78 protein-coding genes and 3 pseudogenes are annotated in these 92,667 nt (G+C 72.3%); 31 read left to right on the forward strand and 50 right to left on the reverse strand.

From position 1 onward, the window contains the following. Window positions 1–1,239, reverse strand: a 1,239-nt coding sequence (locus tag HF519_RS02885; protein ID WP_169410045.1) for an AAA family ATPase, incomplete at its 3' end; no start/stop codon positions are given. 236 nt (window positions 1,240–1,475) lie between these two features. On the opposite strand from HF519_RS02885, the gene HF519_RS02890 reads away from it, so the two are divergent. From HF519_RS02890 to HF519_RS02900, 3 genes are all read left to right on the forward strand, one after another. Then, window positions 1,476–1,631, forward strand: coding sequence for a DUF6131 family protein (locus HF519_RS02890; RefSeq protein ID WP_169410046.1), 156 nt, complete (start codon window positions 1,476–1,478; stop codon window positions 1,629–1,631). Window positions 1,632–2,054: 423 nt separating this feature from the next. Next, window positions 2,055–3,305, forward strand: coding sequence for a hypothetical protein (locus HF519_RS02895; RefSeq protein ID WP_169410047.1), 1,251 nt, complete (start codon window positions 2,055–2,057; stop codon window positions 3,303–3,305). Between the two features lie 66 nt (window positions 3,306–3,371). Beyond that, window positions 3,372–6,320, forward strand: a complete 2,949-nt coding sequence (locus HF519_RS02900; RefSeq protein ID WP_312859861.1) for an FtsW/RodA/SpoVE family cell cycle protein — start codon at window positions 3,372–3,374, stop codon at window positions 6,318–6,320. Between the two features lie 8 nt (window positions 6,321–6,328). Here the strand turns inward: HF519_RS02900 and HF519_RS02905 are convergent, their stop codons facing one another. Further along, entirely contained in the window at window positions 6,329–7,324 is a 996-nt protein-coding gene (locus HF519_RS02905) for a rod shape-determining protein (protein WP_169410048.1), read from the reverse strand. A gap of 177 nt (window positions 7,325–7,501) precedes the next feature. Between HF519_RS02905 and HF519_RS32655 the strand changes: the two are divergent. The 5 genes and pseudogenes from HF519_RS32655 to HF519_RS02925 all read left to right on the forward strand — a co-directional run. Continuing rightward, a pseudogene (locus HF519_RS32655) lies at window positions 7,502–7,552 on the forward strand (hypothetical protein); the annotation flags it as partial. A 37-nt stretch (window positions 7,553–7,589) separates the two neighbouring features. Then, complete coding sequence (locus HF519_RS32660; protein ID WP_312859867.1) at window positions 7,590–7,727, forward strand: hypothetical protein; 138 nt, start codon at window positions 7,590–7,592, stop codon at window positions 7,725–7,727. 177 nt (window positions 7,728–7,904) lie between these two features. After that, on the forward strand, window positions 7,905–8,558 hold the full coding sequence (locus HF519_RS02915; RefSeq protein ID WP_169410050.1) for a DUF1326 domain-containing protein: 654 nt from the start codon (window positions 7,905–7,907) through the stop codon (window positions 8,556–8,558). Then, window positions 8,555–9,394, forward strand: a complete 840-nt coding sequence (locus tag HF519_RS02920; protein ID WP_169410051.1) for a DUF2182 domain-containing protein — start codon at window positions 8,555–8,557, stop codon at window positions 9,392–9,394. The genes HF519_RS02915 and HF519_RS02920 overlap by 4 nt, the downstream gene beginning before the upstream one ends. A 228-nt stretch (window positions 9,395–9,622) precedes the next feature. After that, window positions 9,623–10,963: an acyl-CoA dehydrogenase family protein gene (locus HF519_RS02925; RefSeq protein ID WP_169410052.1), complete on the forward strand. Its 1,341-nt coding sequence runs from the start codon at window positions 9,623–9,625 to the stop codon at window positions 10,961–10,963. A gap of 78 nt (window positions 10,964–11,041) precedes the next feature. Here the strand turns inward: HF519_RS02925 and HF519_RS33640 are convergent, their stop codons facing one another. Further along, complete coding sequence (locus HF519_RS33640; protein WP_498072979.1) at window positions 11,042–12,433, reverse strand: DNA-binding protein; 1,392 nt, start codon at window positions 12,431–12,433, stop codon at window positions 11,042–11,044. Between the two features lie 103 nt (window positions 12,434–12,536). On the opposite strand from HF519_RS33640, the gene HF519_RS02935 reads away from it, so the two are divergent. Both HF519_RS02935 and HF519_RS02940 read left to right on the forward strand, forming a co-directional pair. Continuing rightward, window positions 12,537–13,274 (forward strand): helix-turn-helix transcriptional regulator, encoded by a 738-nt coding sequence (locus tag HF519_RS02935; RefSeq protein WP_169410054.1) that lies wholly within the window; start codon window positions 12,537–12,539, stop codon window positions 13,272–13,274. Window positions 13,275–13,442: 168 nt separating this feature from the next. Next, complete coding sequence (locus tag HF519_RS02940; RefSeq protein WP_169410055.1) at window positions 13,443–14,546, forward strand: FAD-binding oxidoreductase; 1,104 nt, start codon at window positions 13,443–13,445, stop codon at window positions 14,544–14,546. A gap of 107 nt (window positions 14,547–14,653) precedes the next feature. Here the strand turns inward: HF519_RS02940 and HF519_RS02945 are convergent, their stop codons facing one another. The 18 genes from HF519_RS02945 to HF519_RS03035 all read right to left on the reverse strand — a co-directional run bounded on the left by HF519_RS02945 (window position 14,654) and on the right by HF519_RS03035 (window position 36,965). Beyond that, complete coding sequence (locus HF519_RS02945) at window positions 14,654–14,854, reverse strand: hypothetical protein (RefSeq protein WP_169410056.1); 201 nt, start codon at window positions 14,852–14,854, stop codon at window positions 14,654–14,656. A 56-nt stretch (window positions 14,855–14,910) separates the two neighbouring features. Continuing rightward, window positions 14,911–15,954 (reverse strand): hypothetical protein, encoded by a 1,044-nt coding sequence (locus HF519_RS02950; protein ID WP_169410057.1) that lies wholly within the window; start codon window positions 15,952–15,954, stop codon window positions 14,911–14,913. Continuing rightward, window positions 15,951–18,359, reverse strand: a complete 2,409-nt coding sequence (locus tag HF519_RS02960; protein WP_312859862.1) for a MaoC/PaaZ C-terminal domain-containing protein — start codon at window positions 18,357–18,359, stop codon at window positions 15,951–15,953. The genes HF519_RS02950 and HF519_RS02960 overlap by 4 nt, the downstream gene beginning before the upstream one ends. Window positions 18,360–18,430: 71 nt before the next feature. Beyond that, entirely contained in the window at window positions 18,431–19,405 is a 975-nt protein-coding gene (locus HF519_RS02965; RefSeq protein ID WP_169410058.1) for an LLM class flavin-dependent oxidoreductase, read from the reverse strand. A 114-nt stretch (window positions 19,406–19,519) separates the two neighbouring features. After that, the gene (locus HF519_RS02970; protein ID WP_169410059.1) at window positions 19,520–20,785 is read right to left on the reverse strand and encodes a TetR-type transcription factor C-terminal domain-containing protein; all 1,266 of its coding nucleotides are present in this window, start codon (window positions 20,783–20,785) and stop codon (window positions 19,520–19,522) included. A 181-nt stretch (window positions 20,786–20,966) separates the two neighbouring features. Continuing rightward, entirely contained in the window at window positions 20,967–22,499 is a 1,533-nt protein-coding gene (locus HF519_RS02975) for a class I adenylate-forming enzyme family protein (protein ID WP_169410060.1), read from the reverse strand. A 24-nt stretch (window positions 22,500–22,523) separates the two neighbouring features. Next, complete coding sequence (locus tag HF519_RS02980; RefSeq protein WP_169410061.1) at window positions 22,524–23,276, reverse strand: SDR family NAD(P)-dependent oxidoreductase; 753 nt, start codon at window positions 23,274–23,276, stop codon at window positions 22,524–22,526. A gap of 53 nt (window positions 23,277–23,329) precedes the next feature. Further along, window positions 23,330–24,595 (reverse strand): aldehyde dehydrogenase family protein, encoded by a 1,266-nt coding sequence (locus HF519_RS02985; protein ID WP_169410062.1) that lies wholly within the window; start codon window positions 24,593–24,595, stop codon window positions 23,330–23,332. Beyond that, window positions 24,592–25,047 (reverse strand): PaaI family thioesterase, encoded by a 456-nt coding sequence (locus HF519_RS02990; RefSeq protein WP_169410063.1) that lies wholly within the window; start codon window positions 25,045–25,047, stop codon window positions 24,592–24,594. The genes HF519_RS02985 and HF519_RS02990 overlap by 4 nt, the downstream gene beginning before the upstream one ends. Window positions 25,048–25,060: 13 nt before the next feature. Beyond that, window positions 25,061–25,948 carry a TIGR03619 family F420-dependent LLM class oxidoreductase gene (locus HF519_RS02995; RefSeq protein ID WP_169410064.1) on the reverse strand — a complete coding sequence of 296 codons (888 nt, stop codon included), beginning with the start codon at window positions 25,946–25,948 and terminating at the stop codon, window positions 25,061–25,063. A 57-nt stretch (window positions 25,949–26,005) separates the two neighbouring features. Further along, window positions 26,006–27,172, reverse strand: a complete 1,167-nt coding sequence (locus HF519_RS03000) for an acyl-CoA dehydrogenase family protein (RefSeq protein WP_169410065.1) — start codon at window positions 27,170–27,172, stop codon at window positions 26,006–26,008. Between the two features lie 41 nt (window positions 27,173–27,213). Further along, window positions 27,214–28,425: an acetyl-CoA C-acetyltransferase gene (locus tag HF519_RS03005; RefSeq protein ID WP_169410066.1), complete on the reverse strand. Its 1,212-nt coding sequence runs from the start codon at window positions 28,423–28,425 to the stop codon at window positions 27,214–27,216. A 4-nt stretch (window positions 28,426–28,429) separates the two neighbouring features. Continuing rightward, entirely contained in the window at window positions 28,430–30,136 is a 1,707-nt protein-coding gene (locus tag HF519_RS03010) for a branched-chain amino acid ABC transporter ATP-binding protein/permease (RefSeq protein WP_169410067.1), read from the reverse strand. Between the two features lie 51 nt (window positions 30,137–30,187). Further along, the gene (locus tag HF519_RS03015) at window positions 30,188–31,075 is read right to left on the reverse strand and encodes a branched-chain amino acid ABC transporter permease (RefSeq protein ID WP_169410068.1); all 888 of its coding nucleotides are present in this window, start codon (window positions 31,073–31,075) and stop codon (window positions 30,188–30,190) included. A gap of 75 nt (window positions 31,076–31,150) precedes the next feature. Then, entirely contained in the window at window positions 31,151–32,350 is a 1,200-nt protein-coding gene (locus tag HF519_RS03020) for an ABC transporter substrate-binding protein (protein WP_169410069.1), read from the reverse strand. A gap of 69 nt (window positions 32,351–32,419) precedes the next feature. Continuing rightward, on the reverse strand, window positions 32,420–33,181 hold the full coding sequence (locus tag HF519_RS03025) for an ABC transporter ATP-binding protein (RefSeq protein ID WP_169410070.1): 762 nt from the start codon (window positions 33,179–33,181) through the stop codon (window positions 32,420–32,422). A gap of 176 nt (window positions 33,182–33,357) precedes the next feature. Then, the gene (locus tag HF519_RS03030; RefSeq protein WP_169410071.1) at window positions 33,358–34,989 is read right to left on the reverse strand and encodes an AMP-binding protein; all 1,632 of its coding nucleotides are present in this window, start codon (window positions 34,987–34,989) and stop codon (window positions 33,358–33,360) included. A 428-nt stretch (window positions 34,990–35,417) separates the two neighbouring features. Continuing rightward, window positions 35,418–36,965 (reverse strand): hypothetical protein, encoded by a 1,548-nt coding sequence (locus HF519_RS03035; RefSeq protein WP_169410072.1) that lies wholly within the window; start codon window positions 36,963–36,965, stop codon window positions 35,418–35,420. Between the two features lie 304 nt (window positions 36,966–37,269). Here HF519_RS03035 and galT point away from each other — a divergent pair, with 304 nt between their 5' ends. The 10 genes and pseudogenes from galT to HF519_RS03085 all read left to right on the forward strand — a co-directional run. Then, window positions 37,270–38,379: a galactose-1-phosphate uridylyltransferase gene (gene galT / locus HF519_RS03040; protein WP_169410073.1), complete on the forward strand. Its 1,110-nt coding sequence runs from the start codon at window positions 37,270–37,272 to the stop codon at window positions 38,377–38,379. Continuing rightward, window positions 38,376–39,608, forward strand: coding sequence for a galactokinase (gene galK / locus HF519_RS03045; protein ID WP_211169457.1), 1,233 nt, complete (start codon window positions 38,376–38,378; stop codon window positions 39,606–39,608). The genes galT and galK overlap by 4 nt, the downstream gene beginning before the upstream one ends. Before the next feature lie 73 nt (window positions 39,609–39,681). Further along, window positions 39,682–40,701 carry a LacI family DNA-binding transcriptional regulator gene (locus HF519_RS03050; protein WP_169410074.1) on the forward strand — a complete coding sequence of 340 codons (1,020 nt, stop codon included), beginning with the start codon at window positions 39,682–39,684 and terminating at the stop codon, window positions 40,699–40,701. A gap of 321 nt (window positions 40,702–41,022) precedes the next feature. Next, the gene (aceE, locus tag HF519_RS03055) at window positions 41,023–43,701 is read left to right on the forward strand and encodes a pyruvate dehydrogenase (acetyl-transferring), homodimeric type (protein WP_169410075.1); all 2,679 of its coding nucleotides are present in this window, start codon (window positions 41,023–41,025) and stop codon (window positions 43,699–43,701) included. A gap of 99 nt (window positions 43,702–43,800) precedes the next feature. Further along, window positions 43,801–45,093 (forward strand): 2-oxo acid dehydrogenase subunit E2, encoded by a 1,293-nt coding sequence (locus HF519_RS03060; protein WP_169410076.1) that lies wholly within the window; start codon window positions 43,801–43,803, stop codon window positions 45,091–45,093. Window positions 45,094–45,112: 19 nt separating this feature from the next. Further along, window positions 45,113–47,212, forward strand: coding sequence for a dihydrolipoyl dehydrogenase (lpdA, locus tag HF519_RS03065; RefSeq protein WP_169410077.1), 2,100 nt, complete (start codon window positions 45,113–45,115; stop codon window positions 47,210–47,212). 35 nt (window positions 47,213–47,247) lie between these two features. After that, a complete protein-coding gene (locus HF519_RS03070) occupies window positions 47,248–48,432 on the forward strand; it encodes an acetyl-CoA C-acetyltransferase (protein WP_169410078.1) in 1,185 nt (394 codons plus the stop codon). A gap of 17 nt (window positions 48,433–48,449) precedes the next feature. After that, the gene (locus HF519_RS03075; protein WP_169410079.1) at window positions 48,450–49,184 is read left to right on the forward strand and encodes a beta-ketoacyl-ACP reductase; all 735 of its coding nucleotides are present in this window, start codon (window positions 48,450–48,452) and stop codon (window positions 49,182–49,184) included. A gap of 112 nt (window positions 49,185–49,296) precedes the next feature. Next, the gene (locus HF519_RS03080) at window positions 49,297–50,160 is read left to right on the forward strand and encodes an IclR family transcriptional regulator (RefSeq protein ID WP_169410080.1); all 864 of its coding nucleotides are present in this window, start codon (window positions 49,297–49,299) and stop codon (window positions 50,158–50,160) included. Next, window positions 50,157–50,873: pseudogene (locus HF519_RS03085) on the forward strand (fructose-bisphosphatase class II); the annotation flags it as partial. The gene HF519_RS03080 and the pseudogene HF519_RS03085, both read left to right, overlap by 4 nt. Before the next feature lie 36 nt (window positions 50,874–50,909). Here the strand turns inward: HF519_RS03085 and HF519_RS03090 are convergent. The 6 genes from HF519_RS03090 to HF519_RS03115 all read right to left on the reverse strand — a co-directional run bounded on the left by HF519_RS03090 (window position 50,910) and on the right by HF519_RS03115 (window position 56,671). Continuing rightward, a complete protein-coding gene (locus HF519_RS03090; RefSeq protein ID WP_169410114.1) occupies window positions 50,910–51,179 on the reverse strand; it encodes an HPr family phosphocarrier protein in 270 nt (89 codons plus the stop codon). Between the two features lie 58 nt (window positions 51,180–51,237). Next, window positions 51,238–52,731, reverse strand: coding sequence for a PTS fructose transporter subunit IIC (locus tag HF519_RS03095; RefSeq protein ID WP_169410081.1), 1,494 nt, complete (start codon window positions 52,729–52,731; stop codon window positions 51,238–51,240). Then, on the reverse strand, window positions 52,728–53,180 hold the full coding sequence (locus HF519_RS03100; protein WP_169410082.1) for a PTS sugar transporter subunit IIA: 453 nt from the start codon (window positions 53,178–53,180) through the stop codon (window positions 52,728–52,730). Before HF519_RS03100 ends, HF519_RS03095 begins: the two co-directional genes overlap by 4 nt. Then, complete coding sequence (gene pfkB, locus HF519_RS03105) at window positions 53,177–54,133, reverse strand: 1-phosphofructokinase (RefSeq protein ID WP_169410083.1); 957 nt, start codon at window positions 54,131–54,133, stop codon at window positions 53,177–53,179. Before pfkB ends, HF519_RS03100 begins: the two co-directional genes overlap by 4 nt. Window positions 54,134–54,196: 63 nt before the next feature. Beyond that, complete coding sequence (gene ptsP / locus HF519_RS03110) at window positions 54,197–55,876, reverse strand: phosphoenolpyruvate--protein phosphotransferase (RefSeq protein ID WP_169410084.1); 1,680 nt, start codon at window positions 55,874–55,876, stop codon at window positions 54,197–54,199. Between the two features lie 57 nt (window positions 55,877–55,933). Continuing rightward, complete coding sequence (locus tag HF519_RS03115; protein WP_169410085.1) at window positions 55,934–56,671, reverse strand: phosphoglyceromutase; 738 nt, start codon at window positions 56,669–56,671, stop codon at window positions 55,934–55,936. Between the two features lie 269 nt (window positions 56,672–56,940). On the opposite strand from HF519_RS03115, the gene eno reads away from it, so the two are divergent. Next, complete coding sequence (gene eno / locus HF519_RS03120; RefSeq protein WP_169410086.1) at window positions 56,941–58,224, forward strand: phosphopyruvate hydratase; 1,284 nt, start codon at window positions 56,941–56,943, stop codon at window positions 58,222–58,224. 45 nt (window positions 58,225–58,269) lie between these two features. Here eno and HF519_RS03125 read toward each other — a convergent pair. The 5 genes and pseudogenes from HF519_RS03125 to HF519_RS30230 form a co-directional block, all read right to left on the reverse strand. Then, window positions 58,270–58,398, reverse strand: a pseudogene (locus HF519_RS03125) (universal stress protein); the annotation flags it as partial. A gap of 67 nt (window positions 58,399–58,465) precedes the next feature. After that, window positions 58,466–59,662, reverse strand: a complete 1,197-nt coding sequence (locus HF519_RS03130) for a phosphoglycerate kinase (protein WP_169410115.1) — start codon at window positions 59,660–59,662, stop codon at window positions 58,466–58,468. A gap of 5 nt (window positions 59,663–59,667) precedes the next feature. Then, window positions 59,668–60,681, reverse strand: a complete 1,014-nt coding sequence (gene gap, locus HF519_RS03135) for a type I glyceraldehyde-3-phosphate dehydrogenase (RefSeq protein WP_169410087.1) — start codon at window positions 60,679–60,681, stop codon at window positions 59,668–59,670. Window positions 60,682–60,694: 13 nt separating this feature from the next. Beyond that, window positions 60,695–61,333 carry an aldehyde dehydrogenase family protein gene (locus HF519_RS30890; RefSeq protein WP_312859866.1) on the reverse strand — a complete coding sequence of 213 codons (639 nt, stop codon included), beginning with the start codon at window positions 61,331–61,333 and terminating at the stop codon, window positions 60,695–60,697. Further along, window positions 61,216–61,755 carry an aldehyde dehydrogenase family protein gene (locus tag HF519_RS30230; RefSeq protein WP_211169459.1) on the reverse strand — a complete coding sequence of 180 codons (540 nt, stop codon included), beginning with the start codon at window positions 61,753–61,755 and terminating at the stop codon, window positions 61,216–61,218. Before HF519_RS30230 ends, HF519_RS30890 begins: the two co-directional genes overlap by 118 nt. 308 nt (window positions 61,756–62,063) lie before the next feature. Between HF519_RS30230 and HF519_RS03145 the strand changes: the two genes are divergently transcribed. From HF519_RS03145 to fbaA, 5 genes are all read left to right on the forward strand, one after another. Further along, window positions 62,064–63,560 (forward strand): DUF2252 domain-containing protein, encoded by a 1,497-nt coding sequence (locus tag HF519_RS03145; RefSeq protein WP_312859863.1) that lies wholly within the window; start codon window positions 62,064–62,066, stop codon window positions 63,558–63,560. A gap of 68 nt (window positions 63,561–63,628) precedes the next feature. Further along, entirely contained in the window at window positions 63,629–64,624 is a 996-nt protein-coding gene (locus HF519_RS03150) for a carbohydrate kinase family protein (protein WP_246242280.1), read from the forward strand. A 28-nt stretch (window positions 64,625–64,652) separates the two neighbouring features. Further along, entirely contained in the window at window positions 64,653–65,891 is a 1,239-nt protein-coding gene (glgC, locus tag HF519_RS03155) for a glucose-1-phosphate adenylyltransferase (protein WP_169410088.1), read from the forward strand. A gap of 26 nt (window positions 65,892–65,917) precedes the next feature. Continuing rightward, complete coding sequence (gene glgA / locus HF519_RS03160; protein ID WP_169410118.1) at window positions 65,918–67,054, forward strand: glycogen synthase; 1,137 nt, start codon at window positions 65,918–65,920, stop codon at window positions 67,052–67,054. Between the two features lie 18 nt (window positions 67,055–67,072). Beyond that, window positions 67,073–68,119, forward strand: a complete 1,047-nt coding sequence (gene fbaA / locus HF519_RS03165; RefSeq protein WP_169410089.1) for a class II fructose-bisphosphate aldolase — start codon at window positions 67,073–67,075, stop codon at window positions 68,117–68,119. Between the two features lie 19 nt (window positions 68,120–68,138). Here fbaA and HF519_RS03170 read toward each other — a convergent pair whose 3' ends face one another. Continuing rightward, complete coding sequence (locus HF519_RS03170; protein WP_211169460.1) at window positions 68,139–69,803, reverse strand: PHA/PHB synthase family protein; 1,665 nt, start codon at window positions 69,801–69,803, stop codon at window positions 68,139–68,141. A gap of 184 nt (window positions 69,804–69,987) precedes the next feature. On the opposite strand from HF519_RS03170, the gene HF519_RS03175 reads away from it, so the two are divergent. Beyond that, window positions 69,988–70,983: a magnesium transporter CorA family protein gene (locus HF519_RS03175; protein ID WP_169410091.1), complete on the forward strand. Its 996-nt coding sequence runs from the start codon at window positions 69,988–69,990 to the stop codon at window positions 70,981–70,983. An 18-nt stretch (window positions 70,984–71,001) separates the two neighbouring features. On the opposite strand, the gene HF519_RS03180 is transcribed toward HF519_RS03175, so the two are convergent. The 12 genes from HF519_RS03180 to HF519_RS03235 all read right to left on the reverse strand — a co-directional run bounded on the left by HF519_RS03180 (window position 71,002) and on the right by HF519_RS03235 (window position 81,489). Next, the gene (locus HF519_RS03180; protein WP_169410092.1) at window positions 71,002–71,403 is read right to left on the reverse strand and encodes a hypothetical protein; all 402 of its coding nucleotides are present in this window, start codon (window positions 71,401–71,403) and stop codon (window positions 71,002–71,004) included. Between the two features lie 121 nt (window positions 71,404–71,524). After that, window positions 71,525–72,580, reverse strand: coding sequence for a cytochrome d ubiquinol oxidase subunit II (locus HF519_RS03185; protein ID WP_169410093.1), 1,056 nt, complete (start codon window positions 72,578–72,580; stop codon window positions 71,525–71,527). Continuing rightward, a complete protein-coding gene (locus HF519_RS03190) occupies window positions 72,577–73,953 on the reverse strand; it encodes a cytochrome ubiquinol oxidase subunit I (RefSeq protein WP_312859864.1) in 1,377 nt (458 codons plus the stop codon). The genes HF519_RS03185 and HF519_RS03190 overlap by 4 nt, the downstream gene beginning before the upstream one ends. A gap of 165 nt (window positions 73,954–74,118) precedes the next feature. Continuing rightward, the gene (locus HF519_RS03195) at window positions 74,119–74,445 is read right to left on the reverse strand and encodes a DMT family transporter (RefSeq protein WP_169410094.1); all 327 of its coding nucleotides are present in this window, start codon (window positions 74,443–74,445) and stop codon (window positions 74,119–74,121) included. A 95-nt stretch (window positions 74,446–74,540) separates the two neighbouring features. Continuing rightward, window positions 74,541–75,560, reverse strand: coding sequence for an NAD(P)-dependent alcohol dehydrogenase (locus HF519_RS03200; protein WP_169410095.1), 1,020 nt, complete (start codon window positions 75,558–75,560; stop codon window positions 74,541–74,543). 124 nt (window positions 75,561–75,684) lie between these two features. Further along, window positions 75,685–75,879 carry a hypothetical protein gene (locus HF519_RS03205; protein WP_169410096.1) on the reverse strand — a complete coding sequence of 65 codons (195 nt, stop codon included), beginning with the start codon at window positions 75,877–75,879 and terminating at the stop codon, window positions 75,685–75,687. Between the two features lie 150 nt (window positions 75,880–76,029). Further along, a complete protein-coding gene (locus HF519_RS03210) occupies window positions 76,030–76,266 on the reverse strand; it encodes a ferredoxin (protein ID WP_169410097.1) in 237 nt (78 codons plus the stop codon). Beyond that, window positions 76,263–77,630, reverse strand: coding sequence for an NADH-ubiquinone oxidoreductase-F iron-sulfur binding region domain-containing protein (locus HF519_RS03215; protein WP_169410098.1), 1,368 nt, complete (start codon window positions 77,628–77,630; stop codon window positions 76,263–76,265). The genes HF519_RS03210 and HF519_RS03215 overlap by 4 nt, the downstream gene beginning before the upstream one ends. A 163-nt stretch (window positions 77,631–77,793) precedes the next feature. Further along, window positions 77,794–78,261: a hypothetical protein gene (locus HF519_RS03220; protein ID WP_169410099.1), complete on the reverse strand. Its 468-nt coding sequence runs from the start codon at window positions 78,259–78,261 to the stop codon at window positions 77,794–77,796. A gap of 71 nt (window positions 78,262–78,332) precedes the next feature. After that, window positions 78,333–79,547, reverse strand: coding sequence for an aromatic ring-hydroxylating oxygenase subunit alpha (locus HF519_RS03225; RefSeq protein ID WP_211169461.1), 1,215 nt, complete (start codon window positions 79,545–79,547; stop codon window positions 78,333–78,335). A gap of 177 nt (window positions 79,548–79,724) precedes the next feature. Then, a complete protein-coding gene (locus tag HF519_RS30895) occupies window positions 79,725–80,753 on the reverse strand; it encodes a helix-turn-helix transcriptional regulator (protein WP_169410100.1) in 1,029 nt (342 codons plus the stop codon). A 136-nt stretch (window positions 80,754–80,889) separates the two neighbouring features. Beyond that, on the reverse strand, window positions 80,890–81,489 hold the full coding sequence (locus HF519_RS03235) for an SMI1/KNR4 family protein (protein ID WP_169410101.1): 600 nt from the start codon (window positions 81,487–81,489) through the stop codon (window positions 80,890–80,892). Window positions 81,490–81,634: 145 nt separating this feature from the next. Between HF519_RS03235 and HF519_RS03240 the strand changes: the two genes are divergently transcribed. Together HF519_RS03240 and HF519_RS03245 are read left to right on the forward strand one after the other, a co-directional pair. Beyond that, window positions 81,635–82,051 (forward strand): TetR/AcrR family transcriptional regulator, encoded by a 417-nt coding sequence (locus tag HF519_RS03240; RefSeq protein WP_169410102.1) that lies wholly within the window; start codon window positions 81,635–81,637, stop codon window positions 82,049–82,051. A gap of 96 nt (window positions 82,052–82,147) precedes the next feature. Further along, on the forward strand, window positions 82,148–82,378 hold the full coding sequence (locus HF519_RS03245; RefSeq protein ID WP_169410103.1) for a hypothetical protein: 231 nt from the start codon (window positions 82,148–82,150) through the stop codon (window positions 82,376–82,378). Window positions 82,379–82,400: 22 nt separating this feature from the next. Here HF519_RS03245 and HF519_RS03250 read toward each other — a convergent pair whose 3' ends face one another. After that, on the reverse strand, window positions 82,401–85,898 hold the full coding sequence (locus HF519_RS03250; protein WP_169410104.1) for an indolepyruvate ferredoxin oxidoreductase family protein: 3,498 nt from the start codon (window positions 85,896–85,898) through the stop codon (window positions 82,401–82,403). A 198-nt stretch (window positions 85,899–86,096) separates the two neighbouring features. On the opposite strand from HF519_RS03250, the gene HF519_RS03255 reads away from it, so the two are divergent. Then, window positions 86,097–86,537, forward strand: a complete 441-nt coding sequence (locus HF519_RS03255) for an Lrp/AsnC family transcriptional regulator (RefSeq protein ID WP_169410105.1) — start codon at window positions 86,097–86,099, stop codon at window positions 86,535–86,537. A gap of 6 nt (window positions 86,538–86,543) precedes the next feature. Here the strand turns inward: HF519_RS03255 and HF519_RS03260 are convergent, their stop codons facing one another. Then, complete coding sequence (locus tag HF519_RS03260; protein ID WP_169410106.1) at window positions 86,544–87,896, reverse strand: MFS transporter; 1,353 nt, start codon at window positions 87,894–87,896, stop codon at window positions 86,544–86,546. A 115-nt stretch (window positions 87,897–88,011) separates the two neighbouring features. On the opposite strand from HF519_RS03260, the gene HF519_RS03265 reads away from it, so the two are divergent. Then, the gene (locus HF519_RS03265) at window positions 88,012–89,133 is read left to right on the forward strand and encodes an FUSC family protein (protein ID WP_169410107.1); all 1,122 of its coding nucleotides are present in this window, start codon (window positions 88,012–88,014) and stop codon (window positions 89,131–89,133) included. Between the two features lie 62 nt (window positions 89,134–89,195). Here HF519_RS03265 and HF519_RS03270 read toward each other — a convergent pair whose 3' ends face one another. From HF519_RS03270 to HF519_RS03280, 3 genes are all read right to left on the reverse strand, one after another. Beyond that, window positions 89,196–89,609, reverse strand: coding sequence for an STAS domain-containing protein (locus HF519_RS03270; RefSeq protein ID WP_169410108.1), 414 nt, complete (start codon window positions 89,607–89,609; stop codon window positions 89,196–89,198). 141 nt (window positions 89,610–89,750) lie between these two features. After that, a complete protein-coding gene (locus tag HF519_RS03275) occupies window positions 89,751–90,299 on the reverse strand; it encodes a response regulator (RefSeq protein WP_169410109.1) in 549 nt (182 codons plus the stop codon). Then, a partial coding sequence (locus HF519_RS03280; protein ID WP_169410110.1) for an ATP-binding protein occupies window positions 90,296–92,667 on the reverse strand: 2,372 nt, incomplete at its 5' end. The genes HF519_RS03275 and HF519_RS03280, both read right to left, overlap by 4 nt.

A 92,667-nucleotide genomic window follows, 5' to 3' on the forward strand; every position in this document is an offset into this window, starting at 1 on the left:
CGTCCGGCCCGCCCGGATCGCATCGGCCACGGCCTCGACGGCGTCGTCCTGGCCGACGACGCGTCGGTGCAGCTCGTCCTCCAGGTGCAGGAGCCGGTTCCGCTCGGTGGCGGTCAGCCGGGCGACCGGGATCCCGGTGCTGCGGGAGACGACCTCGGCCACGTCGTCGGCGGTGATCTCGACACCGTCGCGGAGCGCCTCGCGCGCCACACCCAGCCCGGCCTCGGCGCGGTCGAGCTCGCCGGTGAGGATCTGGGCGCGTTCGTAGTCCTCGGCGTCGATGGCGACGTCGCGGGCCCGGCGCAATTGCTCCAGCTGCCGCGTGAGAGCCGCCGACGCGGGGTCGTCGGCTCGCGGGCGGATGCCGGCCCGCGCGGCGGCCCGGTCGATCAGGTCGATCGCCTTGTCGGGCAGGAACCGGTCGCCGAGGTACCGGTCGGACAGCTGTGCGGCCGCGACCGTGGCCGCGTCGCTGATCCGCACCCCGTGGTGGCGCTCGTAGCGATCGCGCAGGCCGCGCAGGATCGCGATCGTCTCCTCGACGGACGGCTCCGCCACCCGGACGGGCTCGAAGCGGCGCTCCAGTGCCGGGTCGGACCGGATGTGCCGGCGGTACTCCTCGGCCGTCGTGGCCCCGATGAGCTGGAGCTCCCCGCGGGCCAGCGCCGGCTTCAGGATGGTCCCGGCGTCCATCGCACCGCCCTCGGCCGCGCCGGCTCCGACCACCGTCTGCAGCTCGTCGACGAACAGCACCACCGACCGGTCCGCCGCGACCACCTCGTCGATCACACCGGTGAGCCGCTCCTCGAAGTCGCCGCGGTAGCGGGTGCCGGCCACCATCCCCGCCAGGTCCACCGCGACCACCCGCACCCCGCGGATCGCGTCCGGCACCTGCCCGTCCACCACCCGCTGGGCGAGGCCCTCCACGATCGCGGTCTTGCCGACGCCCGGGTCACCGACCAGCACCGGGTTGTTCTTCGTCCGCCGGGCCAGTACCTCGAGCAGGTCGTCGATCTCGGCCTCCCGACCGATCACCGGGTCCAGGGCGCCACGCTCGGCCGCGGCGGTCAGGTCGCGGCCGAAGCGGTCCAGCCGAGGGGTGGCCGAGGGCCCCGCCGGCCGGGAGCCGGCCTGCGTGCCCGACGCCGCGCCGCCCAGCGACGACTCCAGATTCCCGACGAGGCGGCCGACCAGGTCCTCCAGCGGACCGAACCCCGAGCCGAACCGATCATCAGGCATGCCGACCTCCCCGATCGCCGCCCGCGCGAGCCCGCAGGGCCGCGCGGCACCCCCGATGGTGCCCCTCCGGAGCGCCGGACGCCGCACCCATCCCGGCACCGACTCCGACCACGGGCACTGCAGGCGCCGGGATCGCACCCAATCGGCCGTAGGTAACGATTCGTGCCAGACCCGGCGAAACCGGATCCGCGGTTCTACCATTCGCTTCGCGTCCATGGTGGACCTACGGAGGTAAAATGATCATTCTCGGTTTGATCCTGCTACTTCTGGGCTTTTTCCTCGGCATCCAGATCCTGTGGATCTTGGGACTCATCCTCCTCGTGGTAGGGGTGGTCCTGGCCGTCCTGGGCGGGACCGGCCGGGCGGTCGCCGGACGGAAACACTTCTTCTGATCGATCTGCGCCGAACCCCGGTCCTCCGCCACGCGGCACGGGAGGATCGGGGTTTCTGCTGTCGGGTCCCGGCGGGGCCAGGGCCCGCCGGGAGATCCTGGGTCCTGCCGCTACCGGGCGGACCCGGCCGGACCCCGTTCCGCTCTGGCTTTTCGCACCGCGAAATGAGGTCGTTGGACCCAATCGCACACGAGGGCGGCGTAGTGGAATGGGCGCCTCGACGACGTCAGGGGGGCGGGTCATGGGCAGGGCTTCTGTCCCACGCACGAGCACCGCCATCTCCCCACTCGCCGGGTGGGACCCGGTACCGACCTGAGCCGGTCGACCGGCACGCGAACTGCGAGCGGTCAAGCAGACGGCCCCCGTGCACGCACGGCGTCGTGGCCGGCAGGAACGTCGGTACTCCGGTGAGGGTGGCGTGCGATGTCGACGACGGAAACCAACCGGTCCCAAGGGCACACGGCCGCCGCCGAACGGCGCAACGGCTCATCGGGGCCGACGTACGGCTCCGCCGAGGAGGCGACGAACGGCCTCCCGCCACCGGCGTCCGAGGTGGACGCCGACATCGACCTGCCCCGACTGCTCGAGCTCACCCGGCTCACACCGGTCCAGGCGCTCGCCATCGGGCTCGACGTCCTGTCCACCGTAGAGGCCCGGCACCGCGCCGGGGCGGCACCCGTCGGGTTCGATCTCGGGTCCGCCCACGTGGGCATCGACGGCCGGACCCGGCTGGACGGCCCGCTCGCCGAATCCGGGCCCACCCCCCGGCCGCGACGATCCGCCCTGGCCGACACGGGATCCTTGCTGGCCGCACTGGCGCGTGCCGCACGGCAGTCGCGCCGCGTGGACGAGCGCGCGCAGAGCACCATCGCCGCTCTCGACCGTGCCGCGGCCACGGCCGCGGCACCCGACGGACAGATCACGTCCGTGACCGCGCTGCTCCGGCAGGCCGACGCCACCGCCGGCGGTGCCGCGGCAGCCACCGCCGAGCTCGCAGGTCTGGTCGCCGCAGCGCTCGGCCGTCCGCCCGCGGCACGCGTGGCGGTCCCGCCGCGTCCCGCTCACCGCCGCCCGGCCGAGACCCGCCGCGCCCCGGCCCGCGGCGGCCTGCGAGGCGTCGGATCGGCCGTGGCCAGACGGACGTGGAAGTGGGCGCTCTCGCTGGCGGTGCTGGCCGCAGTCATCATGCTCGAGTTCGCGCTGCTGGGGGAGCACATCACCCGCGATGTCGCGGTGCTGATGAACGCCGGCCGGGCGGAGTCGTCCGAAGCGCCGACGCTGCCGCCCGCCCCGTCGGTGCCGGCACCCGCCCCTGCGGCCGCCGGCGCGGTCAGCGGGATGGACCTGCGCCCGCTGGGCCCGTGCAGCCCCGGCGCACCGTGCGAGGTCCGGCTGCTGGTCCGGCTGCAGCCACAGGCCGACCCGCAGACCGTGGACTGGGCCTTCCGGGTCGTGGACCGCTGCACCGGCGCTGCCGCGAACACACCGGGTCGCGCGGTCGAGGTGCTGCCGGACGGCGCGGACGTCTCCGTCGTCGACGCCGTGTCGTTGCCGCCGGGCCGGGCACTGGCCGTGTTCGCGGTGACGGACCGCCCCGGGACCGCGGCCAGCCCGCCCCTGCTCGTCCCGGCGCCCGGGTACTGCGAGGCGGACCCGCCCCCCGAACCCCGGTAGGCCCGACGACAGCCCGGACGACGACTGCGGTGGCGGTGGCGTGACAGCCGGAAGGGAGACCAGGTCGTGCTGAGCTTGGTGCGCGGCAGGACGGACGCGGTACCGGGATCCGAACACGCTCCGAGCCGGCAGCGGCGCCGGCAACGGCTCGGTGGTGCGTTCGACCTGCTGGCGGTCCTCGCCGCGCTGGTCATGGTCGGGCTGGGGCTGGCCAACCTCTGGGCCGTCGACGGCATGGCCATGGCCGTCCGGCAGGCCGCCATCGCCGGGGTGGGGGTCCTCCTGCTCGCACTGCTGTGGCGGTTCCGGGTCCGGTTGCTCACCGTGCTCGGCTGGGTCTGCTACTGCGGAGCGGTACTGATGCTGGGCGCCGTGCTCGTGGTCGGTCTGACCCTGAACGGCGCCACCCGCTGGATCGGCATCGGCTCGTTCACGTTCCAGCCCTCCGAACTGGCCAAGCTGGGTCTGCTGCTCGTCCTGGCCGCGGTTCTCGGCTCGGACCGTCCGGCGTGGCAGCGCTTCGTCCTCGCGGTGGCGCTCGCGCTGGTGCCGATCGTGCTCACCGTGCTGCAACCGGACCTGAGCACCACGACGCTGCTGGTCGTCCTCTCGGTCGCGATGCTGGTCGTCGGCCACATCCCGGCTCGGTTCCTGCTCCCGCTGTTCGCCGCGGCCGCGGTGCTGGCGCCGCTGGTCATCGGCCTGCTACGGCCCTACCAGGTCGAGCGGCTGGGAACGTTCCTCGCCGGCTCCCACGAGTCCCCCTCCGGGTCGGGCTGGGCGGTGCAGCAGGCGCGGATCGCGGTCGGGTCGGGGGCGGCGTTCGGCAAGCCCGGAGACCCCATCAACGTGCTGCGCGCCCAGTACCTGCCCGAGCGGGAGACCGACCTGGCACTGGCCAGTCTGGTCGGACAGTTCGGGCTCCTCGCGGGCGCCGCCGTGGTCGTGGCCGCGATCGTCCTGGTGTGGCGGCTGGCGCTGGCCAGCCGGGCGCCCCGGACGCCGCACGGTGCCCTGGTCGGCAGCGGGCTGGCGGTCCTGTTCGGGGTGGAGACCGTCGTGTCGTTCGGCGGGAACCTGGGCCTGCTGCCGCTGGCCGGGGTGCCGTTCCCCCTGCTGAGCTACGGCGGCACGGCGTTGGTGGTGCATCTGGCGGCGATCGGGGTCGTGCTCGGGGTCCGTCGCGACGGCGCGCGCCGGCGACTGTGGGCGGTGCCGCGGGTACGCAACCGCCGGCCGCGGATGGTCCGCGCGCTCGCGCTCGGGCTCAGCGCGCTGCTGGTCGCGTTCGGACTCTACGGATGGCGGCTGCAGGTCGACCACGGGGAGGCGCTGCACGCCGCGGCGGAGAACCAGATGAACCGGTGCATCCGGCTCCCCGCCCCCCGCGGCACCATCACCGACCGGCACGGCGCGGCGCTGGCGACCGACACCAGCGGTGCCGGCTCCGGACTGGCAGAGGTCCTCGCGGTGCCGGCGTTGCTCCGCGCCGCCCCCGACGCCGTCGGCCGGTTGGCCGCCCTGACCGGGCAGCCGGTCGACGGCGTGCAGTCCGCCGTGAACGGCGTCCCGCCGACGACACTCGCGGTGAAGGTGGCCGAGGTACCCGTCGCCACCGGTGCGGAGGTCGGCGCCGCCGGGATCACCGGGGTGCTCGTCGTCCCGAAACCGCGACGCCTCTACCCCACCGGCCCCCTGCTCGCCCCGGTCCTGGGCTTCGCCGGGGTCGCCACCCCGGCCGATGTGGAGCGGTGGCCGGACCTGCCGCCCGGTGAGATCGTGGGCCGGGCCGGGCTCGAGCAGCAGTACGACTCGGTGCTGCGCGGGGTCAACGGAGAGCAGTGCGTGTTCGTGGACCCGACCGGGGTGCCGGTGGCGATGGGCGCGCGCATCGAGCCCGTTCCGGGCGCCGACGTGCGGCTCTCCCTCGATCTCGGGCTGCAGCAGCAGCTCACCGCAGGTCTCGCGGGCGCACTGCGGGGCCAGAAGCGGTCGGCGCTCGGCGCAGCCGTCGCGATGGACCCGCGCGACGGCCAGATCCTGGCGATCGCCAGCCTGCCGTCGTTCGACAACAACCTCTACGGTCCGCCGATCGACGCACGCGCGCTGCAGAACGCCGCATCGGCTCCCGGCAATCCGATGCTCGAACACGTGACCCAGGCGAGCGTGCCGCCCGGGTCGACGTTCAAGCTCGTGGTGGCCGCGGCGAACATGGTGCACCCGACGTTCCCACCGGACCAGGTGCTGCCGACCGGGGCCAGCTTCACCCTGGGCGGCCACACGTTCGACAACTGGCAGCCCATGGGACCGATGAACCTGGTCCAGTCGATCGCCTGGTCCAACGACGTGTACTTCTACAAGCTCGCCGCCGCCATGGGTCCGGATCCGATGATCGAGACCGCGCGGGCGCTCGGGGTGGGCCGGCCGACCGGTATCGATCTGCCGGCCGAGTCCCCCGGCTACCTCGGTACCCCCGACACCGTCGACGAGATCGGGGCCCACTGGTACGGCGGGTCGACGGTGATCCTCGGGATCGGTCAGGGCTACCTGCACCTCACCCCGCTGCAGAACGCCCGGCTCACCGGAGCCATCGCGACCGGCAACCTGGTCGCCCCGAGGCTGGGCCTCGCCACCGGGACCGATCAGTCGGCCTACACGGCGCTACCGCCCTCGGCGACGACGCCCGTGCCGTTCGCCTCCTCGCTGGGCCCGGTCCGCGACGGCATGCTCGCCGCGGTCACCGGCGGGACGGCCCGCCGGCTCTCCGACCTGGGGGTCCCGGTGGGCGCGAAGACCGGCACCGCGCAGGACGGCGCCCTGCAGAGCGATCACTACGACAACTGGATGACGGCGGCCGCGCCGATGAACGACCCGAACATCGTGATGACGGCGATGGTCCAGGGTCCCGGTCTCGGATCCAACAACGCGGGGATCGTGGTGCACGACGCGATGCGGTACTACCTCGACCACCAGGCCGAGATCCTCGCTACCGGCCCGCTGCAGGGGCCCCCGTAGCCGACCGGCTACGCCCGGCCGTAGGCGTCGAGCAGCACGGGGTTGCGCAGGGAACGCGCCGCCCCTTCGGCCACGCAGGTCAGCGGCTGCTCGGCCAACTTGATCGGGAAACCGAAGGCCCGTTCCAGACCCTGGTCGAAACCGCGGGCCAGCGAGCCACCTCCGAAGACGAGGACCCCGTCGGCCAGGACGTCGCCGACGGCCTGTGGGGGCAGGTCGTCCAGGCAGGCCGACAGCGTCTGCGTGATCGCCTCGGTGACCGGCCGGAGGACCTCGGTGATCTCGGCGACCGGGACGGTCGCCAGCCGCGGCCGGCCGGTGGCGGCGTCGCGGCCCTGCACGACGACCGACGGTTCCTCCTCGGCCCCCGCGCGGATCTTGATCGCCTCGGCGTCCAGCTCACCGGCGAGGAGTTGGTGGTGTTCGCGCAGGTAGTGGTAGACGGCCAGGGTCATCTCGTCCCCGGCGACCCGGCAGGACCGGTGGGCGATGATCCCGCCGAAGCAGAAAGCGGTCACCTCGGCCGTTCCGCCGCCGACGTCGACGACCATGTGGACCCGGCGCTCCAGGGGGTCGATCCCGCAACCGACCGCGCCCGCGATCGACTCGTCGAGCGACGTCGCCCGGCTGATCCCCGCCTCGTCGGCGGCCTCGAGCAGGGCCCGGCGCTCGAGGGCGGTGGCCCCCACGGGCACGCCGATGACCGCACGGATCCGGCCGCGTTGCCACGGTCGCGGTGCGATCCGGCGCAGGATCGCCCGCAGGTACACCCGCGCCGTCTCCAGGTCGGTGATGACCCCGTCGTGCAGCGGGCGCACGGCGGCGATGCCCATGGGCGCTCGCCCCACCAGGTCCGACGCGCTGCGGCCGACCGCCAGCACCCGCTGCCGGCGCACACCGCCGGTGCGGAGCAGCATGACGGTCGGCTCGTCCAGCACGATGCCCTGGGCGACGTCGCACACCACGGTGTTCGCGGTGCCGAGATCGATGCCGAGCTCGGCCACTGGTCCTCCCCCCTGCGGTCGAACCAAAGTCTGCGGCGCGGCAGACGGGCGGTCCAGGGCAATTGGCCTCTGTCGACGCGTTGTCCGATGTAGTAGTCCAGAGGCCGCCGGCCCCTGGACGGATGCGCCGGCCGGACCGCAGCCCGTCCTGCGCGACGGTGAACGGGGCCCGCGACGGTGGCGTTCCTCGGCAGCAACCTCGGCAACACCACCCCGGCGGAGCGCACGGCCCTGCTCGCCGAGATCGCCGCAACGCGGCGTCCGGGTGACGGCCTGCTGGTTCCACCGGCCTCGGTTCCTGGCCGACATGGTCGCCCACGGGTTCGTCTCGGCCACCCAGTGGATCCACGCGGTGTGGCAGTACGGGATCGTCCTGCTCGACCGCGCGCCGTACACGCCGTAGCCCGCAGGCCTGCGGCTGCAGCGGTGCGCCGCGGCGGCACTCGACGGCCGCCCCGGGCAGGTCTGCCTCGGCGGTCGCACCCGAGGACGTGACCAACGGCCCTGGCGCCCGCAGGGCGGGACCGCCAATCTGCCCCCTCTGCCCGGATCGATGAACCTCGGCCTGCGGAGGGACACCATGGCCGCTCCGACAGCTCAGCGATGGCAGCTCCAGGGCGCATGGTTCGACGCGTGCAAGTGCTCGATCCCGTGCCCGTGCTCGTGGGCGCAACCGCCGACCTACGGGGACTGCGACGGCGTGCTGCTCTGGCACATCCGCGAGGGGAACTACGGCGACACCAGGCTGGACGGACTCAACGTGGCCATGCTCGCGTCGTTCGTGGGCAACGTCTGGGGCGAGCACAGAGACGCCTATGCCGCCGTGTTCGTCGACGAGCGGGCCGACGATCCGCAGCGGGAAGCGCTACAGATGATCTTCGGGGGGCAGGCGGGTGGCTGGCCCGCCCAGTTCGGCGAGGTGTTCGGTGCCGAGATCCGCGGAATGGAGTACGTGCCCATCCGCGTCTTTATCGCGGAGGATCTCGCCACGTGGAGTGTCGAGATCCCGGGCAAGGCGGCGGCCACGGTCGAGGCCCTGTCCGGGCCCACGACCCCGGAGGGCGCCCGGGTGCAGGTCCACAACCTGCCGGGCGCCGAGGTCGGGCCGGGCCAGGTGGCCACCTGGGGTCGGGCGACCTCGGACCGCGCGGACGCGTACGGATTCCGCTGGGAGCGCAGCGGCAACTCCAGCAAGCACATGCCCTTCGACTGGAGCGGCCCGGACGCGACATGACATCGCGGGCGGGCACTCCTCGCCGCGGGCCCGACACCCCGCCGCTGCGGCGCTGGTCGCGGGCCGAGCTCGCGCTCGCCGGCTTGCTGTTCGCGCTGTCGGCGACGGCGTGGTCACTCACCCACCGCCTCGCCATGCCCGAGATGAGCGCCGGCATCCTCACCGGGGCCCATCCCATGGACGGGACTCCCATGGACGGGGCGATGCGACCGGGGGCCGCGGGCGCCGGGCTGTTCCTCGCCACGTGGGTCGTGATGATGGCGGCGATGATGCTCCCGAGCATCGCTCCGTTCACGGTGGGGATGACGCGTCTCATGCGCGCCGGCGGGGCGGGCTGGGCCGGTACTGCCGCGCTGACCACGGGATACTTCATCGTCTGGACCGGATTCGGCCTGGTGGCGTACGTGGTGGTGCTGGGTTTCGAAGCGCTCGCGGGCGGACCGGCCGAGCCGGCTGCGCGCGTGGGGGCGGCGGTTCTCCTGGCAGCCGGGCTCTACCAGTTCACCCCGCTCAAGAGGGTGTGCCTGCGGCACTGCCGGTCGCCCGCGCTGCTCGTGCTGCAGCACGGCCAGGAAGCGGTGCGAAGCCGGTTCGGGGCGTTCCGGGCCGGCATCGGCCACGGTGGCTACTGCCTCGGGTGCTGCTGGGCACTGATGGCCGTGCTGCTCGCCGCCGGCGTGATGAGCCTGATCTGGATGGGCGCCATCGCGGCGGTGGTCGCGGTGGAGAAGGTGAACCGGTACGGAGAGACGATCAGCCGCGTGTTCGGCGGGTTGCTCGCCCTCATCGCCGTCGTCGTGCTCGTCGAGCCGAGCGTCGTGGCCGTGCTGAGCTGATCGGGCCTGATCGGCCGTACCGAATGCCCCGTGCCGCGGGCGCACGCCTCTCGTGCCCGCCCGGTCGCCGCCCGCCGGCGCCTCGGGTGCTGTTCGTGCCACCTCCCTTCACACACCGAGCTCGGTGACTGCATCGTGAGCCTCGGGTTGCGCCGGTGGACGTTCTGACGGTTGCGCTTCGAGTCCGGCGTTCCCCGGCGATCCGCTGGCAGACGGGAGAACATTCAGATGGCTATCGACTTCACGCTCACTCCGGAGCAGAAGAAAGTCCAGATGGTGGCGCGGGACTTCGCGGAGAATGTGCTCGCCCAGGTGGTCCGCGAGGCGGACCGGGAGCCCGACCCCTTGAAAGCATTCCAGCTGACGAAGCCGGCGTACGTCGAGGCCTACAAGCGGGGTATAGCGTTCGGCATGCTGCCCAAGGAGTACGGCGGAGGAGGCCTGACCAACATCGAGCTGATTCTCGCGGCCGAAGAGATCTGCGCCGTCGACCCCGGTTTCGCCTGCACGGTCCTGGTCAACGGACTGGCCCTGCTGCCCGTGTGGTACTGGGGTACCGAGGAACAGAAGAAGCGCATCATGGGCGCGGCCACCTCCGACTCCTCCGGCGCGTGGATCGCCGGTTACGCGGCGAGCGAGCCCCCGGGCTCACCGGGCGGTACCGCGAACTTCGACACCCCGCTGCCGCACCCCGTCGGCATCGGCGTCACCGCCCGCCAGGACGGCGACAGCTACGTGCTGAACGGTCGCAAATACTGGCCGTGCAACGTGGGCGGCTGGGACGGGGAAGGAGCCGACGTCAACCTCGTCGTGGTCCGGACGGATCCGGAGAAGGGCGGCACGGAAGGGCTTTCGGCCGTCCTCGTCGAGCGCGGTACGCCCGGCGTCACCTACAACATCATCGACAGCTTCGGACACCGCCTCACGCCGAACTCCGAGATCATCTTCGAGGACGCCAGAATCCCGGCGAACAACCTGATCGAGGGCACCTTCGGGAACGGCGACCTACTCATCAACCGGAACTTCGCGTGGTCGGGGCCGGTCGCCGGAATCGCCGCCGTGGGCGTCGCCAGGGCAGCCTACGAAGCGGCTCTCACCTGGGCACGCACCTACACCGCCGGCGCACCCCATCCGATGATCCACTTCCAGAACGTCGGCTACGTGCTGGGCGACGTCGCGGCACGTATCGAGGCCTGCCGGTACTTCTGCTGGAAGGCGGCCCATTACATCGACGAGCACGGTTATCACGGTGAACTCATCGGCGCCATGAACAAGACCTACTGCACGGAGACACTGTTCGACAGTGTCTACAAGTGCATGCAGGTGGTGGGGGTGAACAGCGCGGACAAGAAGCACATGTTCGAGAAGTACCTGCGCGAAGCAGCCATCTTCCCGATCTACGACGGCGGCAATTTCGGCATGCAGCGCCGTCGGGTGCACGGCGTCCTGGCCAGCCCCGGCTTCAATCCGCGCGCGCTGATGGACAACGAGTTCGTCGAATTCACCAAGGACATGGAGACCATCGACACCATCGCACACGTGGAGGCGAAGTCGCCCGCCCACATCTAGCCTGCGCAGGCATCCGGCCGGACACCACGAGACCCGATGTGGCGTCCGGCCGGTGCCCGGGGCCCGAGGCCCCGCCGGTCAGATGCTGAGCACGGTCCGCAGTCTCGGCACGTGGCGGCGCGCTACCGGGATGACCTCCCGGCCGTGATGCTGCGTGCTCACCGTCAGCGTTCCCTTGCAGAATCCCTGATCGACCTCCCGAATTCGCTGCACGTTCACGAGATAGCCTCGGTGGACACGAAGGAAGCCGAACGGGGCGAGCTCGCGTTCGACGTTGTCGATTCCCCGACTCGCCGCCCGCACCCGCCCCCGATCCGTCACGAGCCACACGGCGTGCCTGTCGGCCTCCGCGTACCGGATCTCGTTGGGCGTCAGGATGATCAGTCGGTTCTCGCAGATTCCGACGATGCGGTTTCGAGCACCCTCCATCACTTCGGCCGGGACGTGTACGGGCTCTCCCTGCGGACTGTCCGTACTCACGAGCAGCACCCCGATGAACCCGTTGTCCGACGTGACGGGCCGGAACTCGAACGTCGTCTCGATGGAGAGGAGATCGAGCCGGCCGGTCCCGATCCAGCTCGGCTCCTTCGTGGCACGAAGGCCGGCCTCGGCGGCGATCTCCCGGAGTCGAGGTGAGGCCGCGCGCCACCGTTCGCCGGGTTCGAGTGCGGGGATCGCCGGAAGGCGGTCCTCCAGGGTTCGCGCGCGGTGATTGGCCGCGACGACGTTCCCGCCGGCGTCGACGGCGACGACCGCGTCGTCCGCTGTGGCCTTGCGCTCCGCCTCGAGGAATGCCTTGACCAGGTCCGCCCCATCGCGCACCGCCCGCTCGAGAAGCAGGCTTCTCAGGGGCGCCACCGCGCGTTCCAGCCCACTCGAGATCGCTCGCGACGGGTCCTGCCTCCAGAAGGAGATGTTCAGGACCGCGACGGGCTGATCGGTCACCGGATCCTTGACCGAGACACCGTTGCAGGTCCATTCATGCAGACAGGAGCACCAGTGTTCGGGGCCACGCACCGATACCGGGCGCGTCCGACCCAGAGCAGTACCCATTCCGTTCGTCCCGGCCGCGGCCTCCGACCAGGTGAACAGCGGTGCAAGGTTGCTCTGCGCTGCTCGTCGCCGGATCTCGTCGGCTCCCCAGCTCCCGAGGATCCGACCGGAGCCGTCGGTGACCGTCGTGAGGGATCCGTCGGTGTGGTCCGCGAGGGACGCCGCTATTCCGCCGAGCTGTGTGAAAACGCTGTCCTGCAACAGCGAGGTACCACCCGCGCCGATCGAGGGCGGCGGGCTCGTGCGCAACGGGTCGACCAGGTACCGGTCCCGGCTGCGATACCACGAGAGCAGAATCAGGCAGGGTACGCCCTGGACATCGTCGTCACCCGCGACGAATCTCTCCCACGCCGCTCGGGTGCGGCGCCCCCGTTCCCCGAACGCCCCTCTCACCACGTGCGGCGCCGTCGTGTCCATTCCTGATCCCTACGGGTCGGGGGGCGAGTGCGCCGGCGGCCCGGGGGCTCTGCCCGATCGCATGTTATTAGACTATGGCCATCCGCTTTATTAGGGTAGGGCCGTGGGGGCGAACGGAATGACCGCGCGTCACAAGGCGCACGGGGCGCTCGCCGTGGCCAGCCGGGTGCAACTGCTGGACGCGTTACGCGCCGGCGAGGGGGCACTGGACGCACGAGAGCTGGCGGCGGCCTGTGGGCTGCACGTCAGCACGGTCCGCTTCCACCTGGAGGTCCTGGGCGAGGCGGGACTGGTACGAAGCCATACCGAACCGGCCACCCGCAGGGGGCGTCCGAGGCTGCTCTACACCCCGGCCAGCACCGGTGACACCGGCACCCCGGACCAGACCGGCGGCTACCAGCTACTCGCCGGCGTCCTCGCCGCGCACTGGGCCGACACCCCCGCCGAACGGTCGCGCCGCGCCGAGAGTGCCGGCCGCGCCGTGGCCACGACGAAGCGGCTCGCGCCGCCACCCTCGACGGTCCTGACCTTGGAGGAATCCGTCGCCCAGGTGAGTGGCATGTTCGCCGAGCTCGGCTTCGAGCCCGATGTCACCCGGGACGGGGAGGACCTGCAGATCCGACTGCACACCTGCCCGTTCCGGGCCGTCGCTGCCGAGCACCCGGATGTCGTGTGCTCCCTGCACCTGGGCCTGCTCCGGGGAGCCCTGACCGAGTTGCGGGCGCCCGCCACCGTGAGCAGCCTGGTGCCCTTCGTCGAACCGCACCTGTGCGTCGCACACATCGCCCCCGCGGACCCGGTACCGGATGAGCCGGGCACGAGCGCGGGGGACCGCCGATGACGACGGCCGTCGAGCCGGTCGCTCCCCCCACCGGCGGGACGTGCGAAGCGAACCCGACCGGTCCGAACCGGCGAGAAGAGAGAACCGCACCCACCCATGACCGCAGGAGTCTCGTTCCCCGCGAACCCGCCAGAACCCGCCGAGCCCACACCGGCCGAGGCGGCGAGGATGGTGACGACCGTCCAGGCGAGCTGGGCGGCCGTCGAGCCGCACTCCGACGAGCTGGCACGACTGTTCTACGGGCTGTTGTTCCAGCGCGCCCCGCAGACCCGGAACCTGTTCCCGATCAACATGCAGGTGCAACGCAGCCGGCTGCTGCGAGCCGTGGTGCACGTCGTTCAGATGGTCGACCGGCCCGAGGACCTGGCCCCGTTCCTGGCTCAGCTCGGCCGCGACCACCGCAAGTTCGACGTCGTCGCCGAGCACTACGAGGCGCTCGGGGCGGCGCTGCTGGGCGCGGTCGAGCACTTCTCCGGTGACGCCTGGACCCCGGCCGTCGCCCGCGCCTGGACCGACGCCTACGCCATCGTGTCGCGTCACATGCGGGCCGCCGCCGACGCCGAACGCGGCCCGAGGTCCTGGCTGGGGCGGGTGGTCAGCCACCGACAGGTCGGCTGGGACCTCGCCATCGTCACGGTGCAGACCACGGAGCCGATCCCGTACCACGCCGGCCAGTACCTCAGCGTGGAGACCCCGCAGCGGCCGCGGCTGTGGCGGTACCTGTCCCCCGCGAATCCGCCCCGGGACGACGGAATGCTGGAGTTCCACGTCCGCAGGGTCGAGGGCGGCTGGGTCAGCCGCGCCATCGTCGCGCACGCCCGCCCGGGCGACACCTGGCGGATCGGGCCGCCACTGGGCAGCCTCCACCTGAGCCCCACCGCCGACCGGGGACTGCTCCTGATCGCCGGCGGCACCGGCGTGGCGCCGATCAAGGCCCTGCTCACGGGACTCGCCGAACAGGGCCAGACCCGGCGCACCCAGATGTTCTTCGGCGGGCGCACCCGCGATGACCTCTACGCCCTGCCCGATCTGCGCGCGCTGTCCTACACCCATCCCTGGCTCGACATCGTCCCGGTCCTCGAACACGACCCCGACAGCGCCGGAGCGGAGCCCGGGACGCTGGCCGACGCGGTGACCCACTACGGCGCCTGGGCCGACCATGACGTGATTGTCTGCGGCTCCCCCGCCATGATCCGCGCCACGGTGACCCGGATGCTGGTCGCCGGCACGCCACTCGACCGCATCCGCTACGACCCGTTCGCCATGGACTAGCCACAGCCGAGCGCCCATCTCGTCGGCCCGCTGCTGCTGCGTGGACCGGGCGTCGCGCTCCTCCGGCGCCGGTCCCGCCGAGGCAGCGAGCTACCGGCGGGCCCGGTTCAGCCGGACATCCGGTCGAGCGCGTCCTCCGCCGCCGAGATGAGGCGCAGCGCCTCGACGAGCGCCGCGGCGGCGAGCGAGCCGGGCGGCGGGCTACCGGGCAGGCCTTCCCTCCTCAGCTCCTCGGCGGCGTCGCCCAACAGCTCATAGGCGCGGCTGCGGGCCTGCTCGAAGTCGGCCAGGTGTTCGGGGGTCACCATCTCGTACGCCTCTCCCCATCGGTGTCCGTGTCAGGTACCCCGGGCCGCGGGCGCAGTCACGTCGAACCGGCCCGCTTCGGGATGTGCAGCGTGCACGCTCCGTCCGGGCGGGCCGGATCGGCGACGACGACGTGGGGGTGGCCGTACCACCTCTGCGGGGCGAGGGTGTTCCACCCCGGGCAGTGCGTGCAGTACACCGGCAGCGTGTCCCGCCCCGCGGTGAGCACCCCGCCGCCGCGTACCCGCGGCAGCGCGTCCGGACCCGCGTAGGCGCCCCCGGCGACGAGCCGGCCCCCGCTGCCGCAGAGCGCCTGCTCCAGCACGAACCGGTCCGGTTCCTCGCGGACCTCGACGGTTCCCATGTGCTGCTTGAGCAGGAAGGTGAAGGCGTGCGCCAGGTCGCGGGCCGGCAACGCCTCCCACTTGTCGATGCCCGCGCGCTGGCCCTGCGCGACGTCGAGGTGGAACTGCAGCAACCCGTCGGGTCCGCGTTCGGCGAGCACGTGCGCGAACGACTCGGCCATCACCCGGATCAGCCGGTCGTGCAGCGGCACGAACTGGCCCGCCTCCTTGCGGTCGAGCAGTTCCCGGGCCCGCTCCACCTCCCCGCCCTCCAGCGCGGCGGCCACCTGCTCGGCCATCCCCCGCTGCTCGGCGTCGAACCGCTGCTCGCCGAACTCCAGCAACGCGACGCACTCGCGCGCCTCGTCGGCCGGGCTGCTCAACGGCCCCGGCGGGGGTGGTGCGTCCCCCCACACCTGCTCCATGATCCGGACGAAATCCGACCGGAAGCGGTGCACCACCACAGCGGCACCAGCGGCTGCCCCCGAACCCGCGGCGGTGTCCTCGCTCATCCGCAGCTCGTCGAGGATCACGCGCACGGTGATCCCCAGCCCGCGGTACATCAGGGAGTACTCCTTGGCCAGTGAGCGGGTCTGCCCGTCCCCCTCGCGGACGAGCCGCAGCGCGGCCGCGACGTCACCGGCGTCCAGCGCCGCACGCACGGCGTCGCTGAGCCGCCGGCCCCACTGCTCCATCGGTACCGACGCCGGACCCGACCCCGACCCTGCCGCCGGGGCGCCCCCGTCCCGGCCGCTCATGCGCCGAAGTAGCGTCGGTTGACGTGCTCGGCCACGCAGACCGGCTTGTCGCTGCCCTGCAGTTCCACCGTGTAGCGCATGACCACCTGCACTCCCCCGTCGATCTCCGCGGCGTCGACCAGCTCGACCGCCGCCCTGATCCGGCCACCGGCGGGCACCGGCGCCGGGAACCGCACCCGGTTCAACCCGTAGTTGACGCCCATGTCCGAGCCCTCGAAGCGGACCACCTGCGGGGCGAACTCCGCGATGAGCGCGAGGGTCAGGAACCCGTGGGCGATCGTGGTGCCGAACGGACCCTCGGCGGCTCGCGCGTGGTCCAGGTGCAGCCAGTGGTGGTCGCCGGTCGCGTCCGCGAACAGCCGGATCCGGGCCTCGTCGACGACCACCCAGTCGCTGCGGCCGAGGAAGTCGCCCTTCGCAGCCACGACCTCGGCGGCCGAGCGGAACACCCGGGCACCGGACCGGCCGGCGGTTCCGTCACCGGCCCCCATCGGTTCGACGATGAAGTCGGAGAGGTCCGCCGCCTCGGTCATGCGCGAGTAGTCCACGACACGCCAGGGCGCGTTCGTGACGACCCGGCCCTGCTGGTTGCGGTACCACGTGTCCATCCCGGGATGGCTCCAGATCATCGCGTCGTGAGCCTCGTCGACGCGCCGGTTGTAGGCCTCGTTCACCTCCGGCCGGCACTCGACGGCGCCGATCCGCTGCTCGATCATCGTGCAGATCAGGTCGATGACGTAGCGGACCTGGCACTCGGCGATCCAGATGTAGCTGCCGCCGTGGCCGAGGTTGGTGTTGGGCCCGTAGAGGAAGAACAGGTTGGGGAAACCCGGTGTGGTGATGCCCAGATGGGCCCGCGCGTCGTCCTCTCCCCAGGCCTCGCGGATCGACCGGCCGGAGCGGCCACGCAGGTCCAGCGGGTGCAGCAGGCGTTGGGCCTCGAAACCCGTCGCGAACACGATGACGTCGGCCTCGTGCTCCTCGCCCGCGGCGGTGCGGAACCCGGTCTCGGTCACCTCGGTGACGCCGTCGGTGACCAGGTGCACGTTCGGGCGGCGCAGCGCGGCGAACCAGCCGTTGTCGATCAGCATCCGCTTGCCGAACGGGGGGTACTGGGGCAGAGCCTTGGCCTGGAGGTCCTCGCGGCCCTCGAGCTGCTCGCGCAGGTAGCGGGTGAAGAACTCGCGGTGGCCGTCGTTGACCGCGTTGACCGCCCGCTCGGGGTGCGGCCACTCGGGATCGATCTGAAGCGACGGGTGGACCTTGTCGGTGAAGGTCCAGGCCAGCCGGAACCGGTACCACTCGTGGTAGTAGGGGACGTTCTCCATCAGCCAGTGCAGGTCGTCACCGACGGGGCGGAAGTAGTTCGCGTTCGGGGCCGCCCACTGCGGCGAGCGCTGGACGACCGTGAGGTGGGCGACCTCGTCGGCGATCGCCGGCACGATCTGCATCGCACTGGCCCCGGTGCCGATGACCGCGACCCGCTTGCCCCGCACGTCGAGGCCCTCGGGCCAGCGTGCGGAGTGGAACAACGGGCCGCGGAAGCTGTCCTGACCGGGCAGGTTCGGCATCTTGGGCCGGTTGAGCTGGCCGACGGCGGTGATGACCGCGTTGGCGACGTAGGTGTGCTCGCGGCCGTGCTCGTCGCGGGCGGCGACGGTCCACCGCCGGCCGGCCTCGTCGTAGGACGCGGCGACCACCTCGGTACCGAACCGGATCGATCCCAGCAGATCGCACTGCCGGGCCATCTCCTGGACGTAGCCGACGACCTCGTCGCGCTTGCCGAAGTGGGTGGACCACTGCCGGGGGAAGAAGGAGAACGAGTACAGGTAGCTCGGGGTGTCGACACCGCAGCCCGGGTACCGGTTCTCCAGCCACGTCCCGCCCACCTGCTGGTTCTTCTCCAGGACGACGTGGGAGATCCCTGCCTCGCGCAGGGCCCGCGCCGCGGTGAGACCGGAGACCCCGGCCCCGATGACGACGACGGAGAAGTCGGCGGCGCCGCCACCCTGCGGCCGGCGCGCCGGCGCCTGGGCGAAGCCCATCTCCCGGGCCATCATCGGCTCGTACTCGGCCGGGACGGGCTCACCCACGCAGGTGCTCATCATCTCCAGCAGCAGGTCCCCGGTGGGCGCCGGGACGGCGGCCGGGGTCCCGGCGTTCCAGGCCTGGACGGCCTCCACCGCCGCCTCCCGGATCCGGCGCTGCACGTCGTCGTCGAACCCGCCGAGGTCGTGGTCGCTCATGCCCTTGGTGCGGGTCGGCCGGAACGGGTCCGCAAGCCACCGCCGCTCACCGGTGAGCTGGTAGAGAACCATCAGCAGCGTCGGCAGGTTCGCCGCGGCGACCGCCGAGCGCAGTCGCTCGGCATCGATCGGGGTGCTCTGGTCAACTGCGATGGGCACGGGGCCTCCAGTCGTGACGGTGGGTAGCGACGGGGTCGCCGCAGGACGGGGGCGGTCGGTCGTGGCGGGCCTCATCGGGAGAACCGCGCGATGACCTCGGCGAAGGCGCCGATGCTGTCCAGCACCTCTCGCTGCTCGAGCCCGGGCCACTGCATCCGCACGATGAGGTGCGATGTCGCGAGCTCGGCGGCGTAGCGCTGCACCTGCTCGACGCAGTCGGCGACGCTGCCGAGCACGAACGAGTCCTGGCTCAGCTCGTCGAAGTCGCCGACCTCGTGACCCCATCGCGCGTACGCCTCGTACTTGGTGGTCAGCGCCGGGCGGGCGGTGCGGATGGCGGCCTCCCGGCTGCCCGCGACGTAGGCCTCCCGGAGCAGCGGGAACGCCTTGGACCCGGGCCGGACGCCGTCGGGCAGCGCATCGCGGTAGACCTTCTGCCGCCGGGCCACCGCGGGCAGTGACAGCTCGGGCGAGGCGAGCCACTCGTCGCCGATGCGGGCGGCCTGGCGCAGCCCGCGCGGTCCGGTCGCGCCGATCCAGACGGGCACCCGCTCCCCCTGGATCGGGCGGAGCCGCAGCCGCGCGTCCTCGAGCGCGAACCGGGATGTGCGGTGGGTGACCGGAGCGCCGCTCCAGAGGTCCCGCAGCACCTGCACCGTCTCGGCCAGCCGCTCCAGCCGCTCGGCGCGGGGAACGCCGAAGGCCCGGAACTCCTCGTCGCGGTAGCCCGCGCCCATCCCGACGATGAGCCGGCCGTCGGCCAGCACGTCGAGCGTCGCCAGCTCCTCGGCGAGCAGGACCGGCGGGTAGAACGGCGCCAGCAGGACCGACGTGCCGATGTGCATGTCCCCCGCCTCGGACAGCAACCGGGCGAGCAGCGGGACGGGCTGCAGGAACTGGAAGTCGGCGAGGAAGTGCTGGAAGGCCCAGACCGAGGCGAAACCCGCCTCGCGCGCGGCCCGCACCTGCTCGAGCGTCTCCGCGACCCGGGTGCGGGGATCGTCTCCCGGCAGGAACTGGCCGGCGAGGGCTAGACCGAATTGCATGCGGGCCTCCTGGCGCGACATCGGGTCCGGAGGCGAGATACCGTCCAGACAGTATACCTTCTACCAGGCGCCGACCCGGTCACCTCGTAGCACTTCAGGACACAGCCGGCCCGCTCAGCCGCGGGCCGACACCCCGTTCAGCACCAGCCGCGCCAACGCCATACCCAGGTCGTCCGGGGAGAGCCGGCCTCCCGGCCGGTACCAGCGGTAGGTGGAGTTCAGCAGGCCGATGATCGTCAGGGCCGCGACGCGGGGATCGGAGACGGCGAGCTCACCACGGTCCCGGCCCCGCATCACGGCGGTCTCCAGGAGGCCCTCGAACTCGTCGCGACGCGTCAGGACACGCTGCCGTGCCTCCGCCGGGAGGTACTTCATCTCCTCGCTCGCCACGGCGACGGCGTCGCGGTCGGCGGCGATCACCCGGAAGTGCGCGACGATCATGCGGGCGATCGTCTCCGTCGCCGGGGCGTCGTCCCGGTCGGCCCCGGACAGGGCGGCCACGCCTCGCCCCACCACCGTCTCGTGGATCCGGACCAGCACCTCCTCCTTGTGACCCACGTGGTAGAACAGCGCGCCCTTGGTCAGGCCTGCGGCGTCGGCGAGCTCCCGGGTGTTCGTCCCGTGATAGCCCTTCTCCCGGAACAACCGCCCGGCTGCACTGACGATGCGCCCCATCGGCTGCGCCCGGTCGGGGCCCGGGGCCACGGGCGGGACTCCGGCGGGCAGCGCGGGGTCGAGCGATGCCGGGGCCGCGCCGGGTCCCCGCGGCGCCAACCCGCGGAGGAACAGGTCCGCGATGAGTTCCGCCAGCTCGTCGGGGCCGTGTCGTCCGTCGGCCCGGTACCAGCGATAGGTCTCGTTGATCGCGCCCAGGATCCCCAGGGTCGTCAGGCGCAGGTCCGGCACCGTGAGATCCCCGGCCGCCACCCCGTCGGTCAGGATCCCGTCGAGGACCTGCTCGTAGGCCTCACGGCGGGCGACCACGTCCGCCCGCTTGCGCGGGCTGAGGTGCTTGACCTCCTCGAAGAAGACCTTCACCTCCTGCAGATGATCGGCGATCATCCGCATCTGGGACGCGATCATGGCCCGGATCCGCTGCTCCGGGCTTCCGGAGTGGGTGCTCACCTCCGGCAGCAGATCGCGCATCCACCTGTCGTGGATCTCGAAGAGCAGGTGCTCCTTGCTGCCCATGTAGCGGTACAGCGTCCGCTTGGTGATGCCGGCCGCCGCGGCGATGTCGTCCGTCGTCGTGCCCTCGAAGCCCCGGGCGTCGAACAGCTCCGTCGCGGCGTCGAGGATGCGCCGGCGGCGTTCCTCCTCCGCTTCGTGTCCGCGGGCGGAGGCCTCCGCCTCGCCCCGCGCCGGAGCCGGCCTCACCACGTGTGCTCCTTCGACGAACGGAGGCACGGAGCGCGCCGCACCTCGGAAGGGATTGCCTGCGACGCGGGCGACCGCGGCCCTCCCGCGGGAGAACCCAGCCTAACGACCGCCGGCGCCGCGCCTGCAACAGGGAACACCGGGCCCGGGGCGCCCCCGGTGGCCGGGAGCGCGTGCTGTCCGTTCAGCGGGCTGCCCCCCGCAACCGGCTGCGCCACTCGTCGAGCAGGCTCGCCTTGACGAACTTGCCCATGGAGTTCTTGGGCAGCGTGGGCAGGAACTCGACGTAGCGCGGGCGCTTGTAGCCGGCCAGTCGCTCCCGGCAGGCGTCGAGCACCGCGTCGACCGTGACCTCCGCGCCGGGCCGGGGCGCGATGAACACGCACACGGTCTCCCCCCACTTCTCGTCCGGGACCCCGAGCGCGCAGACCTCCTGGACCCCGGGCAGGCCCGTCACCGCGTTCTCGATCTCCCCCGGGTAGATGTTCTCCCCGCCGCTGATGATCAGATCCTTGACCCGGTCCACGATGGACAACCGGCCGTCGGCGTCGAGGCACCCGACGTCGCCGGTGCGGAACCAGCCGTCCACGAAGACCTCGGCGGTCAGCTCCGGGTTGCCGTAGTAGCCGTCGGCGCAGACGAGCGAGCAGATCTCCACCTCGCCCAGCTCCCCCGCGGGCACCGGACGGCGCTCGGGGTCCACCACGCGGACCATCGAGCCCGCTGTCGGGCGCCCGCAGGACGACGGCGCCGCCACCAGGTCCTCACCCACGCAGGCCGTCACGCAGGTGGCCTCGGTGAGGCCGTAGACGCCGCCGGCCGGGACCGGCAGCCACTCCGCCAGCCGCGCCAGCGTGCCGGCCCGGATCGGGCTGCCGCCCCACAGCGCGTACCGCAGGCTCGTCGGCGGGTGGTCGCGGTGCGCGGGTTCGGCCATCAGCATCTCCCACATCGTCGGGGCCAGCGCGGTGTGGGTGACCTGCTCCGCGCACAGGTCGCGGATCAGCCGGGCCGCGTCGAACTCCCGATGCATGACCACCTTCGCCCCCTGCATCCAGGCCGGGACGGTCAGGCCGTAGAACGCGGCGCTGGTGAGGGGGAAGGCGTAGAACACCGAATCGTCCGGTCGCACCGGCATCATCGCGAGATAGCCCCAGGCCATGTACATGTTGCTCTGGTGGCTGCGCACCACGCCCTTGGGCGCGCCGGTGGTCCCCGAGGTGTAGTAGATCGCCTGGATGTCGGCCCCGGACACCGGCACCGACGGCGGCGTGCCGAACCCCTTCCCGACCAGCATCTCGAACGAGCACCCCTGCGTCGGGTCGCCGCCCACCCGCACCAGTCGCACCGTCGGGTCCGCCGTGCCGGCCCGGGCCAGTGGCTCCAGCGCCGCGTCGTGGATCAGCACGGCCGGCCGGGCGCTCACGAGGACCGCAGCCACCTCGGACGCGGTGAGGCGCCGGTTGACCGGCACGATCACCAGCCCCGCCTTGGCGGCGGCGAGGAACACCACGACGTGGGCGGCGTCGTTGAACAGCAGCGTGGCGACCCGGTCGCCGGGCGCGGCACCCGCCGTCAGCAACGCGTCGGCCAGCCGCGTCGAGGTCTCATCCAGCTCCGCGTAGGAGTGGCGGCGCCCGTCGGACACCAGGGCGGTGCGGTCGCCGAACAGCTGGGCGCCCCGGCGGATGACGTCGCCGATCGTGCAGCGTTCCACGGTTCCTCCAGGATCGCTCGGGCCTCAGACGGCGGGGCTGCCGGTGGCGTAGATGGTCTGGCCGGTGACGAAACCGGAGTCCGGGGAGGACAGGAAGGAGATGACCGCCGCGATGTCCTCGGGCTTGCCGGTGCGCTTGACGGCGGCCCGCTCGGTCATGGCGGCCACGAGGTTCTCCCAGGAGTCGCCGGTCTTCTCGATGATGGCCCGCGTCATCGCCGTCTCGACGAAGCCGGGCGCCACCGTGTTCACGGTGATCCCGAACCGGCCGAGCTCGATCGCGAGGGTGCGGGCCATGCCCTGCAGGCCGGCCTTCGCCGCGGAGTAGTTGATCTGGCCGCGGTTGCCCAGCGCCGCGCGCGAGGACAGGAACACGATGCGGCCGTAGCGATTGGCGACCATGTGCTCCTGCACGGCCTGGGTCACGTAGAAGCCGCCGGTCAGGTGGGTGGCGAGCACCAGGTCCCACTCCTCGTCGGTCATCTTGTGCACCAGCGCGTCCCGGGTGACGCCGGCGTTGTTGACCAGGACGTCGATGCGGCCGAAGCGCTCGACGGTCCGGGCGACGGCGTCGCGGACCTGCGCCCGGTCGGTCACGTCGCAGGCCAGTGCGAGCCCGGGCCGGGGCAGATCGGCCACGGCCTTCTCCGCGTTGTCCAGGTCGAGGTCCAGGGCCACGACGTGCGCGCCGTCCTCGGCCAGGCGGTGCACGGTGGCCGCGCCGATCCCCTGCCCGCCTCCGGTGACCACGGCGACCTGACCGTCGAGCTTCGACATGACGACTCCTTCAGTGAGGGGGGCGGTCGGCCCGCCCGGGGTGACGCCGGGTGTCATCGGGAGAACACCCGGCCGAGGTGCTTGGGGCCCTGCCAGAAGGTGGGCGGTTCGCCGGGGTCCGGGCGCCAGACCCAGCCCGACCGTCCGTAGCCGCCGAACGGGATGTGCAGCGAGTTCGCCGTTCCGGGCCGGTTCACCGAGACCAGACCGAACCGCCCGGTCACCGGCGCGTCGACCTGCTCGAGGGCGGGCGCCCCGCGCAGCCGGGCGGCCACCGCCTCGGCGCCCCGGCGGCCCCACACCGACGCGCTCAGCCCCATCGACGACGCGGCGGCCAGCTCGACCGCCTCGTCGTCGTCCTCGACGGGGGCGACGTAGACGACCGGGCCGAACACCTCCTCGGTCATCGCCCGCATCGCCGGGGTCAGGCCGGCCACAACGGTGGGACGGGCGGAACCGTCCGCGTCGAGCTTGCCGGTCACGACCTGCGCACCGTGGGCCACCGCGTCGTCCAGCTGCTCGCGCAGCCGGGCGAGCACCCCGGTGTGCAGGATCGGCCCGACGTCCACCCGCGGATCGGCGGGATCGCCGACCACGAGCTCCGCGGCGGCGGCCGCGAGCCCGTCGACGACCTCGGCGTAGCGGCTGCGGGCCACCAGGATCCGTTCGGGCGCGACGCACGCCTGTCCCGAGCCGTAGGCGTACTTCATCGCCGTCAGCCGGGCCGCGACGTCCGGCGCGGCGTCGGGCAGGACGAGCGCGGGATCGTTGCCCGGGCCCTCGACCACCACGACCACGCCGGCCTCGGCGGCGCCGCGGAAGCCCCACCCGGCCCGGTCCGATCCGTAGAGGCAGACCCCGGCGCAGCCGGGGTCCTCGGCGGCCGCGCGGGCCAGCTCCCGCCCGGGGCGATCGTCGACGACGACCCGATCCGGTCCCACGAGGTCGTGCAGCACGGCGAGCATGGCCGCGGCGATCCGGTCGGCGCCGCGCGGGAACCGCAGCCGGACGTGGTTGCCGGGCAGCACGCAGTTGAGCACCGGGACCAGCGCCCAGTACCCGATGTTGTAGGACAGCACGCAGAGCAGGTACCGGTCCCCGCCGTTCCGGCCGGTCAGCGGTGCCCGGCCGGCCGCCGGGTCGGCGCCGGTCGCGGCCCGCGCGGCGTCGGCGAGCAGGCCCTCCCGGTCGCGCCGGACCGACGCGGCCGGGTACCCGCGCTCGGCGACGATCGCGGCGTCGAGCTCCGGTGCGTGGCGGGCCAGCACGCCGGGCAGCGCCGCCAGCACCTGCGCCCGTCCCGGCATCGCCGCCGTCATGGCCGCACCCCGGCGGGCTGCGGCGGGCGGACCAGGAAGTTGCCGGAGCCGGTCGCGACCACGCTGCCGTCGTCGGTCATGACCTCGGCCCGCACGGTGGCGACCGTGCGGCCGGCCCGCACGACGACGGCCTCGCACTCCAGATCGGCGTCCACCACCGGGCGGACGTAGTTCACGTCGAGGTTGATCGTCGCGGTGCCGCGCGGGTGGACCGCCGAGGTCACGGCCCAGGCCATGGCCATGTCGATCAATGTCGCGGTGACGCCGCCCTGCAGCACCCCGGCGTTCTGCCGGTGCGCCGGGCGGAACGGCAGCCGCAGCCGCGCCCGTCCGTCGCCGCATGCCACGAGCCCGACGCCGAGCGTCGCCGGGAAGTATCCCGGTGCGAACGCCTCGGCGATGTAGGCGTCCAGGGACGCCGCGAACGCGCCCGCGTCTCGGAGGGGTTCCATGGTTCGGCTCGCCTCAGGCCGTCATCGTCGCGCCGGCCCGGCGGAACAGCGCCGCGAGCTGCTCGGCGGAGCGCAGGTAGCCCTCCAGGGTGCGCTGCCGGGGCTCGCCGACGACGTGGGTCACGCCGAGGGCCTGCAGGCGCTCGATGCAGCGCAGGATCCCGTCGTGGTCGTCCTCCAGGCCGTCCCACATCGCCCGCACCGAGAGCACGAACTCACGTTCGGGCCGTTCGGCACGCAGCTTCTCCAGCTGCTCCACCAGGTCCGCGGGCAGCCCGGAGGTGCCGCGCAGGATGCCGTGCCAGCCGTCGCCGGACCGGATCGCGCGGCGCAGTGCGGGCGGCGCGTGCCCGCCGACCCAGATCGGGATGTGCCGCGAGGGCTGCGGCTTCATCCGCATGTTCGCGAACCGCACGCCGTGCACCGGGAACTCCCCGGTCACCGGGTCCTCGGTCCACAGTGTCCGCATCATCTGCAGCGCCTCGTCGGTACGGGGACCGCGCTCGGCGAACGGGACGCCGAGGGTGTCGAACTCCGCCTCCAGGTACCCGCCGGCCACGCCGACGATCGTGCGCCCACCGCTGAGCAGGTCGATCGAGCTCAGCATCTTCGCCGTGACGACCGGGGGCCGCATCGGCAGCACGATCACCGACAGCCCGAGCTCGATGCGGCGGGTGGCGGCCGCGACCCAGGTCATCGACACCAGCGCCTCGTACTGGTAGGCCGACGGCGGATAGTCCGCACCCTGCTGGACCACGAGGTGGTCGGACAGCCACGCCCCGGCGAACCCGAGATCCTCGGCGTGCACCGCGGCCCGGGCCATGTTCTCCCCGGACGCGGCGGGTCCGGCCTGCGGCAGGTGCACACCGGCGGTCAGGGCGCCGCCGGATGCGACGCTCACGGGAGACGGGCTGGAGGCCATGGGGATCTCCGTTCGATGATGGGTGGGTGCGGGCCGTCAGTAGGAGCGCGGCAGGTCGAGCACGTGGCGGCTGACGTAGTTGAGGACCATCTCCTGGCTCACCGGGGCCAGCCGCATGAGCCGCGCCTCCCGGAAGTAGCGCTCGACGTGGTACTCGCGGGCGTAGCCCATGCCCCCGTGGGTCTGCAGGGCCTGGTCGGTGGCGGTGAACGCCGCGTCGGCGCACAGGAACTTGGCGGTGTTCGCCTCCCGCCCGCACGGCATGCCCCGGTCGTAGAGCCAGGCCGCCTTGCGCGCGACGAGCTCCGCGGCGTCCAGGCGCATGGTCGCCTCGGCCAGGGGGAACGCGATCCCCTGGTTCGACCCGATGGGCCGGTCGAAGACGATCCGTTCCCTGGCGTACTGCACGGCCCGGCGCACGCCCGCCCGGCCCAGGCCCAGCGACTCGTGCGCGAGCAGGATCCGCTCGGGGTTGAGCCCGTCGAGCAGGTAGCGGAAGCCCTCGCCCTCCTCACCGATGCGGGCCTCGACAGGCACCCGCAGGTCGTCGATGACCACCTCGTAGGAGGCCACGGCGTTGCGGCCCATCTTCGGGATCGGTGAGACCTGCACGGCCTCCGGGTCGATGTCGACGAGGAACAGCGACATGCCCTCGGTCGGCTTGCGGACCTGGTCCCGGGGGGTCGTCCGGGCGATCAGGATCATCTTGCTCGCCAGCCCCGCCTTGGTGATCCACACCTTGCGGCCGCGGATGACGTAGGAGTCGCCGTCGCGCCGCGCGAAGGTCGAGATGCGGGTCGTGTCGGTGCCCGCGTCGGGCTCGGTGACCCCGAAGCAGACGTGCAGGCTGCCGTCCGCGGCGGCCGGCAGCACCTCCTGCCGCAGCGCCTCGGTGCCGTGCTTGACCACGGTGTTCAGGCCGAAGATCGTCAGGTGCATCGAGCTGCACCCGTTCATGCCGGCCCCGGAGGCGGCGATCTCCTCGAGCATCAGGGCTGCCTCGGCGACACCCTGGCCCGCTCCGCCGTACTCCTCCGGGACGGCGATCCCGACCCAGCCCGCCTTCGCGAACGCGTCGTAGAACTCCGTGGGGAACTCGTGCCGCTCGTCGCGGGTCGCCCAGTAGTCGTCGTCGAAGTTCGCCGCGAGCTCCCGGACGGCCTTCTGCAGGTCCTGCTGGTCCTCGGTGAGCAGGAAGTCCATCGCTTGATCCCTCTCGTCGGGGTCGGTCGGTGTGCGGGCGCTCAGCCGAGCCGCTCGAGCACGAGTGCCATGCCCTGGCCGCTGCCGACACACATGGTCACGAGCCCCACCTGCGCGTCGCGCGTCTCGAGCGCGGTGAGCAGCGTGGTCATGATCCGGGCACCGGTCATCCCGAACGGGTGGCCGAGGGCGATCGCGCCGCCGTGCACGTTCAGCCGTTCCGGGTCGACACCGAGCTCGCGTTGGCAGGGGATCACCTGGGCCGCGAACGCCTCGTTGATCTCGACGAGGTCGACGTCCGAGATGGACATCCGGGCCCGGGCCAGGGCGCGACGGCTCGCCTCCACCGGCCCCAGGCCCATGATCTCCGGCGAGAGCCCCGAGACGCCGGTCGCGACGATGCGGGCCCGCGGGGCCAGCCCCAGCTCCGCCGCCCGGACATCGCTGGTGATCACCACGGCGGCCGCGCCGTCGTTGAGCGGGCAACAGTTGCCGGCGGTCACCGTCCCGTTCGGACGGAAGACCGGGGCCAGGGCGGCCAGCCCCTCGGCCGTGGTGGCCGGGCGGGGCGACTCGTCCGCGGCGAACACCGTGCCGTCCGGCAGCGTGACCGGCGTGATCTCCCGGTCGGGGACGCCGGCGGCCAGCGCCGCGGCGTAGCGTTCCTGTGAGCGCAGCGCGAACTCGTCCTGCTCACGCCTGCTGACGCCGCACAGCGCCGCGACGTTCTCCGCGGTCTGGCCCATCGCCAGGTAGAAGTCGGGGAGTCCGCCGGTCCGGCGCGGGTCCGTCCAGGCGCCGTCGCCGCCGGCCGCCCGGACCGCAGACCGCTCCCGCGCCGCGGCGAACAGCGGGTTGTCCGTCGCGGGCGTGGGCATCTGGGTGTACCGCGACACGCACTCGACGCCGACGGAGAGGAACGCGTCGCCCTCACCGGCCTTGATGGCGTGGAACGCCATCCGCGCGGTCTGGACCGACGAGGAGCAGGCCCGGCTCACGGTGGCCGCGGGCAGGGTGTCCGCGCCCAGCAGCACGGCGACCCGTCGCCCGAGGTTCTGGGCCTGCTCCCCGGTCTGGTTGGAGACCCCCAGGTAGAGGTCGTCGAGCTCGTCCGCGTCGAGTCCCCGCGCCTGGTCCAGCGCGGCGCGGGCGACGGTGGCGGCGAGGTCGTCGGCCCGCATCGCCGCCAGGGCGCCCTTGCGTGCCCGGCCCACGGCGGTCCGGGTGGCCGCCACGATCACTGCCTCGACCATCGGCTCAGCTCCCGAAGTAGGTGGCCGCGAGTTCGCGGTCGGAGACGATCTCGTCGGTCGGGCCCTCGCGGACGAGCCGGCCGTCGGCGAGGAACGCGATCCGGGTGCACACCTGCGTCATCACGTCGATGCTGTGCTCGACCAGACAGATGGTGGCGCCGTTGGCGACGGTCTCGCGGAGCAGCGCGAGGATGCGCTCGCGCCCCTCGGCGTCCAGTCCGGACATGGGCTCGTCGAGCAGGTAGCAGTGCGCGTCGGTGGCCAGCAGCCGCCCGATCATCAGCAGTTTCTGCTCGGCGTAGGACAGGTTGCCCGCGAGGGTCTCCGCGTGCCGGGCCAGGCCCAGGTACGCCAGGAGTTCCTCGGCCCGCCGGCGACGGTCGGCCTCGGCGCCACGACCGGGCAGGCGCAGGATGCGCTCGTCGGCCAGCGGGGTCAGCGAGACGAGCAGGTTGTCCCGGCAGGACATCCCGGCGAACAGCCGCATGTCCTGGAAGGACCGCACGATGCCGGCGCGCGCCCGGGCGTCCAGCGACACCCCGGTGATGTCGCGGTCGCCCAGGAAGACCCGGCCGGTCTGTGGCGTGAGCAGCCCGCTGAGCAGGTTGAACAACGTCGTCTTCCCGGCGCCGTTGGGACCGACGAGGCCGGTGATGACGCCCGGCTGCAGCGTCAGCGAGACGTCGTCGACGGCCTTCAGCCCGCCGAACGCGATGGACACGTTCTCGCAGCGCAGCACGCCGGCGGCCGCCCCGGCGGCGGTCCGCGCGAGCGGCGAGGCGGGCGGGTCCACCTCGTTGCGGGGGGCCGGAGCGGCGTCCGCCGGGGCTTCGGGCACCTCCGGCTCCCGGCGCCGCCGCCCGCCCACCAGACCCTGCGGCCGGAACCGCAGGAACAGCAGCACCAGCACGGAGAACGCGAGCCCGTTCACCGCGCCGACCAGCGAGGTCGGCAGGGCCAGGAAGCTCAGCGCCTGCGGGATGAGGACGATGACCGCCGCCCCCAGGTACGGCCCCCAGAACGCCGCGAGCCCGCCGATGATCGTGAGCGACAGGATCTCGATCGACCGGTCCAGCCCGAACTCCGCGGGGCTGATGAAGCGCAGGTGCACCGCCAGCAGCCCACCGGCAGCACCGGCGATCGCGGAGGACAGGGCGAACACCTTGACCTTCGCGGTCGCGGTGGCCTTGCCCAGGGAACGGGCCGCCAGTTCGTCCTCGCGCAGGCTCTCCAGCGTCCGGCCGAACGGCGAACGCACGAGCGTCCGCAGGCCCACCGTCACGACCGCGCACAGCACCCAGGCGACGATGATCACCTGCGGGGCGGAGAGGGTGAGGCCGAACAGGTCCGGCCGCGGGATGCCGACGAGCCCACCCGCGCCGCCGGTGATCTCCAGGATCGAGAACAGCCGGACCGCGGCGACCTGGAACGCCAGCGTGAGCAGGACCAGGTAGATGTCGGTGACGCGGCGGGCCGCCACGCCGAGCACCAGGCTGAGCAGCCCGCACAGGGCGAACGCGACGGCCAGCGCCGGCAGGAAGCTCCACTCGCCGTCGCGCATGAGGACCGCGGTGGTGTAGGCGCCGACACCGAAGTAGGCGCCGTGGGCGATGGAGAACAGCCCCGCGTACCCCATCAGCAGGTTGAACGACAGCCCGAGGATGACGAAGATCGCGAGCAGGGAGAACAGGTTGTTGAGGTAGAAGCTCATCGGGCTCCGGCTCCCTTCCCGGTCGGTGACGGTCCGGCGGTGGCGGTCGGGTCAGGCATGCCGCACCGTCGCCCTGGTCAGGCCGTGCGGCCGGGCGACGAGGAAGACGAACAGCAGCGCGAACAGGACCAGGTGGGCCCATTCGGTGGGCAGCCGGAAGGCCGCCACGCTCTCGACGAGGCCGATCACGATGCCGCCCAGCAGCGCGCCCGGCATGCTGCCGACGCCGCCGATGACCAGGGCGATCACCGCCATCACGAGCAGCTCGAAGCCCATCGAGGGCCGCGTCGGCGTCTGCACGGCCAGCAGCACCCCGGGCATGGCCGCGACCACCGAGCCGACGAGGAACACCCAGAGGTAGGTCCGCTGGATGCGGATGCCGAGGGTCTCGGCCCGCATCGCGTTGTCGCCCACCGCCCGGAAGGACAGCCCGACGGGTGTCCGGGTCTGCAGGACGTACAGGGCCACGAACACGACCACGCTGGCCGCCAGCACCAGAAGGTCCCAGCTGCGGATCACGAGCGGCCCGACCGCGACGGTCCAGTCCAGGAACGCCGTCGGCGGGACCGCCTTCGCGTCGGAACCGAAGCCGAGCTCCAGCAGGCTCTGCCCGAGCGTGAGCACCGACAGCGAGGCGACCAGCTGGGCCATGTGGCCGGCGCCCGCTCGGCGCAGCGGGCGGTAGACGAGCAGTTCGACGCCGACGCCGACCACGCCGCCGACGGCCAGGCTGAGCACCGTCGCGACCAGGGCGCCGAGCCCGGCCGCCGCGAACAGCCACCAGAAGCTGTAGGCCGTCGCGACCAGGGCCAACCCGTGGGCAAGGTGGAAGATGCCGGTGGCCGCCATGATCAGGCTGAGCCCGTAGGCGAACAACCCGTAGAGCAGGCCCAGCACGACGCCGTTCTTGACGAGCTGCAGGAGCAGGTCCAGATCCATGCTTGATCCTCGATTGTGGACGTGCCCCGGGACGGCGCGGCGCGTGCGGGGTCGCGCCGGCCCGGGTGGTGGACGTCAGGGCTGCAGCGTCACGAACTTCTCGTCCTCGACGACCGGCCGGGCGGAGCTGACGATCCGCTTGAGGTCGATCGGCTTGCGGATGGTGAGGGTGTCGGTGAAGGTCGCCTCACCCTGCAGCCGCACCGGCAGCGGCGTGCCCTCGCGGAAGACCTGGATGATGTTCTCCCCGGTCACCTCGCGCCCGGACGCGCGCAGCCGCTTGATCGCCTCGGCGTAGAGGAAGACGCTGTCGTGCATGTAGATGCCGTAGGACAGCCCGGGCGCCTCGCGGCCCTTGTCCTGCTTGAACCGCTCGACGATCGCGGCCACGTCGGGGTCCGACGAGCCGACGGAGGCCACGCTCGTGTAGATGATCCCGTCGGCCGCCTGGCCGCTGGCCTGCCGGGCCGCGGCGTCCTCGGCGACACCGGCGTAGGTGGTCACCTGGGCCGCGAGGCCCTGGTCGCGCAGCGCCCGCAGCACGACCGGGCCCTCGTTGGACAGGGTGTGCACGTGCACGGTGTCGGGGTTGGCGGCGGCGATCTTCGCCACCTGCGACGAGGCGTCGACGGCGTCGGGTGCGACGCTCTCGACGGCGACGACCTGGCCGCCGGCCGCCTCGAAGGCCTTCCGGTAGATGTCCTTCGCACCCTGGCCGGTCGCGTTGTCGATGTAGATGATCGCGGCCCGGCGCTTGCCCTCCTTCTCCGCCATGTAGGTGCCCAGCGCCTCGACGTCGAGGGAGGCGAGCGGGAAGAAGTTGGCGAGCGCGCCACTGGCCGCCTCGAGCTCCGGACTGTTCGCGCCGGTGTTCACCACCGCGACGCCGAGGTCCTCGGCCATGGGCGCCATCGCCTTGACCACCGCGCTCCAGGCCGTGACGACCATGGGCGCGTTCTCGACGGAGGCGAGCTTGTTGAGCGCGGCGACGCCGATCTCGGCGGTCGCCTGGGTGTCCTCGGCGACGAGCTCGATCCGGATGCCGTCGGCGGCGTACTGCTGGTTCGCCGCCTCGACGCCGTACTGCATGTACTGCACGAAGTCGTTGCCCAGCGCCCCCTGCCCGCCCGAGAGCGCCATCGCGGCACCGAGCTTGTAGGTCGTCACGCCGTCGACCTCACCCGCGCCGCCCCCGGACCCGCCGCATGCGGTGAGCGCGAGGCAGAGCGCGACGCCGATGCCGGCCAGTCTGTGCTTGCGTAGAGCAGACTTCACCCGTCTTCTCCTTGCTGAAAGGTCAGAGAACTGACCTGCCGACGATTTCTTCGGACAGTTGCTGCAGACTCAGAAAAGCCCCGACCAGTCCTGCTCGTGCATTTCCTCGGGCGTCCCGTCGAATGCAGGAGCGCCGAGCTTGATCACGTACACCCGATCTGCGTGCACCAAGGTGCGCCGAATGTCCTGCTCGACCAGCAGCACGCTCGTCCCCAGCTCGCGGTTGATCTGCTTCACGGCGGCGAGCACCTCGTCCACGAGCAGCGGAGCAAGCCCGGTCGACGGCTCGTCGAGCAGCACCAGCCGCGGCTTGGCCATCAGCGCCATGGCGATGGCCAGCATCTGGCGCTGCCCGCCGCTCAGCGATCCGGCCCGGGCCCGGGGGCGCTCGGTGAGCAGTGGGAACAGCCCGAGCACGAAGTCGCGGACCTCACCGGCCGCGGACCGGCCGCGGGTGCCCACCGAGCCGGCCAGGGCCAGGTTCTCCGCGATGCTCAGCGACGGGAACACCCCATGACCCTGCGGGACCAGCGCGATCCCCGAGGCGATGATCGCGGCGGCCGACTGGCCGGTCAGGTCGGCACCGCCGAACAGCACCCGCCCCGAACGCGGCTGGACCAACCCGACGATCGAGCGCAGGAGGGTGGTCTTGCCCGCGCCGTTGTGCCCGAGCAGGGCCACGAACTCACCCTGGCCCACGCGCAACGACACCCCGTCGAGGACCACGTGCTTGCCGTAGCCGGCGCAGAGCCCGCTGATGTCCAGCAGCGCCCGCGGCGAGTCGGCAGGCGTGCCGCCGTCGACCCGCGGCGACGTCTCGGTGCCGGTCATCCGATCGACCCGGATCGCTTGCCCCGCGCATTCCCCGGGCAGGGGAAATGGGTTTCGCCGACGACGTTCACACGAGCTCCTCGTCGCTGAGGGAATGAATTCGAGTCTTGCGAACTGACCGGACAGTATACCGACCGGAAGAAGTGGTCAAGAAGCCGTTGGAGAACTCCTTCGGACTATCCGGACACAGCGGCGCCCAGACGTGCGGCGAGCGCATCGCGCAACTCCCGCTTCTTCACCTTGCCGCTGGCCGTTCTCGGGAAGTCCTGGATGAAGACGACGTGGCGGGGCACCTTGTAGTAGGCCAGGTGCTCGCGGCAGTAGGTTCGGACGGCGTCCTCGTCGAGATCACTGCCGGGCCGCAGGTGCACGGCCGCCAGCACCTCCTCGCCGTACTTCGGGTCGGGCACGCCGACGACCTGGGCCTCGACCACGTCGGGCAACCGGTGCAGCACGTCCTCGATCTCCCGGGGATAGATGTTCTCCCCGCCCCGGCACACCATGTCCTTGAGCCGCCCGACGATCTGGACGTACCCCCCGGCGTCGATGGTCGCCAGGTCGCCGGTGTGCAGCCAGCCGTCGGCGTCGATCGCGGTCGCCGTCTGCTCGGCATCCTCCCAGTAGCCGGCCATCCTGCTGTAACCCCGGACCACGAGTTCGCCCACCTCGCCGCAGCGTGCCGTCCGCCCCTCGGCGTCCACCACCCGGGCCTCGAGGTGGGGAAGGGGCCGCCCGACGGTCCCGTAGCGCCGCTCGAGCGGGTCGTCGACGCGCGTCTGCGTCGTCAACGACGTCAACTCGCTCATCCCGAAGCCGACCGTGAGCTCGGACATCCCCATGCGATGAGCCACCGCCTGCACCACGTCCTGCGGGCACGGCGACCCGCCCATGATCCCGGTGCGCAGGCTGGACAGGTCGAAGGAGTCGAAGTCCGGGTGGGCGAGCTCGGCGATGAACATCGTGGGCACGCCGTGCAGGGCCGTGCACCGCTCCCGCTCGACCGTGGCCAGCACCGCCGCCGCGTCGAAGCCGGGCGCGCTGATGACGATCGCGGCCCCGTGCGTCGTACAGGCCAGGTTGCTCGCGACGATGCCGAAGGCGTGGAAGAACGGCAGGCACACGCACAGCCGGTCGCGCTCGGTGAGCCGCAGCCCCCGGCCCGCCGACAGGCCGTTGTTGAGTGCGGACCGGTGCGTGATCATGGCCCCCTTCGGCGCCCCGGTGGTGCCGCTCGTGTACTGCAGGCAGAACACGTCGTCCGGGGCCACCGCCGCCTTCGCGGCGGTCAGCCGGGACTCCTCGACCCGGCGCCCGGCCTCGAGGAACTCGGCCCACCCGCCGCTGTCGAACAGGACCGCGCCCCCCTGCCAGCCCGCCCGGCCCGCCTCCGCGAGCATCCGGCCGTAGTCGCTGTCGCGATGGCTCCGGGCGGCCAGCACCACGCTCACGGCGGCGTGGCGCAGGACGTGGTCCAGCTCGGCCTGCTGGTACGCCGGGTTGACCCCGACGAGGACGGCACCGATCGCGGCCGTCGCGTACTGGGTGACGACCGACTCCGCCCGGTTCGCCGTCCAGACCGCGACCCGGTCACCGTGCCCGACGCCCGCGGCGAGCAGGGCCCGTGCCAGCCCGTCCACCTCGGACAGGAACGCGGGGTAGTCCAGCCGCACCCCCCGCGCCACATCGACGACCGCCTCCGCGTGCGGGTACCGGGCAGCCGTCCGCGCCAGGTTCTCCCCGATGGTCTCGTCGAGCAGCGGGACCGACCCGTCCCCGGCCGCGTACGCAAGCGACACCCCGACCTCCATGGCCTCGGCGGATCGACGATCGCCGTCGGTAGACTGACTGGACAGTATCCGAGAAGCTCGACCAAATCGAGATCTTGACGCCCAGCGTGGCCGGCGCTAATGGAGATGTTTCGGGGGCGAACGCGTCGTCAGCCGGCGCGGGCCGTCACCAGGCCTGCGCTCGCAGCGATCACCACGAGAGGGACGAGCCGCCGCACGGTCCGTCCGCGGCGATGGCGGTCCGGCTACCCGACTCGTGGCCGTGCTCGTCGAGTCCGGCCGGTGGGGACTCGTGGCGGTCCTGGGCCACCGCGAGGGTCGCAGGGGCTCGGCCGGGCACGCGTCGTGCATCTGCCGCCCGAGACCGTCGATCGGGCGCCGTGGGTGGTCGGCGCGATCAGGACACCGGACGGCGGTCCGGCGATGGGGCCGCAGGTACGGCCGCCCGATCAGATGCCGGACTCGGACCACCAGGGGCCGGGCTCGCTCGCAGCCGCCTGCGGCGGTTCGGGGTCCGCGGCGCGGTGCCGCCCCTGCCGCAGGCCCCGCTGGTACGTCGCGAGTCGGTCGCGTACGCGGTCCGGCACGCGCTCGCCCGGACCGGGCGGGGCGGAATCCGCCGTTGCGAGCGGCGGCGCGACGAGTTGGCCGCCCGGGCGGCGGCGCGGGAGACCGCTCGCCGTCGTCAGCTCCGGATCCGGCTGGGCGGCCCGGGCTTGCGCAGCTCGCCACTCCGCGTCGCTGGGCGAGTCCCAGTCGACCGGCTTCGCCGACCTGGATCCCTGCTCCGGCGAACCGTTCCCGTCGGACGGCTCGTTCCGGAACCAGGCCGAGGCGACGGCTTCGAAGATCGGAGTGGACATGAGATCGTCCGCCGGCTCGCGTCCCTGGTCCTGCAACGGCCCGAACAGCTCGTCGGCCCCCAGGGACGCCACCGGCTGTGCTCCGGGGTCGACCGGCTCGCCCAGCTCCACCGGCTCGCGCAAGGCCGCCGGGTCCCGCAGCCCCGCGGGCTTGCCCAGTCCGACCGGCTCGCCCAGTCCGACCGGCTCGCCCAGCCCCACCGGATCACGCAGACCCGTCGGGCCACGCAGACCCGCCGGCTCGCCCAGCCCCACCGGCTCGCCCAGCCCCACCGGATCACGCAAGGCCGCCGGGTCGCCGGGAGCCGGGCGCGGCGCGTCGTTGCGACCGTCGGTTCCCGGAAGTGCGGACGGCAGGTCCCGCAGCCCGGGCTGCGGCAGGGCCGGCTCGGCCTCGACGCCGCTGATGAGCGCCGGCGGGCAGTGCAGGATCGCGACCGAACCCGAGTCGGCGCCGGGATGCGGGCGCCGCAGCCGGATCGCCGTGCCGGAGCGCTGAGCGAGCCGATCGGCGATCGCCGATCCCGGATGCGGCCGGTGCCGCCGCGGCGCACCGGACCCGTCGGCGAGGACCTCGACGGACAGCCCGCCATCGGCCTCCGTGCGGCTCACGACGTCGATCCGGGAACCCGGCCGGGACGCCGACGTCGCGTGGTCCAGCACCTCGGCGAGCAGATGCAGCAGCTCGACGGCCGCGCGGGGCAGGAGGGAGGCCGACGGTGCGGGCAGCACCACGATGCGACGCGGATCATCGGACACGGACACGGCTTCGTGCAGCACGTCGAGAAGGCCCCGCGGGGCGCCGTTTCGCGAGCCCGGGTCCACGCCGCACAGCATCAGCAGACTCTCGCTGTTGCGGCGCATCCGGCGGGTCGCGTCGAGCAGCTCGGACAGGCCGGCCGCATACTCGCCACGCTGCTCGTCGGCGTGCATCCGGCCGAGCCGCCGCACGTGCTGCTCGAGCTGGCTCTGCAGCCGCCTCGCCACGCTGACCAGCGGGTCCTCGCCGTCGTGCGGCGGCCGCGGGGCCACCAGGGCCGGCCGGCCGCTGTCCGTGGGGTCCTGCCGGGCCCATCCGTGGCCTGTAGCGCTCGTCGAGCGTTCGACCTCGGGGAGGAAGGTCCTCTCACCCACCAGTCGATCCTCCAGAACAGGTTGTGCCGATCGCCGTGCGCCTGCGCGTTCGCGATCACTAGGGCCGTGCTCGGTGTCTAGCCGGCGACAGTACCTTCTAGTGGCCGCCGTCGGGCCAGTGCTCCCACCGGGTGTGCGTGGAAGCTCCCGTTCCGTGCGGTGGGCGGCCGGACGGGCCCGACGCGGCCGGATCGCCGCGATCGTTGCCCTGGGTCGACGTCTCGTCGCACTCTGTTCACGTAAGGCACCGGACGGCGACTCCCCCGGACCGCTCGACTCCTCTCCCGCGTCCTGTGGAGGCACGATGACGAAGCCCCCGACCACCGCGAGGGCGGCTGCCGCACCCCCGTGCACCTCCGGCCGGCTGGCGGACGGCCGGGAGATCGTCTTCTACGACGAGAGTCCCCGCGCCCGGCGGGTGATCGCGGACACCCGGGACCTGCCGCCCGTGACCGGGCACTCGGAGATCCGCTACGACCCGCTGCTCGACGAGTGGGTCGCGCTGGCCGCGCACCGGCAGGCCCGGACCTTCCTTCCCCCGGCCGACCGGTGCCCGCTGTGCCCGTCCGGGCCCGGGCGGGCGACCGAGATCCCCGCACCCGACTACGACGTCGTCGTGTTCGAGAACCGCTTCCCCGCCTTCGGCGGTGAGCTCGGCCGGTGCGAGGTGGTCTGCTTCTCCAGCGACCACACCACATCGTTCAGCCGCCTGTCCCCCGAACGGGTCCGGCTGATCGTCGACGTGTGGGCCGACCGCACGGTTCGGCTGGCCGCGCACACCGGCGTCGAGCAGGTGTTCTGCTTCGAGAACCGCGGCGCGGAGATCGGGGTGACGCTGGACCACCCGCACGGCCAGATCTACGGCTACCCCTTCCTCACCCCCCGCACGCGGCGCCAGCTCGACTCGGCCCACCGCCACCGCGACCGCACCGGGCGCAACCTGTTCGCCGACGTGCTGGCCGCCGAGCGCGACGCCGCTGTCCGGGTCGTCGCGGAGACGGCGCACTGGACCGCGTTCGTGCCCACGGCGGCACGCTGGCCCGTGGAGGTCCACCTCTATCCGCACCGGGGTGCCCCCGACCTGCCCGCCCTCACCTCCGACGAGCGCGACGACCTCGCCACGCTGTACCTCGACCTGCTCGCCCGGCTCGACGCCCTGCACGGCGACGCGGCCGGCCCGCTGCCCTACATGGCGTGCTGGCATCAGGCGCCCGTGCACACCGACCGCGACCTCGCCCGGCTGCACCTGGAGATCTTCTCCGTCCGCCGGGCCCCGGGCCGGCTCAAGTATCTCGCCGGGTCCGAGTCCGGGATGGGCGTGTTCATCAACGACACCCTGCCCGAGCAGGTCGCCGCCCGGCTCCGCGAGATCGGCCCGACGGCGGCGCGCGACGCACCCAGGTCCGCGCCATGACCGGCGGCCGGCGACTGATCACCGGCCCGGGTCCGGACGACAGGGCAGCCGGGCGCTGCGCCGCCGCCTTCGCCCGCATGGTCGGCCGCGACCCGGCGGGGGTGTGGGCCGCGCCCGGGCGGGTCAACCTCATCGGCGAGCACACCGACTACAACGACGGCTACGTCCTCCCCCTCGCCCTGGACCGTCGCGCCCTGGTCGCCGCCGCGCCCGCATCCGGGCCCGGCTCCACCGTGCGCTCCCTGCAGCAGGATCCCGAGCCCGTCCGGTTCAGCGCTGCGACCGTCTCCCCCGGGGACGTCGGCGGCTGGGGCGCCTACGTCGCCGGCGTCGTGTGGTCCCTGCGCACCGCCGGGCATCCGGTTCGCGACCTCGACCTGGTCCTCGACAGCGACGTCCCCATCGGCGCCGGGCTGTCCTCGTCGGCGGCCGTGGAGTGCGCGGTCGCGGTCGCGCTGGCCGATCTGACCGCGGCTGCCCCGGCGGCTCCGACCGCGACTCCGACGGCTGCTCCGGCGGGGCGGCCCGACCGCACCGAGCTCGCCCGGCTCGCCCAACGCGCCGAGAACCGGTTCGTCGGCGCGCCCACCGGGGTCATGGACCAGATGGCCGCGCTGCACGGCCGCGCGGGGACGCTGGTCTTCCTGGACACCCGCACCATGGCCGTCGAGCACGTCCCGCTCGACCTCGCCGCCCGTGGCCTGGCGCTGCTGGTCGTCGACACCCGCGCCCCGCACACCCTCGTCGACGGGCAGTACGCCGCCCGGCGCGCGGACTGCACCGCCGCTGCCGCGGATCTCGGCGTCGCCGCCCTGCGCGACGCCGTACCCGCCGACCTCGACCGCATCCGCGACCCCCGCCGGCGCCGCCGCGCCCGCCACGTCGTCACCGAGAACGCCCGCGTCCTCGACGTCGTGGCCACGCTGCGGGCCGGCATCGATCCGCGCGCCATCGGGCCGGTGCTGACCGCCTCCCACCTCTCGCTGCGCGAGGACTTCGAGGTCACCGTCGCGCACCTCGACGTCGCCGTGGACGCGGCGCTGGCCGCCGGCGCCCACGGGGCCCGCATGACCGGCGGAGGCTTCGGGGGCTGCGTCATCGCCCTCGTCGACGCCCCGGACACCGGCGCCGTCGCCACGGCCGTCGCCGGGGCGTTCTCCGATCGCGGCTTCGCCGCACCGCAGACGTTCACCGCGGTGCCCTCCCCCGGCGCCGGTCGGTGTCGCTGACCGCCGATCGCACGGTTCGGCGCGGTGGGGGGCCGCTGCCGGCGGGGCGTGGCAGTCTGGACCGGTGCCCCGTGTGACGTTGACCGAGGTCGCGCGACGGGCCGAGGTGTCACCGACCACCGCGTCGTTCGTCCTGAACGGCCGGCTCGACATGCGGATCTCCGAGGACGCCCGGCAGCGGGTGCTGCGGGCCGCGCACGAGTTGGGTTATCGGCCGAACCTCGTCTCCCGCGGCCTGCGCACCAAGATCACGCATACCGTGGCGCTCGTGTCCGACACCATCGCCACGGAGCCGTACGCGGGCGAGATCGTGCACGGCAGCCTCGCCGCCGCCGTGGCGCGGGAGCATCTGCTGTACGTGGGTGAGACCGAGGACGACCCGGAGGTCGAGGCGCGGCTCATCGAGCACTTCCTCGACCGCCAGGTCGACGGCTTCGTCTACGCCACGATGTTCACCCGGGGCGCGCGGGTGCCGAAACGGATCCAGGACCATCCGCTGGTGCTGCTGAACTGCACCGCGGACGGCCTGGCCGCGCCCAGCGTCCTTCCCCACGAGCGCGAGGCCGGGCGCTCCGCGGCGACAGCGCTGCTCGACGCCGGTCACCGGGAGGGCATCTACCTCGTGGGCGAGCAGGTTCCGGGCGTCTTCGCGGCGTCCGAACGCCACGCGGGGATCAACGAGGTCCTGCACGCACGCGGCGCAGACCTCGCCGGTCTCCTCCCGTGCAGGTGGTGGCCGGAGTCCGGCTTCGAGGCCGTCAGCGAGTTCCTGCGAAGCGGGCGTCGGCCGCGCGCGCTGATCTGCTACAACGACCGCATCGCGCTGGGCGCCTACCAGGCGCTGCAGGAGGCCGGCCTCGGCGTCCCCACCGACACATCGGTCGTCTCCTTCGACGACTCCGACCTCGCGTCGTGGCTGCGGCCCAAGCTCACCAGCGTGGCCCTGCCGCACTACGAGATGGGCCGGATCGCGGTCGAGCTGCTGCTGTCCAGGAGCCGCGGCGGCCACGACGGCGACGGCGGGGGCTACAAGGTGGTGTGGGTGCCGATGCCGCTGCGGGAGCGCGCGTCGGTCGGGCCGCCATCCCGCTGAGCGGAAAGGTCCCGGCGCGGATGCACCCGTCATCCGACGAACGGAGCAGGTCACAGGACCGGCGGGCGCAAGACCGGCCATGACGTGGCGGAGAGTGACAATCTCCCATTGCCCGCCACCTGCGGGTCTGGCAGCCTGCTTTCGGCGAACAGTCAAGCCCCTGTCCAGCAGCGAGGCTTCACCTCCGGGGCCTCCGGGGCAACCGGGCGGCTCTGGTCGCTCCCACTCATTCGGATCACCGCGCAAGTTGGCTCCAGGAGCGAAGCTAAAACGTGTTAGCGCGCCACGGGGCCAGTCCCGCGGGACGTCCTAGGAGCGCCGATGCTCGAAGACCTGGACCCGCTGGAGACCCGCGAATGGCTTGACGCTCTCGACTCCGTCGTGGAGTTCGACGGCGCCGACCGAGCCTCGTTCCTGCTCGAGGAGCTGATGCGCGAGGCCCGCCGGGTCGGTGCGCCCGTCCCCTACTCGGCCTCGACGCCGTACCTCAACACGATCCCCCCGGGACGCGAGCCGCCGCAGCCCGGTGACCGGGAGATCGAACACCGGATCCGGTCGATGATCCGGTGGAACGCGGTGGCGACCGTGCTGCGCGCGAACAAGGAGTCCTCGGAGCTCGGCGGGCACATCGCCAGCTTCCAGTCCGCGGCGACGCTCTACGACGTGGGCTTCGAACACTTCTGGCACGCGCCGGGCGAGGACCACGGTGGGGACCTGGTGTTCGTGCAGGGGCACTGCTCGCCGGGCATCTACGCGCGGGCGTTCCTCGAGGGCCGGATCACCGAGGAACAGTTGCTGAACTTCCGCCAGGAGGTCGGAGGCGGCGGCCTGTCGTCCTACCCGCACCCGTGGCTGATGCCGGAGTTCTGGCAGTTTCCCACGGTGTCGATGGGGCTGAGCCCGTTGATGGCGATCTACCAGGCGCGGTTCCTGAAGTATCTGCACGCCCGCGGGCTGGCCGACACCGCGCCGCGGCACGTGTGGGCCTTCCTGGGCGACGGCGAGATGGACGAGCCGGAGTCATTGGGCGCGATCTCGCTGGCCGGCAGGGAGAAGCTGGACAACCTGATCTTCGTGGTGAACTGCAACCTGCAGCGCCTGGACGGTCCGGTCCGCGGCAACGGAAAGATCATCCAGGAGCTGGAGGGAGTGTTCCGGGGCGCGGGCTGGAACGTGATCAAGGTGATCTGGGGATCCGGGTGGGATCCGCTGATCGCCGCGGACAAGACCGGTCTGCTGCTCAAGCGGATGGAGGAGTGCGTCGACGGGGAGTACCAGGACTTCAAGTCCAAGAACGGCGCCTACGTCCGCCAGCACTTCTTCGGTCGCTACCCCGAGCTGCTGGACCTCGTCGCGGACATGTCCGACGACGACATCTGGGCGCTGACCCGCGGCGGCCACGACCCGCAGAAGGTCTACGCCGCCTACGCCGCCGCCGTCGAACACACCGGCCGGCCCACCGTCATCCTGGCCAAGACGGTCAAGGGCTACGGAATGGGCGAGGCCGGCGAGGGCCAGAACATCACCCACCAGCAGAAGAAGATGGGCGTCGACGTCCTGCGCGCCTTCCGGGACCGCTTCGGGCTCGACATCCCGGACGACCAGGTCGCCGAGGTGCCGTTCCTGCGGCTGCCCGAGGAGAGCAGGGAACTCGCCTACCTGCGACAACGCCGCGCAGAGCTGGGTGGCGCCCTGCCGGCGCGCCGCGGACGCTCGTCCGAGACGCTGCCCGTGCCGGAGCTGACGGCGTTCGACGCCCAGCTCAAGGGCACCGGGGAACGGGAGATCTCCACGACGATGGCGTTCGTGCGGATCCTGACGACGCTGCTGCGGGACAAGCAGATCGGCAAGCGCGTGGTGCCGATCGTGCCCGACGAGTCCCGCACGTTCGGCATGGAGGGCCTGTTCCGCCAGTTCGGCATCTTCTCCCAGGTCGGGCAGCTCTACCAGCCCGAGGACGCCAACCAGCTCATGTACTACAAGGAGGACCGCAACGGCCAACTGCTGCAGGAGGGGATCAACGAGGCCGGTGCGATGTCGTCCTGGATCGCCGCGGCCACGTCCTACAGCACGAACGACACCCCGATGATCCCGTTCTACATCTACTACTCGATCTTCGGATTCCAGCGGATCGGCGACCTCGCGTGGGCGGCCGGGGACATGCGCGCCCGCGGGTTCCTCGTCGGCGGCACCGCCGGGCGCACGACGCTCAACGGCGAGGGCCTGCAACACGAGGACGGGCACAGCCACCTGCTCGCGGCGACCATCCCGAACTGCGTCTCCTACGACCCGACCTTCGCCTACGAGGTGGCGGTGATCGTCCAGGACGGGCTGCGGCGGATGTACGCCGAGCAGGAGGACGTCTTCTACTACCTCACCGTCATGAACGAGAACTACCGGCATCCGCCCATGCCGGAGGACCCGACCATCCGGGAGGACCTCGTCAAGGGCCTCTACCTGTTCCGCGAGGGGCGGGCGGCGGAGGAGGGCCGGGAGCCGGCACCGCGGGTGCAGCTCATGGGCAGCGGCACCATTCTCCGCGAGGTGATCGCGGCCGCCGACCTGCTGGAGCAGGACTTCGGCGTCGTGGCGGACGTCTGGAGCGCGCCGAGCTTCACCGAACTGGGCCGCGACGGGATGTCCGTCGAGCGGTGGAACATGCTGCACCCCGGCGAGGAACGCAGGCAGAGCCACGTCGAGCACTGCCTGGCGGACCGCCCGGAGGGCCCGGTGGTCGCGGCCACCGACTACATCCGCGCCTACGCCGAGCAGATCCGGCCCTACGTGCCCCGCTCCTACACGGTCCTGGGCACCGACGGCTTCGGCCGCTCGGACTATCGCCGCGCCCTGCGCGAACACTTCGAGGTCGACCGGCGCTTCGTCGCCGTGGCGGCGCTGTCCGCGCTCGCGCGGGACGGGGCGATCCCGGCGAGCACGGTGGCCGAGGCGATCGGGCGCTACGGGATCGATCCCGGCAAGCCCGAACCGGCGCGCGCCTGAGTCGCGCGTCCCCGACCGACACCCGCCCCCCTGCCGCGGCCCGGGCCGTGACAGAGGCCGACGACCAGCAGGATCCCTGGGGCAAGAGGGGAAGAGCACATGTCAGACGCGACCGAGGTCAAGGTCCCCGACATCGGCGGCTTCAGCGATGTGCCGATCATCGAGGTGCACGTCAACCCCGGTGACCAGGTCAACGCCGAGGATCCGCTGGTCACCCTCGAGTCGGACAAGGCGACCATGGACGTGCCCGCCCCGGCGGCCGGGTCGGTGCTCGACGTGCTGGTCAAGGTCGGCGACCAGGTGAGCGAGGGCGCGCCGATCCTGCTGCTCGCGCCGGGCGACGGCGCGCTGGTCCCGCCCCCGTCCCTGGTCGAGCAGCAGGAACCGGCGCCGGCAGCGCCCGCGCCGACGATGACCGCCCCGACGCCCGGCCCGGTCCCGGCGCCCGCCGCCGGCGTGGTCGCCGACGCGCTCGGTGTCCATGCGGGGCCGAGTGTGCGCCGGATGGCCCGGGAGTTCGGCATCGACCTCGCTGCGGTCACCGGCACCGGTCCGAAGGGCCGGGTCACCAAGGACGACCTGCTGAGCCACGTTCGCGGCCCCGCCACACCCCCGGCTCCCGCCGCGACCACCCCGGCGGGAGCCGGGATCCCCGAGATCCCGGCCCAGGACTTCGCCGAGTTCGGACCCGTCACGATCCGGCCGCTGTCGCGGATCAAGAAGGTCTCCGGGCCGTTCCTGCACCGCTCCTGGCTGAACATCCCGCACGTGACGCACAACGACGAAGCCGACATCACCGAGCTCGACCGCTACCGCAAGGAGCTGGACACCGCGGCGAAGGCCGCCACGGACGGCGCAGGCTACCGGGTCACCCTGCTCGCCTTCCTCGTCAAGGCCGTGGTGTCGGCGCTGAAGAAGTTCCCGGAGTTCAACAGCTCGCTGACGCCGGAGAAGGACGCCCTGATCCTGAAGGACTACTACAACATCGGCATCGCGGTGGACACCCCTGACGGGCTCGTCGTGCCGGTGGTCTCCGACGCCGACCGCAAGGGGATCATCGAGCTGTCCCGGGAGTTCGGGGTCATCTCGGCGAAGGCCCGCGACGGCAAGCTCTCCCCGGCCGACATGTCCGGGGGCACGTTCACCATCTCCAGCCTGGGCGGTATCGGCGGCACCAGCTTCACCCCGATCGTCAACGCGCCCGAGGTCGCGATCCTCGGCGTCGTCCGGTCGCGGACCGCGCCGGTGTGGAACGGATCGGAGTTCACGCCGCGGCTGATGCTGCCGCTCTCGCTGTCCTACGACCACCGCGTCATCGACGGTGCGCTGGCTGCCCGCTTCACCCGGCACCTGGGCCACCTGCTCGAGGACGACCGTCGCCTCCTCCTCTGACCACGCCGGGAGCTCAACGATGAGTGCGCAGGAGATCCAGGTTCCCGACATCGGCGACTTCGCCGACGTGCCGATCATCGAGATCCACGTCAGGCCCGGAGACACGGTGGCCGCGGAGGACCCGCTGCTGACCCTGGAGTCGGACAAGGCCACCCTGGACGTGCCCGCCCCGTTCGCGGGCACGATCACCGAGCTGCGGGTCGGCGTCGGCGACACCGTGTCCCGGGGCACCGTGATCGCGGCGGTGGACGCCGCCGGCCCCCCGGGCACCCCACCGAAGGAGCGGATCCGGGAGGACGCCGCGCCCGCCACGACCGGGCCCGCGGACTACGGCTCGCCCAGCGGGGTGTACGAGCGCATCGACGTCGACGTTCCCGACATCGGCGGCTTCGCCGACGTGCCGGTGATCGAGGTGCACGTCGCGGCCGGCGACCGGGTGGCGGCCGAGGATCCGCTGATCACCCTGGAGTCGGACAAGGCGACGATGGACGTGCCGTCCCCGGCGACCGGCACCATCGAGGAGGTGACGGTCGCCGTCGGCGACACGGTGTCCCAGGGGCACGTCATCGCGCATCTGCGGACCCGGGACATCGCGCCGGGCGCAGCGGCACCGCCGCCTGCGGCGGCTGCGGCGGCCGTCGCGCCGGCCCCGAGGCCGCCGGCCGTCGAGCGCGGCGACGTGCACGCCGAGGTCCTGGTGCTCGGTGCCGGACCGGGCGGGTACACGGCCGCCTTCCGCGCCGCCGACCTGGGGAAATCGGTCGTCCTGGTCGACCGGTGGCCCACCCTGGGCGGGGTGTGCCTCAACGTGGGCTGTATCCCGTCCAAGGCGTTGCTGCACGCGGCCAAGGTCATCGCCGAGACCAGGGAGATGGCCGAGCACGGCCTCTCGTTCACCGGGCCGGCCATCGACGTCGACCGGCTCCGCGGCTGGAAGGACGGCGTCGTCTCGCGGCTGACCGGTGGGCTGGCCGGGCTGGCCCGCCAGCGCAAGGTCACGACCGTGCAGGGTGCCGGGCGGTTCATGTCGATGAACCAGCTCGAGGCGACCGCCGACGACGGCTCCACGAAGGTCGTCAGCTTCGACCAGGCGATCATCGCCGCCGGTTCGGAGCCGATCACGCTGCCCTTCGTGCCGCACGACGATCCGCGCGTCATCGACTCCACCGGTGCGCTCGCCCTCGACGGCATACCGGAGCGGCTGCTCGTGCTCGGCGGCGGGATCATCGGCCTGGAGATGGCCACGGTGTACTCCGAGATCGGCTCGGCGGTCACCGTCGTGGAGCTGATGGACCAGTTGATCCCCGGGGCTGACAAGGACATCGTCGCGCCACTCACCAAGCGGATCACCGAGCGGTACGAGAACATCTATCTCAAGACGAAGGTCACCGCCGTCGAGGCCCGTCCGGACGGGCTGCTCGTCACCTTCGACGGGAGCGCAGGGAGCTCCAGCGCAGGGAGCTCCAAGGCCCCGCAGACCGACGTGTTCGACCGGCTGCTGGTCTCGGTCGGCCGACGGCCCAACGGGCGGGAGATCGGGGCGGAGAACGCGGGCGTCCTGGTCGACGACCGCGGTTTCATCCGGGTCGACAAGCAGCAGCGCACCAACGTGCCGCACATCTTCGCCATCGGCGACGTCGTCGGTCAGCCGATGCTCGCGCACAAGGCGGTGCACGAGGGCAAGGTCGCCGCCGAGGTCACCGCGGGGCGCAACAGCTACTTCGACGCGAAGGCCATCCCGTCGGTGGCCTACACGGATCCGGAGGTCGCCTGGGCCGGCATCACCGAGAACGAGGCGAAGGCCGCCGGCGTCAAGTACGGCAAGGGCGTGTTCCCCTGGGCCGCCAGTGGCCGGTCCCTGTCGCTGGGCCGCGACGAGGGCATGACGAAGATCCTGTTCGACGAGACCACGGAACGGATCATCGGCTGCGGCATCGTCGGCCCGTCGGCCGGCGACCTGATCTCGGAAGCGGCGCTCGCGATCGAGATGGGCGCCGACGCGGCCGACATCGGCCTGACGGTCCACCCGCATCCGACGCTGTCGGAGACCATCGGGATGGCCGCCGAGGCCTTCGAGGGCACGCTCACCGACCTCTACATGCCGAAGAAGAAGACGTAATCCCCCAGTCAGCAAAACTGCAAGGGAGAACTCCCATGCCAGGATCTGTGATCGTCGGCGGTGCGCGGACACCGATCGGAAAGCTCGGCGGCTCGCTGAAGGACTTCTCCGCGGTCGACCTGGGCGGTGTCGCCATCGCGGCGGCGCTGGACAAGGCCGGGATCTCCGGCGACCAGGTCGACTACGTGATCATGGGACACGTCATCCAGGCCGGCGCCGGGCAGATCACCGCCCGGCAGGCCGCGGTCAAGGGCGGGATCCCGATGACGGTGCCCGGGCTCACCGTCAACAAGGTGTGCCTCTCGGGGCTCAACGCGATCGCGATGGCCGACCAGCTCATCGGCTACGGCGAGTTCGACGTGGTCGTCGCCGGCGGTATGGAGTCCATGACCGGCGGCCCGTACCTGCTGCCCGGGGCACGAGCGGGGCTGCGCTACGGCAACTCCGAGATCGTCGACTCCACCGCCCACGACGCGTTGTTCTGCTCGTTCGACCAGCTCGGCATGGGCGCCGCCACCGACTACTACAACAAGGCCCGCAACATCAGCCGCGAGGATCAGGACGAGTACTCCGCGTCCTCGCACGACCGGGCCACCACCGCGCGCAAGAACGGCCTGTTCGACGACGAGATCGTGCCGGTGAGGGTGCCGCAGCGCCGCGGAGAGCCGCTGCCGGTCACCGAGGACGAGGGGGTGCGGCCGGGCACCACGGCGGAGAGCCTGGGCAGGCTGCGCCCGGCCTTCGCCGCCGACGGCACCGTGACCGCCGGATCGGCCTCCCAGATCTCCGACGGTGCCGCGGCCGTCGTCGTGATGAGCCGGGCCAAGGCCGAGGAGCTCGGCGCGCCGGTGCTGGCCGAGATCGGGGCGCACGGTGTCGTGGCCGGCCCGGATCCCTCGCTGCTGTCCCAGCCGTCCAACGCGATCGCCAAGGCCCTGGGCAAGGAGGGCCGCACACCGGCCGACATGGACCTGTTCGAGATCAACGAGGCGTTCGCCTCGGTCGCCCTCCAGTCGATGCGCGACCTCGACATCGACCCGTCGGTGGTCAACGTCAACGGCGGCGCCATCGCCATGGGCCACCCGGTCGGGGCATCGGGGGCCCGGATCGCCCTGCACCTCGCGCTGGAGCTGGGCCGGCGCGGCGGCGGGATCGGCGCGGCCGGCCTGTGCGGCGGCGGCGGCCAGGGCGAGGCCCTCGTCCTGCGCGTCCCGGCCTGAACGGAAGGAGAACGATCATGGCAGACATGACGGGCCAGGTCGCGCTGGTCACCGGCGGCATCCGCGGGATCGGCGCGGCCATCAGCGAGCGGCTGGCCGACCGCGGGGTCACCGTCGCCGCGGGCTACTCGCGGGACAAGGAGGCCGCGGACCGCTTCCACGAGTCGCACCCGGGTTCCAGCGTGCACCAGGGCAACATCGGGTCGAACGAGGACTGCGAGCGGGTCATCGGCGAGGTCCTCGACCAGCACGGACGCCTCGACATCCTGGTCAACAATGCCGGCATCACCGCGGACAAGACCGTCCGCAAGATGACACCCGACGACTGGGACCGCGTCGTGCAGGTCAACCTGTCCGGGGCGTTCTACCTGATCCGTGCCGTGCTGCAGCACATGCTCGACCGCGGCTCCGGGCGGATCGTCAACATCTCCTCGATCATCGGCGAGTCCGGGAACATCGGCCAGGCCAACTACGCCGCGGCCAAGGCCGGTCTGTTCGGTCTCACCATGAGCCTCGCCCAGGAGACCGCCCGCAAGGGGATCACGGTCAACTCCGTCGCCCCCGGCTACATCTCCACCGAGATGGTCGCCGCGGTCCCGAAGGAGGCCCTGGACAAGGTCGTGGCCAAGATCCCCGTCGGCCGGCTCGGTGAGGCCGGCGAGGTCGCCCGGGTCGTCGAGTTCCTCGCCGATCCGGACTCGGCCTTCATCACCGGCCAGATCTACTCCGTCAACGGCGGCCAGTACATGTGAGCACCGTCGCCGGGCGGGGCCAGCGCCCCCGGCGACGCCGGCCGTCCCGTCACCGATGCCCGAACAGGCCCCGCCTCCCGCCCCCGGGAGAGCGGAGAGAAGGAAACGACACATGACCGAAGAGTCAGCAGCCTCGGGCAGAACGGTCATCAGCAAGGCAGCAGCGATCCTGATGACCTTCCTCGACGACGGCTACGTACACACCCTGACCGAGATCGCCGCCGCGACCGGCCTGCCGCTGTCCACCGCACACCGGCTGGCCCGCGAGCTCGTCGCGTGGCGGATCCTGGACCGCACCGAGGACGGGGACTACCGGGTGGGCCTGCCGCTGCGCCTCATCGGGTCGGTCGGCGGACCCGGCTCCACCATCGAGGAGCGGGCCCCGCTGATCCTGCAGGACCTGTCCTACGCGACGGGTGCCGAGGTCCGGCTCGGCGTCCTGCGCGACCGCGCGGTCGCCTACATCGAGAAGCTGCCCGGGCGCCGGCCGGTGTCGGCGTTCTCCAGCGGCGCCGTCCTCCCGGCCCACGCGACGGCGATGGGGAAGGCGTTGCTCGCGTTCTCCCCTCCCGAGTACGTGGAGATGGTCGTCAAGCGCGGCCTGACGTCCTACACGCGGTACACGCTGACCGCACCGGACCGGTTCCGCCGCGCGCTCGCGATGACGCGGCTGAGCCGGCTGGCGGTGTCCCGCTGGGAGTTGCGGCTGGACCACAGCGGCCTCGCGGTGCCGGTCTTCGGCCCCGGCGGGCAGGTGGCGGCCGCGCTCGAGGTGCGGGTGGAGGATCCGGCCGCGGAGCTACCGACGATCCGGCCCGCCCTCACGATCGCCGGCCGGAGCCTGACCCGCGAGCTGTCCGCAACACAGGGGGTGCGTCCGCGCGAGCCGGGCGTCCACCGCGTCCGCCCGCCGGGCGGCAACGTCCGCAGCCTGCGCCCGATGGACGGCGCCGTGAGAGGAAGTGGCCGATCATGACCAGCACGCCGGAGCTGGTATTCGTCGGCCTCGACCGCAACCTCGCCCTGGACCTCGTGCGGGCCACCGAGGCCGCGGCGATCGCCGCGTCCCGCCATCTGGGGCGCGGGGACAAGGAGAAGGTCGACCAAGCGGCGGTCGACGCGATGCGGCCGGTGCTGGCCACCATCGCGATGCCGGGCACCGTCGTCATCGGGGAGGGCGAGAAGGACGAGGCGCCCATGCTCTACAACGGCGAGCTGGTGGGCGACGGGACCGGCCCCGAGGTGATTCTCGCGGTCGACCCGGTCGACGGAACCACCCTCACCGCGAAGAGCCTGCCGAACGCGCTGGCGATCGTCGCGGTCGCCGAGCGCAACACGATGTTCGATCCGGGGCCGTGCGTGTACATGGAGAAGCTTGCCGTCGGCCCCGACCTCGCTGGGGTGATCGACTTCGAAGCGCCGATCGAGACCAATCTCGACCGCATCGCGAACGCCCGCGGCGTCACGGTGCCCGACCTGACCGTGTGCATCCTCGATCGCCCCCGTCACGAGGAGGAGCTGGTCAAACGGGTCCGGGATGCGGGTGCCCGGATCAAGTTCCTGCTCGACGGCGACGTCGCCGGGGCGATCATGGCGGCCCAGCCGGGTACCGGCGTGGACCTGCTGGTGGGCATCGTTGGCACGCCCGGGGCGGGACCGGGCGGACCCGGCACGGGTCGGACGTGGCCGGGACCGCGGGTCGATGCCGGGGTCTGGGGACCTTCCTCAGACCTTGTCGAGGTCGGTCGACAGCAGTTCCGTGAGCTCGTCGAGAGCTGCGTCGGCACCGTCCCCCTCGGCGGCGAGGACGACCTCCTCGCCGCTGCGGACGTCGAGGCCGAGCACGAACAGCACGCTCCGGGCGTCGACCGCGTCCCCGCCGACCTTGGCGATGGTGACCTTGACCGGCTGTCTCGCCGCGGCCTGGACGAACAGTGTGGCCGGGCGGGCGTGCAGACCGACGGAGGAGGCTACGGCGACCTTGCGTTCAGGCATGGGTGTCCTTCCAACTGGTGGGCGGGCCCGCGGGCCCGCCCACGACGGATGATGCTCCTCAGGCGGTGGCGGCCGCGGTCGCGGCGGTCTCCACCTGCTCCGACCGCTGACGGTGGAAGCTCTTGAGCGCGATGACCGAGACCGTCGTCACCACCGTGCCGATGGCGATCGCCAGCAGGTAGAGGAACGGGTTACCGATCAGCGGGACCACGAAGATCCCACCGTGGGGCGCCCGCAGCGTGCAGCCGAACGCCATGCTCAGCGCGCCGGCCGTGGCCGAGCCGAGCATCAGCGACGGGATCACCCGGAGCGGGTCGCCGGCGGCGAAGGGGATCGCCCCCTCGGTGATGAACGACGCCCCGAGGACCCACGCCGCCTTGCCGTTCTCCTGCTCCACGTGGGTGAACAGTCGCTTGCGCAGGACGGTCGCCAGCGCAAGCCCGAGCGGCGGCGTCATGCCCGCGGCCATCACCGCGGCCATGATCTGCAGGCTCGTCTCGGTCCCGGTGGTCAGCCCGGCCACCGCGAACGCATAGGCGGTCTTGTTGACCGGGCCGCCCATGTCGAAGCCCATCATCAGGCCGAGCAGGACCCCCAGGAGCACCCGGTTCGTGCCGGACAGCCCGTTCAGCCAGTCGGTCAGGGCCGTGGTGAGCGCGCCCAGCGGCGGACCCAGCACCATGAACATGACGAACCCGACGATCGCCGTCGAGACCAGCGGGATGACGACCACCGGCATGATGCCGGCAACGGCGCGCGGCACCTTCCACCGCTTGATCAGCAGCACCACCGCACCGGACAGCAGGCCGGCCGCCAGACCGCCGAGGAACCCGGCCGGCGCGTGCGGGGACGGTACCTGGGTGGCGATGTAGCCGCCGACGATGCCGGGGACCAGCGCGGGCCGATCGGCCATCGCGAACGCGATGAACCCGGACAGGATCGGGACCAGGAAGCTGAAGGCCGCGACACCGATCTGGAACATCAACGCGGCCCAGGACTGCAGGCTGCCCCAGTTGAACTGCTCGGTGACCTTCGGCGCGTCGTTGATCTCGTAGCCACCCAGGGCGAATCCCAGCGCGATGAGCAGCCCGCCCGCCGCCACGAACGGGATCACATAGCTGACGCCCGTCATCAGCCACTGCCGGAGCTTCGAGCCGAAGCCCGCACCCTCGGTCACCTTGGTCTGTGGGGCGGGAGGCGCACCCCCATCCCCGGCACCGGCCGCAGCCGCACCCGCGGGCACGCCCGTCCGGGCGGCCTCCCTGGCCTCCTCGAGCATCTCCTTGGCCCCGCTGATGGCCCGCTTGACCCCGCTCTGCACCAACGGCTTGCCGGCGAACCGCTCACGGTCACGCACCTCGACGTCGGCGGCGAAGATCACCGCGTCGGCGGCGGCGATGGTCTCGGGCGACAACGGTTCCGACCCCGCCGAACCCTGCGTCTCGACCGACATCTCGTCACCGGAGTCGACCGCCGCCTGCTCCAGCGCCTCGGCCGCCATATAGGTGTGCGCGATCCCGGTCGGGCAGGACGTCACAGCGACGAACTTCATGATGGCGCCACCTCTTTCTGGATGAACGCGGCGGCCTCCCCGGGGTCGCCGATCGACCGCAGCGTGTCCTTGAAGTCCTGGCGGACGAGTTTGCGTGCGAGCGAGGCGAGGATCTTCATGTGCGACGCGTCGCCCCCCTCGGGCGCCGCGATCAGGAAGATCAGGTCGGCCGGGCCGTCCGGGGCACCGAAATCGATACCGGCGGCCGAGCGCCCGAACGCCAGGCTCGGCTCGGTGACGTGGGCGGAGCGGCAGTGCGGGATGCCGATGCCGCCCTCGATCCCGGTCGGCATCTGCGACTCCCTGGTGGCGATGTCGGCCAGGAATCCGTCCAGGTCGGTGACCCGCTGCGCGTCGAGCAGCCGCTGGGCGAGGGAACGTGCGGCGGCCTGCCGGTCACCGGCGTCGAGTTCGAGGTCGACGAAGTCGGCGGTGATGACGTCGGTCATGACGGGGTGCCTCCCAGGTGACGATCGAGATCCAGGTTGTCGGTGACCACGACGGCGGCCGCGTCGAGATCCGCGGGCCGCGGCATGACGCTGCCGGGCAGCGATACCGCCGCCGTGCCGTATGCGAGCGCCGTGACCAGCGCCGGCCGGCCGCGCCCGCCGCCGGCGAGGAAGCCGGCCAGCGTCGCGTCCCCCGCCCCGACGGTGCTGCGCACCCGGACCGGGGGTGCCCAGCCGTGCAGCACCTCGTCGGGCCCGGCGAGCAGCGCACCGTCGGCGCCCAGGCTCACCAGCACCGTGCCCACGCCGCGTTTGCGTACCTCGGCCGCGGCGTCGACGACGTCGCCGAGGCGGCGCAGCGGACGCCCGACCAACTCGGCGAGCTCCTCGGCGTTGGGCTTGACGAGGTCCGGGCCGGCGTCGACGGCCGCATCGAACGGCGCCCCGCTGGCGTCGACGCAGACCTGCGCGCTGTTGTTGCCGGCCTCGCGCACCACGGTGACGAGTTCGGCGTAGAAACCGGTGCCGACACCGCGCGGCAGGCTACCGGCCGCGACCACCCACGCCGCGTGCTCGGCGACCGCGACCACCCGACGTTCGATCGCCTCGATCTCGTCACGGCTGAGCTCGGGGCCCGACTCGTTGAGCTTGGTCGTGGTCCCGTCCGGCTCGACGATGGTGATATTGCTGCGCAGCGCACCGGCGATCGGGACCTGGACGACCTGCACGCCGACCGGGGCGAGCAGCGCGCTGAGCTGGCTGCCCTCGGCGCCTCCGGACGGGAGGACCGCGACCGTCGCGACGTTGCCCGCGGCGAGTGCCCGCGAGACGTTCACGCCCTTTCCGCCCGGGTCCACCCGGCCGCCGACGGCCCGGATCACCTCACCCCGGCGCAATTCATCGATCTCCACGGTCCGGTCCAGGCTGGGATTCGGAGTGAGCGTCACAATCATGAGCCACCTCGCCGAAATGGATCGCGCCGTCGCCGGGGAATTGCTCGGACGGTGCCGAGCTATTCAGAGGCCGAGTTCTGCGAGCTGTGGCAGTTCTTCGCGTACGCGGGCCTTCGCCCGCTGTGCGTCCACCGCGTCGAGAGCGAGTCCGGCGAGGCGGGCGCATTCGTCGAAGGTCACCGTCTTCAGCAGTTCCCCGACTTCGCTGATGACCCTGGCCGACATCGACAGGCTCACCACACCGAGCCCGACCAGCACGACGGCGAGCACGGGGTCGGACGCGGCCTCACCGCAGACCCCGACGGACTTGCCCGTCTCGGCGCCCGCCTGCCCGGTGAGCTGGATGAGGCGCAGCAGGGCCGGTTGCCAGGGATCGTTGAGCTCGGCCAGCGGGCCCGCCATGCGATCGGCCGCGAGGGTGTACTGCGCGAGGTCGTTGGTGCCGATGCTGGCGAAGTCGGCGACGTCGAGGATCTGCCGGGCGCACAGGGCCGCGGCGGGGACCTCCACCATGACTCCGGCGGCGCGCAGTCCGTGCGACCGGACCCGGTCGGCGAACCAGGCCGCCTCGGAGGGCAGCGCGATCATCGGCGCCATCACCCAGACCTCCGCCGAGGTGCGCTGCGCCGCACCGGCGGCGGCGACGAGCTGGCGGTCGAGGATGTCGGGCCGGTCGAAGGCCACGCGCAGACCGCGCACGCCCAGCGCGGGGTTCGGCTCCTCACCCTGGTCGAGGAACGCCAGCGGCTTGTCCGCACCGGCGTCGAGGGTGCGCAGCACGACCTTGCGGCGCGGGAAGGCGCCGAAGACCTCCGCGTAGGACGCCTCCTGTTCGGCGACCGTCGGCTCGGTCGACGCGTCCAGGAACAGGAACTCGGTGCGGAACAGCCCGACCCCCTCGGCGCCTGCGTCCGCCGCCGCCCGGGCGCTGGCCGGGTCCCCCACGTTGGCCAGCAGCAGCACGCGGCGACCGTCCGCGGTCGCGCCCTCGCCGCGCCACACGTGCTGGGCTCCCCGGCGCGCCGCCATGCGTTTCTCGGCGTCCAGGGTCGCCGCGTCGTTCGGGGCCGGGTCCAGCGTGCCCAGGCCGCCGTCGAGGACGACCGTCGTGCCCTCGTTCAGGCTCAGCGCACCGGGACAGGCCACCACGGCGGGCACTCCGAGCGTGCGGGCGAGGATCGCGGTGTGGCTGGTCGGGCCGCCCTCGGTGGTGACGAAGCCGAGGACCTTGTCGGGGTCCACCGTCGCCGTGTCGGCCGGGGCCAGGTCATGGGCGGCGAGGATGAACGGGTGGCCCGGATCCGGGATGCCGGGGACGGGGATCCCGAGCACCGCCGCGACGATTCGGTCCCGGACGTCCTCGATGTCCGCCACGCGGGCCCCGATGTACCCGCCGGCGGCGGCGAGCATGTCCCGGAACGTGTTGGCCGCCTCGAAGACCGCGCGCGCCGCCGTGAGCCCGCGGTCGGTGACGCCGCTCTCCGCGAGGTCGAGCAGGCCCGGGTCCTCCGCCATGTAGGACGTGGCCTCGAGCACCGCCTTCGTCTCGGCCTCGGCCTTCTCGGCGCGCGCACGCAGCTCGGTGCCGACGGCCTCCATCGCGGGCCGGATCCTGGCCCGCTCGGCGTCCCGGTCGACGGGCTCCGGGGAGACCGCCGCGGGTTCGGGAACGGGTTCCGCCATGCGGACGAGCGGCCCCACCGCCACCCCGGGACACACTCCGATGCCGGTCAGCAGTGACACGGTGACCTCGGCTCCCCGGACGGGTCGGCACCCGTCCTGCTCGACATGGCTGATGGACTATCTGCCTTGCGCGGCGACGGCCTGGATCGCCTCGGCGGCAGCCTCGGGATCCAGATAGGTGCCCCCGGGGTTCACGGGACGCAGGTCCTCGTCGAGGTCGTAGCGCAGCGGAATGCCCGTCGGGATGTTCAGCCCCGCGATGTCGGCGTCGGAGATGCCGTCGAGGTGCTTGACCAGGGCCCGCAGCGAGTTGCCGTGCGCGGCGAGCAGGACGACTCCCCCGGCGCGCACGTCCGGCACGATCGCTTCCTCCCAGTACGGGAGCATCCGGGCGACCACGTCGGCCAGGCACTCGGTGCGCGGGACCTCGCCGAGCGCGGCGTAGCGCGGGTCGCCCTCCTGGGAGTACTCGCTGCCGGGATCGATGGGCGGTGGCGGGGTGTCGTAGGAGCGGCGCCACGCCATGAACTGCTCGTCGCCGTACTCCTGGCGGATCTGCCGCTTGTCCTTGCCCTGCAACGCACCGTAGTGCCGCTCGTTGAGCCGCCAATCCCGGCGCACCGGGATCCAGTGCCGGTCGCACGCGTCGAGCGTGATGTTCGCGGTGGAGATGGCCCGGCGCAGCACCGAGGTGTGCACGATGTCGGGCAGCAACCCGGCGGCGGACAGCAGGTCGCCCCCGCGCAGGGCCTCCTCCTCGCCCTGCGCCGAGAGCGGCACATCCACCCATCCGGTGAACAGGTCCTTGGCGTTCCACTCGCTCTGACCGTGCCGGAGCAACACCAACGTTCCCATGCCGGAGAGCTTGCCAGCGGCATTCGACCCTGTCCCGCTTCACTTTCATTGGACGGGATGGCCCGATGAACTGCCCGAGAGCGGCGTGGGGCCCCGCTATGCTCCGATCCGTCGCCGTTCCTGCCCGCCGCGGATCACTGCCGGAACCGTCGGACGCCCGGCATTCCGGAGACGGCGGTACAGCGACCACATCAGGCGTTCACAGTGCAACTCCACGATCCGTGCCGGGGCATGGGCGCACCGGTGCCGGACAGGCTCAGGGAGCAGACGTGGTGGAGATCGAGCAGGTCGGTGCACGGGAGATCCTCGACTCGCGGGGCAATCCGACCATCGAGGTGGAGGTCGCGCTCGACGACGGGACGCTGGCCCGGGCGGCCGTCCCGTCGGGCGCGTCGACCGGTGAGCACGAAGCGGTGGAGTTGCGCGACGGCGACGCGCGCTACGGCGGCAAGGGCGTGCTGCGTGCCGTCGCCGGGGTGCTGGACATCATCGGCCCGGAGCTGATCGGCATCGAGGCGACGGACCAGCGGCTCGTCGACCAGAAGTTGCTCGACCTCGACGGCACCTCGGACAAGTCGCGGCTCGGCGCCAACGCGCTGCTCGGGGTCTCCCTCGCGGTGGCCCGCGCGGCCGCGGAGTCCTGCGGGCTCGAACTGTTCCGCTACGTCGGGGGCCCGAACGCGCACGTGCTGCCGGTGCCGATGATGAACATCATCAACGGCGGCGCGCACGCGGACAGCTCGGTCGACGTGCAGGAGTTCATGATCGCCCCGATCGGCGCCCGCACGTACCACGACGCGCTGCGCAGCGGCGTGGAGGTCTACCACGCGCTGAAGTCGGTGCTCAAGGGCAAGGGGCTGGCCACCGGTCTCGGCGACGAGGGCGGGTTCGCCCCGGACCTGCCCGGCACCCGCGCCGCGCTGGACCTCATCGTCGAGGCGATCGGCCAGGCCGGGTTCGAGGCCGGCCGCGACATCGTGCTGGCCCTGGACGTCGCCGCGACGGAGTTCTACGAGGGCGGCACCTACCGGTTCGAGGGCGGCGGCCGGTCCGCGTCCGAGATGCAGAAGATCTACGCCGACCTGCTGGACTCCTACCCGCTCGTCTCCATCGAGGACCCGCTCGCCGAGGACGACTGGGACGGCTGGATCGAGCTGACCAAGGCCATCGGCGACCGGGTGCAGCTCGTCGGCGACGACCTGTTCGTCACCAACCCCGAGCGGCTCGAGGAGGGCATCATCCGGGGCGCGGCGAACGCGCTGCTGGTGAAGCTCAACCAGATCGGCACGCTGTCGGAGACCCTCGACGCCGTCACCCTGGCCCAGACCAGCGGATACCGCTGCATGATGAGCCACCGCTCCGGCGAGACCGAGGACACCACCATCGCCGACCTCGCGGTCGCCACCACCTCCGGACAGATCAAGACCGGTGCTCCGGCGCGCTCGGAGCGGGTCGCCAAGTACAACCAGCTGCTGCGCATCGAGGAGGCCCTCGGCGAGGCGGCACGTTACGCCGGCGAGGCCGCCTTCCCGCGCTACAGCCCGCGGGACTGACGCGCACGTCCCCTGGCCCGATCGGGCCAGAGGCGGCCGGCGCGGTCAGGCCCGCGCCACGGCCACCGGGCAGTGGGCGTGGTGCAGGAGCGCATGGCTCACCGAGCCGAGCATCAGACCACCGAACCCGCCGCGCCCGTGGCTGCCCGTGACGAGCAGCTCGGCGCCCGCGGACTCGGCCTGCTCCCACTCGTGCGCCGGCGAGGCCGAGACGTCGAGGGCGGGGCCGGCGGCCTGCGGGTCATGAGAGCTCCAGTACGGCGAGTCCGGGTAGCTGCTTGCCCTCGAGGTACTCCAGGGAGGCCCCGCCCCCGGTCGAGATGTGGGTGAAGCCGGCCTCGTCCAGCTCCAGCGCCCGGATGGCGGCGGCCGAGTCGCCGCCGCCGACCACGGTCGTCGCGCCGCGGTCGGTGGCATCGGCGATCGACTCCGCGACCCCGCGCGTACCCCCCGCGAACGGGGCCAGCTCGAAGACACCCATCGGCCCGTTCCAGAAGATCGTGTGGGCGCTCGCGAGAACGTCGGCGAACCTCGCGACCCCGGCCGGGCCGATGTCCAGGCCCATCCAGCTGTCCGGGATCTCGTCGGCACGCACCACCTCGTGGGCTGCGTCCGCGGCGAACCGGTCAGCCACCACGACGTCCGGCGGGAGCACGATCTTGCCGGTGCGCAGGAACCCGTCGCACGCCCCGACCTGGTCCGCTTCGAGCAGCGAGCCGCCGACACCCATCCCCAGGGCGGCGAGGAAGGTGAAGCACATCCCACCGCCGACCAGCAGCGCGTCGACCTTCGGCAGCAGCGCGGAGATCACGCCGAGCTTGTCGGAGACCTTGGAGCCCCCGAGCACGACGACATAGGGCCGCCGCGGATCCCCGGCCAGCGTGCGCAGGACCTCGACCTCGGCGAGCACCAGCCCCCCGGCGTAGGCCGGCAGCTCACGTGCCACGTCGTAGACCGAGGCCTGCTTGCGGTGCACCACCCCGAAGCCGTCGGACACGAACACACCGTCCGGGCCGACCAGGGCGGCGAGCTCCCGGGCCAGCGCGGCCCGCTCGGCGGCGTCCTTCGACGTCTCCCGCGGGTCGAAGCGGATGTTCTCCAGGAGCGCGACGGCCCCCTCCGGCAGCGCGTCGACGGTGGCCCCCGCCTTGTCCCCGAGGTCGACCAGGGCGACGTCCGCGCCGAGCAGCTCACCGAGCCGCTCGGCCACCGGAGCCAGGGAGAACGCCGGATCCGGGCCGCCCTCGGGGCGCCCGAGGTGCGCGGTGACCAGGACCCGGGCGCCGGCGTCCGCCAGCCGGCGCAGGGTCGGGACGCCGGCCCGGATCCGCCCGTCATCGGTGATGCGGCCGTTCTCGAGCGGGACGTTGAGGTCGGCGCGCACCAGTACCCTTCGGCCGGACAACCCCTCGGCCAGCAGGTCGTCGAGGGTCCTCATGGTGGTCACGGCCGTGAACCGACCAGGCCGGCGATGTCCACGAGCCGGTTGGAGTAGCCCCACTCGTTGTCGTACCAACCGACGATCTTGACCTGGTCCCCGATGACCTTGGTGAGGCCCGCGTCGAGGATGCAGGAGTGTGGGTCGGTCACGATGTCGGAGGACACGATCGGGTCCTCGGTGTAGGACAGGATGCCGGCCAGCGGCCCCTCGGCCGCCTCCCGGAACGCGGCGTTCACCTCGTCGGCCGAGGTCTCCCGGCTCACGGTCGCGGTCAGGTCGGTGGCGCTGCCCACCGGGATCGGCAGCCGCAGCGCGTAGCCGTCGAGCCTGCCCTGCAGCTGCGGCAGCACCAGGCCGATCGCCTTGGCCGCCCCGGTCGACGTCGGCACGATGTTGATCGCCGCCGCCCGGGCCCGGCGCAGGTCGCGGTGCGGGCCGTCCTGCAGGTTCTGGTCCTGGGTGTAGGCGTGGATCGTGGTCATCAGGCCGCGCACGATGCCGAACGTGTCGTCGAGGACCTTGGCCATCGGCGCCAGGCAGTTGGTCGTGCACGAGGCGTTGGAGATGACCGTCTGCGAGCCGTCGTAGGCCGAGTCGTTCACCCCCATCACGACCGTGATGTCCTCCCCGGTGGCGGGGGCGGAGATCACCACCTTGCTCGCCCCGGCGTCGAGGTGCTTCGCCGCGGCGTCCCGCTTGGTGAACAGCCCCGTGGACTCGACCACGACGTCGACGCCGAGGTCCTTCCAGGGCAGCTCCCCCGGGTCGCGCACGGCCAGCACCTTGATCGGTGTGCCGTCGATGACGATGTCGTCGTCGGTCGAGGTGACCTCGTGCGGCAGCCGGCCGAGGATGCTGTCGTAGCGCAGCAGGTGCGCCAGTGTCGCGGGGTCGGTGATGTCGTTGACGGCGACGATCTCGATGTCGGAGGTACCCGCCGCCCGCCGGGCGTCGGCCGCCCGCCAGAAGTTGCGTCCGATCCGGCCGAAGCCGTTGACGCCAACCCGAATGGTCATGTCTTCCTCCTGCTCAGCGCACCGTTTCCAGGTCCAGGGGGCGCATGTTGAAGACCAGTGCGGTCGTGCCGTTGATCTGCACGGTGCCGACGTCGAGGGCGAGGCCCACGTGCATCGCGACGTCGACGTCGCGGGAGAAGATCGCCGCCTGCAGCCCGTACTCGGACCGGTTCGCCAGCCGTACGGCCTCCTCCGCGTTACGGACCCGGATGATCGGGAGCACCGGCGCGAACGGTTCCACCCAGGCGATGTCCATGTCCGGCGTGACGTGGTCGATCAGCGTCGGGGCGACCAGGTTGCCCTCGCGGGTGCCGCCGAGCACCAGCCGCGCGCCCTTCGCGACGGCGGCCTCGGTCATCCGTACCGCACCCTGCGCCGACGACGCGTCGACGGCCAGGACCCGCTTGACCGCGGTGCATCGCTGGCCGGAGTAGGCGAACGCGCCCGAGACGATGTCGGACGCGGTGGCCTCCAGGTCGGCGTCGGACAGGACGATGGCCGCGTCCTTGCCGCCGAGCTCGAGCTGCAGCGGGATCATGGCGGCCTTCCTGGCGAGACTCTGACCGGTCTCGGTCGACCCGGTGAACGAGACCATGTCCACCCGGGGGTGCTGGACGAGCAGGTCCCCGATCCGGGAACCACGGCCGGTGATGACCTGGACGGCTGCCGGGGGAAGGCGTCCGAGAACTGCGCGTCGCCGACGATCCGTTTGCCTTCCTCCGCCGTGAATCGGATGAAGTCCGCCGAGCGCAGCACCTCGTCGCGGGAGTCCTTGCGGGCCTTGGCCACCTCCATGACCAGCAGTTCGGCCAGCTCGTCGGCGCGGGCCTCCAGCACATCGGCCGTCTTGGCGAGCAGCCGCGCCCGGACATCGAGCGGCTGCTCGGCCCAGGCCGGCTGCTGCTCGGCCGCGGCGTTCAGCGCGGTCTCGATCTCCTCCGGGGTGAACTCGTGGACCCGGCCGACCACCGAGCCGTCCACCGGGGAGATGACCTCCAGCGTCTGCCCTTCCACCGGTCCCCGGGACTCGCCCAGGAGCGTGTAACCGCCGTCCATCTCCGGGATGCTCGTCACGCCGATCCCTCCTCACCCGATGCCCGGCCCGGGGGTCCGGCAGGTGCCCGGGTCCGGCTGAGCCGGGTCGGGCCCGCCGGTCCGGGCGCATCGGCCAGCCAGTGCACCAGAAGCGCCGGACCGCGGGAACGTCAACTTCCGCTGACCGGGTGCCCCGGTTCGGTGCGGACGCGGGGCCGCCCGGGCACCACCGGTGAGCGGAAGCGAACCTCCCGCGAGGCGGCGCCGATCTGCCATCCTCGGCGCTGCCGCCGGCCCCGGCCCTGGGTGCCGGGCGGCCCCGCGTCGGCAGCGAGGGGGCGATCGTCGTGGCGCAGGATCCGGCGCCGGCGCCGGCCGAGCCCGGCGCCGGTGGCAACGGACGACCGGAGCGGCTGTCCTCGGCCACCCTGGGCGCCGGGCCCCGGCACCCGATCCTCGCATCGGCCGACAGCGAGGGTTTCGGCTCGCTGCGCCGGCCCGCCGTCCCGCGCCGGGACCGATACGCGCTCGGGCGGAGCCTGCGCGAGCGGGCCCCCCGCTCGGCGCTGGGCCGGTGGGCGGCCCCGGGGAACCGCCCCGACCCGGTCGAGCAGATCATCGCGAGCCACGAGGGCCGGGTGGAGCGGCTCATCCCGGTGCGGGTCGGCCGGATGGCCGCGTCGCCGTACGCGTTCCTGCGCGGCTCGGCGGGGATCATGGCCGAGGACTTCGGGCGGCTGCCGGCCACCGGGATCACGCCCGTCATCTGCGGCGACGCGCATCTGGGCAACTTCGGCTTCTACGCCTCCCCCGAACGCGACCTGGTCTTCGACCTCAACGACTTCGACGAAGCCCACCCCGGGGCCTGGGAGTGGGACCTGCGCCGCCTCGTCGCCAGCGTCTGGGTCGCCGGCCGCCAGAACAACGCGTCCGAACAGGACTGTGGCGAGGCCGTCACGCGCTGCGTCGCCGCCTACCGCCGGCACCTGAGCTACCTGGCCGACCAGCCGCTGCTGGGCCGCTCCTACGAACGGGTCGATCTCGACCGGTTGCGCCGCACCGCCACCCACGACGCGACGAGCCGGGAGATCGACCAGGCGGCGCGGCGGGCCCGGCGGCGCACGAGTGACCGAGCGCTGCCCCGCTTCACTCGCGAACTCGACGGGACCCGCCGCATCATTTCCGAACCCCCGCTGATCACCCGTCCCGACGCCGCGCAGGCCGAGCGACTGGTCGCGGCGCTCGACGAGTACCTGGACACGCTGCCTCCGCAGTGGGCCCGCGTCCTGGGCGGTTACCACCTCGTCGACGTCGCGCACAAGGTGGTCGGGGTGGGCTCGGTCGGGTTGCGCGCCTACATCGCGCTCTGCGAGGGCAGTAGCCCGGACGACGTCGTGTTCCTGCAGCTCAAGCAGGCGCGCCGCTCGGTCGTCGCCCGGTTCGTGCACGGCGAGTCGGCCCGGCACGCGCACCAGGGGCACCGGGTCGTGGAGTACCAGCAGGCGCTGCAGACCGTCAGCGACCCGCTGCTGGGCTGGACGACCGTGGGCGCCCGGCAGTACTACGTGCGCCAGTTCCGGGACATGAAGGGAGCGGTCGTCCTCGACGGGATCGACGCTCCCGCACTCGCCGACTACGCAGGGGTGTGCGGTCTGCTGCTCGCCAAGGGTCACGCCCGCACCAGCGGGGCGTCGATGATCGCCGGCTACCTCGGTGGCAGCGACAAGGCCGACCGCGCACTGTGCCGGTTCGCCCGCAGCTACGCCGACCAGACCGAACGTGACCACCACGCGCTGGTCGCCGCCGTCGGACGCGGCGTGCTGCCCGCCGCCGTGGGGGTGTGACGACGGGCGGCCCGGCACCACCCGAGCCACCACCTGCACACGACGCGGAACTCCGGGAGGAGGGTGTGATGTCCGTTCACGCAGCGACCGGTGAGCAGGGCGCCGGCCTGATCGCGGTGGCCGGGGAGGCCAGGGCCGACCTGGTTCCCGCGGGTGACGGTCTGCTGCGGGTGGCCCCGGGCGGAAGCTCGATGAACGTGGCCGTCGGGCTGGCCAGGCTCGAGGTGCCGGTCCGGATGCTGGCCCGGATCGCCGACGACCTGCTCGGCCGGCGGCTGCGGTCCCACCTGCAGCGCAACGGCGTCGACCTGTCGCGGGTGGCGACCGCGGCGGAACCGACGTCGCTGGCGATCGTGGACGCACGCCCGGACGGGGACGCCACCTACGACTTCCGGATCGCCGGCACCGCGGACCGGCAGTGGAGCGACTTCGAACTGATCGGTGCCGTGGACGGGGAGGTCGTGGCGGTGCACGCCGGCTCGACGGCGATGGTGACCCCGCCGGGGGCGCGCCCCCTGCGACGGCTGCTCGCCCGGGCGCGCAGCGGTGCCACCATCTCCTACGACCCCGACTGCCGCCCCGGCCTGATGGAGGCCCCGGAAGCGGTGCTGCCGCGGGTGCACGAGGTGCTCGCGGTCAGCGACATCGTGAAGGTCAGTGCCCGGGACCTCGCCTGGCTCACCCCCGGCCGCACCCCCTCCGACGTACTGGCCGACTGGCTGCACCGCGGGCCCGTGCTCGCCGTGGTCACTCTCGGCGCCCGCGGCGTGGTCGCCGGCACCGCGGCGGGCAGCGCGCCGGTGTGGCGTCCCGCGGTGCCGGTGACCGTGGTGGACACGATCGGCGCGGGCGACGCGTTCTCGGCCGGGCTGCTGGCCGGGTTGCACCGGCGCGGTCTCCTCGGCGCGGACCGGCGGCGGGGACTGGCCACGTTGCCCGCGCTGGCGCTGGCCGACCTGCTCGACGAGGCGGCGCTGGTCGCGGCGGTGGCCTGCACCCGCCCTGGTGCGGATCCGCCGACGGCCGCCGAGTTGGCCACCGTCGAACTGACCCAACCGGTGTAGTCGCGGCACGACGACCAGGAGGTATGACGTGACCGAACCCCGTGTACTCGGCATCGTGCTGGCCGGCGGCGAGGGCAAACGGCTCTTCCCCCTGACCGCGGACCGGGCAAAGCCCGCCGTCCCCTTCGGTGGGCTCTACCGGCTCATCGACTTCGCACTGTCCAACCTGGTCAACGCCGGGTGCCTGCGGCTCTGCGTGCTGACCCAGTACAAGAGCCACAGCCTGGACCGGCACATCAGCACGACGTGGCGGCTGAGCAGCCTGCTGGGCAACTACGTGACCCCGGTCCCCGCGCAGCAGCGGCTCGGCCCGCACTGGTACACCGGCTCGGCGGACGCGATCTACCAGTCGCTCAACCTGATCCACGACGAACGACCGGACCTGGTCGTCGTGTTCGGCGCCGATCACGTCTACCGGATGGACCCACGCCAGATGTGGGCCGAACACCTCGACAACGGGGCCGGCGTCACGGTCGCCGCGATCCCGGTGCCCCGCGAGGAGGCCACGGCGTTCGGGGTGATCCAGACCGCCGCGGACGGCCACCGGATCGAGGCGTTCCTGGAGAAGCCGGCCGCTCCACCCACCCTTCCCGGCCGGCCTGACGAGACCTACGCCTCGATGGGCAACTACGTCTTCTCGACCGACGCCCTGATGGAGGCGCTGCGCTCCGACGCCGACACCGAGGGCAGCCGCCACGACATGGGCGGCGACATCATCCCGATGCTCGTGAAGTCGGGCACCGCGCACGTCTACGACTTCCAGACCAACGACGTCCCCGGCGCCTCTCCCGGCGACGCCGGCTACTGGCGCGACGTCGGCACGCTGGACTCCTACTTCGACGCGCACATGGACCTGTGCGCCGTCGCCCCGGTGTTCGACCTCTACAACGACCGCTGGCCGATCCTCACCCACGTCCCCTCCCACCCGCCGGCGAAGTTCGTGCACGACGACGGCGACCGGGTCGGGCGCGCGATCAACAGCGTGGTGAGCAACGGCGTCATCGTCTCCGGCGGGCTGGTCCGCGACTCGGTGCTGTCCCCCGGCGTCCGGGTGGACAGCTGGGCCCGGGTGGAGCGCTCGGTCGTGATGGACGGGACCCGGATCGGGCGGCATGCCGTGGTCCGCGACGCGATCCTGGACAAGAACGTCGTCGTACCCGAGGGGGCCGAGGTCGGCGTGGACAAGGATCACGACCGGGCGCGCGGGTTCACCGTCTCCGACCGCGGCGTCACGGTGGTCGGCAAGGCTCAGCAGGTGACCAGGTGAGCGCCGCGGACGAGCGGACGGGCACGCTGCGCGTGGCCCTGCTGACCAGGGAGTACCCGCCCGAGGTCTACGGCGGAGCGGGGGTCCACGTCGAGTACCTGGCCCGCGAGCTGTCCGCGCACGTCGACCTCACCGTGCACTGCCAGGGCGCCGACCGCCCGACGGCCATCGCCCACCGGCCGTGGGACCATCTGAGCTCGTCGAACCAGGCGTTGCAGACGATCTCCACCGGCCTGTCGATGGCGGCGGCGCTGTCCTCGGTCGACCTGGTGCACTCCCACACCTGGTACGCCAACATGGCCGGGCACCTGGCGTCGCTGCTCTACCGGGTGCCGCACGTGGTGACCATGCACTCGCTGGAACCGCTGCGCCCCTGGAAGGCCGAGCAGCTCGGCGGGGGCTACGCCCTGTCGTCGTGGTGCGAACGCGACGCGGTGGAGTCCGCCGCCGCGGTGGTCGCCGTGTCGAAGGGCATGCGCGCCGACCTCCTCGAGGCCTACCCTGCCGTCGACCCCGACCGGGTCCGGGTGATCCACAACGGCATCGACGCCACCCAGTACGCCCCCGACCCGGCGACTGACGTGTTGGCGCGCTACGGCATCGACCCGGACCGGCCCGCGATCGTCTTCGTCGGCCGCGTCACCCGGCAGAAGGGCGTCCCGGTCCTGCTCCGGGCGGCGGCACATCTCGACCCGGACACCCAGCTCGTGCTGTGCGCCGGCCGGCCGGACACCCCCGAGCTGGCCGCGGAGGTGAGCCTGCTGGTCCACGACCTGCGGGCGGGCCGGCACGGGGTGGTCTGGCTGGACGGGATGCTCGATCGGCGCGAGGTCATCCAGCTGCTCAGCCACGCGACCGCGTTCGTGTGCCCGTCGCTCTACGAGCCTCTCGGCATCGTCAACCTGGAGGCGATGGCCTGCGGGACCGCGGTCGTCGCCTCCGACGTCGGCGGCATTCCCGAGGTCGTCGCCGACCAGCGGACCGGGCTGCTGGTGAAACCGGACGATCCCGCAGCCCTCGCCGAGGCTCTCAACATGCTGGGGCGCGATCCGGGGCTGGCGACCGTCATGGGCCGCGCCGGACGCGAACGCGCGATCGCCGACTTCGACTGGACCGCGATCGCCGCCCAGACCGCCGAGCTGTACGCCGAGATCACCGACTGACATCCCGAGGAGGCCGCCGTGCCCATCGCGACACCCGAGATCTACAACCAGATGCTGGACAACGCCAAGGCCGGCGGATACGCCTACCCGGCCATCAACATCACCTCGTCGGCGTCGTTGAACGCGGCGCTGCGGGGACTCGCCGACGCCCGGAGCGACGGGATCCTGCAGGTCTCGACCGGCGGGGCCGAGTTCCTGTCCGGGGGCGCGGTGAAGAAGATGGTGACCGGCGCGGTGGCGTTCGCCGAGTTCGCGCACGTGGTCGCGGCCGAGTACCCGATCAACGTCGCGCTGCACACCGACCACTGCCAGAAGGAGAAGCTCGGCTCGTTCGTCCGGCCGCTCATCGCGATCAGTCAGGAGCGGGTGGACCGCGGCGAGGAACCGCTGTTCCAGTCACACATGTGGGACGGCTCGGCCGTGCCGCTCGGGGAGAACCTGAACATCGCGGCCGAACTGCTGGAGCAGTGCGCCAAGGCCCGCCTGGTGCTCGAGGTCGAGATCGGCGTGGTCGGCGGCGAGGAGGACGGCGTCGCCCACGAGATCAACGAGAAGCTGTACACGACCGCCGAGGACTTCGACCGAACCGTCGAGATCCTCGGCGCGGGCGAGCGGGGCCGGTACCTGCTCGCGGCCACGTTCGGCAACGTGCACGGGGTGTACAAGCCGGGCAACGTCCAGCTCCGCCCCGAGGTCCTCAAGACGGGTCAGGAGGTGGCCGCGCGCAAGCTCGGCCGACCGGAGGACTCGCACCCGCTCGACCTGGTCTTCCACGGCGGGTCCGGCTCGCTGCTCGAGGAGATCCACGAGGCCCTGTCCTACGGCGTGGTGAAGATGAACGTCGACACCGACATGCAGTACGCCTTCACCCGGCCGATCGCGGGCCACATGTTCACGCACTACGACGGCGTACTCAAGATCGACGAGGGCGTCGGCGACAAGAAGGCCTACGACCCGCGGAACTACCTCAAGGCCGCCGAGCAGTCGATGGCGGCCCGGGTGACCGAGGCCTGCGAGAACCTGAAGTCGGCCGGCCACTCGCTCGCGACGGCCGGGGCCGGCTGAGGCCACCGGAGCCCGTCCGTCAGGTGTGGACGTACTCGCCGGGGCCGTCCCCCCGGACCGGGTTGCGCCGGCTGCCCATGTCCGGCGGATCGACCAGCTCACCGGAGTGCTCCGCCGACCAGGCCGCCCAGTCCTCCCACCACGACCCGCTCCGCCGCTGGGCGGAGTCGCGCCAGTCGGCCGCGGCCGGGGGCAGGGACTCCCCCACCATGTGCCAGACCTTGGGCCCGGGCGGGTTCACGATCCCGGCGATGTGCCCACCGCTGCTCAGTACGAAGCGGACGGGGCCGCTGACCAGTCCCGTCGTCTTGTACGCCGACTCCCAGGGCACGATGTGGTCGTTGATCGCGCTGACCACGTAGGACGGGGACTTGATGGCGCTGAGGTCGATCACCTTGCCCGCGATCTCCAGCGTCCCCGCGGCGAGCTTGTTCTCGACGTAGAAGTTCCGCAGGTAGAACGCGTGCATCGCGGCCGGCATCCGGGTGCTGTCGGCGTTCCAGGCCAGGATGTCGAACGCCGGCGGATCCTGGCCCAGCATCCAGTTGGAGACCACGTAGTTGAAGATCAGGTCGTTGGCGCGCAGCACGTCGAACGTGCCGGCCATCGACTTGCCCTCCAGCGTCCCCTCCCGCCGCATCTTCTGCTCCAGGCGGGCGACGGTGCGCTCGTCGGTGAAGGTCCCGAGGGCACCGGGCTCGGCGTAGTCGAGCATGGTGTTGAGCAGGGTCAGGGCCCCGACGCGGCGGTCCCCGGCCTGGGTCAGGTACGCGGCGGTGATCGCGGTGAGCGCCCCGCCGAGGCAGAGCCCGACGATGTCGATCGTCTCGGCGCCGCTGATCTCCTCGATGACGTCCAGCGCGGTGTGCGGGCCGTGCACCAGGTAGTCGTCCATGGTGGTGCCGGACATCTCGCGGGAGGGGTTGCGGTAGCTGATCGCGAACACGGTGCGGCCGTGCTGGACCGCCCACTCGATGAAGCTGCGTCCCGGGGCCAGGTCCATCACGTAGTACTTGTTGATCCACGGCGGGCTGCACAGCAGGGGCGTGGCGTGCACCTGGGGGGTCTGCGGCTCGTACTGCAGCAGCTCCATGAGGTCGTTGCGGTAGACGACCTTCGACGGTGTCGCCGCCAGGTTCCGGCCGACCTCGAATCCGCTGGCGTCCACCTGCCGGGGCCGGCCACCGTTGTGCAGCAGGTCGTCGACGAAGTGCCGGGCGCCGCGGGCCAGGCTGACGCCCGCGGTCTCGAAGGCGCGCTTGATCACGGCCGGGTTGCTGACCGGGAAGTTGGTGGGGGCGAGCGCGTCGAGCAGCAGGTCCACCGCCATGGCGGCCTTGCGCGCGACCTCCGGCTCCACCGCCGCCGACCCGACCACGTCCCGGGAGAACCGGCTGCCGGCCAGGTAGGCCTGGCGCAGCGCGTAGAAGAGCGGGTTCGCGTCCCAGGCGGGGTCGGCGAAGCGGCGGTCCCGGGGGTCGACCGGCAGCGGCGGCTCGGGCTTCTGGCCCAGCCACCGGCTCGTCGCCACCAGCGGGATGCGGGCCAGGTCCGCGGCCAGCTGCGCCGCGGCGCGCACCGGCGCCGCCGGACTCGTCAGCGAGGCCCGCAGCGCCTGGACCATGGCCTCGCCGAAACCAACCGCGTCCAGATCCACCACGAGTCCGGATTCCGGACCCAACACATTCGCTGCACGCTCGCCGACGTCCCGGGGCGACTGGGGTAGGTCCTGAGCCATACAACCATCCTGACGCCCGGAGAGCCGACCGTGCGCGCACTCCCGCTGACCGGAACATCGGCGGACCGGCACGCCCGTAGGGGACCACACTTCCTACGAACAGGCGGGTCGCGCGGGGGTGGTGGGCCGGATGAGCGCCGTGGACGTGCGCCTGGTGACTCCGGACGGGGTCGAGGACCGCCCGCCCGACGAGCTGGAGCTGTTGCTCAAGGACCAGGACGCGGGCGTGGTGTGGGTCGACGTCCCGGAGTGGGACGACGAGGCCGCCGGCCTGCTGACCCAGCATTTCGGCCTGCACCCGCGGGCCGTGCACGACTGCGCGCAGCGCAACCCGGTGCCCAAGGTGCACGTCTACCCGGACCAGGTGTTCGTCGTGTTGCACGCGCCCGAGCGCGGGGCGCGCGGCCACGTGCACTACGTCGAGCTCGATCAGTTCATCGGCCCGCGCCATCTCATCACCGTGCACGGCCCGCTGAACCCGGCGGTGGCACCGGAGGCCGCACAGGTCGAGACCCGGACGGTGCACCGCCGGCTGGAGGCCGGTCGGCTGCAGGTGAGCTCCTCCTACCAGCTGTCCTTCGTGCTGGTGAGCGCACTGAGCGCGAGATTGCGGGACTACCTGGCCGCGCTCACCGAGGAGGTCTGGCGGCTCGAGCGGGCGGTCACCGGTGGGCACCTCGGCGATGCCGAGCAGTTCCTGGAGGAGATGTTCCAGGTCCGCCACGGGCTGCTCGCCGTGCGCACCATGGCCGCCCTGAGCGGCGAGGTCTACGGTCGGATGGCCACCCTGGACGTGTTCGGGGCCGGGCCGGGCCACGGGTGGCTGATCGACCTCACCGACCAGTTCCGGCGGCTGCGCACGATGGCCGACGGACAGCGCGAGTACCTGCAGGGCGTGATCGAGTTCTACCAGACCCGGACCAACACGAAGATGACGATCGCCGCGGAGCGGCTGGCCGTCATCGCCGCCGTGACGCTGCCCGTCACCGCGATCTCGTCGGTCATGGGCATGAACGTGATCGTCAACGACTCCACCAAGGTCGGTGAGCTCGCGGTGCTGCTGACCGGGATGGCGATCATGTCGGCCGCCCTGCTCGTGTGGGCACGGCGAAAGGGCTGGTGGTAGGACCGCCGGGGACGGCGGTCAGGTCTCCCGGCCCCCGGGGCGCCACAGGTCGATCATCGTCTTCTCGAGGTCGGCCCACGTCCGGCTCCAGTCACGCAGGGGCACGAGGTTCGCCTCGAGAGCGCCGAGCTGCTCGTCGAACGCGGCGAGCTGGGTGCGCAGGGTCTGCAGCTGCGCCCGCCGGGCCGCGATGTCGTCGAGCAGAGCCTGCAGCTGGGTGGCCGACACGGTCCACGGTGGGGTCAGGGGTGGCATCGGAGGGGTCCGGCCCGTCCCGCCGGCCGCGGCCGGCCAGCCGGGAATGCCGCCGCTGCGCAGCCGGTCGGCGAGCTGGGCGAGCTGGGCGGCGAACTGCGCCGGGTCGCCGCTCCCCCGGCCCGGCTGCTCCTGCGAGCGTTCGCCGTCGCCATCGCCGGTCATGGCGGCCATCATCCGGTCCGCCGCCCCCGGGCGCGCCGGTTCCCGCTCGGTGGAAGTGGCGCCCGCCGGGCACCCGGACGCGCGGCGGGCCCCGGCCGTCGTGGCCGCCCCCACGGATGCGTCAGGGCCCCGGGGCGCCGGACTCCGCAGGGGCCGTCGCGGGAACGCCCGGGTGCTGGGCTGTCGCGGTGCTGCGCTGGAACAGGACGTAGAGGTAGATCAGCGCGGGGACGAGGATGAGCGAGCCGACGAGGAGCGCCACCAGCATCGCGACGAGGGTGGTCCGGCCCGCGGCCGCCTCGGCGATGGTGAGAGCGGGGGGCAGCAGGTACGGGTACTGCGCGACCGCCCATCCGACCAGGACCGTCGCGACCGCCGGCGCCGAGGTGAGCCGGGCGAGGGCGTAGCGGCGCGTGGCGAGCAGCCCGATCGAGACCAACCCGGCGACGACGGACACCGCGATGACCGGCAGGCCGCGCCCGATCAGTCCGTCGAACAGCAACGGGGCGTCGGCCCGCAGCACGAAGAATCCGCCGAGCGCCACCGCACCGACCACCGCGGCCGTAGCCAGGGCACACACCCGGAACCGCTCGGCGAGCTCGTCGGTGCCCTCGCGGCGGGCGTCGCCGCACAGGAACACCGCTGCAAGGTACGCGCAGACCAGGACGGCGAGCACCCCGCCGAGCGCCGAGGTGGGGTTGACCCAGCTGTGCACGACGTCACCCGCCGCGATCCCGGGCGGCACCCGGCCGGACGCGACCCCGCCGACGATCGCGCCCAGGAAGTACGGCGTGACGAGCGAGGAGACGGCGAAGGAGGCGCCGAGGAACCGGCGCATGCCCAGCCCGGTGACGCTCTTGCGGAAGGCGAAGGCCGCCCCGCGGGCGATCATGCCGAACGCCGCCAGGGTCAACGGGATGTAGAGCGTGGAGGCGAGCGCGGCGAACCCGCTGGGGAACGCGGTCCACAGCACGACCAGGACGAAGATCAACCAGACGTGGTTGGCCTCCCACACCGGGCCGATCGAGTGCTCGATCAGAGCGCGCTGGGCGGCACCGCGCCGGGTACCGCCGGCGAGCAGGTCCCAGACACCCGCGCCGAAGTCCGCGCCGCCGAACAGCCCATAGGCGATGAGCCCGACGAACATCACGCCGAGCACGGCTTCGGGCAGCGTCACCGGACCCCGACCTCCTCCGTCGGCCCGGCGGGCACGGGCTCCTGCGGGGCGGGGGTGTCGTGCCGGGTCGCCAGCCGGCGCAGCACGTACACCGTCAGCCCGGTGAGCACCGCGTAGATCGCCACCACGGCGTAGAACCCCAGGTAGAGGCCGGGCGCGGGGCTCACGGCGTGAGCGGTGCGCAGCACGTCGTAGACGATCCAGGGCTGTCGCCCCACCTCGGTGGTGACCCACCCGGCCTCCATCGCGGCGATCGCGCCGACCCCCGAGACGGCGACCGCCCGCAGGAACCACGGCGTGGCCGGGATGCGCCGGCGCCGCCACCAGGACCAGCCCAGCCAGGCGGCGAGGACGAGCAGCGCGCTGCCGATGCCCACCATGACGTTGTAGGACAGGTGGACGACGTTCACCGGCGGACGCAGCTCGGGAGCCACACTGTCCAGGCCCACCACCAGCCCGTTCGGATCGTGGGTGACCAGCAGCGACAGCCCCCAGGGGATCTCCAGGGCGCCGCGCAGTTCGTCGTCGGTGTACACGCCCCCCAGCGAGAGCGGGACTGCGGTCCCCGTCCGGTAGAGCCCTTCCATCGCCGCCAGCTTGACCGGCTGGTTCTCGGCGACGACGTTCGCGATCCAGTCACCGACCCCGATCTGGATCGGGGTGATGATCGCGGCCGCCGACAGCGGGATGAGCAGGCCGAAGCGGTGGTAACGGTCGCGGCGCCCGCGCAGCATGCCGACGGCGTACACCGAGGCGACGGTGAACCCGGCGACCATGTAGGCCGCGAGCAGCATGTGCACGAACTGTGGCCAGGTCGACGGGCCGAACATCGCCCCGACCGGGTCGGCGTTCACCACCCGGCCGTCGACGAGGTCGAACCCGGTCGGGTTGTTCATCCACGCGTTGGCCGCGATGACGAAGAACGCGCCCGCCATCCCCGAGACCACCATCGGAAGCGCGCTGAGCATGTGCGCCCGCGGCGACATCCGATCCCAACCGAACAGGTAGACGCCCACGAAGATCGCCTCGATGAAGAAGGCGAAGCCCTCGAGCACGAACGGGAAGCCGAACACCTCACCGAAGGGCTCCATCAGCCCCGGCCAGAGGATCCCCATCTCGAACGACAGCAGTGTCCCGGAGACCGCGCCGGCGGCGAACAGCACGCCCATCGCCTTGGCCCAGGTGTGCGCGAGCTCGCGCAGTTCCGGGTTGCCGCGACGGTGCGCCCGCCACTCGGTGAACACCACGATGGCCGGGAAGGCGACGCCGAAGCAGGAGAAGATGATGTGCCAGCCCAGTGACAGCGCCATCTGCATCCGGGCTGGGTACAGGTTCTCCGTCGCGTCGGCCAGCAGGTATCCGACTCGGTCCACTCCGACCTCCGCAGTCCGGGGAGGCGTCCAGGATGCGCATCCCCGGTGTTCCGCGGAGGCCGCGACGGCCCGGTTCCCGCCGGATGGAAGCGAACGGGCGGTGCCGGCCGCGAGGATCGGGCGAGGGTCTCGGCACGGGGTCCCGGCACGGACCTCGGGCCGCTCTCAGTGCGCGCTCGACCCGGCCAGGTTGAGTCCGACGACTCCGGCGACGATCAACAGGACGGAGGCGATCCGCACGAACTCGGCCGGATCGCCGAACCACATCATCCCCACCAACGCCGTCCCCACCGCCCCGATGCCGGTCCAGGCGGCGTAGGCGGTGCCCACCGGAAGGTCCCGCAGGCCGACCGTCAGCAGGGCGAAGCTGACCACCGCGCAGACCATGAACGACACCGTGGGCCACAGCCGCCGGAACCCGTCGGAGTACTTCAGCGACACGGCGAAGGCGGTCTCGAAGAAGCCGCCGAGGATGACGAACACCCAGGCCACGGGATACCTCCGGGAGCGGGACAGGGACGGGCGCCGGGTCCGGGTGCGCAGCCGCGCACCCGGACCCGGCGCTCAACGGCGTCGCTTCCCGCCGCTCACGGCACGAGAACCGCGCGCCCCCGGACGGAGCCCTTCTCCAGGTCGTCGAACGCCCGGTGGGCCTCGGCGAGCGGGTAGGACACGACATGGGACTGGAGCAGGCCCCGCTCGTACAGCGCGATCAGCTCCGCCAGGTCCTGGTAGGTGCCGACCATGTTGCCCTGCACCCGCAACTCCTTGAGCACCAGTTCCATCGTCGGGATGGCGCTGGTGCCGCCGTAGCCGACGGCCGAGTACAGGCCCTGGGCCCCGAGCAGGCTCACGCTGAGCGCCGGGGCGTCGCCCTCGCCCACGAAGTCGAAGACGGCCGTGGCGCCCGCGCCCCGGGACACCTCCGCCACGACCTCCGCGGCGTCGTCGCCGGCCACGTGGTCGGCCCCGACGGACTTCGCCAGGTCCCGGGCCGCCTCCTTCGGGTCGACCGCGACGATGATGCAGTCGCTCATCGCCCGCAGCATCTGGATCGCCAGGTGGCCGAGGCCGCCACAGCCCAGGATGACCGCGACGCTCTCCGCGGTGAGCTGGGGGACCTCCCGCCGGAGCGCGTGGTAGGCGGTGATACCGGCGTCGGCGAGCGGGGCGACCTCGCGCGTGTCCGTGGTCGACGCGAGCGGGACCAGCGCCCGCGCGTTCGTCCGGACGAACTGGGCCATCCCGCCGTCCACGGCCAGCCCGACGAACTGGCCCTCGGCGCAGTGCTGGTCCTCGCCGCGGCGACAGGCCCGGCACAGACCGCAGGTCATCAACGGGTGCAGGACGACCTTGGTGCCGAGGTCGACGCCGCGCGCCGCGCTGCCCTTCTGCACCACGACACCGGCGACCTCGTGTCCCAGCGTGAACGGCATCGGGGTCGGGAAGACGTCGGCGAGCTCCCCGTGGATCGCGTGCAGGTCGGTCCGGCACACGCCGGCGCCCTCGACGGCGACGATGACGTCGTCGGAGTCCTGCAGGACGGGTTCGGGCACTTCGGCGACGACGGGCATGCGCCCGTACTGCTCCAGACGAACGGCGAGCATGGCCGTCTCCTCCTTGTGATCGGGTGGTGGACTCCTCCGGTGCTCGCGCACCGGGCGAGGGTGGTGCCGGGGTACCGGCCGGTCGGATGACCCGCCCGCCCCGGTGCGGGACGGGCGGGGCGGTTCAGGCGCTCGCGGCCCCTTCGGAACCGATCGGGGCGGGGGCGGCGAGCGGCGCGGCGCGGTCCGCCGGCGCACCGCCGGCCGCGGTGGCGAGGTCGACCGCCGGGATCCCCGAGGTGAGCGGCAGCGCACGTCCCGGGACCGGCCACAGGAACGCCCCGCCGGTCGTCCCGACGTCGAACACCTGCATCGCCATGTCGTTGTGTCTCCAGTCCGCGGAAACGCGCGTCGGATGGGGGTGGCGACCCCCACGGAGAAGGTGGGAGAAATATGCCTGCGGGAACGGGGAGAGCACAGTGGCCGAAAGGCCGGTTTCGGCGGCGCCGCCCCGGATGCGATGGCGTACTCAGCCGGCCGGCTCCTGCGTCCCCCGGCCGTCGTCCTCGCCGGGGCCGGGGATCCACCGGATGGCCCGCACCGGGCAGTCGGTGATCGCCTCGGTGACGGCCTCGACGTCGGCCTCGGCCACGTCGACGACCAGCGCCTGCGCGAACCCCCAGTCGTCGAGGCTGAAGTGGCGGGCCGCCACCTCCGTGCAGATGGCGTAGCCCTGGCACTTGACGGGATCCACACGCAGTCTCATCGGGCCCCCATCGCACTCGGCACGAGCTCGGCGGCCAGCGGGTCGGTCGGTTCGTCGGCCGGGACCGGAAGGGTCACGACGAGGTGCTCCCACCGCGAGTCGCCCTTGATCCGGCGACAGCGGTCGCACCCGGCGGCGAGGTGCCGGGTCACGGTCTGCGGGTGGTGCCGCAGCAGCGAGCGCAGCAGCACGGCGATCGCGTCCGGCACGGCGCACGCGCCGCGGCCGCGCAGCTGGGCAGCCCAACGCGGGAGCAGCTCCGCGTAGTTGCGGTCGGGGCGCGGCTCGCCCAGCTCGGCGAGGGTCGCGGCGATCGCGGTGGACGAGGCCATGCACATGCCGCACTGCCCCGCGTTGTGCTCGGCGTAGAAGGCGACCACGTCGGCGGCGACCGCGACCGGGCACGCCGGCGGCTCGAGCAGGTGCAGGGACCCGCAGCCGAGCCCGGCGCCGCGGCGCGCGACACCGGGGTGGCTCAGCTCCAGGTCGGGCCAGGCGGGGATGATGCCGCCGAAGAACCCGCCGATGAGCACGTCGAGGCCGGAGTCCTGGCGGCCCAGGTGCTCGCGCAGCAGGTCCCCCAGCCCGAGCCCGATCGGCAGCTCGTAGAGGACCGGCGACCGACCGGCCCCGGAGACGGTGGCGAGGAACGTCGCGCCGGCCCGGGAGGCGCCGCGAAGGCCCGTCCGCGCGATGCACGCCAGCGTCTCCACGTTCAGCACGAGGGTGGGCGCCCCGCGCACACCGACCTGGAACGGCCGGGGCGGCTTGTCGACGGGGCGGGCGATCCCGGTGGTCAGGGCCCGCACGACGGCGGTCTCCTCACCGGCGACGTAGGTGTCCTGCGCCGCGAACACGTGCACCGTCGTCACCGGGTCCGGCTCGGCGAGGTCGGCCAGCGCGGTCTCGACCGACGCCCGGGCCACCGCATCGGCCACGTAGACGTGGGCCTGCGGCGCGCCGAGGGCCGCGGCGACCGTCAACAGCCCGTCCAGAACGAGGTGCGGGCGGTAGCGCAGGAGGTAGCGGTCCTTGACGCTGAGCGGCTCGCCCTCCGCGCCGTTCGCCACCACCACGGGCGGGCTCGGGGCGGCGGCGGCCGCCCGAGCGGCCGCCCGGATCTTCGTCAGCGCCGGGAAGGCCGCGCCCCCGCGGCCCTGCAACGCGGCCATCCCGGGCGTGCCGGCGAGGCGGTCCAGGAGGCCGGCGCCCCGGGCGCCACGGTCCGGGTAGCCGCCGAGCGCCGCGTAGGCGTCGTGGGTCTCCCGGGTGAACGGGGTGGGACCGAGCAGCCCGCTGTCGTCCCCGCGCCAGGAGCGGGCCTCGTGCAGGGCGAATCGGGCGGAACGGGGATCCACGGCCATGGGAGTGCTGGTCCTTCGACGTCAACGGAGCCGGTCACCGACCGGCGGAGGTGTGTCCCGGGACCGGTCCCGTCCCGGGACGCGCTGGGCGCCCCCGGGACGGGCCGGCTCGACCGGCGGCGAGAGGCGACGATCTCCGTTGACCGGCGCCGATCGGCGTCGATCAGTCGGGGAAGGAGAACTGCCCGGTGCCCTCGAGGAACCCCATGACGCGGACCGGATCGCCGCTGGTCACCGAGTCGCCGCTGCGGGCGGTGCCGAACTCGAGGTCGAGCGCCACGGTCCCGGTGACGCCCTTCCACCGGCCGGTGCCCCCGTCGATGGTCATGGTGCCCTTGTCCCGGCCGTCCACCATGAACCAGTCGACATGGCCGAGCAGCAGCTCGTCGGTGTACAGGTCCTCCAGCCGCACGGCGCCGTAGCCACGCGGTACCGAACCGTCGGGAGCGACCTCGTCCTGCCCGGTGAACAGGGTCCTGAAGTAGGCCGGGTCCTGTCCGGCCACGGCGATCTTCGTGACCATGTCGGCCTCGTACCCGACGGTCTTGAGCTCGCTGCTGCCCCGCAGCGGGACCTGACGGCCCCACTGGGCCACGCCACCCGAGGTCCAGGTCACTTCACGCTGAGCCATGTCTTCCGGAGTTCCTTCCGTGGGTCCGAGACCGGGGCGCACGCCGCCCCGGCCGGAGCGATGTGGAGCCGTCAGTGCTGCGCGGGCAGCCGGGAGGCCAGGTACTTCTGGAGCTGCCAGAGCGACTGCTCGTGGGCCTGCAGCACGCCACCGGTGGCGTAGCGCGACTTCGCCGACGCCTGCACGGCCTCGTTGACGCTGGCGTCCTGCGCCTGCACGAGCTTCAGGAAGTCGGTGGCTTCCTTGATCTTCTCGTCGAAGCCCTCGGCCCCGAGGTTCTCCTTCGGCACCAGGAAGTGGATCTCCAGGCGGTGGGTCTCCGGGCCCGTCGGGAGCGACCGGAACCAGAAGGCGATGTCGGGGCCGGGAGCGCACAGGTAGGCGGGGAACTTCGCCATCAGCAGCGTGTGCGACCGCTGGAACGCGCTCAGTCCCGTCTTGGCCGGCAGGAACAGCGGGTGGAGCAGGTGGCCGTCCTCCTCGCCGATCGCCACCTCGGCACCGGCCATCATCCGCGAGTAGTAGAAGTCGGGACCGGTGAGGTGACCCTGCCGGCACTTGCCGAGGCGCCACAGCGGCTGGAGCACGTTCTTGTGGATGCCGATGTGGTGGTAGACCTCGAGAAAGTTCTCCACGACGATCTTCCAGTTGACCTTCGACTCGCCCCAGTCGATGACCGAGGCGATCTCCCAGTCCGTGAAGTCGTAGCCGTCCTGGATCTCCGCGACGGTGCTCATGTCGAACGGGATGTCGGTCGCGTCGTCGAGGTTGACGAACACGAAGCCCTGCCAGATCTCGGTGCGGATCTCGCGCAGGCCGTTCGCGCTCTTGTCGAAGCCGGGCCGGCCCGACATCTCCGGTGCGCTGAGCAGGCTGCCGTCCAGCCGGTAGATCCAGGCGTGGTACGGGCACTCGAACCGGGCGACGCAGCCGCTGACCCGCTCCTCGTCGGTGCGCTCGCCGCCCATCAGGTCGGCGTAGCGGTGCCGGCAGACCCGGGAGAAGACACGGACCTGCTCGTCGTTGCCGCGCACGACGATGAGCGGCTCCCCCGCCAGGTCGATCGCGCGGTAGCTGCCCTTGTCCGGCACCTCCTCGACCCGGGCGATGCAGATCCAGTCCTTGCGAAAGATGTGCTCGAGCTCGAGCTCGTAGAACTCGGGGTCCCAGTAGGCGCGAGCCGGCAGGGCGCGGCCCTCCTCCAGGGGAAGAGTGGCCTGCTCACCGATCTGCCGCACCAGCTCCCGCACCCCATCCGCCGTCGGGCGGCTCAGAACATCAGTCACCGGTCTACCTGCCTCCGCCGAGTCGTCTGTGCCGGTGCCAGGTCGGGCACCCGCTGGACGCGAGGCTATGGCGGCGGTGATCCGGGGCACATTGGCCGAAAAGCCACAACCGGGGTCAGGGCCGATGTTCGCTCCGCAAGCTCCGCTCAGAGCCGATGTTCGCTCCGCAAGCTCCGCTCAGGGCAGGAGCAGGCCCTCACGGATCGCGCGGGCCGCCGCACCGGAGCGGGAGCCGACGCCGAGCTTCTCCATGACGCGCTCGACGTGGGCCCGCACGGTGCGCGTGGTGACGACGAGCTCGGCGGCGATCTCGTCGTTCGTGCTCCCGGCCGCCAGGTGGGTGAGCACCTCGAGCTCCCGGCGGGTGAGCCGGTGCCGCTGCTCGGACTCGGTCATGGTGAGCACCCGGATCCCGTCCCGGCAGCGCAGCAGCCGGCAGCCGTACCAGGCGCCGTCGTCGTCGAGCCAGGTGAACGCCGTGTCGGTAGCTCTGCTGCGGGCCAGGCGGTCCAGCGCCCCGTGCAGCCGCGACCCGGGGTCCAGCAGGTCCGGCGGCGGGGCGCCGCGCAGCGGGGCCGTCGCCCCGTTCGGCAGGATCGCGACGGCCGTCTGCTCCTCGTCCAGCACCGACGCCAACCGGCGGGCGTCGCCCAGGGGATCCACCAGGTTGCCCAGCACCGCGGCGACGTGTCCGATCGAGGTGATGGCCTCGTCCGACGGCGGGTTCCGCGCATCGTCCACCGACATGATCAGGAACCCGACGTCGCGGCCGTCGTCGACCGTCAACGCCATCAGCAGCCCCTCGGGGAAGCCCGCGGGCCGGAGGTGCTCGGCGATCGGCCGAAGCGACAGCGGGTCGATCGGCAGGTCGCACTCGCGCACGGGCCACCCCCGCAGGGCGTGCGCGAAGGGCTCGATCATCTCGGTGCGGAAGCCCTCGCCGGTCATGTAGTCCGACAGCTGCGCCGGGTACCCGGAATGCACGACCCGCCGGGTCCGGCCGCTGACGGGATCGGCCCCGGCGAGCATCACCGCCTGGTACGGCACGATCGATCGCAACTCGTCGAGGATGAGCCGGACCCGCTCCTCCTTGCCGGCGCCCGACGAGCCGACCGCGGCGATCGTGGCGACCGCGCGCAGGGCGGGCTCGCCGAGAGTGGTCCGGACACGGCGGGGTACGACGGAAGTCGACGTCGACCTGTCCATCGTTCACGCACCAATCCGCTCCCGGAACCGGAAGGATGGTATGTCGCGGGTCACGTCTCCGGTAGGGCTTTCGTTGCCGTATCGAAAAATGCCACGCCCAACCGGACAGCCGGGTCAACCGGACGGCCGGGGCCCGTCAGAGCACGTCCGCGAGCGGGTGCCCGGCCAACCGCGACCGGTCGAACAGCCAGCGCTGCCGCCCGTCGTCCCACGTCCAGGCGCCGGTGCTCAGCGCGAGCGTGAAGAAGTCGAACAGCTCCGTCAGCGAGGACACCGACGGGGGCGCCGGGGTCACGCGGGCCGTCCGCAGCACTGCCGTCCCGCCGTGCGGGGCCGGGTCGGCGTGGCAGTCCACGGCGAGCAGGTAACCGTTGCCGGCCCGGAACAGCGGCAGCCAGCCCGGTCCCCATACGCCGTCCGCGTCCTCGGGTTCGCCCCCGAACTCCTCGCGGGCCATCGCCCGCCGCACGTCGCGCTCGGCCAGGGCCTCGCGCAACGACAACGGCAGCCAGTGCCCGATCAGCCAGGGCGCCAGGACCCGGGACGTGGGCGCGACGCCGTCGTGCCGGCGCAGGTACGCCCGGACCTCCGCCGGTAGCGCCAGCCCGGACGGCCGGAGCAGCTCGTCGATCTGCGGGTCGGTCAGCCCCGGGGCGAACCGCGGCTGCCCCAACGCGGCCGTGAGGGTGGTGTCGAGGCGGGAGAGGGCCTCGTCGAGGGTGGCGAGGCTCGGCACTGGTCGGATCCCTTCCCTGCGTCCACGGCGCCGCACGGCCGCCGGAGCCTAACCTGCCGGGCGCCGGGCGACGTCCGATCCGCGTCCCCCGGCCCGCCGGCCGTTAGTAGGGTGCGGAACAGATCATGAACGGAGGTCATGGGTGATGGGACGGACCGACACCTCCGCGCCCGTCCGGCGCCGCCTGGGCCGCCCCCGCCGCGACGGCTCCACCGTGGACGGACCGGTGCCCGACGTGATCGTGAAGGCCGCCGCGAAGCTCTTCACCGAGCAGGGCTACGCGGCCACGACGATGACCCAGATCGCGCGGGCTGCCGGGCTGCAGCAGTCCTCGCTGTACTACTGGTTCAGCCGCAAGGAGCAGATCCTGCAGGCCGCCCTCTCGGTCAACCGGCTCGCCCTGACCCACACCTCCGTGGTGGCCGCAGGCGACGGCGCGCCCGGGCTCAAGCTGTTCCGCCTGCTGCGTTACGACACCCTGCAGCTCTGCCTCTCCCCCTGGGACTTCACCGAGATCGAGCAGCTCGCCCAGGCCCAGCCCGACGACTTCGCCGACTTCTGACGCGACTACGACGCGCTGCTCCGCCATGTCGCCGGCCTCATCGAGGACGGCATCGCCACCGGCGAGTTCCGGGCCTGCGATCCGGAACTCGCGGCGATGGCCGCCCTGGCCCTCGACGAGGGCCTGCAGAAACGCTACCGGGCGCAGGTCCGCCACGTCCGTGGCGGCCGCAACCCCTTCGTCCACTCCCCGCACGCGGCCGCCGAGTACGCCGTCACGAGCGCCTCGACCACGCTGCGCTCGCTGAGCCTGCGCCCGTCGACGGTGCCCCGGCTGGCTGCGAAGGCGGCGGCCCTCGATCCCGTCGACGAGGCATCGGACCGCTGAGCGCGGTCACGCGCAGGCGCGCTCAGGCCGTCGCGACCACGCTCTCCTGTCCGGTGAGCTCCGCGAGGACCGTCGCTGCGCGGGCCCGGAACCGCTCCACGCCCGCGAGCTTGACGTCCTCGTAGCCGCGGACGAGATCGGGCAGCTCGGCGATCGCCGTCACCGCGTCGACGGTGTCCGCGCGCAGGTGGGTGAGGGCGGCCCCGACCAGGCCCTGGTACTCGGTGATCAGCGCCCGCTCCACCCGGCGCACCCGGGCGTAGCCGAACACGTCGAGCGGGGTGCCCCGCAGGCCGCGCACGGCGCGCAGGGCTCGGAAGGTCAGCTCGGCGGAGCGGCGCAGCCTGATCTTGCGCTTCAGGCCCAGGGCACGCAGCACCGGCGGGTGCAGCAGGACCGACACCGTGGCGTCCGGTCCGTACTCGTCGCGCAGGCGGGCCTGCTCCACCGTGTCGAGGTGCAGCCGGGCGACCTCGTACTCGTCCTTGTAGGCCATCAGCTTGTGCAGGCCGCGGGCGTAGGCGACGGCGATGCGCTCGCCGTCCTCGGCCCCCACGCGCGCCCGAGCCAGCGTTGCGACCCTGCGCACCTCGTCGGCGTAGCGCCGCGCATAGTCCTCGTCCTGGTACCCGGCGAGGTCGGCCACCCGGGTGGTCAGGACGGGATGCAGCGCGCCGGCGGCGCCGGTCGCAGCGGTGATCGCCAGCGCTGCGTTCCCGATCTCGACGGTGGGCCGGGGTGCCGGGGCGGTCGCTGCGGCGACAGCCGCCGGGTCCACGACGGCCGCGCGCCCCCAGCGGAAGGCCGCCAGGTTGAGGTCCACCGCGGCGCCGTTGAGCCGGACGGCCTGCTCGATCGCCCCGGCGCTCATCGGGAGGCATCCGTGCTGGTAGGCCGCGCCGATCAGCACCATGTTCGCCGGCATGTGGTCGCCGAACACGGCCTCGGCGATGCCCTGGGCATCGAGGTAGACGTTGTCCCGGCCTGCGGTGGCCGCCTCGACGCGCTCGACGGCCTCGTCCGGCGAGCCCGGCAGCGCGACCCGGCCCGTCACCATCGCCGCGGTGGGCACCACGGCGGTGTTGACGACGGCGACCGTGTGGCCCGCCCGGGCGACGGCGAGGTTGGCGTCGGCGGCGGCGCCGAGCAGGTCGAACCCGAGCAGGACGTCGACCGTCGCGGTGGAGGCACGCAGCGCGCCCGCCACGGGCTGCTTGCCGATCCGCACGTCACTGACGACCGGTCCGCCCTTCTGCGCCAGGCCGGTCTGGTCCAGACCGGCCGAGTACCACCCGTCGAGGTGCGCGGCCATCTGCAGGATCTGCGACACGGTGACCACGCCGGTGCCGCCGATCCCCGGCATCCGCAGCAGGGCGCCGTCGCCGCTCAGCCGGCTCACCGGCGTGGGCAGCTCCAGCGCCGGGAACGGGATCTCGCGGCGGCCGGGCCGTCCCTGCCGGCCGGGCTCGACGAGCAGGAACGAGGGGCAGTCACCCTTCAGGCAGCTCAGGTCGGAGTTGCAGGACGCCTGGTGGATGCGGGTCTTGCGGCCGAACTCGGTCTCCACCGGCTGCACCGACAGGCAGGTCGACGCCTCGGCGCAGTCCCCGCACCCCTCGCAGACCCGTTCGTTGACGACGACGCGCTCGGTCGGGGTGGGCAGCTGCCCGCGCTTGCGCAGCCGGCGCTCCTCCGCGGCGCAGCGGTCGTCGTGGATCAGCACGGTGACCCCGTCCACGGCGGCGAGCTCCCGTTCGACCGCGGTGAAGTCGTCACGGTGCCGCACGGTCGCCGTCGGGTGCAGGCGCACCCCGCGGTAGCCCTCGGGCTCGGCGGTCGTGATGACCACCCGCCGGACGCCCTCGGCGGCGAGCCAGCCGGTGAGCGTCGGGATGTCGAGGCGGCCCTCGGCCCGCTGGCCGCCGGTCATCGCGACCGCGTCGTTGTAGAGCAGCTTGTAGGTGATGGTGACCCCGGCGGCAACCGCGGCGCGGATCGCCAGCGACCCGGAGTGGTGGAAGGTCCCGTCGCCGAGGTTCTGCACGAAGTGCCGGTCATCGGTGAACGGCGCCAGCCCGAACCACTGGGCGCCCTCCCCGCCCATCTGCGTGAGGCCGAGGCTGCGGCCGCGGCCGGCGCCGTCGAGGGCGACCATCGCGTGGCAGCCGATGCCGACACCGACGAGCGTGTCGTCCGAGGCCCGCGTCGAGGTGTTGTGCGGGCACCCCGAGCAGAAGTACGGGGTCCGCGACGCCACCGTCGGCAGATCGATGCGGGAGCGCCGCTTCGGGCTCACCGCCTGCAGGTGGGCCGCCGCTGCGCGCGGCAGCCGGTCGGGTCCGAGCCGCGCGCCGAGCGCCCGCGCGACCTCCTCGGCGCCCAGCGTCCCCCGTGCCGTGAGCAGCGGAGCGCCGCGCTCGTCCCGGCGCCCGACGACCACCGGGGCGTCGGCCCTGCGGTACAGCGCCTCCTTGAGCTGGCCTTCACCGAACGCCGTCTTGTCCTCGACGACCAGTACCTCGTCGAGGCCGGCGGTCATCGCCGCGAGCTCGTCGGGGTCGGCCGGGAACGGCATGGCGAGCCGGATCAGGCGCAGGCCCAGCGCTTCCATGGCGGCCTCGTCGATACCCAGGTCCGCCAGCGCGCGCAACACGACGGCGTAGGACGTGCCGGCCGCGAGCACGCCGAGGCGGGCGTCGCGCGCGCTGAAGGTGACCCGGTTGAGCCCGGCCGACCGGGCGTAGGCGCGGGCGAGATCGAGGCGACGGGTGAGCATGTCGTGCTCGGCGTCCAGCGACGCCGGGCCCAGCAGCGTGGGCGGCGCGCCCCGGTCGACCCGCTCCGGTGCCGGGATGCCGTGCCGCAGCGATCCGACGTCGATGGTCGCGGACGCGTCGGCGATGTCGGCGACGATCTTCAGGCCGGCCCACAACCCGGTGGCCCGGGAGAGCGCGACGGCGTGCAACCCGAACTCGACGATCTCGGCGACCGAGCCGGGGGCGAGCAGCGGCATCGACAGGCTCTGGCACATCCGCTCGCACGAGCTGGGCACCGTGGACGACTTGCTGCCCGGGTCGTCGCCGATCCAGGCGACGAGCCCGCCGAGGGCCGCGGTACCGGCCACGTTCGCGTGGCGGATCGCGTCGGCGGCGCGGTCGAGGCCGGGGTTCTTGCCGTACCAGAAGCCGGTGACGCCGTCGTGCCGGCGGCCGGGGACCTGGCCCAGCAGCTGGGTACCGGCGACCGCGGTCGCCGCGAGCTCCTCGTTCAGCCCGGCCTGGAACACGACACCGGCCGGCCCCAGGAAGCGGGCCGCACGGCCCATCTCCAGGTCGACACCACCCAATGGCGAACCCTGGTAGCCGCTGACGAAGACCCGGGTGTCCAGGCCCCGCGACTCGTCGAGCCGGCGTTGTTCGAGGGTCAGCCGCACCAGCGCTTGCACGCCGGAGATCAGGGCACGGCCGCTGTCGGCGGCGTACTTGTCGTCCAGGGACACGGTGGTGAGGGGGGTGCTCACGAGGTGCTCCTTCTCGGTGGTGCACGTGCCGGGGGTGTCGCACAGCTCACCGCCTGCCGTTCCGACGACGCAAGCACCTGTCGGGAGATCGGCACAAAGAGGCAAGTTTTGGTTGCAATCAGGCTCGAACGCCGGTATTTCTTGCGTCCGCTATGCCCTGCCGAGCCCCGGCGAGGGCAGCCGACAGGAGGTACCGCCATGTCCGTCGACGTCGACGAGATCGATCACTCCCTGCTGCGGCTGCTGCGCGAGGACGGTCGCCGGACCTACTCGGAGATGGCCGAGAAGATCGGTCTGTCGGTCGCCGCGGTGAAGCGCCGCGTCGACCGGCTGCGGGAGATCGGCGTGATCACCGGGTTCACCGTGGAGATCGACCACGCCAAACTCGGCTGGGGCATCGAGGCGTTCACCGAACTGCGCTACCTGGGGACCACCGGGGTCGAGGAGATCGTCCGGTCGGCCGCCACGCTCCCGGAGGTGCAGGCCGTGTTCACCGTGGCCGGTGAGTCCGACGCGCTCATCTGGCTCCGGGTGCGCGACATGGGCCACCTCAAACAGAGCATCGACCACCTGCGGCGCACCGGAAACGTCACCGGGACCAAGACGATGATGATCCTCGGTTCCTGGATGCGGGACTGACGCCGGTCACGCGCGCTCGCCGACGACCGCCGGCCGCGCTGCACCGAAGTCGACGTCGCGCGTCTCCGGCCCCATGGCCGCACCGATCGTGATGAGGACCGAACCGATCACCAGCAGCGGAAGGACGGTGTACTGCGCCGGCATGAACGACGACAGTCCGGACTGGTAGAAGGCGTAGAACGACGGGATGACGACCGCGAGGCTGTAACCCAGGCCGAATCCCGTGGCGCGCACCCCGGTCTGGAAGCGCTCGTTGATGTACACCGTCGCGAGCCCCCACACGGACACGACGAGCACCGCGAGGAGGGTCACCAGGGCACCGATGACGATGACGTTCTCCGGGCGCAGAACCAGGAGCAGGGCGAAGACCGCCGTGCCGGGGACGGCCGAGACCAGGCCCGCGATCATGAGGAAGGGTCGGCGCCCGGTCCGCTGGCTGGTCACGCCGGCGACGACGTAGCCCACGGCGACGGCGAGGAAGGCCACCACCAGGATCAGGCTGATCTGCGTGCTCGACAGGCCGAGTTCGCGGGCCAACAGTCCGGGCAGGATCGCGGTGATGCAGTTCAGCGTCAGCCAGAAACCCGTCATCAGCACGAAGACCTGAAGGAAGTTCTTCCGGTTCTGCCCGCTGAACAGATCCCGGACCGGGGCGGTCGATCCGCCTCCGCTGGCGAACACCTCGGACTCGTCGACCTCGCGCAGGAAGTAGACGACGAACGCGAACGCCAGGGCCCCGCCGAGGAAGAACGGGATGCGCCAGCCCCACTGCACGTACGGGGAGTCCGGCCCGCCCGCCGGGGCGATCTGCAGCATCACCAGGGTGATGAGCGCGACCGCGACGTAGGCGAGCGGGAACCCGGTCATGATCAGAGCGCCGTTGCGGCCGCGCTCGGACCTCGGCGAGTACTCCATGGCCAGCGGGCTCGCCGCGGTGTACTCCCCGCCGACGAAGATCCCCACGAGGAACCGCAGCGCGATGAACAGCACGACCGAGGTGATGCCCCAGGTCTCGTAGCCCGGGAGCAGGCCGATCACGACGGTGAGCACGCCGAACCCGGCGACCGCCACCACCGTCGCCTGCTTGCGGCCGCGGGTGTCGGCGTACCGGCCGAACAGCAGCGCACCCAGCGGCCGCCCGACCAGCGTCGCCGCGAAGATCGACCCGGTGACGAGGGCGGTCGCGGACGCCGAGAGGTCGGGCGAGACGAAGTACGTGATCGCCGGGGCGAGCACGAGGATCGGCAGATAGATGTCGAACATGTCGACGAAGAAGCCCAGGAACGCACCGCGTTGCGCGTTGCGCTGCTTACGCTGCTGAACGGCCGTGGCGCCGCCGGTCGTGGTGGTGTCGGTCATGCGCTGCTCCCCCGTTCGGGCCGGGCGGCTCCGGCGACGCCCAGTGCGCCGAAGCTAACACGGTGTACGAACAGCCGGAGTCGGTGCTCGCCGGCCGTGACCGACGACGAAATCTGTGAGCCGCCCCGCCGCCCGCGTAACGATCGAGGGATCCGGTTACGTCCCCGTCGTGCGCATGGTGCGGTTCCTCTCCGAACGCGTCGCGGCCCTCCGGCGGCCCGGTCGCGAGCGCGAGATCGTCGTCCAGGCGGCCAAATCGGCGCTGGCCGCGCTGTTGGCCCTCGTCGCCACCTGGTGGCTGGAAGCCCCGAACGCCTTCCTCGCCCCGTACGCAGCCGTGCTCGCCGTGACCGGGACGGTGTACCGGTCGTGGCGCAACGCGGTCCAGCAGGCCGCCGTCGTGCTGGCCGGGGTGCTGCTCGCGTACGTGCTCGGCGTCGTCGGCGCCCCGGCTTCGGTCGCGATCCCGCTGGCCGTGTTCACCGGCCTGCTCATCGGGCGCTGGCACCGGTTCGGCCCCGACGGCTACTGGATCGCGATCACCGCGGTGATCATGGTGGCGAGCGGGTTCTCCAGCCACCTCTGGCATCTTGCGATGTGGGCCGGGCTCACCGTCACCGGCACCCTCATCGGGGCCTCGGTCAACACCCTCGTGCTCCCACCGGTGCACCTACGCGTAGGTGACGACGCGGTGCGCCGACTCGGGGCCGAACTCGTGGACCTGGTGCGCGCCATGGCCGACGGCGTCCGCAACGGGTGCGACACCGCGAACGCCGATGAGTGGGTCCACCGGGCACGGCAGCTACGCGGCGCCGTGCTGCGTGCCGACGACGCCGTCTGGTACGGGCAGGAGAGCACCTGGTGGAACCCGCGGCGCCGGCTCATCCGCCGGGTGGGAGCCGGGCTCGCCGGGCCGTCCGCGGTGGAGCGGCTGAGCCGAGCCGTCGAAGGGACCATGCAGAGCGCGGCCCTGCTCGCCGACCTCGCGCGGGAGCAGGAGCGATCGGACCCGGGCCTGGCCGAGCCCCTGGACCGGCTCGCCGACGGGGTCGACGCGATGGTCGCGCACATCGGCGGTGCCGACGACCGGCTGGCCGGCGTGCTGGCCGGACCGCTCGACCAGGTCCGCAGCAGCCGGGCCGAGGCGGGGATCAGCGCGGGGGCGCTGCGCGGCGCCGTCGTGCTGGCCGTCGAGGACGCGCTGGCCGCCCTGACCCCGGGGCCGGTGAACCGCTGACCGGAGCCGGACCGGCACGGACTCCTCCCGGGCGGTACCGGTGGCCGAGCCCGGGTTCGGGTTCACGACCACGGACCGGTGTCACCCGAGTCCTGGCACGCGAGCAGTGCCTCCGCGAGGGTGCGGTAGCACGGCAACGCCGGGGTCAGCCCACACAGGGAGAGGACCCGGGAGGCCAGCGGGCGGGCGACGAGCGCCAGGAACCGATCGACCGGTGCCGCACTCACCGCCCTGGCCAGCGCGTGGGCGCCGGCCGAGCCGACACAGTCCACCAGCGTCAGATCGACGACGACCGCCCGGTCACCGGACAGCGCGGAGCGCACAGCAGCCTCCAACGCCGGGGCGGAGGAGATGTCGACCTCTCCCCGGACCGCACAGACCCGCGCGCCGAACGGATGGACGCCGACACCGACGTCGAGCGGCGTGCAGCCATCGCGCGAGCAGACGGTCCGGTCGTGCGGACGTGGGTCCGGCATCGCGGTGATCATGCTGCCTTCCACCCTTGACGGCCTGCCGAAGCAGGTCCGTCGACGAAATCACCCAGGGCCTGCGGTGGTCTGCACTCCCCGCTGACGAAGTTCGACGCGCCTTTCCGTCCCGCCGTGACCAGACGGTCGTCAGTAGATCCTGCTGGGGTCGACCGCCTCGAGCCGGGCGCGCACCCGTGGCAGGACGGATGCGGGGTCCTGCCAGGGGTTGTCGAGCAGTTCCCGGGCGTCGTGCACCGCGGCCCGCAGGGCCTCGCACTCGGCGATCCGCGCGGCGAGCGTCGCGCCCGCCGTCCAGAGATCGACGAAGACCATCACCTTCGAGCGCAGCACCCACGGGTCGAAGGGCTTGGTGAGGTAGTCGACCGCGCCTGCCTGGTACCCGCGGTAGGCCAGGTGGGCGTCATAGGCCGCGGCGGTGAGGAACACGATCGGAATGCGCCGGGTCCGTTCACGTCGTTGGATGTGCTCGGCGGTCTCGAATCCGTCCATCCCGGGCATCTGCGCGTCGAGCAGGATCAGCGCGAAGTCGTCGACCAGCAGCCGCTTCAACGCGTCCTCGCCGCTGGTGACCGAGACGATCTCGACGGGCAGGCCCTGCAGGATGGCCTCCAACGCGACCAGGTTCTCCGGGCGGTCGTCCACGACCAGCACCTTCGCGGCCGGATCCTGCGTCATGACGAGCTTCCGTACTGCCGCGGGCGGACCGCGCGGGCCCGCGCCACCCACGACGCCATCACCGCGAGCAGCTCGTCCAGGTCGACGGGCTTGGTGATGTAGTCGGTCGCGCCGGCGGCGAGGCTGGACTCCCGGTCGCCGGGCATCGCCTTGGCCGTCAGGAAGACGACCGGCAGGTCGGCGCCGCCGGGCAGCCCCCGGATCATCCGGGTGGTCTCGTTGCCGTCCATGTCGGGCATCATCGCGTCCATCAGCACCATGTCCACCTCCGGGTGCTGGGTCAGCAACCGGATCCCGTCGGCACCGTTGTCGGCGTACAGCACGGTGAGGCCGTGCAGTTCCAGGGCGCTGGTCAGGGCGAAGACGTTGCGCACGTCGTCGTCGATGATCAGCACCGTCACGCCCCGCAGCTCCACCGGGGCGGGCTGCTCTCCCGCCGCCGCGGGGGTGGGCCGCAGGATCGCGGAGCTATCGAGCGGGCCACCCACCGGCCCGGGACCGGTCTCGGCGGGCTGCCGGACCGGGACCGGACGCGCCGGCGCGGCCGACCCGTCCGGCAGGTCACCGGGCAGGAACAGGGTGAACGTCGACCCGGCGCCCACCTCGGAGGACACGGTGATGGCCCCACCCAGCATGCGGGCCAGCTCCTTGCTGATCGACAGGCCCAGTCCGGTACCCCCGTACTTGCGGCTCGTGGTCCCGTCGGCCTGCTGGAAGGCCTCGAAGATCATGTCCAGCTTGTCGTCGGCGATGCCGATCCCGGTGTCCTTCACCGTGAAGGCCACCACCTCGCGGGCGGCCTCCAGCGTCGGAACCCCGTACGGGAAGCCGTTCACGGCCGGTTCGATGCTCAGCACGACGCTGCCGGTGGCGGTGAACTTGACCGCGTTGGAGAGCAGGTTGCGCAGGATCTGCTGCAGTCGCTGACCGTCGGTGGCGATGACCGGGGGCAGCTCGGGCGAGATCTCGACGCGCAGCTGCAGGCCCTTGTGCTCGGCCTGCGGCCCGAAGGCCTGCTCGACGTAGCCGCGGACCTCGGCCAGGTCGACCGGGCCGGGCTGCACGTCCACCCGGCCGGCCTCGATCTTCGACAGGTCGAGGATGTCCTCTATCAGCACCAGCAGGTCCGACCCGGCGTTGTGGATCGTGCTGGCGAACTCGATCTGCTTGGGGGTGAGGTTGCAGTCCGGGTTGTCGGCGAGCAGGCGCGAGAGCAGCAGCAACGAGTTCAGCGGTGTGCGCAGCTCGTGGCTCATGTTGGCCAGGAACTCGGACTTGTACTGGCTGGCCTTCGCCAACTGCTGGGCCTTCTCCTCCACGCCGCGCCGCGCCGCGTCGATCTCCATGTTCTTGATCTCGATGTTGCGGTTCTGCTCCGAGAGCAGCTCGGCCTTCTCCTCCAGCTCGGCGTTCGTGCGCTGCAGCTCCGCCGACTGGTCCTGCAGCTCGATGGCCAGCCCCTGGGACTGCGCCAGGAGCTCCTCGGTGCGCCGGTTCGCCTGGATCGTCTTGATCGCGACACCGATGGTGCCGACGAGACGTTCCAGGAAGGTCAGGTGCAGTTCGGAGAACGGTGCGACCGAACCGAACTCGATGACGCCGAGCGACTCTCCCTCGAACAACACGGGCAGCACGACGACGGCCCGCGGCGACGTGGCGCCCACGCCGGAGCGGATCGGCAGGTACTCCCCCGGAATGTCCTCCACCAGGACAACCTGCTTGGTGCTCGCCGCCTGGCCCACCAGCCCCTCCCCGGCGCGGAAGGAGCTCGCCGACCCGCCGGGGGTCAGCGCGTAACCGCCGCACAGCCGCCATTCCGGCCCGGTGGGCTCGGACCCGTCGGCCGCGGCGTCGGCACCGGCCGGGTCGACCCCCAGGAAGAACGCCCCGATCTGCGCGTTCACCAGGGGCGTCACCTCATTCATGATCATCTGACAGACCTCGGCGAGGTCACGCTGGCCCTGCAGCAGCCCGCCGATCCGGGCCAGGTTCGAGTCCAGCCAGCCCTGCTCGGCGTTCTCCTTCGTGGTCTCGCGCAGGGCCACGATCATCTGGTTGATGTTGTCCTTGAGCTCGGCCACCTCGCCGAGGGCCGCGACCTTGATCTGCTGGGTGAGGTCACCACTGGCCACCGACGTGGACACCGCCGAGATGGCACGGAGCTGGGTGGTCAGCGTGGAAGCGAGCTGGTTGACGCTCTCGGTCAGGTCGCGCCAGGTGCCCGACACGCCCTTGACCTGAGCCTGCCCGCCCAGCTTGCCCTCGGTGCCCACCTCCCGGGCCACCCGCGTCACCTCGTCGGCGAAGCTGGAGAGCTGGTCCACCATCGTGTTGACCGTGCTCTTGAGCTCCAGGATCTCCCCGCGGG

The sequence above is a fragment of the Pseudonocardia bannensis genome, assembly GCF_012911875.1.
GTDB lineage: Bacteria > Actinomycetota > Actinomycetes > Mycobacteriales > Pseudonocardiaceae > Pseudonocardia > Pseudonocardia bannensis.

What these genes read in the sequence shown, in the direction of transcription:
- HF519_RS02890 (WP_169410046.1), top strand. Translation starts at nt 1,476, where the DNA reads ATGATCATTCTCGGTTTGATCCTGCTACTTCTGGGCTTTTTCCTCGGC.
- HF519_RS02895 (WP_169410047.1), top strand. Translation starts at nt 2,055, where the DNA reads ATGTCGACGACGGAAACCAACCGGTCCCAAGGGCACACGGCCGCCGCC.
- HF519_RS02915 (WP_169410050.1), top strand. Translation starts at nt 7,905, where the DNA reads ATGGCCGCTCCGACAGCTCAGCGATGGCAGCTCCAGGGCGCATGGTTC.
- HF519_RS02920 (WP_169410051.1), top strand. Translation starts at nt 8,555, where the DNA reads ATGACATCGCGGGCGGGCACTCCTCGCCGCGGGCCCGACACCCCGCCG.
- HF519_RS02925 (WP_169410052.1), top strand. Translation starts at nt 9,623, where the DNA reads ATGGCTATCGACTTCACGCTCACTCCGGAGCAGAAGAAAGTCCAGATG.
- HF519_RS33640 (WP_498072979.1), bottom strand. Translation starts at nt 12,433, where the DNA reads ATGGACACGACGGCGCCGCACGTGGTGAGAGGGGCGTTCGGGGAACGG.
- HF519_RS02940 (WP_169410055.1), top strand. Translation starts at nt 13,443, where the DNA reads ATGGTGACGACCGTCCAGGCGAGCTGGGCGGCCGTCGAGCCGCACTCC.
- HF519_RS02945 (WP_169410056.1), bottom strand. Translation starts at nt 14,854, where the DNA reads ATGGTGACCCCCGAACACCTGGCCGACTTCGAGCAGGCCCGCAGCCGC.
- HF519_RS02950 (WP_169410057.1), bottom strand. Translation starts at nt 15,954, where the DNA reads ATGAGCGGCCGGGACGGGGGCGCCCCGGCGGCAGGGTCGGGGTCGGGT.
- HF519_RS02965 (WP_169410058.1), bottom strand. Translation starts at nt 19,405, where the DNA reads ATGCAATTCGGTCTAGCCCTCGCCGGCCAGTTCCTGCCGGGAGACGAT.
- HF519_RS02980 (WP_169410061.1), bottom strand. Translation starts at nt 23,276, where the DNA reads ATGTCGAAGCTCGACGGTCAGGTCGCCGTGGTCACCGGAGGCGGGCAG.
- HF519_RS02985 (WP_169410062.1), bottom strand. Translation starts at nt 24,595, where the DNA reads ATGACGGCGGCGATGCCGGGACGGGCGCAGGTGCTGGCGGCGCTGCCC.
- HF519_RS02990 (WP_169410063.1), bottom strand. Translation starts at nt 25,047, where the DNA reads ATGGAACCCCTCCGAGACGCGGGCGCGTTCGCGGCGTCCCTGGACGCC.
- HF519_RS03000 (WP_169410065.1), bottom strand. Translation starts at nt 27,172, where the DNA reads ATGGACTTCCTGCTCACCGAGGACCAGCAGGACCTGCAGAAGGCCGTC.
- HF519_RS03005 (WP_169410066.1), bottom strand. Translation starts at nt 28,425, where the DNA reads ATGGTCGAGGCAGTGATCGTGGCGGCCACCCGGACCGCCGTGGGCCGG.
- HF519_RS03010 (WP_169410067.1), bottom strand. Translation starts at nt 30,136, where the DNA reads ATGAGCTTCTACCTCAACAACCTGTTCTCCCTGCTCGCGATCTTCGTC.
- HF519_RS03015 (WP_169410068.1), bottom strand. Translation starts at nt 31,075, where the DNA reads ATGGATCTGGACCTGCTCCTGCAGCTCGTCAAGAACGGCGTCGTGCTG.
- HF519_RS03025 (WP_169410070.1), bottom strand. Translation starts at nt 33,181, where the DNA reads ATGACCGGCACCGAGACGTCGCCGCGGGTCGACGGCGGCACGCCTGCC.
- HF519_RS03030 (WP_169410071.1), bottom strand. Translation starts at nt 34,989, where the DNA reads ATGGAGGTCGGGGTGTCGCTTGCGTACGCGGCCGGGGACGGGTCGGTC.
- galT (WP_169410073.1), top strand. Translation starts at nt 37,270, where the DNA reads ATGACGAAGCCCCCGACCACCGCGAGGGCGGCTGCCGCACCCCCGTGC.
- galK (WP_211169457.1), top strand. Translation starts at nt 38,376, where the DNA reads ATGACCGGCGGCCGGCGACTGATCACCGGCCCGGGTCCGGACGACAGG.
- aceE (WP_169410075.1), top strand. Translation starts at nt 41,023, where the DNA reads ATGCTCGAAGACCTGGACCCGCTGGAGACCCGCGAATGGCTTGACGCT.
- HF519_RS03060 (WP_169410076.1), top strand. Translation starts at nt 43,801, where the DNA reads ATGTCAGACGCGACCGAGGTCAAGGTCCCCGACATCGGCGGCTTCAGC.
- lpdA (WP_169410077.1), top strand. Translation starts at nt 45,113, where the DNA reads ATGAGTGCGCAGGAGATCCAGGTTCCCGACATCGGCGACTTCGCCGAC.
- HF519_RS03070 (WP_169410078.1), top strand. Translation starts at nt 47,248, where the DNA reads ATGCCAGGATCTGTGATCGTCGGCGGTGCGCGGACACCGATCGGAAAG.
- HF519_RS03075 (WP_169410079.1), top strand. Translation starts at nt 48,450, where the DNA reads ATGGCAGACATGACGGGCCAGGTCGCGCTGGTCACCGGCGGCATCCGC.
- HF519_RS03080 (WP_169410080.1), top strand. Translation starts at nt 49,297, where the DNA reads ATGACCGAAGAGTCAGCAGCCTCGGGCAGAACGGTCATCAGCAAGGCA.
- HF519_RS03090 (WP_169410114.1), bottom strand. Translation starts at nt 51,179, where the DNA reads ATGCCTGAACGCAAGGTCGCCGTAGCCTCCTCCGTCGGTCTGCACGCC.
- HF519_RS03095 (WP_169410081.1), bottom strand. Translation starts at nt 52,731, where the DNA reads ATGAAGTTCGTCGCTGTGACGTCCTGCCCGACCGGGATCGCGCACACC.
- HF519_RS03100 (WP_169410082.1), bottom strand. Translation starts at nt 53,180, where the DNA reads ATGACCGACGTCATCACCGCCGACTTCGTCGACCTCGAACTCGACGCC.
- pfkB (WP_169410083.1), bottom strand. Translation starts at nt 54,133, where the DNA reads ATGATTGTGACGCTCACTCCGAATCCCAGCCTGGACCGGACCGTGGAG.
- HF519_RS03115 (WP_169410085.1), bottom strand. Translation starts at nt 56,671, where the DNA reads ATGGGAACGTTGGTGTTGCTCCGGCACGGTCAGAGCGAGTGGAACGCC.
- HF519_RS03130 (WP_169410115.1), bottom strand. Translation starts at nt 59,662, where the DNA reads ATGAGGACCCTCGACGACCTGCTGGCCGAGGGGTTGTCCGGCCGAAGG.
- gap (WP_169410087.1), bottom strand. Translation starts at nt 60,681, where the DNA reads ATGACCATTCGGGTTGGCGTCAACGGCTTCGGCCGGATCGGACGCAAC.
- HF519_RS03150 (WP_246242280.1), top strand. Translation starts at nt 63,629, where the DNA reads ATGTCCGTTCACGCAGCGACCGGTGAGCAGGGCGCCGGCCTGATCGCG.
- HF519_RS03175 (WP_169410091.1), top strand. Translation starts at nt 69,988, where the DNA reads ATGAGCGCCGTGGACGTGCGCCTGGTGACTCCGGACGGGGTCGAGGAC.
- HF519_RS03180 (WP_169410092.1), bottom strand. Translation starts at nt 71,403, where the DNA reads ATGACCGGCGATGGCGACGGCGAACGCTCGCAGGAGCAGCCGGGCCGG.
- HF519_RS03200 (WP_169410095.1), bottom strand. Translation starts at nt 75,560, where the DNA reads ATGCTCGCCGTTCGTCTGGAGCAGTACGGGCGCATGCCCGTCGTCGCC.
- HF519_RS03205 (WP_169410096.1), bottom strand. Translation starts at nt 75,879, where the DNA reads ATGGCGATGCAGGTGTTCGACGTCGGGACGACCGGCGGGGCGTTCCTG.
- HF519_RS03210 (WP_169410097.1), bottom strand. Translation starts at nt 76,266, where the DNA reads ATGAGACTGCGTGTGGATCCCGTCAAGTGCCAGGGCTACGCCATCTGC.
- HF519_RS03215 (WP_169410098.1), bottom strand. Translation starts at nt 77,630, where the DNA reads ATGGCCGTGGATCCCCGTTCCGCCCGATTCGCCCTGCACGAGGCCCGC.
- HF519_RS03220 (WP_169410099.1), bottom strand. Translation starts at nt 78,261, where the DNA reads ATGGCTCAGCGTGAAGTGACCTGGACCTCGGGTGGCGTGGCCCAGTGG.
- HF519_RS30895 (WP_169410100.1), bottom strand. Translation starts at nt 80,753, where the DNA reads ATGGACAGGTCGACGTCGACTTCCGTCGTACCCCGCCGTGTCCGGACC.
- HF519_RS03240 (WP_169410102.1), top strand. Translation starts at nt 81,635, where the DNA reads ATGGGACGGACCGACACCTCCGCGCCCGTCCGGCGCCGCCTGGGCCGC.
- HF519_RS03245 (WP_169410103.1), top strand. Translation starts at nt 82,148, where the DNA reads ATGGCCGCCCTGGCCCTCGACGAGGGCCTGCAGAAACGCTACCGGGCG.
- HF519_RS03255 (WP_169410105.1), top strand. Translation starts at nt 86,097, where the DNA reads ATGTCCGTCGACGTCGACGAGATCGATCACTCCCTGCTGCGGCTGCTG.
- HF519_RS03260 (WP_169410106.1), bottom strand. Translation starts at nt 87,896, where the DNA reads ATGACCGACACCACCACGACCGGCGGCGCCACGGCCGTTCAGCAGCGT.
- HF519_RS03270 (WP_169410108.1), bottom strand. Translation starts at nt 89,609, where the DNA reads ATGCCGGACCCACGTCCGCACGACCGGACCGTCTGCTCGCGCGATGGC.
- HF519_RS03275 (WP_169410109.1), bottom strand. Translation starts at nt 90,299, where the DNA reads ATGACGCAGGATCCGGCCGCGAAGGTGCTGGTCGTGGACGACCGCCCG.